Consider the following 113,801-nt stretch of genomic DNA (forward strand, 5'->3'; position numbering starts at 1 on the left):
TTAAACAGCTCGAGCAGGAGCTGCAATGAGCCTTGCGGCTCAAAAGCGCTACGAGCCGCAACCCATACACGCCATTTGGCGACCTGCGCATGCTGAATGCAGCCGAGGGTTGTGAGGGTGGCTACTGGTCAGCTGTAGTGGTAGCGCGCCTGAAGAAAGTCGATACAATCTGCTCGTACGAGGTAGACCAAACGATGCTCTTGTGTGATGCGTCGCGACCAAACATCTGCACCGAGATATTTGAGTGGCTCTGGCTTCCCGATCCCGCTGAATCGTTCACGCATGACGGCTTCGACCAGGGCGAGAATACGCAGCGCAGTGCGACGATCGGCCTCGGCCCAGTAGCGTAGATCAGCTCGAAATTCATCTTGAAATACGGCCTGTCGCGTCGTCTGGGCCGGCACCTCACGCTTCTTTGCCAAGACCAACCTCATCGCGTAGCTCAGCAATCGATTGGGGCATCCCGTTGCCTTCACGTGCGCGCGCGAGCGCGGCGAGAAGACGTTCGGCGTTGGCAGGTGAGCGTAGAAGATGTGCAGTTTCCAACAAGCTGGTTAACTCATCAGCGGCAATCAGCGCTACGTCATCAGCTCCCCGGCGTTGAATAATAATAACCTCTCGATTGTCGACGACCGCATCAAGAAGGCTGGCGAGGTGTGCGCGGGCCTGTGTATATGTTGTTTGAATCGGCATGCGACCCTCCGAGTTGAAAATGTACAGATATACTGTACAATAATCCAAGAATATTGTCAAAATACAAAGCTCGCATCCCCGCGCGCAAACCGTGATACAATCGCGCCCATGCACTTTCTCCACGTCGTCCAGCTGTATCACCCGGTCGCCTCGGGAGCGGCGCGCTACTTCGCCGAGGTCGGCGAGCGCCTGGCCGCCGAGGGCCACCGCGTCACTGTGCTCGCCACCGAGGCCCACGACCTCGAGTTCTTCTGGGATGCCCGCAAGCGCCGCGTTGCGTCGCCCGAGGAAACCCACAACGGCGTGCGGATCGTGCGCCTGCCGGTGCGGCGCATGCCAGGCCCGCCGATTGCCTACCCGATCCTGCGCCGCCTTATGGCCGAGATCTCGCGCGTGCCCGGCACCGCGCCGCTGCTGCGGCGCATGGCCACGCTCACGCCGCGCCTGCCCGACCTGCCTCAGGCCCTCGCCGCCGAGCGCTTCGACCTCATCCACGCCACCAATATTACGCTCGACTTCGCCGTCGTGCCGGCGTTCGCGTTCGCGCGCCGCCGGCGCATCCCGTTTATCTGCACGCCGTTCGTGCACCTCGGCCCGCCTGGCGACGACTCGCTGCTGCGCTACTACAGCATGCGCCACCAGGTCGGCTTGCTCGCCCGCAGCGACCGCGTGATCACCATGACGCGCCTCGAGGCCGACGCGCTGGCCGCGCGCGGGGTGCCGCGCGCCATCCTGCGGCCGATCGGCGTTGGCGTGACGCCCGCCGAGGTGCTGGGCGGCGATGGCGCGCGCTTCCGCGCCGAGCAGCAGATCCATGGCCAGCTGGTGCTGTACGTCGGCGCGCTGGCCTACGACAAAGGCGCCATCCCGGCGATCCAGGCCATGCAGCGGCTGTGGGGCGCCGGCAGCGACGCTACGCTGGCGCTGATTGGCGCGCCGCTCGAGCAGTTCACGCGCTTCTACGGTGCGCTCCCCGCCGAAACCAAGGCGCGCATCAGGCTGCTGCCCTACGCCCCCGAGCCAGTCAAGCGCGACGCGCTGGCCGCCGCCGATGTGTTCGCCATGCCCTCGCGCACCGACTCGTTCGGCATCGCCTACCTCGAGGCGTGGTGCTACGGCGTGCCGGTGGTCGGCGCGCGCGCCGGCGGCGTGCCCGATGTGATCGCCGACGGCTACGACGGCCTGCTCGCGCCGTTTGCCGACATCCCCGCCACCGCCGCTGCGATCGAGCGGCTGCTGCGCGACCGCGAGCTGGCCACGCGCCTCGGCGCCGCCGGCCGCGCCAAGGTGCTGCGCGATTTCACCTGGGATCGGATCTACGCCCAGGTGCGCGCCGTCTACCACGAGCTCCTGCCCCAGAGCCAGTAGCGCTCATACCAACCCCGTCCGATCACGTTCGTTTTGCGATGCTCTGCCCGAGGCATCGCAAAAGAAATTGCAGGGGCGTCGCAGAGCCTCCAAACCTCCCGTTGGGGCGCATACCTCTTTCCAAGTTCCTTATACACAATAGTTCCTGCACATGAAACGGTAGCATCTAGTTAATAAATGGTTATTAGCATGGTGCTACGCGCATATGTCGCGTGAGTGTTCGTGAACAGGAAGCCGAATGAGCATCGCAACCTCCACGCAGGCCCAGCCCGACGGCGGCCAGCTGCGCTTCGCGCCACGCCTGCTGTTCAAAATAACGCTGCCGTATGTCGCGCTGGCGCTGGTGCTGGCGCTGGCGGTGATCTACGTCGTCGCGCGCATGAACGCCGAGTCGGTCGCCTCGGCCTGGAGCCGCCAGGTGCACGAAACCCAGCTGCGCGTGGCCGATAGCATCGTGCGTACCGAGCAGAGCCAGCTCACCGACGCGCGCACGCTCGCGCGCCTGAGCGGCCTCGGCGCGGCTGTGCGCGCCGGCGACAGCACGGGCGCGCTGGCACTGGTGGCGCCCTACGCCGTCAGCCAGGGCATCGAGCACGTGCTGCTGCTCGACAGCGACGGGAAGCTGCTGGGTGGGCTGCGGCTCGATGGGCGCGGCGCGCTCGCGCCGCTGAGCATCGCCGGCGTCGCCAGCTGGCCGTTCGTCAGCGCGGTGCTCGATCGGAGTATCGACAACCGCGGCGACAAGTATGTCGGGCTGGTAACCGGCGACGACCCGGCGCTCTACACCATCGCGCCGCTCTACGACGGCGAGACCCAGGCCGGCGGGCTGCTGATCGGCACCACCGCGCCAACACTCGTGGCGCGCTGGCGCGCCGCCAGCCTGGCCGATGTCACGCTCTACGACGCCGACGGCTCGATCATCGCCAGCTCGTTCGGCGCCGAGCAGCCGCCCGCTTTGGCAGCGGCCGGCCAGCTTAGCGCCCGCGAGCTGACGCTCGGCAGCCGCGCGTATACCGAGATCGTCGCCACCCTTATGCTGCGCGCAGGCGAGACCCCGCAGCTCGTGGGCGTGGCGCTGTCGAAGGCCGGCCGCAGCGACCTGCTAGCCAACGCCGAGCTGATGCTGCTGGCGATCCTGGCGGCTGGCCTGCTGGCGGCCATACTGGTCGGCACCGCGATCTCCAGCCGCATCACCCAGCCGATCACCGCGCTGGCGCGCGCCGCCGAGGGCGTGGCGCAGGGCGATCTCTCGCACCACATCGCCATCACCACCCGCGACGAAGTCGGCGCGCTCACACACTCGTTCAACGCCATGGTCGAGGGCCTGCGCGAGCGCGAGCGCATGCACGACATCTTCGGCCGGTTCGTCAGCCCCACGGTGGCGCGCCTGGTGCTAAGCCGGCCGCTGGCGCTCAGCGGCGAGGCCAAGATGCTCTCGATCCTATTCACCGACCTGCGCGACTTCACCGCAATGACCGAGCGCGACGACCCGGCGCAGGTTATCGGCGGCCTGAACGACTACTTCCGCATCGTGGTCGAGGCCGCCGACCGCTACGGCGGGATCGTGAATAAGTTCGGCGGCGACTCGACGCTGGTGCTGTTCGGGCTAGCCGACGAGCAAAGCAACGCCCAGGCCAGCGCCGAGGCGGCGGTGCGCGCCGCGCTGGCCATTCGCGCCGGCATGGCACTGCTCAATCACCGCCGCGCGGCCGAGCGCCTGCCCGAGCTGATCGCCGGCATCGGCATCAACACCGGCACAGTGATCGCCGGCCTGATTGGCGCCGAGCGGCGCATGGAGTACACCGTGATCGGCGATGCCGTAAACCTCAGCGCGCGCATCCAGGCGCTCAATCGCGAGCTGGGCGATGGCATCCTGATCAGCGATGCGACCTATGCCGCGCTTGGCCAGCCGCATGGGCTGGAGTTCTTCGACCATGGCGTGCATCACGTCAAAGGCAAGCGCTATGGCGTCGGCATCTACGCGATCGTCAGCCAGGAGGCCGTTTATGCGAACTAGCCAAAGCTGGGCGGCGCCCACCTTCTGGGCCGCGACTATGGCCGTGGGTATGGCCAGCGCACTGCTGGTGATCGAGCTGGCCTTTCAGTCGAGCGCGCTGGCGTACGCGCCCGAGCCGTCGCACATCGCCGCCGACTACAGCACCGACCCGCGCGATAGCCGCCTGCACCTGATTGCCCCGGTCGACGCGGCCGTGATCACCGACACCCTGCGCGATCTCTCGGCACAGCCAGCTAGCCAGGCGCAGGCCACGCTGAGCTTCGCCGCGCCCACCATAGCCGCACCTCTGCCGAGTGCCACGCGACGCCCCCGGCCGTCGCGTACCGCCATTCCGGCTGTGGCGATCGAGCCCACCGCTACGGCGTTCAGCAGCCCGACGCCTCAGCCAACCTCGGAGCCAGCCGCCGCCGAGTCTGCCGGCCCGCCCGATACCCAGCCACAGCGGCGCGCCAGCCACGCACCCACCCTGCCACCTGGCCAGCCTGTGCTGCCACCGGCTGCTAGCGCCGCGCCGCGCAGGCCCACTGCTACGGCTATTGCTCTGGCCCAGCTATCAACCGCCTTGCCGGCGGCGCAGGCCACGCCGAGCAGCCCGCCGCCCAGCGCGACCGACACGCCAAGCTTCACGCCAACTGTTCTGCCCTCCAGCACTACCACGCCGAGCAGCACGCCAACGGTTCTGCCCTCCAGCACGACTACGCCGCGACCAACCGAAACTGCGCGGCCGAGCGCAACCTCGACCGCGCGCGTCGGCAGTACGCCGAAGCTAACGAGCACTCAGCAGCCAGCCCAGCCGGCTACGGATACGCCCCGGTCCACCAATACGCCCCGGCACACTGCACCGCCCACCAGCACGCCCCGGCCGACCGCGCCGCCCACCAGCACGCCCCGGCCGACCGCGCCGCCCACCAGCACCCCTCGGCCGACCGCGCCGCCCACCAGCACCCCTCGGCCGACTGCGCCGCCCACCAGCACCCCTCGGCCGACCGCGCCGCCCACCAGCACGCCCCGGCCGACTGCGCCGCCCACCAGCACCCCTCGGCCGACCGTGCCGCCTACGAATACTCCCCGGCCGACTGCGCTGCCCACTAGCACGCCTCGGCCGACCGCCCCGCCTACCAGCACACCCAAGCCTACTGAGCCACCCACGAATACGCCCCGGCCGACCGCCCCGCCTACCAGCACACCCAAGCCTACTGAGCCACCCACGAATACGCCCCGGCCGACCGCCCCGCCTACCAGCACGCCGCGCGCTGAAAGCGTCCCGGCGCCAACCCAGCAGCCAACCGCGCAGGCGCCTGCGCAGTCATAAGGCTTCCAAGGCCGCCAACATAGCGAAGAGCACGAACAAGGTTCGTGCTCTTCAAACGCCTTGCAGCGAGCCGCCGGCTCAGGCTTCGTCGGGCGGCACCACGCCGATTGTCAGCAGCAAGTTGGCGTACACGCGGCGCTCGGCCGTGGCAATCACCAGGCCCACATCGGGCACAGAGGCAGCGGCATAGAACTCGAAGCGCCTGAGGATATACAGCTCGCGCTCGGGCATAATCTCGCGAAACTCGCGGAAGATCGCCGGCTCCTCGCCAGTGTCGGGCACCATCACATGCGCCGCCTCGATCGGTATCGCGTCGACCAGCACGCGCAGCACATCGGTAGCCGACAGCACGCCCGGCGCCAGGTTGAGGTACACGCGCCGCGCCTGCGGATGCGAGCGCGTCGCAAACGGGTAATTGCCGTCGGCAATGAGGATCTGGGCTCCATGGCCAAGGCTGCCCAGAGCGGCCAGGATTTCGGGGTGCAGCAGTTTGTAGCGTAGCATCGAAGCTCCTGTTAGTCTAGTCGTCCTCTGCGATCACCTGGGGGAATTCAAGAAAGTAGCGCTCCATACTCGTCAGCTCCATGCCGCTCTTGAGCGGGTTGGCGGGCGTGTAGTTCACCATGCGAATAATGCCGTAGCCAGCTTCGTTCACGTCGATAATATTGATGCATCCGGCGTCCTGCTCGAAATGGCCCAGTGCGTCGAGCTCGGCGCCAAGCATGTCGGCCAGGATCACGCGATTCACCGCGCCGTGAAGCACCAGCAGCATCGTGCGCCACGCCATATCCGCCAGCAGCGCGCGAAACGCCGGCACAATCCGCGCGCGGAAGTCGCCGAACGTTTCGCCCAGCAGAAAGGTGTCGGTGGGCGCGAGCGGGCGCGTGATTGCCTCGACAAATGTTTCACGCAGCTCGGCGCTGGTCAGGTGCATGATTCTGCCGCCGCGAATTTCGTGCAGCGCCGGCACCTCCTCGATCGGCAGCGCGCGTTCGCCCAGCACGATCTGCGCGGTCTCGCGCGTGCGCGGCAGCCCGCTGCACACCACGCGGTCGAACAGCACCCCCGCCAGCGCCTGGGCTGCTGCCGCCGCCTGGGCGCGGCCCTGCTCGTTCAGCGACACGCTTTCGGGCGGCACGGCGCGGCCCTGCTCGATGTAGCTCACTTCGCCGTGGCGCAGCAGGTACACCCGGCGGCGCGGGGGAAACACTGGCATAGCAGAACCTTTGCTGTTGGCTGGTTGGCGTATGCGCAGTATAGCATAGCTGCGCGCCAGAACGACAGCACCTGGTTGAGTCGCGGGTTGCGCCATTGTGGCCGTGGGTGTATGCTTGTAGCGATACGCAGCTCAGCACGAGCCAGCCTTATGCCTTCATTCGATCAGAATGCGCTTGCCGGCGCGCTGGCCAGCTTCCTCACCACGGCTACTGGCCTGGCGGCTGAAGTTGTGGCCGCGCGCCCGATCGCCGGCGGCGCCTCGATGGATACCTGGGCGATCGATGCCGCTGTTGGCGGCGCGCCGCACGCGCTGGTACTGCGCATGGACCAGGCCAGCAACATGAACCCCGGCGCGCTCAGCCGCGCCGACGAGTTCGCGCTGCTGCAGGCGGCCTGCGCCGCCGGCGTGCTGGCCCCACAGCCGCGCTGGTGCAGCGCCGACGGCGCTGCGCTCGGCCGGCCATTCTTTCTGATGGATCGGGTCGCGGGCGAGTCGATCGGGCCGCGCGTGGTGCGCCGCCCCGAGCTCGCCGCCGCGCGCGCCCGGCTGGCAGGCCAGCTGGCCGAGCAGCTCGCGCGCATCCACGCGATCGACCCGGCGCCGCTGGCGTTTCTGCCGCGCCCCGCGCCAGGCCGCTCGCCAGCCCAGCACGCGATCGACGACGTGCGCGGCATGCTTGCGGCGATCGGCCTGGCTACGCCGGCGCTCGAGTTCGGCCTGCGCTGGCTCGAGCAGCGCGCCCCCGCGTGCCCGCAGCCCACGCTGGTACATGGCGACTTTCGCATCGGCAATGTGCTCGTTGGCCTGGGCGGCCTGAGCGCGGTGATCGACTGGGAGTTCGCGCACGTCGGCGATCCGCACGAGGATCTCGCGTGGGCCTGCGTGCGCGACTGGCGCTTCGGCAACGACGCGCTGCGCGTTGGCGGGGTGGGCGAGCTTGCGCCATACATTGCCGCCTACCAGGCCGCGTCGGGCCGCAGCGTCGACGGCGCGGCGCTACGCTTCTGGGAGATCCTGGGCAATGTGCGCTGGGCCGCGACGTGCCACAGCCAGGCCCATCGCCACCTTTCCGGCGCCGACCCAAGCGTCGAGTACGCGAGCCTGGGCCGCCGCGCCGCCGAGATGGAGCTCGAGTTTCTGAGCCTGATTGAAGAAGCAGCCGGGAGCTAAGCAGCAAAATGCGCGAGTTCTCGGCGCCTGGTTCGCGAGGCGCTATGTTCGACCATCCAACCGCCGCCGAGCTGATCGCCGCTGCGCGCGAGCATATCGAGCAGCATGTTCTGCCGGCGCTGGCCGAGCCGCGGCTGCGCTTCCAGACACTCGTGGCCGCGAATGTGCTGGCAATCGCCGAGCGCGAGCTGGCGCACGGCGAGCTCGCGCTGGTCGCAGCCTGGGTGCGGCTCGGCATACTGCTGAACCAGCAAGCCACCACGCCGCCGGCCGGCGCGGCGCTGCGCGCGGCCGTGCACGAGCAAGAGCAGGCGCTGTGCGCTGCTATCCGCGCAGGCGACTTCGACGCAGCGCCGCGCCAGGCACAGCTGCTGGCCCACCTGCGCGCCACTGCCGCCGCCGAGCTTGCCGCCGCTAACCCGCGCTACCTCGCACGTGTACAGCCCGGCTAATAGAGCATAAGACTTACCCAGTTAGCGCCCTCAGCCCTCGGCAGAGCGGTGCTATGCTCGGTATCGTGTGCGGTTTTCGCGCTCCGCGCGGAAAACCGCACAGAAGATGATGACACAAGTCTCGAAGGCGCGCCGCAGCCGCGTGTTCTTTGCGTCTTTGTGTCTATTTGCAACGTACTGGGCCTACGTGTCGCCCGTCATCGCGCGCAGCGCGGCTAGCTCGTGCTGCAGATCGACCATCTGGCGGCGCATGTGCAAAATCACCTCGACACCGGCCAGGTTTACGCCCAGATCGTCGACCAGGCGCTTGATAAAGCGAATCTGCTCCACATCCTCGTCGCTGAAGCGGCGGATGTTGCCGGGGCTGCGCTGTGGCGCGATCAGCCCGCGCCGCTCGTACATCCGCAGGCTCTGCTCGTGCATGCCACATAGCTCGGCGGCAATTTTGATCGTGTAGTAGTGCTTTTCCATAGTGTTACGGCTTGCGCAGTTGACGCGTTCTGCCTTCGGCAGAGCGCTCCTTGATTGTTTCTCTGCGCGCGATATCTCCGCGATCCGCGCGAAAATAGCGCATACAAAGGTAGCTGCCGCAGGCAAAAGTGCGGCACTGAGATGCCGAACAGCGCAGCTGCGTAAGTCCTAGCTCAAGCCTGGCCCCAATCACTACGATTGCCGCACCCGCTGCAGCTCTTCCACCAGCTCGCGCTCGCGCTCGGAGAGCCGCGTCGGCAGCTGAGCCTCGAGCTTGACATACAGGTCGCCGCGCGTCTCGGGCGCGCGCAGCCGCGGCATGCCCTGCCCGCTAATGCGGAACTTGCGGCCATTCTGCGTGCCCGCCGGTACGCTTAGCGTCACCGTCTTGCCGCCGATGATCGGCACGCGTGCCGTGCCGCCTAGCATCATGGTGAACATATCCACCGGCACCGCCGCCTCCAGATCGTCGCCACGCCGCTCGTAGCGGCTGTCGGGCAGCACCTTGACGATCAGAAACAGGTCGCCGCGACGGCCGCCGCCAATGCCCGGCGCGCCCTCGCCGGCCACCCGCACGCGCGATCCGGTCTCGACGCCTGGCGGCACTTTCACCGTGATGGTGCGCGGCGAGCCGTTGGGGTTGCTGAACTGCAGCACGCGCTGCGTGCCGCTGAAGGCTTCTTCAAGCGTTATCTCGGCCTCGTGCTCGACCGGCTGCCCGTCCATGCGCAGCCCGCCCGCGCCGCGCGCCGAGGGGCGCGCGCCCGCCGCGCCGCCAAACAGCGTCTCGAAGAAATCGGAGAAGTCGCCGCCGCCAAATGGGCTGCCCCCGGTATCGGCCCAGCCGCCGGCCGGGCCGCCTGCGCCGCCCGCGCCGTAGCGCTGCCAGTCGCGCCCGAAGCGATCGTACTTCTCGCGCTTCTCTTTGTCGGAGAGCACTTCATAGGCTTCGTTGATCTCTTTAAATTTTGCCTCGGCCGCCGTGTTGCCAGGGTTGATGTCGGGGTGATACTGGCGCGCCAGCTTGCGATACGCCTTCTTGATCTCGGCGTCGCTGGCGCTGCGCTCGACACCGAGCACCTGGTAGTAATCGCGATATTCCATCGGAACGACTCCTCAATATTCGTTGTGCTGCGGTTTTCCGCGCTCCGTGCGGAAAACCGCACCCAGAAGATCGGCAAGCCCTATGCTGCCGTGGGCGGGCGAGTGTACCTTTAGGAAGCCGAATAACGCAACTGCGTAGCGCCTATTCCTTTTCAAGCCTATTATATAAACTTGAGTGTATTACTGTCAAGGTTTCGTATACAAAATTGACACCCGCATCCTCGCGTGCGATAATCGACCTGCTGGTTCAGCAAGGTTTCGCCACCCGTATAGAAGCAAGAAGCGCTCTGCTGAAGGCTGAGCGCGCCAGCTGCGTAAGTGATGAATAGCATGACAACACAAGTTACATGGGCGACCGAGCTAGCGCACGTGCACGAAGTCTCGCTGCTTGGCACCGCCGATATGGCCTTCTGGCAAAAGCGCCTGCAGGGCGAAGACCTGGCCCCCGCCGCCGACGAGCACGGCCATGCCCAGCTGCTGATTGTCGCCGCCGACATGCGCTTCATGGGCGTTCGCTTCTGCGAGCTTAGCTTCTCTGTGCTTGTCGAACCCGAGCTCCACGTAGGCCAGCAGGCCGCCTACCTGGTGGGCGCGTTCAACTCGCGGCGCTTCTTCGCCTGGTACGAGCGCAGGGTCTTCGCCACGCCCTACCAGCACGCCGATGTGCGCGTGTCGGCCGCGCTCCCTGCCACGATCGACGTCGCTGCGGCCGGTGTGCCGTTGTTCGAAGCGCGCATGCAGGCAGGCGCCGGCCGTGCGCCAACGCGCAGCGGCGAGGCGGCCTGGGAAGGCCCGATCTTCCTGCCCGAACGCCAGGGTGGGGGCAGAAAGATGTTCTTCGCCCGCCTGCGCGGCCACACGCAAGCCTACCCATTCTTGCCCCCGCACGACACGCTGGCGATCACGCCAGGGCCGGGCGGCGAGGCGCTACAGGCCCTGCTCGATTCAGGCTTTGCCGCTAGCGAGTGGGTCATTCGCGCAGACGCAAGGCACGCGAAGTCGAACACTTACCCGCGCAGCGCAGCGCAGCCGGCAGCGGCCGCGCAGGAGCGGGCATGAGCAGAAAGGCGCTGCAAGCTCTTACCGTACTCGAGGTCGCCGGTGCCCGAGCGTGCGTCTTCTGGCTGGCCCGCAGCCTGGCCGGGCTCAAGCAATAGCATCCCTGATATGGCCGAACGATTAGCGCCGACGCGCCAGGCCAATCGCGCGGGCGGCCTCGGCACACCGCGCGCCCGGCGGCACACCCTGCTGCTGCTCCTGGCGAGCCTGCCGATGCTGCTGTTCCTGCTGGTGCCGGTGGTTGCGCTGATCGTGCGCGTGTCGCCGGCCGTGCTGCTCAGCAACCTGGCCGGACGCGAGGCGGCCCAGGCGATCAGCCTGAGCATGCTTACCACTGCGATCTCGCTGGCGCTGGCGATAGCCGGCGGGACGCCGCTGGCCTACCTGCTGGCGCGCCGGCGCCTGCCAGGCCGCGCCGCGCTCGACACGCTGATCGATCTGCCGATGGTGCTGCCGCCCGCTGTGGCCGGTATCGGCCTGCTGCTGGCGTTCGGCCGGCGCGGGCTGCTTGGCCGCTACCTGGCCGACGCGTCGATCGAGGTCGCGTTTACCCAGGCCGCCGTGGTGCTGGCCCAGCTGTTTGTCGCCGCCCCTTTTTATGTCAAATCGGCGCTGGCCGGCTTCGCCAGCGTCGATCACGAGCTTGAGCAGGCCGCCGCGCTCGACGGCGCGACGCCGCTGGGCGTGTTCCGCCACGTCACACTGCCGCTGGCCTGGCCGGCGCTGTTCGGCGGCGCGGTGATGACATGGGCGCGCGCGCTGGGCGAGTTCGGCGCCACAATCATCTTCGCCGGCAATTTCCCCGGCCGCACTCAGACGATGCCACTGGCGATCTATATTGGCTTCGAGCTTGAGCTGAATGTCGCGCTGACGCTGGCGATCTTGCTGCTGGCGATCTCGTTCGGCGTGCTGCTGCTGGTGAAGGGCCTGCTGGGCTGGAATGGCGCCGAGCGCGCTGCCTGATGGACGACCACCGATGTCAGCGCTTCTCGGCTGCGGGCATATACCAACGCGCCCGCCAAACTCTCTACGTATACTCATCCAGCACGCTCCGCAGCACGAGTACAATGGCGAAAAAGTGCGGTACAATAGCGCATTCTATTCGCATCGAGCAGGCACACATATGTCGACAACTCTTGTACAGCTTTCCGAAGCGCTTGGCGCCGCGCTCGCGGCCGGGCGGCCGGCAGTGGCGCTCGAAAGCACGGTGATCTCACACGGCCTGCCCTTTCCGCATAACCTCGACCTCGCCCGCGCTATGGAGGACGAGGTGCGCGGCAACGGCGCGGCGCCAGCCACGATCGGCGTGGTGGCCGGCACGCCAACCGTGGGCATGTCGCCCGAGCAGATCGCGCACTTCGCGCAGGCTACGGGCATACTGAAGCTTTCGCGCCGCGATATTGGCTACGCCGTGGCTATGCGCCGCGATGGCGCCACTACCGTCGCCGCGACAATGACGCTGGCCGCGCTGGCAGGGGTGCAGGTGTTCGCCACCGGCGGCATTGGTGGGGTACATCGCGGCGCCGCCGAGACGTGGGACGTCTCGGGCGACCTGACCGAGCTGGCGCGTACGCCCGTGCTGGTGGTCTGCGCCGGCGCCAAGTCAATCCTCGACCTGCCGGCGACGCTTGAGTACCTCGAGACTGCCGGCGTGCCGGTGGTGGGCTACGGCACCGATGCGTTCCCGGCGTTCTATAGCGCCGACAGCGGCCTGCCGGTAACCGCACGCGCCGACTCGGCGGCCGAGGTGGCTGCGGTGTGGCGCGCGCATCGCAGCTACGGCAGCGGCGGCATGCTGCTGGTGGTTCCGCCACCGGCCGAGGTCGCCCTGCCGCGCGATGAAGTCGAGCGCGCGATCGAGCGCGCGCTGGCGAAGGCGCAGGCTGCCGGCGTGCGCGGCCAGGCGGTCACGCCGTTTCTGCTGGCGGCGGTTGCCGAGGAAACCCACGGCGAAAGCATGCGCACGAATATCGCGCTGCTGCGCCAGAATGCGCGCGTCGCCGCGCGCATCGCCGCTGCGCTCGCCAGCATTCCCTTTAGCCAAGAGCAGAGATAGCGGCCCGGCGTGGGGTGAGCCTCGAGTGCATCACGATGGCCGATTTTCTGCGCTCCACGCTCAGTCGCTCTGCAGTGTAGTGATAACGACCCAAGGAGAACGCCCAGATGTCCCAGACAGGAGTGCGCCGTGCCGGCGGCCGGCAAGCCCAGCGCAAAAGCAGCAGCCCCAAGTCGAACCTGCCGCTGATCATTGCCGGCGTCGTAGGCTTGCTGATCGTTATGGTCGCGGCGGGCATGGCCTTTTCCAGCCGCAATGCCAGCAGCGATAAGAGCCAGCAGTTCCCGAACCAGGTGCCGCCGCCCGGCAACCCGCACATCGTCAATGTCACCGACCCGCACCCGGCCTACAACTCGAACCCGCCGACGTCGGGCTGGCACACCGGCGGCAACATCGGCCCCTGGGGCGTCACCAGCGAGCCGCTGCCCGACGAGATTACGGTGCACAACCTCGAGCACGGCGGCATCATCATCCACTATCGCCAGGATCTCGACCAGGCCAGCCTCGACCAGCTGACCACGCTGACGCGCCAGCTGCAGCAGCAGAGCCCGTGCGTCCTCATGCTCCCCCGCCCGGCCGACAAGCTCGACACGCCGATCGCCGTGACGGCCTGGACCTGGCTCATGAAGCTCGACAAGGTTGATACCGCCGCGATCACCGGGTTCTTCCGCCAGCACGTCAACCAGGGCCCCGAGCAGGTCGGCTGCGCGCTGCGCTCGTAGCACCTCAAACACCAAGCGCCAGGAGCCTGCGGCTGGCTCCTGGCGCTCGGCACCCGCCGCGCGGCGCTTGCCTGAGCCCGCGTCACTGATCCTTGGCTCGCCCCTCGCGCTTCTTTCCAAGCCACGCCCCCGCCGCGCCAGCTACGCCGGCCGCCACGCCAGCCCCAGCCCACAGCTTGCGCGCGCGTGCGCGATCGGCCAGCACCACCCGCGCGGTGTTGTAGCCGCTCGCGCCGAATACGCCGCCGCCGGGGTGCATGCTCGCGCCAGTCATGTACAGCCCGCGCAGCGGCGTGCGGTACGAGGCTAGCTCGGGTAGCGGGCGGAAGAAAAACATCTGGTCGAACGACATCTCCACATGCATCACATTGCCGCGCGGCAGGCCGAGCCGGCGCTCGATATCCAGCGGCGACTGGATGAAGCGGTCGATGATCTTGCCGCGCATGTTTGGCGCGTAGCGGTAGAGCACTTCGAGAATGCTGTCGGCCACTTCCTCGCGCACGTCGTCCCAGCGCCGGCCGTCGGCTAGCTCGTATGGGAAGTACTGCGACCACAGAAACACCGTGTGCTTGCCGGGCGGCGCCACGGCCGGGTCGATCGCCGAGAATGTCATGGCGATCACCGCTGGCTCGCGCGAGGGCATGCCGCGGCTGTGGTCGGCAAACGCGCGGCGCAGGTAGTCGAGCGAGGGGCACAGCATCTGCAGGCCGTGGTGGCTCTCGTGCGGCCGCCCGCCCGACGGCGCGCCTGCGTAGTCGGGCAGCTCCTCGGCGGCGCAGCGCACCGTCATGCCAAAGCCGTTGCCGACGCGAATATTGCGCACCCGCTCGCGAAACGCCGGCGCGAGATCGACCTCGCTCACCAGGTCGAGCATTGTCGTCCAGATGTGCGCGTTCGAGATCACGATCGGCGCGGTGTAGCGCGTGCCGTCTTCGATCTCGACACCCTCGGCTCGGCCGCCGGATACCAGGATTCGCCGCACCGGCGCGTCGAGCGCCACCACGCCACCCGCTGCTTCGAGCGAGCGCGCCATTGCCTGCGTGAGCATCCCGCTCCCGCCCTTCGGGTGCTTCGCGCCGCTCAGGTGCATCATCGCGTACCAGCCGAAGTGATCGCCCGAGGCCACCTCGTCGGGCGCGGGGCCCGATTGCGCGCCCAGCCATGCCATAAACGCGCGCATCGCCTCGCTCTCGAATGTCTCGGTGATCAGCTGGCCGTACGGCGCGATCAGCTTGCGTACCGACTCCAGCGAGCCGCCCACGCCGCCCGCGCGCATCTGCGCCCCGGCCATGCGCCCGAAGAGCTGCGTCACGCTCGGCGGGTTCATGAATGTCTCGAAGATCGCCTCGTTCAGCGGCCGCCAGTAGGCTACAAACCGCCGGTATGCCTCGGCGTCGCGCGGCGATACCCGCGCGATCGACTGGCAGGTTTTGTCGACATCGCGATACAGCCCGATCGCGCCCGAGCCGTCGAGCAGCGGGTAGTACGCGTACGGATCCATGTCGACATACTCGAGGCCGTAGCGCTCGAGCTCGAGATCGCGCACGATCGGCGTCAGGTGTATCATGATATGCGCCGACGAGCCGACGTCGATGCGGTAGCCTGGGATCACTTCCTCGGTGCACACCGCCCCGCCCACGATCGGCCGCCTTTCAAGCACCAGCACGCGCAGCCCGGCGCGCTGCAGGTAGCCTGCGCAGGTGAGCCCGTTGTGCCCGCCCCCCACAATAATTGCGTCATAGTCGTAGCTGCTCATGGCTTTGCTTTCATATGCATAGGGTTCGACATACCATGCTGGCGCCGTGCCCGGCCTGGCTTGCCAGTACGCCATATCGAACAATGGATCGCGCGTATTGTACTCGACATGCTATGCTTCGTCGTGCGCTCGCGCAGAGACGATTCATTTCCCCTCGGTTACGAGATCTGCATGGTAGCGCTTTACCCCTCCCACTGCCGCTCTGCGGCATGCGGGGGCGTGAGGCAGGCGCGATGAGGGCAAAAAGCGCCGGACTTTGACGATACCCTGGTATGCCCCGTGCTTCTACAAGCATTACGAGCGATCGTGGTATCATACGCGCGTCGCTCGCCGCTGACGACACCACTGCAGCAAAGGAACAATGATGTCCGAACCGCTGAACTACTCGAGCTACCTGCGTCTCGACGATCTGCTGCGCCAGCAGGTGCCGCGCAGCCTCGGCTCGCATGGCCCCGAGCACGACGAGATGCTGTTCATCGTGATCCACCAGGTCTACGAGCTGTGGTTCAAGCAGATGCTGCACGAGTTCGACTATCTCGCCGAGCGCCTGCGCGGCGGCGAGCACGCCCGCGCCATCCACACACTGCAGCGCCTGCGCGCTATTCTCAAAACCATCGTCGCTCAGGTCGATATCCTCGAGACCATGACGCCGCTCGAGTTCAATGCCTTCCGCAGCTACCTCGAGTCCGGCAGCGGCTTTCAGTCGGTGCAGTTCCGCGAGGTCGAGTTTGTGATGGGCCTCAAGCGTGAGAATATCTTCAAGCACTACCCGCCCGAGACATTCGGCCTCGATCGGCTGCGCCGCCGCTTCGACGAGCCGACGCTCTGGGATGCGTTTCTGGCGTATCTGGCGCTGCGCGGCTACGCCGTTCCGGCCGATCAGCTGGGCCGCGATGTTGCACAGCCGCTCAAGCCCGCGCCCGCGCTGCAGGCCATCCTGATCGAGATCTATCGCGCCGACGCGGCGGTGAGCAATATCTGCGAGCGGCTGGTCGATCTCGACGAGGGCTTTATGGAGTGGCGCTACCGTCACATCAAAATGGTCGAGCGCACGATCGGTGGCAAGCCCGGCACTGGCGGCTCGCCCGGCGCAGCCTACCTGGCCACCACGGTTCGCCCTTTCTTCCCCGACCTGTGGGAGATTCGATCGCAGCTGTGAGCCTGTCGGCGCCGCCTCGTGAGCCACGGTTCGCCCAGCTGTGCCGAGCATAGGGCGCTTGCGGCCTGCGATGCGCCTGCGCCAGAGATCCAGCGACGTCGTGTGTGTATTCTGAGCGCGCTTCACTATGTAAATTTATCCATCGCGCGATCACGCCGCCGCATCGCGTGATCATGCTGCTGCATCGCACGATCATGCCGTCGCATCATGTGATCATACTGCTGCATCGCACGATCATGCCGCTACGTCATGTGATCGTACTGCTGCAGCGCGCGATCATGCCGCTACATCACGTGATCATACTGCCGCAGCGCGCGATCATGCCGCTACGTCACGTGATCATACTGCCGCATCATTGTGCAGACCAACTACAGCGCGATGTGCGGCCAAACCATGCGTGTACTCTCTGCGACGAAAGGCCAGCCTATGCCCATCCGCACCGACGCCGCCTACGCCCACGAGCTTGACGCACGCGACCCGCTGGCGCACTTTCGCGACCAGTTCGTCATCGACGACCCCGACCTGATCTATCTTGACGGCAACTCGCTTGGCCGGCTGCCGCGCGCCGCGGCCGCGCGCGCCGACGCGCTGGTGCGCGACGAGTGGGGCGCGCGCCTGATCCGCGGCTGGAACGAGGGCTGGTTCAGCGCGCCCGAGCGCGTCGGCGCGAAGATCGCCCGCCTGATCGGCGCCCCGCCCGACGAAGTTATCGTCGCGGACTCGACATCGGTCAATTTGTTCAAGCTCGCGGTTGCGGCGCTGCGCGCTCGCCCTGGCCGCACGCGCGTGATCACCGACGATCTCAACTTCCCATCGGATATCTACATTCTTCAGGGCGCGATCGATCTGCTCGGCGGCGGCCACACGCTCACGATTGTGCCCTCGCCCGACGCAATCCACGGCCCGGCCGAGCAGATTGCAGCGCAGCTTGGCGAGCAGGCCGCGCTGCTGACGCTCTCGCATACCGTGTTCAAAAGCGGCTACGTCTACGACATGGCCGAGGTCACGCGGGCCGCGCACGACGCAGGCGCGCTGGTGCTTTGGGATCTCAGCCACTCGGTCGGCAGCGTTCCGGTCGGCCTCAACGCCGCTGGGGCCGACCTGGCGATCGGCTGCTGCTACAAATACCTGAACGGCGGCCCCGGTGCACCGGCGTTTCTGTACATCCGCCGCGACCTGCAAGAGCAGCTAGTCAACCCGATCGCCGGCTGGATGGGCCAGCGCGGCCTGTTTGATTTCGGCCTTCAGTACCAACCCGCGCCGGGCTTGCGGCGCTTCCTTAGCGGCACCCCGGCGGTGCTCTCGCTCGCGCTGATCGAGCCAGGCGTCGATCTGCTGCTCGAGGCCGGCATCGAAGCGCTGCGCGCCAAATCGCGCCAGCAGACGAGCTACCTGATCGAGCTGTGGGAGGCACTGCTCGCGCCGGTCGGCTACACGCTAAACTCGCCACGCAGCGCCGACTGGCGCGGCTCACACGTTTCGCTCGGCCACCAGCAGGGCCTGGGAATCGACCTGGCGCTGATCAACGATATGCACGTGCTGCCCGATTTTCGCACGCCCGACAATATTCGCCTGGGCATTGCGCCACTCTACACCACCTACGCCGAGATCCACAGCGCCGCCGTGCGCATGCGCGAGATCGTCGATACGCGCCTGTACGAAAAATACGCCGGCAGCGCGCCCGTCGTCACGTAATATGTTCGGATAGCTACTATTCACCATGAATCATACCGACACAGGTGCAGCACGGCTGCACATCCGCGCGGCGCACGCCGCCGATCGCCCGGCGGTCGTCGCGATGGTCAGAACAATCTGGAATGGCGAGGACTACATCCCCGAGGTGTGGGATGCCTGGCTTGCCGACGGTAGCGGCGCGCTGCTGGTAGGCGAGGTTGGCGGCCAGCCGGTGGCGCTGGCGAAAATCTCGGCGCTCGGGCCGGGCGAAGATTGGTTTCACGGCCTGCGCGTCGACCCGGCGCGCGCGCGGCAGGGCTTTGGCCGCGCCATGATGCAGCGCTGCATCGCGCTCGCGCACAAGCGCGGCGCGCGCACGCTGCGCTACCTCACCGACTCCGGCAATGTCACGATGCATCGCATGGGCCGCGAGCACGGCTTTCGGCTCGTGTACGAGCCGGCGTGGTACCGCGCGCCGCGCCAGCCGGGCGGCTCACTTGCCAGGCCGCTTGCGCCCACTCAGATCGAGCGCCTGCAGGCCGATCTCGCCCGCTCGGCGTTATTGGCGCACACCGGCAAGCTCTACACGTATGGCTGGCACACCTTCGACATGACTGCGGAGCGGCTGCGCGAGCACCTGGCGCACGGCCAGGTGTATGCGCTGCCGGGCGCGGCGGCGTGGGCGATCGTCACACCGCGCGAGGAAGCTGGCTGGTGGCTGGCGCACGCAGAAGGCCCGCCCGGCGAGCTCGAGCAGCTATGCCGCGACCTCTGCGCCGCAGCAAGCGCGCCGGCATGGGCGCTGCGCACCCTGCTGCCGCCGGCCGCGCCCTGCATGCCCGCGCTGCTGGCGGCTGGCTTTGCCGGCCCGGCCGAGCACATGCACGTATACGAGCTGCGCCTGGCCGAAGCATAGGGCTTACCATGGCGCTCAGGCCGCGCTAAGGCCCACGCCGGGCTGGTTCACACCATAGAAATCGCGCACCGCCTCGTCGAAGCTGCGGCGCCGGCCCAGCGCGCGCACCAACCACTCGGGCGTGGCACAGGTGTAGCCGTGGCGGTCGAAAAATTCGAAAAACGCGAAGAAATCGCCAAGCTCCGGCAGCACTGGCGTGGCCAGCAGGCCGCCCAGCTTCAAAGCAATGCGCGGCGCCGGCAGCACCACCACGCGCCGGCCGGTGATCTTAGCGATCTGCCGATACGCCTCGCGGTAGCTCAAGTCGTCGGGGCCGCCCACCGGCACAATCTGGCCGAGCGCTTCGGGGTGCGCGAGCGACAGCACCGCCGCGCGCGCCACATCGCGCACCGCCACAAACGAGTGCCGGCCACGCCCGCTGCCCATGGTCAACCCAACCCCCGCGAGCTCAATGATCCGCTTGAAAGGCGCAAACCCGTCGTCAAATGTTTCTTGAAACGACGAAGGCCGCAGGATGGTGAACGGGATGCCGCTGGCCTGCAGCACGTTCTCGGCGGCAAACTTGTACGCCAGCTGTGGCACCGTCGCGGCGCCCTGGTCGGCCTTCAACGCCGATACAAATACAAAGCGCGGCACGCCAGCCTTGCGCGCCGCCACGATCATGTGCTGGTTCGCCGAGCCATCGATCTGGCGCATCGGGTTTGACCGGCTCAGCGGGTTGCCCTGCGCGGTCGTCATCACCGTCGGCTGGTCGCGAAAGGCCCGCCGCAGCGCACGGGCATCGCGTACATCGCCAACCTCAAGCTCGATTCCCAGCCCGCGCAGCCGGGCAGCGCCCTTGCCGGTGCGCACCAGCGCGCGCACCGGGTAGTTCTGCCGCACCAGCTCGGCGGCGATGGCGCCGCCAAGCAGCCCGGTGCCGCCGATCAGTAACACCGTCATCCCGAAAGCCTTTATCCAAGCGAGCGAGTGTCTTTTGTGGCCTGCCCGAGCCGCCGCGTGTAGCTAGCCCGGCAGCGCGGCGCGGCTAGTGCAGCAACCGCTCGACCATGCCGCGCTGGGCTGCCAGCTCCAGCCGATCGTCAAGCTGCGCCAGCGCCGCGCTGGCACCATAGCGCCGCGCCAGCGCCAGGCCGATCAGGTGATCGGCGAGCTGCGGGTTCTTCGGCAGCAGCGACCCGTGCATGTAGCAGCCAAAGGTGTTGCGATACACCGCACCCTCGCTGCCGTCTTCGCCATTATTGCCGTGGCCGGCCAGCACCCGGCCGAGCGGGCGCACACCCGCGCCAAGGTACGTTCGGCCGCTGTGGTTCTCGAAGCCCACCAGGCGCACGTGGGCCGAGCTAGCCGCGAGGCCGGCCAGCTCGCCCAGCTCAGCGTCGACAACGATATTGCCGATCAGCCGCACGTCGCCGCCAACGGTATGAACGTCAATTGCGCCGATCCCCGGCAGCCGCTCGCCGGTGTGTGTCAGAAAGTAATGCCCAAGCAGCTGGTAGCCGCCGCAGATCGCCAGCATCACCAGGCCGTCGTCGATCGCCGTACGCAGCGCCGGCCCCTGGTGCTGCACAAAATCGGCCGCAATCAGCGCCTGGCCGCTGTCTTGCCCGCCGCCGAAAAACGCCATGTCCAGCGCCGGCCAGTCAATATCGGCGCCTACGCCCACCGGCATAATCTCGAGCTCGATGCCGCGCCAGGCGCAGCGGCGCGCCAGCGCCAAAATGTTGCCGCGATCGCCGTAGATATTCATCTGGTCGGGGTAGAGGTGCGCCAGCCTCAGCCGCATACTCATCGCAGTTCCTTCCGCCATAGCGATACGCTATTGTACCATGCCGGCCCGCGACAGTAGCACGTACCTCTCGCGCGCTGTCGTATCGCCAGGCCGGCGCTTGGCGACGCTGATTCGCGCAGGGCCGGCGCGATATCTGCGCCGGCCCTGCGGGCGGAAAGCGTTGATATACGTATTCTGGAAAGCAGCGGCTAACTAGTGGCGGTCAGCTCGCGCTCAACGCCTGGTTGCTCGCGGTTCAGCCAGGTACGAACGCTGGGGTAGTGCAGTTCCAGCCCAAGCTCGTCCTTCAGGCGCTGGTTGCTCATGCGCGCCGAAGAAGCCGCCATGCCAACCACCGAGGCATCCAGGCCCGAAGCGAGCGCGGCGTCTTTGGCGAACGCGCGCGGCGGCAGCATGCCGAGCTGCTGGCGAATAGCACCGTAGAACTCGGCGGCGCGCAGCGGTTCGTCGTCGCAGACATTATAGATTGCGCCGGGCTGGCCATCGTGTGCCAGGCGCTGCAGTACATCGAGCAGATCGTCAATGTGGATATGGGTGAGGAAGTTGCGGCCATCGCCAATCAGCATTGCGGTATTGCTCCGCACCGCCTCGACGAAATCGCGCCCCGGCCCGTAGATCGCGCCGACGCGCAGCACGATCGCCGGGAAATGGTGCGCCTGCACCAGCGCCAGAATGGCCTGCTCGGCGGCGGCCAGTGCCTCGCCAAGTGGGAAGCACGGAGCCGGCGCGCTGTCTTCGCTCAGCCAGGCGTCGCCGCGGTGGCCGTACGGCGAGGCGTTGCCGGCGAACAGGTAGGCTCGCACTGTGCGCGCGCGCGAGCACGCTGCGATCAGGTTGCGGTTGCCATCGACAAATAGCGCCCGCACCGCGCCGCTCTCCAGCACCGAGCACGATGTCAGGTTATACACTACTTCAAAGCCGTTTGCCACGCCCACCAGGCTATCGGGCTGCGTCAGGTCGCCCTGCCATACCGCCATGCCCCGCCCGGCCAGGCGCTGCACCGTGTCGTGATCGGGGTCGCGCACCAGCCCGCGCACTAGGTGGCCCTGCTGCAATAGCCGCTCGGCCAGCCGCGAGCCTACATACCCCGCGGCGCCAACAATTAGGTAACGACCCATAGCCCACCTCTTTTACGCTTCCAAGCAGGGTTCGCCGGCCACGCTACCGGCCCATTCGCAGGCACAAAAAATCGCCGCGCGGCGGGTAGTTCATCCTGTGTGAACGCTGGATCATCTCCAAACTACTCCGTAGGCGGCGCCTTCTGGCCGAGCAACTGAATGTTCAAGTGCGAGTTGATGCTATTCTATCATCTCTGCGCTGGCTTGGCTAGCCCTGGCCGCCGCCGAAAAACTAGTGCGTTTTCTGTGCATAGCACGCCTTTCTGCCTGTGGCGCCGATCGATTTACACCGTGTATCCCAAACTTATCCCAACTTATCCCAACTTATCCCACAGAATTTCCCCAAGCTATCAGCAAAAGAACATATGTTCTACCAAGCTAAGTGTCAGGAGTTTCGCGGCGCTGGTGGCAGGCATTTACCCTGGCAGCTTGATCGCAGGCAGCATGCGGCTGCGCCACGCGGTTGGATTTGACGCTACCCTGGTTCGCTCGTACAATTGTTCCACATTTGCCGCTATATATCGCCGTATCGCTTGCGCAGCGGCGCTTACACACGATGATCAAACTACTCCACCTCGCCGATCTGCACATCGGCATGGAAAATTACGGCCGGCTCGATCCGGCCACCGGCCTGCATACCCGGCTGCTCGATTACCTGGCGCGGCTCGACGAAGCAATTGATCTAGGGCTCAGCCAAGGCGTCGATATGGTGCTGATCGCCGGTGACATCTACAAAAACCGCACGCCCAACCCGACGCACCAGCGCGAGTTCGCCCGGCGCATCAGGCGGCTGCGCCAGGCGGGCCTGCCGATCGTTATTCTGATCGGCAACCACGATGTATCGCCGGCGGCCGGGCGCGCGCACTCGATTGAGATCTTCGATACGCTCGCCGTCGAGGGTGTCACCATCGCCGATCGCGCTGGGCTGCACCGCATCGAGACGCGCGCCGGCCCGCTGCAGCTGGTCGCGCTGCCGTGGGTAACGCGCCACAGCTTGCTGACGAAAGACGAGCTGAAGCTCGCATCGCTGCTTGAGGTCGAGGCTATGCTGCTCCAGCGGATCGAGAACTTTCTACGCACCACCACCGCCGCGCTCGACCCCCAACTGCCGGCGGTGCTCACCGTTCACGGCACGATCGACGGTGCGACGGTTGGCGCCGAACGGCAGATCATGCTCGGCAAGGATCTGGTGCTGCCAAAAAGCTTTGTCGCGCTTCCCAATGTCGATTACGTGGCAATGGGGCATATTCATAAGCATCAGGTGCTTGGCGAGCACCCGCCAGTGGTATACCCAGGCAGTATCGAGCGGATCGACTTTGGCGAAGAGCACGAGGACAAAGGCTGCGTGGTGGTCGATCTGGCACGCGGCAATACCAACTGGCAATTTCACCGGCTCAAGGCGCGGCCGTTTCTCACGATCAGCGCGGATGTACGCAACAGCCCCGACCCACAGGCGCGCGTGCTGCTGGCGATCGAGAAACACCACGTCGCCGACGCGGTGGTGCGGGTGCAGATCGAGGCGCGGCCCGAGCAGGCCGGCCTGCTGCGGGTTGAAGAAATCCAGCAGCGGCTTGAAGAGGCCGGGGCATTTCAGGTCGCCGCAGTGGCCACCGAGATCGAGCGCGCCAGTCGCGGGCGGCTGGCCGCCAGCGACGGCACGATCCTCGACGGGCTCACGCCGCGCAAAGCGCTTGAGCTTTATCTACGCGCGAAGAATACCCCTGAAGATCGCATTGCCGCGCTGCTCGCCACCGCCGACGAGCTGTTCGCCGAGCAGAGCGACGGCAGCAGCATATAGCTCCCGGCCACAGCAGAAAGCCACCCCAGCCCGAGGCATTGCGCCCGAGCCGGGGTGGCTTTTTCGTCGATCGCCGAGCGACCGGGCCGGGCTAGCGTTTCTTGGACGCAGCAAGCACCTGGACGCGGCGCTCGCGCCACAGCATATTGCCGCCGAAGCCGGAAATAAACACACCCACCAGCGCGTTCAATGTGAGCGTGTACAGCACCGGAATGCCCTGTGTCGGGCTGCGCCACTCCGGGGTAAGCAGTGCGGCGAGCTGCACAACGGTAATGAACAGCGCGAGCGCCAGGCCGAAGCGCACCAGAAAGCGCGCCAATGCGTCGTGAATACTTGACACCCCGCGCGCGAGTGCGCCGGCCCACACCACCAGCAGCACCACCGACGCACCACCATACAGCAGCGTCGCCGGCGAGTTCAGGAAGCCCGAGACCACCCAGAAGTTCAGCGCCATCCATCCCAAAAAGGTCAGCGCGCTGATAACGATCAGCTGGCCAAGCGAGCGCCGATCATCGGAGGAGGCCGCCGACACCAGGGCGTACACCAGCGACAGCAGGTACAGCGCCCCGGTCACCACCAGCTTGCTCACACTCTGGGTTGGCAGATCGCCAAGCACGGGTATACCGGCGGCAATAGCATCGGTGTCGGCCAGGCTCCGATCGCCATTCAGTGGGAGCACCGTCCAGGCGAAAAAGACCAGCGCGTAAATCACCGTGCACACGAGAAACAGGATCAGATCGCGGCGCTCGAAGCGAAAAAAATCACGCATATGTTGGTCCTGCGAATAGCCTACCGCCGATGCACAGGCCGGCGACGGCCACACTAGAAGGATCCAGGCCGGTAGCATAGCGGCGGCCAGTTGGCCGCCGCTACCAGCACAAGTTACTTGGTCGGCGTCGGAGTAGCATTACCAGTTGCTGCGCCGCCATTATTCGGCAGCGGCTTGCCGTCCAGGCCAATCGGCGGCAAGCTGGTGTTACCGTCGCGATCGTGCGTGCTCAGGAACGCCAGCAGATCGCCGAGCTGCTTGTCGTCGAACTGCGGGAAGCCCGGCATCGCGGCAATCACGTACGGGCCAAACCCGCTGGCCGGCTGGATCGCCGAGTTCGCAAACGCGGCGCCGCCCTTCTTCACCCACTCGGCCCAGTTCTCGGGGGTGGCATCTTTCCCATTCGGCAGCTTCTTACCAAATGCGGCAGTGCCATCTGGCCCGAACAGCCCACCGAGGCCCGGCGCCGGTACGCCGCTGTCTTTGCTATTCAAGTTGTGGCAGCTGGAGCAGTTCGCCTGGAAGATCGCGTTGCCACGGCCCACCGGCGTATCCGGGGCGCCGGCCGAAGCTGCTGCCTGCTGGGCCTTCTTGTACGCTGCGGCGGCGGCCGCGGCGTCGGCGCTGATATTCGGGCTCGTGCTGCCCTCAGGCCCCCACCAGCTCGACACATACGCCGCGATGTTGGCAATCTGGTCATCGCGCAGCGGGCCGCCCAAGCGCGCGCTCCAGCGCGGCATCGCGGTACCGCGCACGCCCGAGGTAATGGTGGCCTCGACAAAGTTGCGCACCGTGCCATACTTGGCGACAATGCCCGTCGCGCCGTTCAGCCGATCGCCGAGCGTGTTTGGAAGGTTGTTAATCTGCGGCGCGCCATTCGCTACGCCGCCCTCGCCGGTGAGGCCGTGGCAGCTAGCGCAGTATTGTTCGTAGTCGCGCGCGCCGCGGGTGAGCAGCGCGCCATTGAAGCGCTGTTCGCGCTGGGCCAGCACGGTATTCTCGCGCACCCAAATATAGCCAAGCAGCAGCGTCGCAGCGAGCAGGAACACCGTCGCAATCGTCAAATTACGCGTCATTGTTCGTTTCCACTATCCAGGCGCGCGGGCGACAGCGCCGCCCGCGCGCACGCTATGCTACTGCCGGACGTTATCTTTGGCGCGGCTCAGGAAGCGTACAACCGGCGGCTGCTGCTTTCCACCCACCGAGATCACCAGCGTAATCTTTTCCAGCGTCACCCGGCCCTGCTGATCGAGCTGCCAGGGTTCGACGGTGAGCGTGGCGTCGCCGCCTTGCTCGGCGAATGGCTTGTCGAGCTGCTTCCAGCGGGCGACATCGGCCAGGAATTCGTCGAACATCGCTTTTGACTCGGCCGAGAGCGACGGCTCATCGCACGTGGTAAACCCGCCGGTGAATGAGTCGACGGTGCAAGCCGAGCTGGGCAGCGCATCGAACGGCACTTCGTCGGCCTTGCCTTCGCCCTCGCCAGGCACCCATTCAAACACCAGCTCGCTCGTAGCCGTCTCTTGGATGCCGTATGCCGGCAGGCCAGCATACGTGAGGAAGCTAAGCAGCACCGTCGCTACCAGCGCGCCGGCCAGCGCCACCTTGCGATCCTTGAACTTGCGGCTGGGGTTGCGATCGATATACGGCAGCAGGAACAGCCCGCCGAACATGACGCCGGCCAGCAGCAAGCCGAAGAAGAATTTATCGCCGACTTTAAGCATACCTTGCAGCCAGAGGAAGTACCAGGGCGCTTTAGTATGCTGCGGAGTCACAAACGCGTTGGCGTGGCCTTCAAGCGTGGCATTCCAGAAAAACTGGTTAATCGCGATCAGGCCAAACGTCAGGAATGCAATCGCCGCAACCTCGAGATACACCTGGTCGGGCAAGAACGGGATCTTGCGCTTTGTCGGCGGCATATCGTCGAACAGCTCGTGGATCGGCGAGATATCCTGCTTGCGCACGGCGTAGTAGTGGATGCTGATCAGCGCCAGCGCCACGCCCGGCAGCAAGAAAATATGCAGCAAATAGAAGCGTAGCAGCGTCTGCCCGCCTACGTCGACCGCGCCGCGCAGCAGCTTATTGATCGCATCGCCGAGGCCCGGCGTGGCGTCGGCCATCGAGCTGCCGATCGTCACCGCCCAGTAGGCTAGCTGATCCCACGGCAGCAGGTAGCCGCTGAACGAGAGCACCAGCGTGACCAGCAGCAAGATCACCCCAGTAACCCAGATGAACTGGCGCGGAGCTTTATACGATGCGGTAATAAACGTGCGCAGCATATGCAGCGTCACAATCGCGACCATCAAGTGGGCGCCGAGACGGTGCACATTGCGCATCAGGTTGCCCAGCGGCACGTCGGTCATGATCTTGACCATGCTGGGGTACGCTTCGCTGGCCGATGGCACGTAGAAGATCATCAGGATCAGGCCGGTGATCGCCTCAACCATGAACAGGTAAAAGCTGAACCAGCCCAGGCCCACGGTGTAGTACCAGGCGGTTGCCTCTTCCGGCAGCGCGCGCGGCCGGATGTGGTACCAGAAGCTATTGCTATGCACCCGCATGCGCGGGTTCGGCCGGGGGGCTGCATCGCCACGCAGCACCGAGCGCCACTCGGCCAGGCCCATACTGGGGAAAAATGAGCGCCCAACTTCCGAGACCCAGGCCATCAGTCGTCGCATCCCGCCGGGCCGCTCGACCTGTTGTGTGGCCATACTCTGGTTGCTCCCTCTAGTCTTTCAAGGAAAAAGTAAAAAGGTTTGAGGTAAAGAGGTTGGCGCAGCTCAATTCTACCTTTTACCTTTTGCCTTTTACCTTCACGATATTAGGCGTGCGACTCGCCCAGCACGCGCTGCCCGGTGTTGACGATAATTGTATCGTTGACGACCTTGACGCGAAATTGATCGAGGTTACGTGGCGCCGGGCCGCGCACATACTTCGTGTCGCGCTCATACGTCGAGCCGTGGCACGGGCAGATGAAACGCTTCTCGGAAGCGATATACGGCACCAGGCAGCCGAGGTGCACGCACACCTGGTAGATCGCCATGATCCCATCGGGGTTGGCCTGGCCGTCTTCGTCGGCCACCGGCTGTATCGAGGCATCGGAGGCGACCTTCACCACAAAGAACTTGCCGTCGGCCACTGGAAACGGATCGTCGCCATCTTTAAACTCGCTGGCCTTTTTATCGAGCGTGAACTTACCGCCGAATGTGCCGGCCTTGATGCGCGGGTACGCGAACCCGCCGGCCACCGGGTACGTGCGCTCGCCGGTGGTTGGGTCTTCGGCGGCGGTGAACTTGAGCAGCGGGCCAAGCAGTGGGTCGGCCGCGGGATCGGGCGATGTAATAAACAGCAGGCCGCCAGCAGTCAGCAGCGCCGCCGAGCCAGCCATCGCGATCGCCAGCACTTCGCGCCGATTAACGCCCGGCCCTTTCGGCTTCGCGGCCGAGTTTGGCTTCTGCACGCCGGATTTGGCGGCAATAGCATCCGCTTCGGCTTGCGAGATCACCCGCCGGCCTGCGTTACGCTGTTCTGCCATGCGTGTCTCCCCTCTAGCGGCGCCCACAGACGCCGGATCGTAATAGATACGGGTACATAGCACACGTACAAGGTGCGAACGATTCAGCGCGCACTATTCAAACGCATACCGCGCTTTCGCACGCTAAATGCTGCTCTTCGGCACACTGCCCAAAATAGATTTCTTCGCATTCTAGTGAGGCAATCCAAGCCTTGTGTATTGTAGCACAATCTCCCGAGAGCGTCAATTTTTTATATACCTATTCGCTTCCGCAGCAGCACGCGTATTATTCGCTATCTTCGCCAATTTCCAGGTAGTACAACGATGGATAGCGCTCATCCTGGGTTGCCGGGTAGGCAAAGACCTGACCCAGGTACGACACTGCGGTATAGCGCTCGCATGCGTGGCAGGCGTAGATGTCGTAGCGGTGCCGCGCGCTTGCCGGGTTGGCGATGGTAGCGTTGATCTCTTCCGGCTCGATCAGATCCGCGCGCTCACACCAGCCACAGGCAACATCGTACCTGAGCACATACACCGGGCTGCGAAACGAGCGCGGGTACTCGAGCGCGCGGTAGGTAAACTCTTGGTTGCCCCAATGCGCCACTGCGCTCAGCTTGTGGCAAAGCTCGCAGCGGTATATTTTGTGAGCAAAATCGACCTGCGGATTGGCGACTTTCACGTCGAAGTCGATCAGCTCAAGCGCTGCTTCCGCGCCACACCAGCGGCAATCCGCCGCTGCTTCGCCAGCCATGTGTGTGCCCCCTCGGCGCGCCGCCCCTCGCCGGCGCGAGAACTTCGCCTAGATTATAACACCACAGCAACAATCGAGTTACTACAATGCCGATGTAAACCATTATGCCAAGTAAAAATATGGCTTGACAACCTTAGACGCCTGTGCTAAACTACCGCTGCCTACATTTAGGAAGAAATATCACCAAACAACACAAAATGTGGAATGTTTGTGGATAATGTCACAGACAATCAGCTTCCCAGGTTCAGGTCACACACTCTTCAGCTTGGCTTAACCCAGCTTTTCACTTTACATACTCTATACAGCTCCTAGCCATCACCAGGCTGCGATCGCGACGCCGAAGGCGCAGCCTGGTGATTTTTTGCGCATTTTTACGGCCAGCCACCTATGCGCCACGATGGCGCGTAGCCTGATCAAAGGAGAAGCAATCGATGACCATGATCGACCGTACGCCAGCAGCGCTCTCGGACATTGCGCTGACGGTGTTGAAGAAGCGCTACCTGATCAAAGACGATCACGGGCGCGTCGCCGAGACACCCGAAACCATGTTTCGCCGGGTTGCCGATACGCTCGCCAAGGTCGACGCGCGCTACGGCGCCGATGCGGCACAGATACAAGCCCGCTCCGACCAATTCTACCACCTGATGACCGAAGGCTACTTCGAGCCGAACAGCCCGACGCTCATGAACGCCGGCCGGCCGCTGGGCCAGCTCTCGGCTTGCTTTGTGCTGCCGGTGGAAGACGATCTGAGCGGGATCTACGAGACGCTCAAGCACCAGGCGCTGATCCACCAGAGCGGCGGCGGCACCGGCTTCAGCTTCTCGCGGCTGCGCCCGCGCAACGATGTGGTGCGCTCGACGATGGGCGTGGCCTCGGGGCCAGTGAGCTTTATGGATGTGTACAATCACTCCACCGAAGCGATCAAGCAAGGCGGCACGCGCCGCGGCGCGAACATGGGCATCCTGCGTGTCGATCACCCCGACATTCTTGAGTTCATTACGGTCAAGCAGGATCTCTCAAAGGTTACCAACTTCAATATCTCGGTTGCAATCACCGATGTCTTCATGGAGGCAGTGCGCAACGACACAACCTACGACCTGGTCAGCCCGCGCACCGGCGAGGTGTACATCGCCAACCGCGAGGGCCTGAAGAACCCGCTGACCGGCGAGGTGCTGGTGGAAAAAGGCCAGCCTTGCCGGCTGCGCGCGCGGTATGTGTTCGACCTGATCGTGCAGTGCGCGCACGCCACCGGCGAGCCGGGGCTGTTCTTCATCGATCAGGCCAATAAGTACAACCCGGTGCCAGCGCTCGGCAGCTACGAGGCGACTAACCCATGCGTTACCGCCGACACCTGGGTCATGACCAACGCTGGCCCGCGCCAAGTGGCCGAGTTGGTCGGGCGCCCGTTTGTCGCGACGATCAATGGCGTTGGTCACACCGCCGACCCACGCGGCTTCTGGTCGAATGGCGTCAAGCAGATTTATCAACTGCAGACGACCGATGGCCACTCTCTACGCCTGACAGGCAACCACCCGGTTTTGCGCGTCACACACTCCGACCGCAAAGATGAGACGGTGGCCTGGACTGAGGCGGCCCAGCTCCAGCCGGGCGACAAAATCAAGCTCCACAACCACCGCGACCTGGCGGCCTGGGACGGCGAGGGCAGCTCGGCGCAGGGGTGGCTGTTAGGGCTCTTGATCGGCGATGGCACATTTGCCGACGACCGAGCCATTTTGTCGTTCCGGGGCAGCACCGCTGATTATATGGCGCAGCAGGCCTTGGGCGCGGTTAAATCGGTGCTAAAGACGCGCGCTGATTTCAGCATCCAGCATGTTGAGGAGCGCGACGAGCTACAGACTCGAACGATTGCGCTCAAGAACCTGGCCGAGGCGTTTGGTGTCGTCCCAGGCCAAAAGACGATCACGAATCGCATCGAGCAGACTTCCAGCGAGTTCTACCGAGGTTTTCTGCGCGGGCTGTTCGACGCCGATGGAAGTGTGCTCGACGGCGGCGAAAAGGGTCTTTTGGTTCGCCTGACCCAATCCGATCTGGGGTTGCTTGAGCGCGCGCAGCGTATGCTGCTTCGCCTGGGTATCAACTCAACGATCTATCAGCATCGGCGCGCCGAGGGTAGCCGCCGGCTGCCTGATGGCAACGATGGGCAGCGCGAGTACCTAACCAAGGCCCAGTACGAGCTTTCGATCGCGAAGGATAACCTGGTTGAGTTCACCACGCTGATCGGTTTTGCGCACCCGGAAAAGGCGCAGAAGCTCAGCGCCGGCCTATCGAACCGATCTGCGCGCGGGCTCCATCGCGAGCGATTTGTCGCCGAGGTCGCCGCAATTGTGGCGATTGGCGAGGAAGAGGTTTTTGACTGCGCGGTCCCAGGCGTAAACGCGTTCGACGCCAACGGCCTGTATGTGCACAACTGCGGCGAGCAGCCGCTGCTGGCCTACGACGTGTGCAACCTCGGCTCGATCAACCTGGGCAAGTTCGTGACGCCGGAGGGCACGATCGACTGGGGCGCGCTGCGCGAGGTAGTGCACCAGAGCACGCGCCTGCTCGACAACGTGATCGACGCGAACCACTACCCGCTGCCGCAGATCGCCGAGCTGTCGCAGCGCATCCGCCGGATCGGCCTGGGCGTGATGGGCTGGGCCGATATGCTGATCGGCCTGGGCGTGCCGTATAACTCCGACGAGGCCGTGGCGCTGGGGCGCCAGGTGATGGCGTTCGTCGACGAGGAGAGCAAGCTAGCCTCCGAGGCAATTGCGGCCGAGCGCGGCGCGTTCCCCGAGTGGGAGCGCAGCATCTGGGGGCCTGACGCAACCTGCGCGCGCGACACAGACGGCAACCGCATTCGCCCCGAGCGCAAGCTGCGCAACTGCAATGTCACTACCGTGGCGCCTACCGGCACGATCTCGATCATCGCCGGCTGCTCGTCGGGCATCGAGCCGATCTTCGCGGTGGCGTTCTGGCGCTACCAGGCCGACGCGCGCATGCTCGATATCAACCCCGAGTTTGTGGCGCGCGCCCAGCGCGAGGGCTGGCACTCGGAGCAGCTCATGGCGCGGATCGCCGACAGCGGCCATATTCACCACAACGAGGTGCCGGCCGCAGTGCAGCGCGCGTTCGTCACCGCGCACGATATCTCGCCCGAGTGGCACGTGCGCATGCAGGGCGCGTTTCAGCAGCATACCGACTCGGCGATCAGCAAGACGATCAACTTCGGCTACGATGCTACGCCCGAGCAGGTGCGCGAAGCCTACGAGCAGGCCTATAGCCTGGGGTGCAAGGGCATCACCGTGTATCGCGACGGCTCGCGCTCGAACCAGGTGCTCTCGACTGGCTCGACCGCCGACCCGAATGCGAAGAAGGCCGATCCGGCGCCTGCAGCTGCGCCAGCCGCCACGGCGGCGCCTGCGCCGGTAGCTGCAGCCGCGCCCGAGCCGCAGCCGATCAAGCCGCGCCACGTGCCCGACGGCCTGCCCAGCCACTCGTACCAGGTGGTGACGCCACTCGGCAAGCTGCGGCTGTTCGTCACCGAGCACGAGCAGGAGCCATTCGAAGTGTTCGCGATCATCGGGCGCGCCGGCAGCGACGTGATGGCCTTCACCGAGGCGATCGGCCGGCTGCTCTCGCTGGCGCTGCGCTGCGGCATCCCGGTGAAGCTGCTGGCCGAGCAGCTGCGCGGTATCGGCGGCTCGCGCACGGCAGGCTTTGGCCCCGCGCGCGTGCGCTCGGTTCCCGACGCAATTGGCAAGATCCTGCAAGATCATTATGTCAATCGACATGACGGGCACGTGCACGATCTCGGGCACAGCAATGGCCACGGCAACGGGAACGGCAATGGCTTTGACGCACCGGCATCGTACACGGCGCTTGCCGAAAGCAGCGAGCTAGTTGCGGCCGGCGAGATTTGCCCGGACTGCCAGAACGCGACGCTGATGAACGAGGAAGGCTGCCGCAAATGCCACTCGTGCGGCTACGCGGAATGCTAGGCCGCGCGAGGAGCTGAGCAGGCGCGGAGACCGGGTGGCGGAAGATTTCTCTCCCTGTTTCCCGGTCTCCTTATTGTGGAGGCGAGATGCGCGAAGCAAACGATGAGCAGGCAGAGCAGCCTACCTGCAAAACCGCCGCCGACGAAGAGGCCGAGTGCCCGCAGTGCGTAGGTGTCATGCGGCTCTGGGCCGGGTTCTACCGCTGCCCCAACTGCGGCTACAAAGAAAGCTGCTGCTTCTAACGCTTGCAACCGAGGCTAGGGCCTACGCAGATTACCTTGTTCGGCATCGCAATGCGGCAGATTTGCCTGAGGCAGCGCGGAAACGCATACCGTACAGAAGCAAGGCGCGCTCTGCCATCGGCAGAGCGCGCCTTGATTGTTTCTCTGTGCTATGCTGCCGCAGGCGAGGCGCCGATACCCTCAGCTGGCGACCTCCAGCACCACGCGGCCGGTGGTGTGCCGGCCCTCGACCTTGGCGTGCGCGGCGGCGGCCTCGGCTAGCGGCAGCACCGAGTCGATCACCGGGCGAACCCGGCCCTGCTCCACCAGGTCGGTCAGTGCGGCCAGAATATCGTGCGCCGGGCCAAGCGCCATCGCGAACTGCTGGCGGGCGCCGCGCGCTGCGGCGGCCTCGGCGTCGGGCGGCTGCACCAACGACACGAGGATCCCGCCCGGCTTCAGCACGCCCCACGAGCGCGCCTGCGTGTCGCCGCCGACGGTGTCGAGCACAATATCGACATCGTGCACCGCGTCTTCGAAAGGGCCGGCGGTATAGTCGATCACCTCGTCGGCGCCGAGCTGGCGCACCAGATCGAGCTTTGGCCCCGAGGCTGTGGCGATCACATAGGCGCCGCGCGCTTTCGCCAGCTGCACGCCGACCGTGCCTACGCCGCCGGCGGCCGCGTGGATCAGCACTTTTTGCCCTGCGCCAATGTTCGCCCCGTCGACGAGCGCGCGCCAGGCCGAGAGCGCCGAGTGGGGCAGGGATGCGGCCTCGGCGAAGCTGAGCGACGCCGGCTTGAGCGCCAGGTCGGCCGCGGCAATGCTGGCGTACTCGGCATTCGCGCCCAGGTGGGCCGGGTCGCTGCGGCCGTATACCTCGTCGCCAGGTGCGAAGTCGTCGACGCCCGCGCCGACCGACACGACCACGCCGGCCAGGTCGAGCCCAGGGATCAGCGGAAAGGAGTACGGGTACCAGCCGGCCATGTAGCCCGCGCGCGCCGCCGTGTCGAAAGGGTTCACCGTGGTCGCGTGTACGCGGATGAGTACCTCGCCATCGCCGACGCTGGGGCGCGGCGCGTCCTCGAAATGCAGATCGCCGGCACCGCCATACGCGTGCAGCTGTATGGCCTTCATGGTTGCCATCCTGTCCTCCTTTTCAGCCTCGCCACAAACCACAGGGTGCACACCCATGATACGAGGGATACGGCAGGAGTCTATTGGTAATTCTACGTATTCCGTTTTTTCCGCGAGTGGAAGCGTACGTAGTCTTATCACGCCCGGCTGATCGCCTGCGGTATGCGGTGGGGGCGGTGGGGCGAAGGCGCCGCTTCGACGGCGGCCATCTGGGCGCGTGGCGTGCTTGCTGTATTCGGCGGGGCGGGGTGGCGAAGCACATCCACCGTCGAGGCGATCTTCGCCAGCAGCGCCGGGTTGCGGTAGCCAATACACGTCACCATCTGGCCAATCTTCACGCGCTCGGTATCGCGCGCCAGCGCCGCCGTGATCGTCCAGGCCTCGAACACCGCCTCTTGCTCGATCCGTGGCACGGTATGAAAATGATCATATACCCAAATCGAGTCGTACACAGCGAGCCCATCGGCCGCCTTGGCCACGCGCGTCATCGCCTCGTACTTCTCGATCGGGTCGGCAATCTCGATCAAATCAAGGCGCCAGCCCTGCGGTACGAACGTCCCAAACCGAAGTGTCATGATCGCCCCTTTCTACAGGCCCTCGTGAGGATCAAGCTGCCCGAAGCACCACGCGCGGTGTATGGTGCCAACAGGATGTTCTGCGTGCTGTGGCCCCCAAGCCCCCAGCACTTGTATTTCGAACCTATTGTACCCGAGATACGCCAGCGATATACTGTATGGGGCCTTAAGCAGTTACGCGGTTTCGCGTCTCGATGCGGCGAGATTGCAGCCTGCGGCAGCATGGTACTCGGTCATCTTTTTTGTGCGGTTTTTCCGCGCGCCACGCGGAAAAACCGCACACAGACACAAAGAACGTACCACTCTGCCGAAGGCAGAGCGCGCCAAATACGTCAATCCTGCTTTAATCAGTTCCTCATTCTGGCGTGTTATATGTTGTTATACGCGGCGATAACGCGCCATGTTGAAAAAGAGTACAATAGCGCTATGCGAATTCTTGTGGTTGAAGACGAGCCAGCAATCGCGGCGTTTATCACACAGGGTCTATCCGAGGTCGGCTACGCCGTCGACGCGGCAGGCGACGGTGCCGAAGCGCTGTACTGGGTCGGCATCGCCGAGTACGACGCGATCATTCTCGACGTTATGCTGCCCGACACCGATGGGCTGGCGGTGTGCGGCACTCTGCGCGCGCGTGGCATCGCCACGCCGGTGCTGATGGTGACCGCGCGCGACGCGATCGACGATCGCGTGGCCGGCCTCGACAGCGGCGCCGACGACTACCTGGTGAAGCCATTTGCCTTCGCCGAGCTGCTAGCGCGCCTGCGCGCGCTGCTGCGCCGCGAGCCGGTGTTTCGCGGCACGGTGCTGCAGCTGGCCGATCTCACGCTCGACACAGTCGGCCACACCGTCCAGCGCGACGGCAAACCGCTCACACTTACCAGCAAAGAGTATAGCCTGCTCGAGTTTATGATGCGGCACCCCAACCAGACGCTCACGCGCACGGCGATCGCCGAGCACGTCTGGAACTACGATTTCGACAATGTTTCCAACCTGATCGACGTGCATATCTTCGGGCTGCGCCGCAAGATCGACGGGGCGCACCCCGTCAAGCTGCTGCACACGGTGCGCGGCGTCGGCTACCGGCTTGGCACGCTCGAGCACGACGACCCGAACGCCAAGTAGCGTTCCAAACCATGATCAAGCAGAGGCACTCCATGCAGAACTTTTCGTACACGCGGCTGGCCAGCGCGCTCAGCTGGCGCAATCGCAGCGCGCTCCGCTCGATCCGCTGGCGGCTCACCGGCTGGTATGTGTTTCTGCTGAGCTGCGTGCTATTTCTGTTTAGCGCCGGCACATACGTGGCCGTGTATCGCCTGCTGGTCGAGAACTTCGACGAGATCCTGGCGAGCCAGGCCAACCTGATCGTGCAGACCATCGCGATCGAGAATAGCCAGCTGACCTTCAATAACGATACGCTGCGCATCGGGCGGATCAACGATGAGCACCTGATCCGGATCTACAGCGCCGACGGCACACTGATCTTCAACGACAACCCGAAAGAGAACACGCCCGAGCTGGCCGAGCAGGTGCCCGACGCACTGCAGGGCGAGCGGCACAGCACCCAGATCGACGGGCACGACGGGCTTTTGCGCGTGCAGACATTCCCGATCACCAAGGACAGGAAGGTCACTGGCGTGCTGCAAGTCGGGCTATCGTTTGAGGATGTGGGCGATACCATGCGTGCGCTGCTGAAGGTGATGCTGGTGCTGGCGCCCGGCATGCTGCTGCTGGCAAGTGGCGGCGGCTTCTTTCTGGCCAATCGCGCGCTTATGCCGATCGATCGGATCACGCGCGCGGCCCAGCAGATCAGCGCGGAGAACTTCAGCCGGCGGCTCGATCTGCGCGGCCCCGACGACGAGGTAGGGCGGCTGGCGCGCACCTTCGACGCCATGATCATGCGGCTGCAGGCCGCGTTCGAGCAGCAGCGCCGCTTCACCGCCGACGCATCGCACGAGCTGCGCTCGCCGCTGACGGCGATTATCGGCCAGATCGACGTGGCGACTGAGCGGCCGCGCGATGCCGAGAGCTACCGTGCGACGCTGCTAAGCGTGCGTGAGCAGGCCCAGCGGCTGGCGCGGATCTCGAACGACATGCTGTTCCTGGCGCAGTCGGAGGCGCAGTCGCGCCCGGCCCACAACGAGCTGATCGACCTGGGCGAGCTGCTGCCGGCGATCGTCGCGCAGGCCGAGCCATTGGCCGAAGCGCGGCACCAGACGCTCGCGCTGGAGCTTGGCGAGCAGCTGGTTGTGCGCGGCAACGAAGACGACCTGATCCGCTTGTTTCTCAACCTGATCGACAACGCCATCCGCTACACACCGCCAGGCGGCACGATCGTGGTGGAAGCCGCGCGCGCGGGGGAGCCTGCGGCCTTCGGCCAGCAGCAGCGGCCAGGGGTATGCGTGCAGGTGCGCGACAGCGGGCCGGGGATCGCGCCCGAGCACCTGCCGCATCTCTTCGAGCGCTTCTTCCGCGTCGACCGCGGGCGCAGCCGGGCGCAGGGCGGCAGCGGCCTGGGGCTGGCGATCGCCCAGACGATCGCCCAGGCGCACGGCGGGCAGCTGAGCGTCGAAAGCGCGCCGGGCAAGGGCAGCACGTTTACGGCAATCCTGCCGCAGTGCTGAGGGTTGAGCGCCCGGCGCTACATCGCCTGATACAGCCGATCGCGGATCGTCACGACCTCCTGGCGCAGCCGTGAGTCGGAGTTAATCTCCTCGCCGATCTTCTCGCAGCCGTAGATCACCGTCGTGTGGTCGCGGCCGCCCAGCATTTGGCCGATATCCATTAGGCTGGCGTCGGTTTCTTCGCGCAGCAGGTACATGGCTACCTGGCGCGGCACCACGATATTGCGGCTGCGGCCGCGGCCCTGCATGGCGCGCAGATCGACGCCGTAGAAATCGGCCACCTCGCGCAAGATCGCGTCGGTGGTAAGCCGCTTGCGCCGGCTGGTGTCGAGCAGCTCGTTCAGCGCGGCCGTCGCCACCTCGACGCTCACTGCCGTGCCGTACATCTGGGCGTAGGCCGCCACGCGGTTGAGGCAGCCCTCGAGCTCGCGGATGTTGCTCTGGATGCGATGCGCCAGGAAATCGATCACCTCGGGCGGAATATGCATCGACATCTGCTCGGCCTTGGCGCGCAGGATGGCCGTGCGCGTCTCGAGGTCGGGCGTCTGCACGTCGACGATCAGGCCCCACTCGAAGCGCGAGCGCAGGCGCTCCTCGAGCGTCAGGATGGCCTTGGGCGGCCGGTCCGACGAGATCACGATCTGCTTGCCTGCCGAGTGCAGCGTATTGAAGGTATGGAAGAATTCTTCCTGGGTGCTTTCTTTGCCGGCGATAAACTGGATATCATCAATCAGCAAAATATCGATATTGCGATAGCGAATGCGGAACTCTTCAGTCTGCTGGCGGCGAATAGCGTTAATGAGATCATTCGTAAATTTTTCCGACGAAACATATAGCACATTGATCTCGGGATCGCGATCGAGCGCATAGTTACCGATTGCGTGTAGCAGGTGGGTTTTTCCTAGCCCAACGCCACCATACAGGAACAGCGGATTGTAGGCCTGAGCCGGATGCTCGGCTACAGCCATGCACGCGGCATTCGCGAGGCGGTTGCTCGAGCCGACGATGAAGCGATCGAAGGTATAGCGGGCGTTGAGCATCCCCGAGCGCATGCTGCTCGAGAACTCGAGCTGCTGCATATTCAGCCGCTCGTAGCGATTACCGGCATCGCTGGCGTGGCCGTTGGCGTAGCCGTTGCCATTGGTGCTGGCGGGGTTATAGGCCGGCGCTTGCTCAAAATCGGGCATATCGTCGTCCTTGCCGTACTCACGGCTGGTGAGCCGGTTTTCGGCCGAAACCGGCTGAGGCGAGGCGATCACCACGCGTACCTGCACCGGGAAGCCGATCAGCTGGCTGATCAGATCGCGCAGCGGGACGGCATAGCGATTCTCCAGGCCCTCTTTAAAAAACGCGCTCGGCGCGCCGATCGTGGCAATGCCATTATCGACCGACAGCAGCGTCGCGCGCCGCAGCCAGGTGTTAAACTCGTGCCGCGAGGTTTGCACCTGCATGGTTCCGAGTGTTGAATTCCAGATTTTGGTGAGGTTCACACCAACCTCCATCAGAGACAAAGATAGACGAGCGGTGCGCGCCGACACTCAGCACGCACCGGTTCTTCGGCCTCACTGGCGTAATAATTGTCCTTGCGGGAGTGGATTGGCCCGGATGAATTGAAACAGTGTTATGCAGCGATGATGATCATACCCCATGCGACCTCTCTTTTCAAGCCGGATCAAGCCTTAGTTCTATTACGTTTGCTTATACAGGGTCAGGTGCGAGTAGGGGTAGTGCTTGTGCCAAATGCGCCTTGTTCATCAACATATGTCGAGCAAGCTGCATTGACATTGTGGATAACCTGGCGAAAATCTGTTCGAGCGATCAGCGGTTTGGGCCTTCACCATCAGCTTTTACGAGTCACAATTCCTGTCAAGTCTTTTCCACACGGCTGTGGATAATTTTGGGCAGCTGTGGAGAACTTGGCGGTTTGCGGCAGGCGCGGCGCGCGGGCGACTCAGCTTGCACCGATGTATCCGCCCGCGCTACATTGCACGAGCCTCAGGCCCGGCTGCGGCTTCGGCCAACGGCTGCGCAGCCAGAGCGGGCGTGCTGCTCTCGGCGCTGGGGCGCGCGACCGGCTCGGGCAGGTCGAGCGGCGGCAGGTCGGCCAGGCGGCTTAGGCCAAACTGCCGCAGAAATTCGTCGGTGGTGGCGTACAGGATGGGCCGGCCAACCGTTTCGAGCCGCCCGGTCTCGGCGATCAGGTCGCGGCTGAGCAGCGCGCGGATCACGCCGCTGCTATCGACGCCACGTAGCGCGTCGACCTGAGCGCGGGTGATCGGCTGGCGGTAGGCGACGATCGCCAGCGCCTCGAGCGCCGCCGGCGACAGCCGGGCCTGTGGCTGCACGCCCAAGAAGCGCTCGATCGCCGCAGATGCCTCGGGCGCCGACACCAACTGCACCTGGTCGCCGTGGCGCTGCACGCGCACGCCACGGCCGGCGCACGCGGCAGCCAAGTGCTCCAGCGCGGCCTCGACCGCGTCAGCCGGAAGCTCGAGCGCCTGTGCCAGCTGTGCGACCGTAAGCGGCTCACCGGCGATAAACAGCAGCGCCTCGACCAGCTGCGGAGCCGAGGGCGAGGGCGGGAGATCGAAGAGTGGCGGTTGTTCCATGGTTATTCCGGCCAAGAGACAGGCGACAGGGAGACAAGCAGCGGCGGGATGGCTGCTTATCTCCCTGCCTCTGTGTCTGATACGTCAGGCTTCGACAACAATCAGATCGCGCTCGAACGAGGTCAGGCTCTCGGCGCCATCGGCGGTGATCACCACGTCGTCCTCGATCCGCACGCCGCCAACGCCGGCGACATACACGCCAGGCTCGACAGTGAACGTCATCCCAGGCACGAGCGGGCTGGTGCTGCCGGACACGATATATGGCGGCTCGTGCACCTCGAGCCCGAGGCCGTGGCCGGTACGGTGCAGAAACTGCGGGCCATAGCCGCCGGCGGTGATCGCCGCGCGCGCGGCCTGGTCGATCTGCTCGCCGCTGGCGCCTGGCCGGGCTGCGGCGCGGCCGGCGGCATTCGCGGCCTGCACCAGCTCATAGATCCGCCGGGCCTCGCCGGAGGGCAGGCCAAGCGCTACAGTGCGGGTAATATCCGAGGCGTAGCCATCGAACCAGGCGCCGCCATCCATGATGATCAAGTCGCCGGGCTGAAATGCGCGGTCGGTGTTCGAGTGATGTGGGTTGGCGGCATTCGGCCCGCTCGCGACGATCGTACCGAACGAGGGCGCGCTCCCGGCGGCGCGCATGCCAGCATCCCACAGCTCGGCCAGCTCGCGCTCGGTCATGCCCACGCGGATCTGCGCAATCGCGGCGCGCAGCGCCTCCTCGACGATGCTCACGGCCCGGCGCATCGCGGCAAGCTCGTCGGCGTCCTTCGCCATGCGCAGCGCCGCCAGTGTCGCGGTGGCATCGCCGACCAGCGCCTCGGGCGCGGCTGCCTCGATGCCGCGCAGCTCGAGCACGCGCATGGCGGTGTACTCGACGCCCAGCCGCGCGCCGTCGAGCCCGAGGTCGGCGGCGGCCTGGCGCATCGCCGCCTCGGGGCCATCGCCGTCGTGCCAGGGGTAGAAGGCGATCGGGAAGCGCGCCTGGGCCTGGGCGCGCGGCTGCTCGAGCGCCGGCAGCACCATCGCGGGCTGGCCATTGGCCGGGAAGAACGCGATCGCCAGGCGCTCGTTCATATGCATATCCAGGCCAGCAAGGTAGCGCATGTTTGCGCCCGGCACCAGGGCGATGCCGTCGATGCCGGCGCGGCGCATCTCGGCGCGCAGGCGATCGAGGCGCTGGGACTGTGTATTCGCCATGTGACACTCCTCGACAAACAGATCGCAGGCCGCGCGAACCAGCCGCAACCTGCGATCAACGCTCGGTTCTCTGCTATGATGCTAAGGCACGGCTTCACGGCGACGAGCCGGAACGCCGGTTTGAACGACGCCTATGCCAGGTCGGCCTCAACGCGCTGCGGGAAGCGAACGCGCGCGCACATCCAGCCGCCGCGCTCGAGCAGCTCGAAATCGCCGGCCAGATCCTCGTTCACCAGCGTGCGGATAATCTGCAGCCCGAGGCCGCTGCTCGAGGCGATCGACTCGCCCGGCCCGTGCGACGGCCCATCGTCGCGCACCTCTACCAGCACCGTACCATGCTCGCGCTGCGTCTCGACCACAACATTGCCGCCCTCAAGCGTGAGGCCGTGCGACATAGCGTTGACAATCAGCTCATTCAGCACAATCGCCAGCACGGTGGCCTCGCGCGAGGCCACCCGCGCCGGCTCGCCGCAGATCTGGAAGAAGATCGGGCGCTCGGGGTTTGCCAGGCTCACGCGCGCACTATCGACGATCTGGCGCACCACCGCGTCGATCGTCGTCACGCCTACATCTTCGCGGCACAGCAGGTTGTGCACCCCGGCGATCGCCTGGATGCGCGCCACGCTATCGCGCAGCGCCTCGGCGCCGCTGCCGCTCGGGTCGAGCCGGCGCTGCTGCATAGCCAGCAGTGCCGAGATGGTTTGCAGATTGTTGCGCACGCGGTGGTGCATCTCCTGCAGCATCGCCGATTTGATCCGCAGCGCGCTTTGGCTCTCGGCATAGAGGCGGGCATTTTCGATCGCGATCGCCGCCTCGTCGGCGAACGTGGAGAGCAGGCGTACCTGCTCGTAATCGAAGTGGCGGGCCTCGCGGGTATACAGGCAGATCGCGCCAATAATGCGATTCTGCTGCACCTTCAGCGGCATGCAGAACAGCGAGTGAAAGCTTTCGCTGGCGGCCACTTGCGCCAGATCGGGGAAGCGCGAGTCGCTATAGGCGTTCAGCACCGCCAACGGCCGGCCCTCGCGCACCGCCTGGGCGATGAAGCTGTGCACGCTAATACCCTGGCTGCCGCCCTGTGTTGCCGCCAGCTCAAGCCGGTCGTCCTCGACCCAGCGGAAGATGTCGGCGCGATCGACACGCGCCAGCTCGACGGCCTTGGCGACGATCAGCTTCAGCACTTCCTTCAGATCGAGCTGCTCGGCGATACGTTTCGACACCTGCTGCAGGGTCGTCAGTTCCTGCACTTTCTGGTGGAGCTGGTCGCCCGTCTGCTGGTACAGCTGCGCATTGACGATAAAGAACGCCAGCTCGCCGGCCACCGTCTCGACAAAATTCACTTCCTCGGGGGTGAAATCGCGCGGCCCGCTCGTCTGGATCGTAATCACGCCCTGCAGCTTATCGGCGCCGACGTGGAAGCGCTCGGCGCTGAACAGCACGATCGGCACCGCAAGCAGCGAGCGAAATGCTTCTTCAGCCAGCATCGGCTCGCGCAAAAAGCGCACGTCGTTGTAGACATCGTGCACCGAGACCGGGCGGCCCTCTTTGGCGGCCACGCCGGTGACGCCGTCGCCCAGCTCGATCCGCACCTGGCCGATCGCCGCGGCGTTCAGGCCGCGCGTGGCGCGCAGCGTCAGGTCATCGCTGGTTTTATCGTAGAGGTATACCGAGCATGCCTCGACGCCGATTACTTCGGCGACGGTCTCGACCACCATCTGCATCGAAGTATCGAGATCGAGCGTCGAGTTGGCCGCCGAGATCACGCGGTGCAGGCCGCTCAGCTCGGCCATGCGCCGCACCAGGTTATTTTCCCACTCGCTGGTGCGCTTTTCTTCGCGTGCCGCGCCGTAGGACATCAGCAGCTCGGCTATGGCCACGCCCGGCTCGATGCCAAACTGCTCGGCCAGGCCCAGCCCGAACTCGGCGAGCACCTCGGGCTCGCCGTCGCGATGGTACCACAGCGCTCCAAGCTGGCGCAGCAGCGCGCGCCGCCGCTCAAGCGACGGTTCGTTCGCCAGCTGGTCGAGCAGCTCGGCGACATTGGGCAGCGATGCACGCAATTCCTCGACCAGCATTGGGAGGATTGCCGATTGGGCTGAAAACATAAACTTCATCCAGTGACGAATCCAGTTCCCGCCACGGCGACGATGCTACGACATTATACCAGCCACGGAGCTTGCCCGGCAAGCGCGATTATGGCACTGGCAGCCACATAACTGCGTCGGCCCACACGCTCAGCTGGCTGGCCTCGGCCAGGTTGCTGACGGAGACGGTTGGCGTATCGCGCGGGTCGAAATCGTAGGTGCCCAGGTCGACCCAGTCGTTGGCGCGATCGGGCTGGCTGATGATGATCTCGGCCTCACCGCCGTGGTAGCGTATGCGGTAGCGCACCTGGTTGGCATCTTCAAGGCCGCTGAGCGCATAGGGAATATAGGCCAGCACGCGGTAGCGGCCGGCGGCAGGCAGCGTAGGGCGCCACACCGCCACAGCCGGGCGCGCCAGCGGGCGCATGCCGAGCGCGCCAAAAGCGTCGGCGCCGCGCAGCGACGGCACAAACAGCGCCGAGCCGCCATAGCCCACAGGCACGGCCTGCCAGCCATCGCCTTCTTTCGAGAACCCGGGCGAGCTGACGTCAACCACCACCGCGCCGTCGGGCGGTGGGCCGCAGGGCGAGGGCCGATCGAGCCACAGCCAGGTGCTGACGCTACCAGCCGGGTGCTGCTGCCATGGGTCAGGCGTGGCTGCGCACCAGCCATACGGGTCGGTATTACGGCCAAGGTACTGCACGCCGAAATGCAGGTGTGGCCCATTCGCGCAGCCGCTCTCGCCGACGATACCGATCGGCTGGCCGCGCGCCACATGCTCGCCGAACTGGGCGTCGACGCGGGCCAGGTGCCAGTACAGCGTACGGTAGCCATTGCCGTGGTCGATGATCACAGCGCGCGTGGCGCAGCCGTCGTCGGCATTGCCGGCAAATACCACCTCGCCGTCGGCAGCGGCCAGCGCCAGGTCGGGCGGCGCGGCGGCGAAATCCCAGCCGTCGTGGCCATTATACGCAAAGGCGATGTCAGTCTCGGTGCGGCCCCAGTAGGTGGTAACGCCCATGGCCGCATTGCGCGTAAGAAACGGCCCGCCATGGTCGAAAAACGAAGTGACGGCGGCGGGATGCTCGAGCGGCCAGGACAGAAACGGCGCGGCCGGCGCGGGCCAGCCCTCGGGCGCCGGGCGCGGATCGCCAAACAGGCGGGTGTAGGTTTCACGAAAACCCGCAAGCAGCGCCGGCAGCCGATCGGGCGTGCTGGTTGGCGCGAGCACCCGCGCGATCACATACTCGCTCATCGTCAGGCCCGGCGGCGGCGGTGTGCTCGAGCTATCGGCGTAGGTGAGCGGTGCGTACCCTGGGAAATCGCGCTTGGCGTAGAGCATCTGCTTTACGGCCCAGCGGATCTGCGCCGAAAGGCCGCGCCGGTTGCCGTTCTCGCCCTGGTAGCCCAGCGCCCAGGCAAGCTGATCAGACGAGGGGCTAGGGCTGGAAAGCAGCCGGCTGCGCTGCTCGAGCAGCGCCAGGATCACCTTGGGGTTGACGCTGTAGTAGCTTGTCTGGCCGACAAGCGCCTCGGCGAAAGAGAAGCGCCCGTCGGAGACCTGCACAACCTGCCGTTTCAGCGTGCCGGGCTGGGTGTCGAGAAACGCCTGGATCTGCTGCGCATAGAAGCCCGGCTCGTAGGCCAGCCGCCGATCGTCGAAGTATGGCGCCGGGCCAGGCGCGCCAGCCGTAGGGCTAGGCTGCGCTGCCGCCGCAACCAAGGCGGGCGCCGTCACGGCAGCCGTAGGCGCGAATGTAGCCGTGGCGGCAGCAGGCCTGGCGGTAGGCGCCGCAGCCGGGGCCGGCGTCGGGGCCGCAGCGGCGTCGGCCGGCGGCCGGCGCCACGCCCACACCGCCAGGGCGCTCAGCAGCACAATCGCAACCGCCAGCACGGCCGCAACGCGGCGCCGCGCCGCAATCGCCGCCCGGCGGGAGCGGTATCGTTGGCGTGATGAATAATCCACAGAGTGTTGAGCAAACGAATAGATAGCCAGGGCGCCGGGCACGCCGGCGGCCCGCGCAGTATAGCGGAAGGCGAACGAAAGTGCAAGGTGTGTTGAGAGCTTGAGAGCCTGGTATACGCTCTTCGCTTGATCACGTATAGATTGTGTTAGGGACTTGGAAATTGTTCATCATCCAGCGGGAGGTTTGGAGGGTCTGCGACCCCTCAAAGGTATTCTTTTTCGCGCTGTGGCAGAGCGGCGGCTCTGCCACAGCGCGAAACAACTTGCGGGGCGGCTTTGCCGCCCGCGCCCCCACCAAATGGGATGATTCGAAAAGAAATTCGGGGGCGGCGAGACGCCCCCACCCCCCACCAAAGCGTACGAAACCAAGCGAATATGCTAGTAGAACAGGGGCTTGCGTTTTTAGAACACCTGTGCTATACTATCGGCACGACGATACAAACGACCATCAATATATGAGACAGGAAAGAAGGTAAGAGCATGTATCGCAAGGAGATCGTCTACGATCGGGAAACGCGCGATTTCGCCATGTACCTGGATGGCGAGCTGATCGGCTTCGCGCGCACCTATCACGAGGCCGAGGTCACCCTGGACCAGCTGGTCTTCGAGCTGATGAGTGGGCAGTACTTTCGCGAGGCGGCCTAGCCCGGCGGCACGCGCGGCCAGGCGCGCACGCTGGCGCGCGGCGTTGAGCGCGCCGCCTTCGCGGGATAGCATATAGAATTAGGACTTACGCAGTTGGCATGCTCAGCCTTCGGCAGAGCGGTACTATTCTCGTATATTGTATGCGGTTGTTTCGCGCGGAGCGCAGAACAACCGCGTACACAAAATGGAGAAGTACCTCGCTGCCGCAGGCTCAATCTCGTCGCTTGAGCAAGCCGAAGAGCGCAAGTGCGTAACTCCTAAGCATAACGACCGGCTGCTCGGTTCGAGCGGCCGGTCGTCGTGTGTTTTGCGGCGCCGGGCGTCAGCGCAGCTCGCCCTGGATCTCGCGAGCGCTGCGAATAAACCAGCGGGTGACGCCACGGAAGCGGCCCTCGCGGCCAAGCAGCAAGTGGCTGCTCGCGATATCGGCAGGGGCGTTAGCCTGATCGATATCCAGGCCCTCAAGGCCCACCGGGGCAGTGTAGATGAACAGTGGCTGGTAGAGCATAATGCTGGGCGCCAGTTCAACCCAGCGGCGCTGAAAATCGCGATAGATCGCGATGCGCGCCTCATCGCTCTCGCGCCGGCCGTCGGCCAATAGCTGATCGACCTGGTCGTCGCGCAGGCCGGCGTAGTTCGTGCCGGCATCGGCCTGCGACGAATGCCAGAGCTCATAGACGTCCGGATCGGCGCCGAGGCGTTGCAGGCCATACAGCGCCATGGTGAAATCGTGCGCAGCCAAGCGCTGGCGCAATGTTTCGGCATCAAGCGGCTGGACATCGACGCGCACGCCGATCTGGCGCCACTGGCGCGCAATCTCATTCGCCACCGCCAGCCGGTCGGGGTCGTCGAGCGTGAGCAGCGGCAGCGCAAGCGGCTGCCCATCGCGCGTGCGGATGCCGTCGGGGCCTAAGCTGTAGCCCAGCGTATCGAGCGTATCGGCCGCACGCTGCGGGTTGGGAGCGTACCACTGTGGATCTTCGAGCGCGGCCCACCAGCCGGGCAAGATAGGGGTATCAAGGCGAGCCGCCTGGCCGTCGAGCGTCTGCTTGAGCAGCGTATCTTTATCGAGCCCCTCGGCCAGCGCGCGGCGGAGCCCCTGGTCGTTCAAGGGCGCGCGGCGCAGGTTGAAGCCCAGCACCACCGCGCTATCGAGCGGGATGGCATGGCGAGCATCGCCGCGCGGTGTCGCGCTCAGGCTTGTTTCGCCCGAGCCGGGCAGCCCGAGGCCCTGGATCTCGCCGCGCGCCAGGGCGGTGCGCGCCAGCTGGCTGCTGGCGTAAAAGCGCAGCTCAAGCGCGTCGATAAACGGCCGACCGCCGAAGTACGCCGGGTTGGCGTTCAGCAGCGCGTGCTCGGAGTTAATTTCGATCAGCCGGTAAGGGCCAGTGCCGACCGGCTTCTGGTTGAAGGGCGCGCTGGCCCAATCGGCCGGCTCAAGCTGGCCGAGCAGGTGCGCCGGCAGGATGGGGAAAGTCGCAACGCTAAGAAACGGCGCAAATGGCGCGGCCAGCGTGCAGCGAACACTGCGCTCGCCAACCTGATCAACCAGCACGTCGCGCCACACCACGCTGACGGACGGGTCGCCGGCGAAGCTGCGGTTCTGGATCGCGCGCAGGGTGAACAGCACATCGTCGATCGAGAGCGGCGTGCCATCGTGCCAGGCAACGTCGGAGCGCAGTGTAAAGGTATACACCTGCCCGGCGTCGTCTTTGATCACCGACTGCGCCAGCGCCAGCTCGGGGCGGCCGTCGGCGCCAATGCGCATAAGGCCGTCGAACAGCAGCGCCCGCAGATCGGCGGCCGCCGGATCAGCCGCAGCATCGCTCAGGAGCGGGTTGAGCTGCTGGGGTACCGCCGGCAGGCCCTCGACATAGGCGCCGCCGGCAAGCGGGTGCAGCACCGCCGCCCTGGTGACGGCCAGGTAGCCCATGAGGCCGAGCACCAGCAGCGCGCCGAAAGCAGCTATCAGGATCTGCCAGCGAATGCGCCGCGCCACAGGCGGTTAGAGCAGACCGGCCCAGCCGCCCAGGCCGGTGGGCACCGCTGTGGAAGTGCCGAAGATCGGCAGGCTGGAGATCAGGGCAAGCAGCAGGAACACCACAGCCAGCACGATCGTCGCCTGATGCAGCGTCTTCTCGAGCCCGCGCTTGGTGCGGTAGATCGAGCTGCTATCGCGGCTCTGCAGGCCGGCGGTGCGGCCCTGGAGGATGACCAGGCCAATCAGCGTCAGGCTAATGATGATCAGAGCAATGTACAGCGCGGTTTCCAAGAAGCCTCCTAGTGGTTTTCATCGCACGGCCGCGCATTATAGCATTGCTCGTGGGGCCGCGCAAGAGGGTTAATCGGCCAGCGGCGCCCCAATTAGCGCGGTGGGCATCTGCGCCATAGCCACGCGATTCTTCCCATCGCGCTTGGCCTGGTATGCGGCATCATCGGCCAGGTCGAGCAGCTTACGCGGGCTGGTAGCGCCGTGCAGTGGATGCACTGCCACCCCGACGCTGGCCGAGATCTGCACCTGCACAACCCCCGAAACCAGCAGTGTGCAATCGAGGGCGGCGCGCAAGCGCTCGGCAATCGCCATCGCCACGCGCCCGTCGGTCACATCGGCCAGCAGCACACAGAATTCCTCGCCGCCATAGCGAAAGCTCAGATCGGCGCTACGCAGCGTTTCCCAGATGATACGCGTGACCGACTGGAGCACCTGGTCGCCGATCGAGTGGCCAAACCGGTCGTTGATGCGCTTGAAGTCGTCGAGGTCGAGCAAGATCAGCGCAAAGCCGCCGCCATAGCGCTGCGCTCGGCGCCAGCTTTGTTCGAGCGCGCTGTTGAACGCACCGCGATTGTACGCGCCGGTGAGCGCATCGCGCACGGCCCGAATGTACAGCCGCGCATTAGCGACGAGCACCGCCACGACGTTAGCAATCGTCGTCAGAAAGCGCATGTCGTCCTGGCTGAACGCCAGCGCCGAGGCAGGATTTACCAGCATCAGCGCGCCAAATGCGCGGCCGGCGTAGCGCAGCGGAGCGCACAACACATGGCCTTCCGCCACGCCGGTTTCCTGCTCGGATACCGGATGGCCCTCGGGGCCGACGCCCGAGCAGATCACGGCGCGGTCGTGGCGCATGGCATACCCGGCGATGCTGCCGGCAAGTGGCAGGCGTAGCAGCCCGGTCAGCCGCTCGGCGGCGGTGCCGAACACCATCAGGTTGCCGGCGCGCTCGTCGCGGAAAAAGATGCGGCTCGTCGCGCCAAACGTGCGGTTGATCTGCTCGAGCAGCTGCTGAAGCAGGGCCGAGGGATCGCGGGTGGCGCCGAGCCGGGCGCTGAGATCGGCCAGCACCTGGGCCTCGAACTGCTGGCGCAGGCGCTGGATGCTTTGGGTGAACGCGAGGATCATGGTATCGACGTCGGCGGTGTGGCCGTTGAGCCGTGCCGCGTCGGCCGCGATGCACAGCACGCCGAGCTGAACGCCATGGATCGCGATCGGCAGGCACAGCAGCGGCTCGGCGGGCGCCGAGCCGTTTGTCGCAGATTGGCCGCCGAGGTTCAGCCAGCTGAGCGCATAATCCAGCATCTGGCTGGTATTCTGCTGGCGAAGTGGCTGAGTGGGGCTATACAGCAGCGCCGAGTGATCGTTGAGCGCCGCTACGACAGGAGCGCCGACGAGCGTGGTGCTGAGATCGACCAGGGCATCGAGGGCGCTCTGCGCGGTTTCGGCTGTGAAAATACGCCTGAGGCCGGTAAGCAATGGCTGAGGTGATGGAGTGCTCATACGTCTACCCTCGAAACTCCCGCGTACGCTGAAACAACCCACGCGCCAGGCAGATGACGAACATGCATCTTGAAACCGAGCGAGCATTAGAAGCGTCGCGGGCAAGGCCGCAGGGGCGTGGCGGCGCGATAGGCAGCCGGGGCCGTAAGCCGATTGTATGATAGCGCTGCGCCGCGTAAAAGTCTATCCTACGATGGTACCATCGCCATTCTCGTACCAGCTCCGTCTGATCGCTTCTTTTGCTATGCCCTGCCCAGCGAAGCCGGGCAGGGCATAGCAAAAGGAATTTCGGGGGCGGCGAAGCCAACCCCGAGCCCCCACATACAGCAAAGGATCAGCCGGATACAGCCTGGGAATTACAGCTCGGCCATCACCTTGGCGAAGGCTTCGCGCGAGGGCCGCAGCTGCTCGGGCGCCAGCTCGCTGAGCGGCGTATCGATCATCTGAATCACCTCGGGCAGCGTCTGCCGGTGCTCGTCGATATAGATCAGGCCGGTGATAAACTCGTGGTTGTTCCGCGCGCTCTCGAGCAGCTCGAGCGCGCGCCACTTGTTCGTCGGGTCGTAGCTGCGGTCGAGCTTCTTCAGCTTGATCGCCGGGCCATCGTGCATCTGCACGATCTGCTCTTCGCCCTCGTCGTACTCGACCTGCACCTCGCTGAAGCTTGGGATGAACTGGATGTCCTGAATGCGCTCTTCGTGCTCCTTGCCGTAGTCGTAGCTCTTGGTCGAGTCGTGGTGGTTGTTGAACGTGACGCACGGGCTGATGATATCGAGCACGGCGGTGCCTTTAAAGCTCATGGCGGCTTTGAGCAGCTCGCGCACCTGCTTGGCGTCGCCGGCGAACGAGCGCGCCACAAAGCCGCAGTCGGCCACGAGCGCCTCGATGCACACGTCGATCGGCGGCAGCACATTGGTGCCGGCATACTTCAGCTGCTGGCCGACATCGGCGGTGGCCGAGAACTGGCCCTTGGTGAGGCCATACACGCCGTTGTTCTCGACGATATAGACCATTGGAACATTACGGCGCACCATGTGCTTGAACTGGCCAAGGCCAATGCTGCCGGTATCGCCGTCGCCGCTGATGCCGATCGCGAGCATGCTGCGGTTGGCCAGCACCGCGCCGGTGGTAACCGAGGGCATGCGCCCGTGCAGTGTGTTGAAGCCGTACGATCGGTTGAGGAAATAGGCCGGCGTTTTGCTCGAGCAGCCGATGCCGCTCATCTTGATAATCTGGCTGGGCTGCAGCGACAGCTCAAAAGCCGCCGCGATGATCTGGCTGGTGACGGAGTTATGGCCGCAGCCCTGGCACAGCGTCGAGTCGCCGCCGCGGTACTCGGTCTGGGTCAGGCCGATCAGGTTGATGTTCGCCGGGCGGCCGTTCGCGGGTTTTGTATCGACAGTCATATCTATACTCCTAGCTGGGTAGTTACTGGCGTTCCTGCTCGACGATCGCCTCGGCCACAAAGCGCGCGCTGAGCGGCAGGCCATTGCAGATCCGCACCGAGCGAATGCTGCCGGCCTGCTCGGGGGCGTGCAGCTGCACCAGCTGGTGCATCTGGCCATCCTGGTTCAGCTCGATCACATACACGCGCTCGTACTTGGCCACGAACTCGCTCACCGCGTCGCCAAGCGGCAGGGCGCGCAGGCGCATGTAGCTGGTGGCGATGCCGGCGCCGTCGCGCAGCCGGTCGCGGCCTTCTTGCACAGCCGCGTCGGTGGAGCCGTAGGCGATGATGCCGACGCGCGCGCCCGCGACTTCGTCGACAACCGGCGCCGGCACGAGCTTGCGTGCGGTGTCGTGCTTGCGCGACAGGCGATCGAGGTTGTTCTGCCAGTCGGCGGGCTTTTCGCTGTACTGGCCGAACTCGTTATGGCCGGTGCCGCGCGAGAGGTAGGCGCCGCGCGCGTTGGTGTTGCCCGGCAGCGTGCGGTACGGAATGCCGTCGCCGTCGATGTCGAGGTAGCGGCCCCAGCGCTCGACCTGTTTCAGCTCGTCGGCGCTCAGCACCTTGCCGCGGTCGAGCGGCTGCGCGGGGTAATCAAACGGCTCGGTCATCCAGTTATTCATGCCCAGGTCGAGGTCGCTCAGCACGAACACCGGCGTCTGCAGGCGCTCGGCAAGGTCGAAGGCGGTGTAGCCAAACTCAAAGCACTCGCGCATGGTGCCGGGCAGCAGGCAGACGTGGCGGGTATCGCCGTGGCCAAGCGTGTAGGCGGTGAGCACATCGCCCTGTGAGACGCGCGTAGGCAGGCCAGTGCTCGGGCCCATGCGCTGCACGTCCCAGATCACGGCGGGCACCTCGGCGAAGTAGGCGATACCGGCGAACTCGGTCATCAGCGAGATGCCCGGGCCTGATGTGGCAGTCATGGAGCGCGCGCCTGCCCAGCCGGCGCCCACGACCATGCCGATCGCGGCCAGCTCGTCCTCGGCCTGCACGATCGCGTAGGTCGGCTTGCCGGTGTCCGGGTCGCGGCGCAGCTGCGGCGCATACTCATTCACCGCGTCGATCAGGCTGGTGGAGGGGGTGATCGGGTACCAGGCCACCACTGTAACGCCGCCCATCAGCGCGCCGAGGCCGGCGGCCGAGTTGCCATCGATCAAGATCTGGCCGGCGGTCAAGTTCATGCGCTCGACGCGGTACGGGTCGGATTTCACCAGGTGCTCGCGGGCCCAGGCGCGCGCAGCCTCGACCATCGTCAGGTTCAGGTTTATGGCCGACGCCTTGCCGTGGAAGTGGTAGTTGAGCGCGGCGACGATCTCGTCCATGTCGATGCTCAGCAGCTCGACCAGCACGCCGACGTAGGCCATGTTGGCGACGTAATCTTTGAGCTTGGACGGCGGGTTGACCTGTTTCAGCAGCTCTTTGAGCGGAACGGCGTAGCTGGTGACATCGGCGCGCGGATTGGCGAACTTAATATCGTCGGGGTGCACGCACACGCCGCCGGGCGGCAGCGCCGCGAGGTCGTCGTCGGCGGTTTTGGCATTAAACGCCACCACGATCTCGGTGCCCTCGCGGCGGGCGATATAGCCCTGCTTGCTAACGCGAATGGTGTACCAGGTAGGCAGGCCGGCGATGTTCGAGGGGAACAGGTTCTTGCCGCTCACCGGCACGCCCATCTTGAAGATAGCTCGGATCAGCGTGTTGTTGGCGGTCTGGCTTCCTGAACCGTTGACTGTGGCCGCAACGATCGCAAAGTCGTTGACGATTGGCCCGCGCGCATCGACGCTCGCTGGCCGCGTGGCGGGTTGGGCTTCGATCACACTCATTTCCTGACTCCACGGATGCGAAAAGATACCAATGAATCAAAAAGCGCCGATTGCAGCGGGCATCTGCCCGACCAGCACATCGACCCTTGTTCACGGCTGGCCGCCATGGCCTCTACTACATATGAATATAACGTTGCCCGCGCGCACCAAGATGCGGCCAGCGCGCGAATAGGGTGTATTATAGCACTTTCCAATCGTTTGGGATATAGGGTTTTCTTGCGGGCGTGGGGGGCGGCTGCACCGCCCCCACGCCCGCACCGCAGGGCCGGGCTTGTATCGGCTAGCGGCCCTGCGCGCCGGCGCGCTCGAGCGCGCGCGGCATCACGGTGATCGGCTGGGCCAGCACATAGGCGTACAGCGCTAGGTACAGGCCCTCGGCCAGCAGCGAGGCCACGCCCATCGGTTCGAGCCACTCGTCGTCGACCTCGAGGCCGGGCAGGCCAATCGTGCGGCTGATGGCATAGCCGACGATCGAGCCGAGCGCGATCAGCGCGCCGAGCGACCAGCCCCAGCTGCGCTGGCGGCGGAAGATACCCGCCGCGGCGATCAGCGCGCCGGCGGCGTTCAGGAAGAACAGCACGCCCTTGTACGCAGCCTCCTCGTAGTTCTCGGGCGCCTCGACCAGGTGAATGAGGCCAGTGGCGAGGATCAGCGCGATGCCGATCCACACCAGGGTGCGCGATAGTACGATTGTACGCATAGCGATCCTCCGTGTGCTATTGATTTGGTTGCAAGCAGCAATGTATATGGCAAGCGAAGTGCCGAAGCTACCTCGCAGAAATGCCGTTGATCAGCGCGAGCGCGCAGCCGGTGGCGCCGATCGCCGCGAGCGCGACCGCCAGCAGCATCGTGCGGCCGAGTCGCAGCACGCGCCGCCGCAGCGCCAGATGCAGCCCGAGCCAGAGCGCGAGCCACGCGGCCAGCACCAGCCCGACGACATCGCGGCTGGCGATACCCAGCGCCAGCGCGCCGCCCAGCAGCACCAGGCCGGCGCCCGCGGCAAGCGCGGTCGCAGCTGCGGCGCCGTTCGGCCGGGGCGGGTAGCGCACCAGCTGAAGCACGGCCAGCTGTTTGGCCCGGCTGGCGCGCGGGCGCTCGGGCGCGGTTGATGCCGTTTGCGAGATGCTCATTGCGCTGCTCCTGTTCGTGTGCTGCCGTTTAACTGATTTTTAACACGAGGCTACGGTACCATGCCGGCGCGCTGCGCGTCTAGGCATGGATGTTCAATGCGTGTTCAGGCACGGGGGCAGCTGCGCGAGCGCGCAGAATAGGGGCGCGTAGTGCACTGGTATGCGGAGAAACAACAAGCACGCGCCGATACACTCTGTATCAGCGCGTGCCAGAAGCACTGCCGGATGTGCCAGCTCAGCCCGCGAACGGCAGCGGCACGTCGTCGCCGGCGTGGTAGCGCGCGCGCTCGCCGGCGGTGCTAAACACCGAGACGCTCTGGCGGCCAAGCACCTGCCAGCGCCACGAGCCAGGCGTGCCGGTGCGCACCAGCGCGGTATCTTCGTCGACGCCGACCAATGTGAGGCCGGCAGGGGCCGACGCGAGGATGGCGCGGAACATTGCCTGCCCGGCGAAGTCGGCGACGCGGTCGAAGTGCGGCATCAGCACCAGCTCGGGCACTACGCCGAGCGCCGGCAGCCAGCGCGGGGCATCGCCGCGCATCACCGAGCGTACGCTGAGGGTGTAGCCGCCCAGCATCATCGCGCCGGCGCTGCAGCCGGCCAGCACCGCGCCCGCGCGCCAGGCGGAGTGCACGATCTGCCATGCCGGCGTGCCGCGCAGCGTCTCGATCACATACTCGGGGTTGCCGCCCGAGAAGTAGTACATATCGGCGCCGCGCAGCGCGGCCAGCACCGGCTCGTCGGCGGCGTCGGGGGCGCCTACCAGGTGCACCGGCGTCGCGGCGACGCCGAGCGCGCGGAAGTGATCGACGCCCATGGTGTTCCAGCGCTCGGGCATGCCCAGCTCGAGCCCGCTGGCGGTTGGCAGCAGCGCCACGCGCGGCGCCGCCGAGGCCAGCGTGCTCAGCAGGAAACGGTCGATGTCGAGCATCTGCGGCAGGTACTCGCCCGAGCCCACCAGGGCGATCGCTCCGGGCTGAGACGGTTGTGTTTCCATCATTGTGCTTGCATCCACAGCTTACGTATGTTTCAAACCAGCATTCCAGTGTATGAGGCTTGATCGGAAATAGGGGAGCCGGAGGGACTCTGTCCCTCCGAACCTCCCTGGTGGGGCGAGTATGGTAGCTTTGCTATCATACTCGCCCCACCAAGAGAAGATTTTTGGGGGGGGGGCCCCCCCCCCCCCCGAACCCCCACAATACAGCAATACAGCAAGTGATCAGCGCTGGTATAGCTTGATACGCCGTAGCCTGCAAGCTACTCGTCCTACGTCGCGCGCGGCCGCATCGCCCAGCAGAACGCAACCGCGCCAATCAGGCTGCCGATCACGCTGCCGACCGTTAGCTCGCCAGCCAGCACCTGCGGCACTCCATCGCCGATCGCCCCGCCTATGAGCGCGCCAAACGCGCCCGCAAACAGCCCCGCACCCGAGCGCGCCACCAGCGGGCGCGCGCCGAGCCCAAACAGCAGCGCGACGCCCAAGCCGATCAAAATCCACACAACATAGCTCACAGTAAGCCTCGCTGTCTATTCATATGCTTAGTGCAGGCTATCACACATCCGAACCGGGTTTCACGAAAGACGAAAGACGCCGCTGATTCGTCTTTCGTCCTGAAAACTTGGATCGAACCTGCGGTAGCCTGCTGTTAGCTGCCGTAGGCGAAAAGCGTACCTTTGGAAAATGGTGAAGCATACCGGCGCTAGCCCACGGCCCAGCCGCGCGCAATCGCCACGCATACCTCAACCGACTTGGCCATATCCTGCAGGCTTACCCACTCGAGCGGGCCGTGGATGTTCTGCATGCCCGTAAAGATGTTCGGCGTCAGCAGGCCGCGCTCGGTGAGCTTCGAGCCGTCGGTGCCGCCGCGGATGGGCGGCGAGAACGGCTCGACGCCCAGCGAACGCATGGCGCGCGTGGCCACCTCGACCGGGCGCATATCGTCTTCGAGCCAGTAGCGCATGTTGCGGTACTGCGGCGTGATCGTGCAGCTGATGCTTGCGCGCGGCTCGCCGGCCTGCACCGCCGCGCACACCGCGCGCAGCAGCTCGCCGTGGCGCTCGAGCCCGTCGCGGTCGAAATCGCGCAGAATAAACGATAGCTCGGCCTGTGCCGCCGTTCCGCGCATCTGGTACAGGTGCACAAAGCCTTCGCGGTCGCGCGTGGTCTCGGGCGTGCGGGTGTGCTGCGGCAGCGCGTCGACGATCTTGGCCGCCAGGTTGAGCGCATTCACCAGCTTACCGAACGCCGAGCCGGGGTGAATCGAGACGCCGGTAACCGCGACCACGGCCTTATCGGCAGAGAAGGTTTCGTACACCAGCTCGCCCAGCTCGGCGCCGTCGAGCGTGTACGCGTAATCGACGTCGAGGTCGGCTAAGTCAAGGCTATTAATGCCGGTGCCGATCTCTTCGTCGACGGTGAAGCACACGCGCACCTCGCCGTGCGGGATCTCGGGGTGCGCCAGCAGGTGCTCGGCCAGCGCCATGATGATCGCCACACCGGCCTTATCGTCGGCGCCAAGCAGCGTGGTGCCGCTGGCGGTGACAATATCGTCGCCGAGCTTCTGGGCCAGGTAGGGGTTGTCTTCGGGCCGCAGCACCTGGGCTGGGTCGTCGGGCAGGGCGATCGGGCCGCCGGCATACGCGCGGTGCACGATCGGCTTGACGCCGGTGCCGCTGTAGGCCGGCGCGGTGTCGACGTGCGCCAGAAACGCCACGCGCGGCACGGCGCCGGCAGCGGTGGCGGGGATGCTGCCTATCACAAAGCCCTGCGTGGTGATGCGCGCGTCGGCCACGCCCATGTCGCGCAGCTCGCGCTCGAGCAGCCGCAGCAGGTCGTACTGCTTGGCAGTGCTCGGCACGCTCGCCGACTCCTCGTCGCTCTGGGTATCGATCTGAACATAGCGCAGAAAACGCGCCTCAAGCGCGGAGATATCGGTGATCATAGTGCCCCTCAAGCTATTGCGAATAGCCGCATTCTAGCAGGCATGGCGGGCAGCGTCAAAGCCGCGCGCCGCCTGCCGATGCGCAATCTGGTATAATCGTGCCATGCTATCGATCCAACTGCTTGGCCCACCTCAGCTCCTGCTCAACGACCGAGCACTCAGCATCTCGCGGCGCAAAAGCCGGGCGCTGCTGTTTTACCTGGCGGCGCAGCCCGGCCCGGTGCTGCGCGATCAGCTGCTGGCCCTGCTCTGGCCCGACCAAGACCGCGCGTCGGCGCAGCAGGTGCTACGCACTTCGCTGTATGGCCTGCGCAAAGAGCTCGGCCCGGCGATCGAGGCCGCCGACGACACGCTGGCGCTCGCGCCGGCGACGGTTGTCGACGCGCGCCGTTTCGAGCGCGCCATCGCCACCCCCAACGGCGCGCCCGAGCCGCTGGCCGCCGCGCTGGCGCTCTACCGCGGCGATTTTCTGGCCGGCTTTAGCCTGCCCGACTGCGAAGAGTTCGAAAGCTGGGCCGAGGGCCTGCGCGAGCGCTACCGCCAGCTCGCGCAGCGCGGCTACGCCGCGCTGGCGCAGCGCCACGAGGCCCAGCACGACTACGCGGCCGCGCTCGACGCGCTTGAGCGCGCGCTGGCGCTCAGCCCACTGCAGGAAGATCTGCAGCGCGCCGCAATGCGCGCCGAGTACTACGCGGGCAACCGCGCCGCCGCCATTCGGCGCTACGAGCAGCTGCGCCGCCTGCTCGACGACGAGCTGGGCGTGCCGCCCATGGACGAGACGCGCGCGCTCTACGACGCGATCATCACCGACGCCCTCCCGATGGAGAACGAAAGACGAAACACCAAAGACGAAGAGATTGCTCAAGCACAGCGTCCGCATCCTTTGTCCTCGGTCTATCGTCCTTCGTCTATGGAGGCCGAAAGACGAAACACCAAAGACGAAGAGATTGCTCAAGCACAGCGTCCGCATCCTTTGTCCTTGGTCTATCGTCCATCGTCTGATGTGCTGCCCTTCACCGGCCGCGACGCCGAGCTTGCGCAGCTTGGCGGCCTGGCGGCGAGCCGGCGCCTGGGCCTGATCGAAGGCGAGCCCGGCATTGGCAAAACGCGCCTGGCCAGCGCGTTTATCGAGCGCCACGGCGGGGTTGCGCTGATCGGCGGGGCGCGCGAGCTTGAGCAGGCGCTGCCATACCAGCCGGTGATCGAGGCGCTACGCGGGCTGACACGCCAGCCTGGCGCGGCGCAGATGATCGGCGAGCTTGGCCTGCCCGGCATCTGGCTGCGCGAGCTGACAAGGCTGCTGCCCGAGCTGCACGCCGAAGACGACCCCGGCGTGTTCGACACGATCGTGCCGGGCGGCAATGAGTCGCGGCTGTGGGAGGCGCTGAACCAGCTGCTGCTGGCGCTGGCGCGGCGCCAGCCGGTGACATTGCTGCTCGACGACCTGCACTGGGCCGACGCCTCGACGCTGGCGCTGCTGGGCTACTTGGTGCGCCAGCCCACCGGCGCGCCGCTTGTATTTCTGGCCACGGCGCGCGCGGTGTCGCCACGATCGCCGCTGGCTGCGCTGGTGACGGCGCTGACGCGCGAGGATCGGCTGCTGCGCGTGCCGTTGCGCCGCCTCGCCCCCGACGATACGCTTGCGCTGGCGCGCCAGCTCAGCCCAACCTATGCCTACCCGCTGGCCGAGTGGCTGAACCGCAATGCCGACGGCAACCCGTACATCCTGAGCGAGCTGGTGCGCTATGCGCGCGAACACCAGGTTGTGCTCCCAAACGGCGCCGTGAACCTCTCGGCGCTATCGGACGCGCCAGTCGTGCCGCGCAGTGTCTACAGCCTGATCGAATCGCGCCTCGCCAGCGTGTCGGACGCAGCGCGGCGCGTGCTCGACGTGGCTGTCGCGATCGGGCGCGAGTTCGAGCTCGACGTGGTGGCGCGCGCCGCCGGGCTAGCCGAAAGCGCGGCGCTCGACGCGCTCGACGAGCTGCGCGCCAGCCGGCTGGTGGCGCCGGGCGAGGGGCTGGGCTACCGCTTCGACCACCCGCTGACCATGGAGGTGGCCTACCGCGAAGTTGGCGAGGCGCGCCACCGCGCCATCCATCGCGAGGTTGCCGAAGCGCTCGCGCTGCTCCACGCCGACGCGCCGGCCGACTACGCCGGCCTGATCGCGTCGCACTTCGCCGAAGGCAAAGCCGCCGAGCGGGCGGCGCGCTACGCGCTGATTGCCGGCCAGCGCGCCGCCGACCTGTCGGCGTGGGCCGAGGCGATCGGCTTCTACCAGCAGGCGCTGGTTGGCGCCGACGCCGCCGGGCGGATGCGCATCTCGCTGGCGCTCGGCACAGCATATATCTTCGCCGGCGCGCCAGCCCAGGCCACCGAAGCACTGCGCCAGGCGGTCGACCTGGCCGAGGCCCTCGGCGACGCCGCCAGCGCGAGCGAGGCGAGGCTGCAGCTGGCCCAGGCGCTGATCTCGCAGGCGCGCTACGCCGACGCGATCACTATGGCCCAGGCGGTGCTGGCGCGCGGCTCGCCCAGCCAGGCCGTCAGCGCCGAGCTGGTCTGGGGCACCGCCCTGTCGATCGAGGGCGTCGACCTGGCCGGCGCCGGCCAGCACTTGCAAAACGCCCTTGGCGCATGCGCGGCGCAATCCGACCCGAGTCACCTGGCACATATTACCTTCGAGCTAGGCAGCCTGGCGGCGCAGCAGGGCGACCTGCCGCAGGCGATCGAGTACTACCGCCGGGCGCTCGCAATCGCCGAGGAGCAGCCAACGATTATCCCGCACCGGCTGCTGGCGCTCAATAACCTGGCCTACCACCTGATGCTCCAAGGCGACCCCAGCGCCGGCGAGTACGCCGCTACCGGCCTGAGCCTAGCGCGCGAGTATGGCCTGCTTGGCTTTCAAGCCTACCTGCACTCGACGCTTGGCGAGATCGCGCTGGCCCACGGCGACCTGGACGCGGCCGAGCGCTGGTTCGACGACGGGCTGGCGCTAGCCGAGCGGCTGAACATCCGCGAGCGCATCGCCGGCATCACCGCAAACCTTGGGCTGCTCGCCATCCGGCGCGGCCAGCAGCCCCTGGCGATTCACCGGCTCTCGACCGCCCTGGCGCAGGCCGACGCTCTGGGAACCCAGCACCTGGCCGCGCTGATCCGCATCTGGCTCGCGCCGCTGCTGCCGCCGGCCGAGGCCCACACCGCGCTGGCTGAGGCGCGCGCGATCGCCGAGAGCGGCGGGCGCAAACGCCTGCTCGGCGAGATCGACCGGATCAGCGCCGAGATCGACGCCTCCGCATAGGCGCCCGATTTCAAGAAGCCGTTTTTCTGGCGAGCTTTAACGCTGTGTTTACGCTCTTGTTCACGCCGGCGTCACGCTGCAGCGCTATAGTAGCTACAGATACGCGGCGCGAGTGCGCCGCCGACACAGCACAAAAGGAGCGCTCCCATGGCGTGGGTTATTGATGGTTCGCACTCGACTGTTCAGTTTTCGGTGAAGCACCTGGGCATCTCGACGGCCCGTGGCGTCTTCGAGAAGTTCAGCGGCACGGTCGACGCCGACGAGCAGAACCCGACTGCGGCAAGCGTCGAGGTGCAGATTGAGGCCGCCAGCATCAACACGCGCGACGAGAAGCGCGACGGCCACCTGCGCTCGCCGGATTTCTTCGACACCGACACCTACCCCTACATCACCTTCAAGAGCACCCGCGTTGAGCAGCTCGACGCCTCGAATGGCAAGCTGTACGGCGACCTGACGATCAAGGATGTGACCAAGCCGGTGGTGCTGAACCTGGAGTTCGCCGGCCTGGCCAAGAGCCCGTGGGGCACGACCAGCGCGGGCTTCAGCGCCGAGACCAAGATCAACCGCAAGGATTGGAACCTGGGCTGGAACGTGGCGCTCGAGGCCGGCGGTTGGCTGGTGGGCGAAGACGTGAAGATCGCGATCGAGCTTGAGCTGGTGAAGGTAGTTGAGCAGCCGGCCGAGGCCGCCAGCGCCTAGCCGCCTATGCGGCGCCGCTATCGCATTTCGGTGCGAAGCAGCGTACAATAGATGCGTGTCGCAGTATGCATGTCGATCGCCCGTCGGCATTGATACTGCGACACGTGTTTTTGTTGGCGCGGCGGTCTTCTTTCACGCTCGCGCCGGCGCGACCAGAGCGCAGGGCTCGTGCAACGTCATTTGACCACCCCAACAATAATCCCCCCTCTCCCGAGCGGGGAGAGAGGGGAAGGGGATGAGGGCCGACTTCGCACAAACCCCAGACCAGAGAGCCTGCGCTACAGCTCGGCCACGGCGGGAATGATCTCGCGAGCAAAGGTTTCGAGCGGCGCCAGCTCGTGCACGTTCGGCATGTTGAAGATCACGTGCTGGATGCCAACCTCGGCCAGCGAGCGGCACAGCGCGATTACGCTGGCGGGCGTATCGGCGCCCGGCGCCAGGTTGACGGTGCCTAGCGCGGTGCGCTCGATCGCCTCGTAGGGGCGGCCGACCGCCTCGCAGTGGCCTTTGAGAATATCGAGCTTGGCCTGGAGCACGCCGTTGCCCATGCGCGCGAACAGGTTGCAGGCGTCGGCATACTGCGCCACTAGCCGCAGCGTCTTCTGCTCGCCGCCGCCGCCAATCATGATCGGCGGGTGCGGCCGCGCAATCGCCTGCGGGCTATTCAGCGGGTCGGCCAGCTGGAAATGCTTGCCGGCATAGGCCGCTCGGTCGCCGCGCCACATCTGGTGGGCGATCTGCAGCGTCTCTTCCAGCTGCTCGAAGCGCGTTTTCAGCGTTGGGAACGGCACGCCAAGCCCGCGCGACTCCTGCTCGTTCCAGGCCGCGCCGACGCCAAAGTAAGCCCGCCCGCCCGAGAGCACGTCGAGCGTCGTCACCGTCTTCACCAGCACGCCCGGCCAGCGATAGATCACCCCCGTCACCAGCGTGCCAAGCTTCACGTGCTTGGTCACGCCCGCCAGGAAGCTGAGCGCGCTATAGCCCTCGAGCATCGGCTCCTCGGGCGGGCCAACCATGCCGATCTGAAAGAAATGATCCATCACCCACAGGCTGTAGAACCCGGCTTCGTCGGCGGTACGGCCGATCGTCGCCAGGCGCTCGCCAATCTCCGCCGCGCCGCCCGGCCAGGTGAACTTCGGTACTTGCAAACCAACCCGCATGACACGCTTCTCCTTGTGTTCAAAACGATGCCGGCGACGATGTCGCCGGCATGCGCTACCTACCCCCAGATCGGCCCTGGCTAATCGACAAAGCGCCGCGGGTTGAACCACTGCTCGAGCAGCGTGATTACCAGCAGGCCGACGATGCCGGCCAGAAGCGTATATACAGCCATCCCCATCAGGTTCAGCGGCCGGCTGGCCGCGTAATCGGCATACCAATTCCACAGGGCCGTGCCAACCACTACTAGCGCCCAGATAGCCCAGAGAACAACGTGAAGGCTGGCATCGTCGTGAGCGATCGGCGAGCGGTCGGAGCGTTTCGGATGGTACAGTTCGGCATGGTCGGGACTCATCGGTTCCTCCTTACACATCATTGTGAATGGTGGCGATCATCGCGCCAAAACGTTAACGTCAACGTTAATGTTTCGGCAAAATTTTTTAGCCCGAGCGCTGCTGCTCGAGATGTGCTTGAATGCGACTGATGTTCAGCTGCAGATCAGAGCGCAGCTGCTGGAGCGTTTCGATCTTTTCGTCGGTCTCGGAGAGCTGGCGCCGCAGGATCTCGAGTACACGGCGCTTGCCGCGTACGCCGGTCGGGTCGTCGCAATAGAGTGGCAGAACCTCGCCGATCTCTTCGAGCGATAAGCCTAGCTGCTTCAGCGCGTCGATTTTTTTGAGCCGGGTGAGCTCGGCTTCGGTGTAGTAGCGGAAGCCGTGCCCTTCGCGCTCGTTCGGCCCGAGCAAGCCCAGGCCTTCGTAGTATCGGATTGTGCGTGGAGTTACGCCAGCTTGCTCGGCGAACTCTCCGATACGCATCTTTTCTTTCATTGATGTGCCACCTTGACGTTCACGTCAATGTTAGTATAGCCTGCAGGCTGCCAGTTTGTCAAGAGGCGTAGCGGCTGATTTTATAGCAACTTCGCTCGATTACACGAGCTACGTGGTGGGGGTTCGGGGGCGGCAAAGCCGCCCTCTCCTTTTGGCTGGTCGCGGCCACCGCGTGGCCGCGACCAACCAAAAAGTGATGTTGGAGGGCTTGCGCCCTCCAAGCCTCCCACGCGAGAGGGCACCGCGTACCTCATGTCAATTACAGAACTTACGCGGTGCGCGTTTTTGCCTTCGGCAGAGCGGTACTTTTTCATGGAGGGTGCTGAGAAGGTGGCGCTTTGCGCCACCTTCTCAGCACAAAAGAAAGCGAAGTACCATGCTGCCGCAGGCAGAAGGAGCCGATATCGCAGGCGACCGCGTAATTCCTGTCAATTAGGACCAGCGCGCCAGCAGCTCGGCGAGTGGCAGGGCGTCGAGCGCGGGCAGCACGATGTCGCCGGGCGGCAGCGCCAGCCGGCCCGTAAGCGCGCCAGGCACCACGCAGCAGCGCATGCCGGCAGCGCCGGCGGCGAGAATGCCATTAGGCGAATCTTCGAACACCAGGCAAGCGGCCGGCGCCACGCCCAGGCAATCGGCGGCGCTGAGAAACAGGTCGGGCGCGGGCTTGGTGCGGGCCACATCATCGGCGGTGCGCACGCAGGCGAAGCGCTGGCGGATGGCCAGGCGCGCCAGCCAGCCCTCGACCCAGGCGCGGTCGCTGCTCGAGGCCACGGCGCAGGGCAGGCCCAGCGCGTCGGCCTGATCGAGCAGGCCCAGCGCGCCCGGCAGCAGCGGCTGCTCGCCGCTGAGCGCCGACTTAACCGCGCGGCGGTGCGCCAGCGCGGCGGCGCGATCGAGCGGGCGGCCGATCAGGCCCTCGAGGTGCGCCAGCGGGTCGAAGCCGTGACTCGTGCCAAGCGCGTGCTGATACAGATCGAGCGAAAGGTCGTGGCCGTGCTCGGCGTAGATCACCCGCCAGCTTTCGAACGCGGGTGTCTCGGTGTCGACCAGCAGGCCGTCGAAGTCGAAGATCAATGCCTGGATCATAAATGCCGCCCCATACAGTGTGTCTTCTGAAAGCATCCGCATTATACCAACGTTGCCGCGCGCTAAAGTCTATTATGCGCGTGGCGGCAGGCGCGGTAGAATGGGCGCGCGAGGCACCGAGGCCTGGCACACAAAGGAGGCCACTATGAAAACACACCAGCCGCCCAACCCAACCATGCACCCCGAGTCGCTGATGATGCGCCACGGCTACGACCCAACGCTGGCGTCGCACAGCGTCAAGCCGCCGATCTACATGACCTCGACATTTTCGTTCCCTAGCGCCGAGGTTGGCAAAGCCTACGGCGAGGTAATCAACAACCTGCGCCCGCAGCAGCCCGACGAAGATTTCAGCAATACCTACATCTACAGCCGCGAAACCAACCCGAACCTCGAGATTCTCGAGCGCCGGCTGTGCGTGTGGGACGGCGCCGAGGATTGCGCGGTGTTTGAAAGCGGCATGGCCGCGATCGGCTTTACGCTGCTGCAGTTTCTCAGCCCCGGCGATGTGCTGCTGCACGGCGAGCCGAGCTACGGCTGCACCGACTACTTCACCAAGCGCATTCTGACGCGCTTTGGCATCCGGCCCGTCGGCTTCCGCCTGCTCGACGGCGAAGCCGGCATCGCGGCCGCGCTGCGCGACCCGGCAGTGGCCGCGCACCTCAAAATGATCTATATCGAGACGCCCTGCAACCCCAGCAACGCCATGGCCGACATCGGCTACTGCGCCCAGGTGGCACGCGCGCACTCGACGGCCGACCGCCAGGTGCTACTCGCCGTCGACAACACGTTTCTCGGGCCGCTGTTCCAGCGCCCACTGGCGCACGGCGCCGACCTCGTGCTGTACTCAGCAACCAAATACATCGGCGGGCACAGCGACGTGATCGCCGGGGCGTGCCTGGGCCGCGCCGAGCTGATCGGGCAGGTGAAGCTCATGCGCGGCATGCTTGGCGGCATGCCCAGCCCGCACACCGCCTGGCTGCTGACGCGCAGCCTGGAAACGCTGAAGTTGCGCATGACCGCATCGATGGAGGGCGCGCGGCGCGTGGCCGATTTCCTGGCCGATCACCCCAAAGTCGAGCGCGTGTACTACCTCGGCCACCTGCGCGACGACGACCCGCAGTTTGCGATCTACCGCAAGCAATGCCTGGCGCCAGGCGGCATGATCTCGTTCGACGTTCGCGGCGGCGAAGAGCAGGCGTTTCGCTTTCTGAACGCGCTGCGCCTGTTTCACCTGGCGGTAAGCCTTGGCGGCAACGAGTCGCTGGCCGAGCACCCGGCCACGCTTACGCATGCCGAGGTCGACCTTGAAGATCGGCTGGATGGGGGCATTACCAGTAGCATGATCCGGCTTTCGATCGGCATCGAGCACCCCGAGGACCTGATCGCCGACCTGCGGCAGGCGCTCGACGCGGTGCTATAGGCTGGCTTGGGGCAGCGACAAAGACACGCGGGTATACGCGCCGGGCTGGCTTTCGGCCACCAGCGTGCCGCCGACCACGGCCATGAGCGTGGAGTGCAGGCTCAGGCCGTGGCCGCTGCCCTGCGCCACCGTGGCAGCGCCCATGCCCACGCCGTCGTCCTCGATCGCCAGCTCGAGGCCACTGCGCCACGCCACCGACACCGCCAGGTGCAGCGGGCGGGCGGCGTCGCCGTCGCGGCCGTAGCGCGCGGCGTTGCGCACCACCTCGCGCGCGGCGTAGAACAGCACCTCGGCGGCCAGCGGCGGCACCGCGCGCGCCGCGTGCTCGGCGGCCGGGTCGATCGACCAGGCCACGCCGTCGAAGGCGCTGGCGAACTCGCCGTCGATCGCCTGACGCAGCGCGCCAATCAGCCCAAGGCGCGCAACCTCGGGCGCGGCGGTAGGCGGCAGCGCGTGGAGTAGGTTCGAGATTTCGCGGTGTATATCGCCGAGCTGCGCTTGCAGACTGTCGAGCGTGGACTGCAGGCTCTCCGAAGAGTCGCCCGGCAGCCTGGAGCTTGCCAATTGCAGTATCACCATATGCAGCTGCGGCAGCACATCGTCGTGCAGCACGCGGCGGGTGCGCCGGTCGAGCACCTGGCTTTCGGCCAGGCGCTGGCGCTGCAGCGCCATGAGGCGGCGGGCCATCTCGGCGCTGGCGCGGGTATCGATCAGGCGCTCGCCGGTGGCGCGGGCGATCTCGATCTCCTCTTGGGTATACAGGCCGCCGTCGCGCTTCTCGCCGAGCAGCAGCGCGCCGATCAGGCCGCGCTCGCTCCACAGCGGCACGCCCCACACCGCGCCGCCGTACATGCCGGCCTCGATCGGCACGCACATCGTCTGCGGCGAGCCGAAGCGGCCGGCCAGCGCGGCCAGCGCTGCGTCGTCGGGCGGGGTGTGGGCTGAAAGCTGGCCGGCGGCCATGGGCGGGCCTACCAGCGGCGCCAGCGGGCCAAGCGCGGCCAGGTAGGCCACGCGGGCGTCGAGCACCTCGGCGGCGAGCACATCGAGCGGCGCGGCGATACCGGCCTCGGGCGGGGCGCCGGGGCGCAGCATGCCCTCGTACAGGCGCTGGCTGGCGACAAACGGGCGCAGCGCGCCGATGCTGCGCTCGCGGTCGGCGTACGAGCGCCAGCCCAGCAGCGCGTAGAATAGCGTCATGAGCAGCGTGGCCAGCAGCACGCGGTAGATCGGGTCGAACTCGCGCAGCGCCGGCAGGCTGATGCTGAGGCCCATCAGCGCGCCGAAGCCGGCGGCCAGCACCAGGCTGCGCTGCCAGTAGCGAAACAGGCCGCCGCGCGGCAGCGCCTTGCCGGTGAAGATCTCGTAGGACACAATCGCGCGGCCGATCAGCACGATCGCCACGGCGATCAGGCCGCAGATCAGCAGATCGAAGCCCACCAGCACGAACAGCGTGCGCACGATATGCGTGCCGAGCAGGCGGCTCTGCACCCGGCTGAGAAACACCGCCACGGCCACGCCCAGCGCCAGCGCGGCCAGCAGCAGCACCAGCGAGGCGGCGATCAGCCAGGGCCGTGCGCGGCGGCGCGCTTCGTCGCCCATGAAGCGCTCGGAGGCCGCCGGGCGGCGCAGCGCCGCCAGCGCCAGCAGGATGCACAGCGCGCTGTACACCGGGTAGATCAGCGCCACCACCGGCAGGCCGGCGAACTGGAATACGCTCAGCGGCGAGCGCGAGAGCACTTCGTCGTAGCTGGGCAGCGGGTTGGCCACCGCCAGCGAGATCAGCGCGCCGCAGCCGAGCGCGCCGGCCAGCACGACCCACAGGCGCTGGCGCAGCGAACTGAGCACCCCAGTGTACCAGGCAGTCATCAGATACCAGAGGTACGGCGCGCCGACCACCGGCAGCCAGCTGGCGCGCCACCAAAACTCGGTGTCGGCGCCGAAGCCGCCGAAGGTATCGTAGGCGTGGCTCACCACTGCCGAGTGCCCGGCGAAAAACAGCCCGGCCAGGATCAGCCCGCCGCCCGCCACCCACGTGCCCCAGCGGCGGCGCTCGGCGTTCAGCAGCACGGTGAGGCCCAGCCACAGAAACGCGATCAGGTTGAAGAACGAGATCGTGTTGACGGCCCATGTGAGCGCGATGTAGAGGCGGTAGGACATGGCGATAGTGCAGGTTCGCGGGTTCAAAAGTTGCAGGTTGACACGCCAAGCTGGCTCGGGCCTGCAACCTGCTAGCCTTTCAACAAATCGTACGGCACCCAGGCGCCGCGCGCGTCGAGAATATGCGGGGCGCCTTGGTCGTCCCACATCAGCAGGCGGCCCTCGTGCACGATCAGCGCGGCGCGCGTGCGTGCGACCTTCTCGTCGGTGGCGGTGTCGGCGAGGCCCCAGGCGGCGTAGATCTGGCCATTGGTGCGGCTGATGCTGCGCTTATCGCGGAAGCCCAGCTGTGCGGCGATCTGCTCGTTGCTCATGCCGCGCGCCAGCATGCGCGCCACCGCCTGCTCGTTGGGCTCGAGCAGCGCCATGGGCGCCTGCTCGTCCTTCTCGCGCACCTCCTGCACCCGCGACTCGATCTCGGGGTCGATGAAGCTGCGCCCTGCCACGGCGTCGCGCAGCAGCGGCACGATCATCTGCGGCAGCAGGTAGTTCGACTTGCGCACGTAGGCGTAGTGGCTCAGAATGCCCGAGCGCCGAAACGCCCGGTAGTAGGCGTCGTCGTCCTGGATCGAGTAGAACACCACTGGCAGGCGCGGGAACTCGCGCCGGATGGCCACGGCGGCCTCGATGCCATTGAGCTGGCCGGCAAGCTGCACGTCCATCAGGATGGCCTGGGGCGGCTCGGCCAGGCAGTGCGCCAGGGCCTCCTCGCCGCTGCCGCAGTCGCCGGCCACGCGCACCGCGCCGGTGGCGTTCAGGCCGGCGGCCAAAGCCGGCCGCAGGCGCTGGTTGTCTTCGACAAGCAAGAGTGTGATCATACGATTGCAGGTTCGCGGGTCGCAACGCCGGCAGCTCGTTGGCATGCCGGTGTGATTTGCCAGGCCTTTGGTAAAGGCTACCAGAGGCGGCTGGCGGCGTCAAGCACACGGGTGCGGCCAGGCGGCGACCCAGGGCGTGGCGGCAGGCGCGGCCACGCGCTACGCTGGTGTAAGCCGCGTATCACGCGGCCGCTATTGCGCGCCCTCGCCGGCGTGGTTACACTCCGCGCAGGATCTTGTGCGTGGAAAAGGAACAAGCGATGTTCGAGCGGATCGGCAGCATGCACCGATTTCTCCAGGCGCGCGCATTCTATGCGCTCGTGCTCAGCAGCGCGCTGGCGCTGGCGCTGCTTGCGGCGCGGGTGGCGCGCACGCACCAGCTGAGCCTGACCTTCCTGGCGTGGAATCTGGCGCTGGCGTGGATGCCATACCTGGCCAGCCTATGGGCCGCAGCCACGCAGCTGCGCCGCCCGGGCGCGTGGTGGCTGCTGCTGGCGCCCGGCGCGCTGTGGCTGCTGTTCTTCCCTAACGCGCCCTACATCGTCACCGACCTCATCCACCTGCGCGAGCGCCCGCCCGTGCCGCTGTGGTACGACATCGGGCTGCTGGCGGCGTTTATGCTGGCGGGCTGCTTTCTGGCGGTGGTGTCGCTCCAGGTGATGCAGACGCTGGTGCGCCGCACGGCCGGCGCCGCCGCCAGCTGGCTGTTCGTGCTGGGCGCGAGCGGGCTGGCCGGGCTGGGCGTGTACCTCGGCCGGGTGCTGCGCTGGAACAGCTGGGACGCGCTGCTGTACCCGCGCGACGTGCTGGCCGACGCGCTGGCGCCGCTGCTGCACCCGCGCGGCAACCTCCACCCGCTCGCGCTCAGCGCCGAGTTCGCCGCAGTGCTGTTTGTTTGTTATGTCACGTTTTACTGCGTGCGCCAGGGCGGGCGCCTGGGCGACGAGCGCCGCTAGGCGCCGGATGCTGCGAACGGCACAAGCGCCCCCCCGTCGTCGAGTGTCCACAGGCTGCCATCGCTGGCGGGGATGCCGCTGATCGCGCGCCAGCGCTCGGGCACGGGCTGCGGCAGCGCCAGCAGCCCGCCGCCAGGCGTGGCCAGCAGCGCGAAGTCGAGCCAGCCCTGGCGCGCGCCGGCGACCTCGACGCGCACCCGCCAGCCGCCGTTCCACTCGCGATAGAAATCGTAGCTCAGCTCGACCGCGCCAAGCTGGCGCGCCAGCAGCTCGGCGATCCAGCGGCGCGCCAGCGGCGCCAGGTGGCGCAGGTCGGTGATCGGGGTTGGGCTCGCCGGCATGGGCAGATCCTCTGTGGCTGCTACGCGAATCGGGGTCCGCGCCGCGCCTACGCCGCGCCCAGCGCCGCCAGCGCGTCGGGCAGCGCCAGCGCGGCCCAGGCGGCGTACATCGCGCCGGATGGGTGCAGGCCATCCCCGGCGACCAGCGCCGGGTCGGTGGCGGCGCGGCGCGACTCGGCGGTGACATCGACGTAGCGCACGCCGGCGTCCAGCGCCTCGGCGCGGCCGATCGCGTTGAACGCGTCGATCTCGGCGGCGATCCGCGCGGCATCGCGGCCGGCAGCAAACGGCGTGACGCCCCAGTCGGGGATCGAGAGCACCAGCACGCGCCGGGCATCGCCGCCGGCCAGCGCCACCGCCCGGCCGAGCAGCGCGCGAAGCTCGGCGCGGTACTCGCCGGCAGCGCGCCCGCGATACTGGTTGTTCACGCCGACCAGCAGCGACACCAGATCGAACGGCCCCTGCGGCTCGGCGGCGTCGATCGCCGCCGCAAGCTCGTCGGTGGTCCAGCCGGTGCGCGCGATGATCTGCGGCTCGGCCAGAGCGACGCCACGGGCGCGCAGCAGCCCGGCCAGCTGCACCGGCCAGCGCTCGGCCGCGGCCACGCTCTCGCCGATCGTGTACGAGTCGCCCAGCGCCAGAAAGCGCCTCGGCGCGGGCGCGCCATCGGTTGGCGCGTGGGCGGTGCGCGCTGGCGCGCCGCAGGCGGCAAGCAGCATCAGCATGATTGCTCCTAGGCAGAAGCTGTTTCGAATAGCCATACGCATGGTCTGTGGCGTGCGCAGCGCCGGTGGCGCGGGCCTCGTCGGGCGGCATGAGCTGCCGGTTTGCCCTGAGGCAGGCGCCAGCGGCATCGATCGCCGGCACGGCGCGATTTCACTCCTGCGCGCCTGCCAGCGCCTCGAAACGGTCGACATCGGCGCGGATGATGCCGAGGCTGGCGCGCCAGAAGTCGATCGAGCGGATGTCGATCTCCATGCGCCCGGCCAGCGTGGCCGCGTCGGCAAGGCCAGTCGAGGCCAGCAGCTCGTCGTAGCCGAGCTTGAATGCCTCGGGGTCGCGGCGGTAGCGCGCGTACAGCCCCAGCCCGAACAGCAGGCCGAACATATACGGGTAGTTGTAGAACGAGTTGCCGGTGCTGTAGTAGTGCGGCTTGGCGGCCCACATAAACGGGTGCAGCGCGTCGGGGTCGAGCGCGTCGCCGTAGGTGGCGAGCTGCGCGTCGCGCATGGCCGCGCACAGCTCGTCGACCGACAGCTCGCGGGCGGGGCGGCGCTCGAACACCTGCTGCTCGAACAGGAAGCGGCTGGTGATATCGACGACCACCTGGCAGCTGTTCATCAGCGCGCCCTCGAGGATCTCGGCCTGCTCGGCAGGCGCGGCCGCGGCCAGCGCGGCGTTGCGCACGATCGTCTCGCAGAAGATGCTGGCCGTCTCGGCCAGGGTCATGGGCGTGTCGCGGTTCAGCTCGGGGTGGCGCGCCAGGTTGGTGTTGTGGTAGCCGTGGCCCAGCTCGTGCGCCAGCGTCGAGACGCTCTTGAAGCTAGGCTGGTAGTTGGCGAGAATGCGCGACTCGTCGCGGCGCAGCGGCATGCAGAACGCGCCGTCGCGCTTGCCGGGGCGTGGCTCGGCGTCGATCCAGCGCTCGCGGAAGGCGCGCGCGGCGAAATCGCGCATGCGGCCGGAGTAGCTGCCGAACTGCGCGACGATAAACGCGGCGGCTTCGTCGTAGCCCCAGGCGCGCGTCGCGCCGACTGGCGCGAACAGATCGTACCAGGCCAGGCGCGCGACGCCGAGCATGCGCGCCTTGGCGCGCAGGTAGCGCCGGAAGTCGGGGAACGACTCGCGCGCGGCGGCCAGCATCGCGTCGAGCGTGTCGCGGTCGATATTATTGGCGAACAGCGCCTGCTCGAGCGGCGCGGCCCAGCCGCGGCGGCGCGCGAGGGTGGACACCTCGCCCTTGATGCTGTTCATGGCCGCGGCCAGCGGCACGGCGCTGCGGCGCCAGGCCGCCAGCTCGGCCTCGTAGGCGCGGCGGCGGGTGTCGCGGCTGGCCTCGAACGCCAGGTTGCGCAGCGCGCTTATGGGCAGCTCGCGCGGCGGCCCGTCGAAATCGATCGGCACCAGCAGCTGCGAGGCGACATTGTTGTACAGCCGGTTCCAGGCGCCGCCGCCGCTGGGCGCCAGCTCGGCCGCCAGCGCCTCCTCGGCCGGCGACATGAGGTGGCGGGCGCGGCGCTGGGCCTGGCGCAGCAGGAACTCGTACTCGCGCGCCGCGCCCGACTGCGCCAGCAGCGCGCCGACATCGAGCGCGCCGATCCAGGCGGTGAGGCGCGTAGTCAGCTGCGACAGCGTCACGGCGGCGCGCTGGTACTCGCTGAGGCGCGCCTGCGCCACTGTGTCGCGCGAGTCGGTGGTGACGAAGCTGTAGATATAGGCGCTCAGCGTGCCGGCGCGCTCGAGCAGCGGGTTCAGCGCGGCGACAACCTGCTCAAACGCGGCGACGTCGGCGTCGGCCAGCGGCGCGGCGGCGCGCTCGCCGATGCCCAGCGCGTCGAACAGCGCGGCGGCGGCGGCGACATCGGCCTGCGCGGCGGCGAAGTCGGCCGCGAACTCGGGCGAGTCGAGGCCGGGGTAGACGACGCTCATATCCCAGTGCGGCAGGGCAGTCGGTTGGTTGCTCATAGTGTTCATGTCCTCTTTTCAGACAAGCTGTTAGCCACTCTCGGCAGCCCAGCTATGGAACTCGACCTGGTACTCGCCGGCGTCGTTCGGCACGAAGCGCAGGTAGGTGAGCAGCGAGGTGTAGTTGTTGGCGTCGCCGATCTCGGCCCAGGTGTAGGGGCGGCCCGGCCGCTCGCGCAGGTGCAGCGTCCAGGTGCCGCTGTTAAAGTAGTAGCCGGCGCGCCCGCCGTCGAGGTAGATCGGGCTGGTGAGGCCGTCGATCGCCGCGTGGGTATGGCCCATCACCACCGCCGTGATGCGCGGGTCGAGCCGCAGCAGATCGCGCGCGGCGGCGCGGTAGTAATCTTCGGCCTCGGCGGCCAGGATCACCGGGCGGGGCTTGTCGTCGGCCAGCTTCTCAACAGTCGGCTGGCGGTTGATGCCGGCGCGCATCTCGCGCCACTCCTGCTCGTCGAAGCGCGCGATCTCCTGGTTGAACTCGTCGCGGAATTGTGGGTCGGCCATGCGCCGCTCGAGGTAGGCGCGCAGCTCGTCGTCCTTCACCGCGCTCACGAGCGCGCCAGGCGTGCGGCGGTTGGCCGGCCAGCTGTCGTCGCTCAGCACGGCGCGCAGCTGCTTGGGCGGCAGGCCGGCGATCAGAAAGAACTTGACGATCAGCGCCAGCGCGCCGCCGGTGTAGAACAGGTCGTTGCGCAGGCCTAGCCCGATCACCTTGGAGATCGGCTTGACGTTGTCGATAAACCAGCGCTCGCGCTCGAGCTGGTTGTACACCTTGTCGACGAACAGCGTGCCGTAGCAGCGCTTGAGCCGGCGCGCGCCTGCGCCGTCGTCGCCGAACGGCTTGCCCATGCGGTCGCCAAAGCAGTTCTCGGGGTCGCGCTCGTGGCCGTGCTCGACATACACGCGCCCGCGCTCGGCCGCGCCGACGGTGAGGCTGTAGGCCACGCGCCGCAGCGTGCCGGGCGCGCCGGGCGGGTAGATCGCGTCGAAGAGCAGCGCCCACACGCCCGGCCACAGCAGGTCGATATCGTGGTTGCCGACGAGAATGGTGACCGAGTGGCCGTCGGCCATGAACTGGCGCAGCTGCGCGAATACCTGCGGGTGGCCGCTGGCGACCTCGGGGCGCTGGCCCAGCACCACGCGGGTGCGCTCGACCGACTCGGCCTCGGTGGTGCCACGGGTGTTGAGCGGCGAGGTGAGCGCCAGGTCGGGCAGGATCTGCGGGTAGTCGATGAAGTCGCCAGCGATGATCAGCTCGACCGGCTCGGCGCCGGCGGCCGCGCTGACCCGGCCAAGAAACGCGCCCAGCGCGTCGTCGGCCTGGAAATCTTCGAGCGGATCCCACACGCCGGTGTTCAGGTCGCGGCCCGGGCCAAGGTGTAGGTCGCTGATCAGGTAGACGGTCTGGCTCATGGGCGTCTCCTTTATTGCTTCACGGCGGCGGAGCGCCAGGCGCGCACAAGCTCGGCGGCCAGCGCCTGGGCTGCGTCGGCGCGGCGCGGCGCGGGCGGCCCGGCGGCGCACAGCCCGCTCAGGTCGGTGCAGGCGACCAGCGCCGTATCAACGCCCGCGCCGGCAAGTTCATCCAGCAGCTCGGCCCAGCGCGCGGCCGGGCCAGCGCGATCGGGGGCGGTTTTGACCGCCTGAATAAGCGCGTCGACGCGCGCCTGCAGCGCCTCGGGCAGGTATGGCACAAGGCCGGCGCGCGCGAGCGCATCCTGGTACACGCGCGCCTCGGCGGTGGGCCGGGTTGCCAGCAGCGCCACGCGCCGGGCATCGTGCGGCAGCGCGCACAGGGCAAGCTCGACCATGTTCAGCAGCGGCACGGCCAGGGCGGCGGCCAGCTCGGCATAGTAGATATGCGCGGTGTTGCAGGGCATGGCGATCAGGCCCACGCCGGTGCCGGCCAGGGTGCGCAGCCCGGCCGCGATCGAGGCCCGCAGCGCCGCGTGGTCGATCGGCCGGTCGACGTAGAATGGCGTCGGCAGCGAGTAGATCATCATGGGCGGGAACTCGTCGTCGTAACGCGCGCCGTACTGGCGCTGGCACTCGCTCACCACCATGTCGACAAACGGCGCCGTCGATCGCGGCCCCATCCCGGCAAGAATGCCAATCATCGGCGGCGCATCGGCCGCAGGTGGCATGCGTCCATCGTCGCGGCTTTCCGCGTACATCGTATCAATCCTGCCCTTCTGCCGCGCGTAGCATGGCCCGCTTCGAGGCGCGCCCGAAGCGCCGCTGAAACACGCGCACCACCGGGTAGCCCAGCCGCGCCAGCAGGCTATAAGGCCGCGAGAACGCCAGCACGTCGTAGTGCACCGCATCGCTGGCGCGATCCCACTCGACCAGAAAGCGCTCTTCGCCGCGGGCCTCGTGCAAGCCGAGCGTGCCGTAGGCGAAGCCGCGCCGCCGTACCCGCCCGTCGTCGTCGTCGATCGTGTAGACCACGCGGCAGATGTTCAGCGACCACAGGCCCGGCAGGCTGGCCAGCAGCGCCACTGTCGTTCCGGCGGCGATCGGCGCTTCAGGCCAGCACAGACGCATCCAGCCGACATCGAACATGGCCCAGCGCTCGAACGCGGTGCGGGCGCGCTCGAATGTGGCCGCGCCAGCGCCCAACCGCGCGCGGTTATGGTCGACGCGCCAGCCGGCCGGGGGAGCGCCGCGCGACGCGCCGACATCCGGGTAGGTAAACGGCGTGTGGCGGTAGGCGGCGATCAAGTTGGCGATCTGCTCGCGCGTCGGCTCTTTGAGCAGCAGCATACGACTCCTGGGGAGAGTTTGCTATTGTGTTCGGTTTACCAGCCTCTGCGCGGAAAACCGAAGATGATCAGCTACACGACTTACCCAGCCGGCCCTTTTTAGCCTGCGGCAGCGCGGTCGGCCGAGATTGCACGCCTGCAGCAGCGAGATATACTATACTGCCGTGGCCGCATCCGCGCAATCGGCCTGCCGGCAGCCTGGCCGGCGCAATCATCGAGAGGAGCAGGCGATGCCGACCCAGATCCTTTGGAAACCGTGGGCCATGCCGGGGCTCGAGCATGTGGCCCTGAGCGCCACCGCCGCCGGCGAGGCGCTGGCCGATGGCGTGATCATCGGCTTCGGCGACGGAGGCACGCCGTTTCGCGTGCGCTACACCGTGCAGTGCGACGCGGCCTGGCACACGCGCGCAGTCAGGGTCGACCTGCTCGACGCCACCGAGCGACGGATCGAGCTGCACGGCGACGGCGCGGGCCACTGGGCCAACGAGGCCGGCGCGGCCTTGCCCGCGCTCGACGGCTGCCACGACGTCGACATCTCGGCCACGCCGTTCACCAACACGCTGCCGATCCGCCGGCTGGCGCCGCTGGGCGCGGCCGCCGAGATCGAGGTGGTGTATATCGCGCTGCCGGGGCTGGTGGTGAGCCGCGCGCGCCAGCGCTACACCCGCCTCGGCCCGGCGCTGGTTCGCTTCGAGGCGCTCGACACCGGCTTCGCGGCCGACCTACCAATCGACGCCGAGGGGCTGGTCGAAGACTACCCCGGCCTGTTCCGGCGCGTCGTAGGCTAGGCCAGGCCAATCACTCAAACCAGGCTGTGCCTGGGAACTGGTGCGCGCGCGCCACCGCCTCGTTCAGCTCGACGCCAATGCCCGGCCGCTCGCTCAGCGCGATATAGCCGTCCTTGATAATATCCTCGCCGTCGGCTGTGATCGTGCGCCAGTAGTCGCGGTGCAGCCAGTGGAACTCGAGCACCAGGAAGTTCGGCACGCTGGCGCACACGTGCGCCGAGGCCATGGTGCCGATCGGCGAGGCGACGTTGTGCGGCGCGAATGGGATGTAGTACAGCTCGGCCAGGTTGGCGATCTTGCGGCACTCCGACAGCCCGCCGCACTTCGGGATGTCGGGCATGATGATGTCGACCGCCTGCTTGACGATCAGGTCGCGGAAGCCGTGGCGCAGGTACAGGTTCTCGCCGGCGCAGATCGGCGTGGCGCTGGCACGCTTGACCTCGCGCATGGCGTCGATGTTTTCCGGCGGCACCGGCTCTTCGAGCCACAGCAGGTGAAACTGCTGCAGGTCGCGCGCGAGGCGAATGGCGCTGGGCACATCGAGCCGGGTGTGCACGTCCACCGCCACCGCCACATCGCGGCCAGCCGCGCGCGTGGTCATGTCCACCAGCTCGAGCATACGCTCGTGCTCCCACTGGTCGGCGGTGTGGTTGAAGGCGTCCTTCACGCGCCCGTGGGCGCGGCTGCGGTCGCCGGTGTAGGCGCCAATGTCGAGGTCGATCTTCAGCGCGGTGAAGCCGCGCGCGACCACGCCCTGCACCACGCGCTCGATCTCGCCGAAGTCCATGCTCGGCTCGACCTGGCAGTCGGCGTAGACGCGAATGCTATCGCGGAACTTGCCGCCAAGCAGCGCATACACCGGCGCGCCGAGGGCCTTGCCCTTGAGATCCCACAGCGCCAACTCAATACCGGTGAGCGCGGTGATCAGCGCGCCGGCGAAGCCGCCGTCGAACACGTGGCCGCGCCGCAGCTCCTCGAAGATCGCGTCGATCTGCAGCGGGTCGCGGCCGATCAGGCCGGCGCGCAGCTCGTGGATGATCGCGATCGCCTGCACGCCGCCGTGCACGCACTCGCCCAGCCCGCTGATGCCCTCGTCGGTCTCGACCCGCACCCAAAGGTGCATGCCATGCCCCAGCGTGGCGGCCGTCTTGATTGCTGTTATCTTCATGTGTTCACCTGTGAATTACAAGACTTACGCGGTCGCTGCGATATCGGCTCCTTCTGCCTGCGGCAGCATGGTACTTCGCTTTCTTTTGTGCTGAGATTGTGGCGCTTTGCGCCACAATCTCAGCACCATAGATGAAAAAGTACCGCTCTGCCGAAGGCAAAAACGCGCACCGCGTAACTCCTGTGAATGACACGAGCTATGCGGTGTTCTCCTGGGCGGGAGGCTTGGAGAGCGCAGTGCCTCCAAAATCATCTCTTTCTGGGTCGGCAAAGCCGCCCCCGAAACCCCCACCACGTAGCTCGTGTGGATTAAGCTTTCTGACCCTGCTGCTTCCGCCATGCCTCGTACTCGGCCCAGCCCTCGTCGCTGAGCGGGTAGTACTTCGCCAGGCTGCCGCCCTGCGCCAGCATGATCCGGCTGAAGACCTCCCACTCCTCGTGGTCGAGCGTGTGCTGGAGCACCAGCTCGGCCATCTGCGCCGGCACCAGCACCGCTCCGTCGTCGTCGGCGATCATGATGTCGCCGGGCAGCGCCAGCACCCGGCTGCAGGCGATCGGCACATTGTAGGCCCACGGGAACAGGCTGGCCTGCGAGGCATAGTTCGGTGTAAAGCCGCGCGTCCACAGCGGCACGCCGATCTCGCGCACGCGCGGCCAGTCGCGGATGCAGCCATCGACCACAATGCCCACGCCGCCGCGGCCCTTAAAGTAGGTGATCAGCATCTCGCCCATGCAGCCGGTGTAGGCGTCGCCGAACGCCTGCACCGCCAGCACGTCGCCGGGCTGCACGCTCTCGAACACGGCCCACAGCGCGCTCACCTGCTCGGCGTGCTCCTGGGCCAGGCCCGAGGCCACGTCTTCGCGCTGCGGCATGAACTGCAGCGTGACGACCGGCCCTACCACCTTGGCGCCGGGCTGGCGCGCCACCGGCCCTTCGACGAACGTCTGCCGCACGCCCATGCGGTGCATCACCGCGCTGGCGGTGGCGCTGCCCACGCGGTACAGCCGCTCGATCAGCTCCGGCGCCGGCCGCTCGAACGGCGGGCCGCTGATCGGCAGCGCGCGCGACCAGCCAGGCGCCGGCAGGGCGATGCCACGCAGGTCTTCGGGGTTTGATCGCATCGGGTGCTCCTTGTGTGCTATGCGGGCCGTTTGGCCCCGCCAAACGAGATTATACGCGATAATGCATGGTATAATGCGCCATCGGCTCCTCAACGTAGCTCCCCAGCAGCATCTTCAACGAAAGGAGGTTTCACTCCCTGTAGCAGCAGAGCGGCCGCCAGGCACGCACGGGTTCGGCTGCCCACTATCGGGCGATGCCGCGGCGCTCAGCGCAGAGTCATGCTTACCAAAGGAGGAACACGCATGGCATCGGATCAACCGCAGGGCCGCATATCACGCCGCAAATTTCTCCGCGCCAGCCTGATGGGCGCTGGCGCCACGCTGCTGGCCGCCTGTGGCGGCGCCAGCACCACCGAGGCGCCTACCAGCCCGCCCGCCGCAACCACCGCCGCCGCCCCCGCCGCAACCACTGCCGCTGCGCCAACCGCCGCAGCTGCCGCCGGGCCAACCGCTGCCGCAACCACTGCCGCTGCGCCAACCGCCGCCGCGCCGGCGCCGACGAACACGCCCGCGCCGCTGCCCGAGGGCGCCGCCGGCAAGCTCACGGTGATCCACCGCACCGAGTACTTCGAGACGGTACAGCAGAAGTTCCGCGACGCCGTAACCGACTACGCCAAGAACAAGGGCATCCAGCTCGACATCTCGACCGCCAACCCCGAGGTTTTCGGCGACTTCCTGGCCAAGATGCAGGCCGCGGTGCAGGCCGGCGTGCCGCCGGATCTGGGCTACCACACGCTCAGCATCCCGCAGATGCACTCGCTCGATATCGTCGAAGACGTGACCGACGTGGTCGAGCAGGCGATCAAGATGTACGGCGATGTCGTGCCGGTGACGGCCGCCAAGAACGCCCAGTTCGACGGCCGCTGGTTCGCGGTGCCGTTCATGAGCCAGACCGGCGGCTGGTTTGGGCGCAAGGACGTCTTCCAGGCCGCCGGGGTCGACGTCAACACGCTCGACACGCTCGACCAGCGCCGCGACGCCGCGCTCAAGATCAGCGACGCCAGCAAAAAGATCTGGGGCTGGGGCCTGACGATCAACAAGAGCGGCGACGGCCACGGCTTTATCGTCGACGTGCTGCAGGCGTTTGGCGCCAGCTTCACCGACCAATCCGGCCAGAAGGTTACTTTTAACTCGCCGCAGGCGGTGGCGGCGGTGAAGTGGCTGCAGGAAACCTACACAGGCGAGAAGTACAAGCCAATGCTGCCGCCAGGCATCGAGAGCTGGACCGACACCAGCAACAACGAGGCCTACCTGGCCGGCACGATCGCGCTCACCGCCAACCAGTTCAGCATCTACGCCAAGGCCAAGAAGGACAAAAACCCAGTCTTCCCGAACACCGCGCTGCTGCACAAGTTCAAAACCAACGACGGCAAGCTGCTCGAGGCCGGGCAGAACGGCTGGTTCACGATCTTCAAGGGCTCGAAGAACATCGACATCGCCAAAGAGCTGATCTTGCACATGCTCCAGCCGCAGATCTTCGACCCCATGGTGCAGGAGGGCGGGGCGCTGTTCTTGCCGGCGTACAAGAACCAGTGGACCGACGAGATCCTGAAGATCGACCCGAACTTCGCCACGGTGAAGGAGATCATCTTCAACCCCGAGGCCTACACCGGCACGTCGTACCCCGCCGACCCGAACGCCGCAATCGACGGCATCCTCGCCGCGGCGATCCCCAGCCAGATGATGGCCAATGTCACCACCGGCAAGATGTCGGCCGAGGACGCAGTGAAAGACGCGCACGACCGCATCGTACAGCTGTTTGAAGAGGCCGGTCTGCCGCAAGCCTGACACCGTGGCACGATAGCGCGATGGCACGATGCAGCCGCCACGCTGATTATGCCATCGCGCCATCCTGCCGCATAGAGAGGGAGCTATGGCCAAACGAGCGACACAGGGCAGCCCGGCGCTGCTGCGTGGCGCGCCGCTGGGCCGCGAGCGCCGCGCCGCCGCCTGGCTCGGCCGCGATTGGAAGGTCGCGCTGCCGTTTGTGCTGCCGCTGGTGATCATCATGGCCGGGCTGATCTTCTGGCCGTTTATCAACGCGATCTTGCTCAGCTTCACCACCCGCAATATCATCACCCGCACCGACCAGTTCGTGGGCCTGCGCAACTACCAGCTGCTCTGGCGCGACTCCGAATTCCGCAGCGCGGTAGGCAATACTATTCTGTTCACCGCCGCCTCGATCGGCTGCAAGCTCGTGGTTGGCATGGCGATCGCGCTGCTGCTCAACAGCCGCCTGCCGCTGCGCAACCTGCTTACCGGGCTGATGCTGCTGCCCTGGATCGTGCCCGAGGTTGTGACGGCGATGGCCTGGCGCAGCATCTACGACCCGATCTTCGGCGGGCTGAACCCGATCCTGCTGGCGCTCGGCCTGATCGACCGGCCGCTCGGCTGGCTCTCCGAGCCGCGCCTGGCCATGCCCAGCGTGATCTCGGTGAATATCTGGAAGGGCATCCCGTTCTACACCATCCTGCTGCTGGCCGGCCTCAAGGCGATCGACCGCGAGCTGTACGAGGCCGCCGAGGTCGACGGCGCCGACGCGCTCAAGCGCTTCAGGCATATTACGCTGCCGGGCCTGAAGTACGTGATCGTGGTGACGCTGCTGCTCTCGACGATCTCGACCTTCAATACCTTCGGGCTGGTGTACCTGATGACCGGCGGCGGCCCCGGCGGCGCGACGCGGCTGTTCTCGATCCTGGCCTACGAGCGCGCGATCATCGGGCTGCGCTTCGGGCCGGGCGCGGCGGTGGCGCTGAGCATGGCCCCGGTGCTGGGCGTGTTTATTGTGGTGCTGGCGCGGTTCATGCGCCAGGACCCGGCCGGCCGCGAGCGCGAGTCGGCGCTCGACCGCGCGCTCGACTGGGTAGGGCGCGGCGTCGGGCTGCTGCTCGATCTGCTGTTTCTGCCGCTCGAGTGGCTGGCGGCCGGCGCGGTGCGGCTGCTGGCGCTGCTGCGCGGCGGCCGGCCGGCGCTGAGCTTCGCCGCGCGCGCGCGCGCCGGGCTGGCGCTGCGCCTGCTGCTGCTGCTGCCGCTGCTGCTGTTCGTGCTGTTCCCGTTCTACTGGATCATTATCACGTCGTTCAAGACCGACCTGCAGATCCAGCAGTATCGCTCGATCTTCTGGCCCGAGCCGTGGACGCTCGACCAGTTTCGCACGCTGCTGTTCAAAACCGCCTACCTGACGTGGTTCCGCAACACTGTGATCGTCGCCACTGCCAGCACTGCGCTGTCGGTCGCGCTCGCGGCGCTAGCCGGCTACGCGCTGGCGCGGCTGAACTTCCGCGGCGCCAACACCCTCACCACCGTGCTGCTCGTCACCTACCTGCTGCCCGGCTCGCTGCTGTTCATCCCGCTGTACCGCATCCTGGTGAGCATGGGCATCATCAACACGCACCTGGCGCTGATCGCCACCTACCCGACGTTTCTTATGCCGTTCGCCACCTGGGTGATGCTGGGCTACTACCGCTCGATCCCGCCCGACCTGGAGGAGGCCGCGATGATCGATGGCGCCAACCGGCTCAGCGCGTTCTGGCGCATCACCCTGCCGCTCGCCGCCCCGGCGCTGCTTTCGGTAACGCTGTTCGCCTTCACCAACGCCTGGAACGAGTTCTTGTTCGCGTTTGTGTTTATCACCAGCGAGAGCCTGAAGACGCTGCCGGTGGGCTTGCAGCTGCTGGTGTTCGGCGATATCTACCCGTGGGGCCAGCTAATGGGCGCCTCGCTGCTGATGGCCATCCCAGTGATGCTGGTGTATGTCTACGCCCAGCGCTACCTTGTGGAGGGCCTGACGGCGGGCAGCGTGAAGGGATAGCATCGGAGATGGGAGGTTGGGGCTGCGTGCCCCGTGCCCGCGCGCCCCGAGGTATGCGGCGGTGGCTGCGCCGCGAAGCAGGACACCAAATGAAGATAGTGGAATACAAAATAACCCCGATCGCCTTCGCCGACCCGCCGCTGCGCTCGGCGTTCGGGCTGCACGCGCCCTACGCGCTGCGCACAATCGTCGAGCTGGTGAGCGACGACGGCATCAGCGGCGTGAGCGAGACGCACGGCGGCGCGGCGGTGGTAGACGAGCTGCTGGCGCTGGGCGATCTGCTCGTCGGCCGCGACCCGTTCCGGCTGGCCGAGCTGGAGGCGATGATCTGGGGCGGCGCGCGCGGCGACGGCACATCCAAGCCGTGGGAGGGCAAGCTCAGCTCGCCGGCGCGCACCTTCGGCGCGATCGAGGTGGCCTGCCTCGACATGATCGGCAAGGCGACCGGCCGGCCGGTGTGCGACCTGCTGGGCGGCCAGGTGCGCGAGCGCGTGCCGTTCAGCGCCTACCTGTTCTACAAGCACGCCGGCGCCGGCGGGCAGTGGGGCCTTGGCAACGACCCGGCCGTGCCCGCCGACGCGCCCGGCTGGCCGGCTATGCGCCAGCGCGAGGCGCTTTCGCCCGCCGCGCTGGTCGGCCAGGCGCGCGCCATGGTCGCCGAGTTCGGCTTTCAGTCGCTCAAGCTCAAGGCCGGCGTGCTGCCGCCCGACGACGAGATCGCCACCATCCGGCTGCTGCGCGAGAACTTTGGGCCGGGCGTGCCGCTGCGGATCGACCCGAACACCGCGTGGTCGCTCGCGACCAGCGTACGCTGCGCGCGCGAGCTCGATGGGCTGCTGGAATACTACGAGGACCCGGTGGCCGGCCGCGCGGCCATGGCCGAGCTGGCCAGCCACACGCGGCTGCCGCTGGCCACGAACATGTGCTGCGTAAGCTTCGCCGACCTACCTGACGCGATCGGGCTTGGCAGCGTGCAGATCATCCTGGGCGACCACCACTTCTGGGGCGGGCTGCGCGCCTCGGTCGAGCTGGCGCGGATCTGCCGCACCTGGGGGCTGGGGCTGTCGATGCACTCAAACTCGCACCTGGGGATCTCGCTGGCGGCGATGGCGCACCTGGCCGCGGCCGTGCCAAACCTGACGTACGCCTGCGATACGCACTACCCCTGGCAGAGCGAAGAGCTGATCGCCGGCGGCAAGCTGCGCTTTGAAGAGGGGGCGCTGGCCGTACCGGCCGGGCCGGGTTTAGGGGTGACGATCGACCAGGCCGAGCTGGCGCGCATGCACGCGCAGTACCTGGCATGTGGGCTACACTACCGCGACGACGCGGCCGAGATGCAAAAGATCGAGCCGGGCTGGCAGCTGGCGCTGCCGCGCTGGTGAGCGCCGGCTACTTCGTGGGCGTGAGCACCGCCTGCTCGTTGAACAGCATCACGTAGCCGCAGTTGCGGCAGGCGATCGCCATCAGCGGCACCTCGAGGCTTGGCACCGTCACGCGCTCGACGCCATAGCCGCCGGTGGTGCTGGCGCACAGCGGGCAGCCATCGCTGGTGAGGCGCGGCACTTTCTGCGACACCCAGCTGGCGATCTGCTGGCGCTGCTGATCGGTATACGACATGCTTCATCCTTTCGTGCACCATCGCGGCGCCGCATTCACACGCTCGCCTGGCGGGTATGCCCTGGAAGGCCGCCACCAGTATAGCATACTCTCCCCAAATTGCCGCAGTTGCCGCGCCACCAGGCACGGCTCGTGCAGCGTCCTTCGCCCCACCTCTGGCAGGGCATTAGGAAAAGGCAGTGTGGGGGTTGGCTTTGCCGAAACCGCCACACTGCAGCACATCTCCCTTTCTCCCAGCTACGGGTGTGGCGTCGCCGCCCCCGCGCCACCGCCAAAGCCTACGCGGCTGCCGCAGCCCGGCGCGGCATCAGCGCGCGGTAGATCGTAAGCCCCAGCAGGCTCAGGCCGGTGCCCGCGTACATCCACACCGCCCACAGCGCGCTGGTGTCGGTGCCGCTGAACAGGCCGTGCAGCAGCGCCAGCGCGAACACGGCGAAGCTCAGGTAGTGGATCGAGCGCCAGGTCCGCGCGCCGATCCAGCGCCGCACGTAAAAGCTCAACGTCACCAGCGCCATCAGGTAGAAGCCCACCTGCCCGAGCCCGACCCACAGCGGCAGGTAGCTGGTGCCGGCGAACGGGATCAGTATTTGCGGCAGCGTGTAGCCGATGTATTTGTCGCCCAGCAGCACCAGCCCGTGCAGCGCGCCAAAGGCCAGGCCCAGCAGGCTGGCGTGCTCGTGCAGCGCCCCGGCGGTCGGGCCGCCCGGCCACAGCCGCGCTAGCTTGTTGGTGATCGAGACGCCCAGCACCATCGACCACCACAGCAGCACGTAGGCCACGAAGGCGCTGGCGCGCGACATATACCAGGCGCTGTGCTGGCCCAGCAGCGCCGCGCCCAGCGCGGCCAGCCCGCCAGCCTGGCCCACCAGCATCACGCCGACGGCCGCTAATATCGCAACGCCCACCAGCGCGCCAACCAGCGGCGGCAGCACCATCAGCAGCAGGTTATCGGTTTCCGACATTGCGGGCTTGGCCGGCCGCCGCACCGGCGGCTGGGGCGGCTCGCGCACTTCGGGCGCAACTGGCGCTTGGATTGTGTTCATCGCTCTACTCCCTCACGCTTCCGGCCGGATACGGCCTGGAAGCGGTATGGCAACCTTCTTCCCCCGCGTCCTAGCGCGACGATCGCGTGCTGGTGATCGGCGTATAGCGCGATTGTCTCGTCGTGCTCTGGCTGGCTGTTGTGCCCTGGCTGGCTGTTGTGCTTGCGTCGGCCACCTGCGCCACCGCCGCCGGCGCCGATGTATCGGTGCTGGCCACAGTCGTGGCCTGCATGCCAAACGCGGCCCAGCCGCCCAGCGTGCCGACTATCGCAGCAGTCGCAATCGCCGACTTCAGCCGCGCCGCCAGAAATTGCTTTTCGTTCGGTTTCATCTATCGTTCCTCTCTGTATCGCCTACTGTGCTCAGCCGCCGCGCTGCCCGCGCGAAAAGCTGATGGCTGTATCATAGCCTCGCGGTTTTCAGAGATTGTTAAGAAGCAATGTGGGGATTATGTGGGTTGCGCGCTGCCGAGCATGCGCAGCATGCTCCGGGCGGCCTGGGAGAGGAGCGGGGGGGCGATCAGGCTGGCGGCTCGCCGCGCGCGGTCACGATCTCGCGCGCCGCAGCCCACTGGCCAATGTCGCGGCGCTCGATCGCCGCGGCCATCAGCTCGGCGAACAGGTCGGGGGTGCAGGCGAACGCCGGCGCGCCCAGCCCGGCCAGCGCCGCGGCCAGGGCGTGGTCGTAGCTGGGCGCGCCCCGGTCGCTGAGCGCCAGCAGCACCACCATCTGCACGCCGGAGGCCACCAGCGCCGCCGCGCGGCGCAGCATCTCGTCGCGGCTGCCGCCCTCGTACAGGTCGCTGATCAGCACCAGCGTGGTTTCGCGCGGGCGCTGCACCAGGCCCTGGCAGTAGGCCAGCGCCCGGTTGATATCGGTGCCGCCGCCAAGCTGCACGCCGAACAGCAGCTCAACCGGGTCGTGCAAGTCGTCGGTCAGGTCGGCTACGTCGGTGTCGAACACGACCATGCGCAGGCGCAGCGCCGGCAGCGCGGCCAGCACCGCGCCAAACACGCCGCTGTACACCACCGACGTGCCCATCGAGCCGCTCTGGTCGACGCACAGGATGATGTCGTGCGCGGCCGAGCGCCGGCGGCCATAGCCCACGCGCCGCTCGGGGATGATCGCGTGATACGCGGGCTGGTAGTGGCGCAGGTTCGCGCGGATGGTGCGCTGCCAGTCGATCTCGTTGTGGCGCGGCCGCAGGCTGCGCGTCGCGCGGTTCAGGCTACCCGCCAGCGCCTGGCGGGTCGGGTTCGCCAGGCGGCGCAGCAGCTCTTCGACAATCCCGCGCACCACCTGGCGGGCGGTGTCGCGGGTGCGCGCCGGCATCACGCTCTTGAGCGCCAGCAGATCGGCCACCAGGTGCACATTCGGCTCGGCCGCGGCCAGCAGCTCGGGCTCGAGCAGCATCTGGCGCAGGTTCAGGCGCTCGAGCGCGTCGCGCTGGATCACCTGCACCACCGAGCTGGGGAAGTAGCTGCGGATGTCGCCGAGCCAGCGCGCGATGCTCGGCTGCGAGGCGCCGAGGCCCGCGCCGCGCTCGGCGTCGTAGAGCGCCTCGAGCGCCCCGTCGATCGCCTGGTCGTCGCCGCGCAGCTGCACGCCGGTGCCATCGGCCTCGCCGCCGCCGAGCGCCATGCGCCAGCGGCGTAATCGCTCGGCGGCGCTATCGTTCTGCTGCATCGCCTGCCTCCGCGCTTCCCCGCTGGTCGCCCAGCCCCAGCAGCTGCGCAATCAGCGGCAGCACCGCAGCGCCGCGGCCAACGTCGAGCGGAGCCGCGTCGTCGGCGGCAGCCGGCGCCTGGGCGCCGGACGCGCGCTCGCCAAGCATGCGCCGCTCGGGGCGCTGAAATGTCGCGAATGTCCGCCGCAGCAGCGGCAGCGCCTGCACGAACTGCTCGGCCGTTAGCCCGCCCAGCCAGGCGTCGACAATCCGCCAGAGCGCGTCGTCGTGGATCAGCAGCGCGCCTGCGCCGCGCAGCAGGCCATCGAGCCACGCGCCGGCCTGGTGCGGCGCGGCGGCGGGCGAGAGCGCCAGCCCCAGCCGGCGCGCGGCCTCAGCGGCATCCAGCGCGCCGGAGTCAAGCAGCATGCGGCACGCGCGGCCGGCCACCAGCCCGTGGCAGCCGCGCAAGCCGGCCACGCGGCCGAGCGCGCCGCGCCACAGCGCTTGGTGATCGGCGTCGGCCAGCAGCGCCAGCGCCCGGTGCACCGCCAGCATGCGCGCGTACATCGCCTCGGCCGCATCGTCGTCGAGCGAGGCGCACGCGCCCGGCAGGCCCACGCACACGCGCGCCACCAGCCCGCCGAGCACGCGCGCCACGGCGCTCGCGTCGGTACGGCGCACACTGCCATAGCGCAGCACATTCGCCAGCGGCGGCAGCGCCTCCATCAACAGCCCCGTATCGCTCGAGAGCGCGGCGGCAGCCTGGAGCCGCGCCATCAGGTGCTCGATCGCGCCGGGCAGCTCGGCCAGCAGCGCCCCATCGATCAGCGCGGTGAGCGCGGGCAGATCGCGCGCCCGGTCGGCAGCGGCACGCGCGTAGGCCGTGGCGGCGTCGGCGATTGTATTGCCCCATACGCCGGCCTCGATCAGCGCCACCGCTAGCTCGGGCTGCCACTGCACGCGCCAGTACTCGTGAAACGTGCCCTTGGCGCCGGTTTCGCGGCGCTGCTCGCCCCACGGCACGCCCAGCAGCCGCAGCCGGTGCAGCAGGTGGCTGCGCGCCAGGTCGTTCGGCTTGCGCAGGTCGAGGTCGTAGTCGCGCCAGCTAGCCTCGGGCGGCAGGCGCAGGCGCCTCTGCTCGCGGCTCAGGTCGAGCTGCAGCGGCGCCAGCGGCGTGTCGGCCGGCACCGCGCCGAGCGCCTCGCCAACGATCAGGCGCTCGTGGATCAGCCGCATCGGCAGCGCGCTGCCAAAGCAGAACACCGCCTGCGCCGCCTCGTTCAGCTCGGGCAGGCCCGGCAGCGGGCGCTCGCGCAGCGCGGCCAGCGCCTCGGCCAGCCGTACGCCCTCGATCACATGCGCAGGCGACACGTCGATATCCTGCTCGCGCAGCAGCCGGGCCACGCGCGCAAGCCAGCGCGCGGCTACCTCGGTCGGCGCCATGCCGGCAGCGGTGGCGCGCCAGATATGCTCGTACCAGCCGGGCGACTCGATCCCGGCGCCGTAGCCGCTGCCGTACGCGAGCCGGCCGTGCGTCCAGGGCGCCCAGGTAGCCTGCACTTTGGCCTTTGGCAGCCCCCTGAGCAGCGCGGCGTCGGCTTTCGCCCCGGCCAGATCGGCCAGCGCGGGCGCGTGCCATGCCCCGCACACTACCGCGATGCGTCCGAAACCCTCGCGCTGCGCGGCGCGGATCGTCTGGCGCATCCAGGCCTCGCGGCGCGCCTCGGCCGGGCTCGGGTCGGGCGGCGACGCGGCGCGCAGCGCGCTCATGGCCTCGAGGATGGCCGCGAACAGGCCGGCGCCGTCGCGCCGGTGCTCGACCATATGCTCCCACCAGCGCTCGCCGTCGCTGTAGCCGGCTGCGGCGGCCAGCCAGCCAAGCGGATCGGCGCGAGGCGTGGGCTCGGAGTTCTCCTGGATGTTTCCGGCGTCGCTTTCAGCCGGAGCTTCGGCTGCCGCGTCGCCCGGCGCCTGCTTCAAACCCGGCAGCTCAGCGCCCAGAGTCTGCCCGAGCTGGTGCGCCTGCGGCAGATCCATGAAGCGCGCGGGGATGCCATTCGCCAGCGCGAAGTGCAGCGCCTGCCACTCGGGCGAGAACAGCGCGAACGGGTAGTACACCGCCTGGCGCGGCTGCTCGGCCAGGTACACCAGCAGCGCCACCGGCGGGCGCATATCCCGGTGCGCCAGCAGCGGGATCAGCGCGTCAGCGTCGGGCGGGCCTTCCACCAGCACAATCTCGGGGCGCAGCTGCTCGAGCGCGGCACGCAGGCTGCGCGCCGAGCCGGGGCCGTGATGGCGTATGCCGAAGATGACGGGAGGTTGGGAGCTGGGAGCTGGCGGCATCAGCGATCTTCCCCAGTATTTCGCGCGATTGCCTGCCCTCGGGCGTGTGCATCTTTGCGGCAAGCGCAGCACCGGCGCGGTATTCGAGCGGTGTTGCCCCTAGCCCCCGTGTTCGCGGCAGGCACGATACAGATCCTTCCAGCCGTCGCGCTCTTTCACCACTGTCTCGAGGTACTCCTGCCAGGCCAGCCGATCCTGCACCGGATCTTTCACCACCGCGCCCAGCAGGCCGGCGGCCACGTCGCCGGCGCGCAGCCGCCCATCGCCGAAGTGCGCCGCCAGCGCCAGGCCGCTGTTCACCACCGAGATCGCCTCGGCGGTGCTGAGCGAGCCGCTGGGCGATTTCAGCCTGGTCTTGCCGTCGGCGGTGACGCCCGCGCGCAGCTCGCGGAACACCGTCACGATCCGGCGGATCTCGTCGAGCGCGGGCGGCTCGGCGGGCAGCTCAAGCGCGCGGCTGAGCGCGCTGACGCGCCCCTGCACGATCGCCACCTCGGCGTCGAGCGTGTCGGGCAGCGGCAGCACCACCGTGTTGAAGCGGCGCTTGAGCGCGCTCGACAGCTCGTTCACGCCACGGTCGCGGTCGTTGGCGGTGGCGATCAGGTTGAAGCCGCGCACCGCCTGCACCTCGCTGTTCAGCTCGGGGATCGGCAGCGCCTTCTCGGACATGATCGTGATCAGCGAGTCCTGCACGTCGGCGGGGATGCGCGTCAGCTCCTCGACGCGCGCGATCTTGCCCTCGCGCATGGCGCGCATCAGCGGGCTCGGCACCAGCGCGGCCTCCGAGGGGCCTTCGGCCAGCAGGCGCGCGTAGTTCCAGCCGTAGCGGATCGCCTCCTCGCTGGTGCCAGCGGTGCCCTGCACCAGCATGGTCGAGTCGCCGGCGATCGCCGCAGCCAGATGCTCGGACACCCAGGTTTTGGCGGTGCCGGGCACGCCCAGCAGCAGCAGGCCGCGGTCGGTCGCGAGCGTGGCGATCGCAATCTCGATCAGCCGGCGGTCGCCGATGTACTTAGGCGTCACCGCCGAGCCGTCGGCCAGCGTGCCGCCCAGCAGGTAGGTGGCCACCGCCCAGGGCGAGAGCCGCCAGTTGGGCGGGCGCGGGCGGGCGTCGTCGCGCGCGAGCGCGGCCAGCTCGCCCGCGTATTGCCGCTCGGCGTGTTCGCGCTGAACCTCGGCCAATTCAAACCTCTTTCTTTTGTTGCGTGGCAGAGCCTACGCGCTAGGTGTTTTTGCCTTCGGCAGAGCACTGCTTGCTTCTGTATCGGTGTGCAGTTTTTCCGCGCTCCGCGCGGAAAAACTGCACACAAAGGTGGAAGAGTACCATGCTGCCGCAGGCAAACGTGCCCCACAGCGGCAACGCGAGTTCTGGCTAGGCCGCCTTGGGGCCAATGTATACCACCTCGAGCAGCAGCCGGTCGGGCGTTTCAAACATCACCTGGTAGTACGTGTCGTCGGCGCCACCCGCGAACTCGGGCCGGTGGCGCGGCGTCTCGAACAGCGGCGCCACCCCGCGCTCCGCCAGGTATGCCACGGTCGCGTCGACATCGGCCTGGGTAGATGTGCCGATGCCGAGGTGATTCAGGCCCGGCCCGTCGTAGTCGTTCGGCGCGTCCTTGGCCGCCGCGCCAAACCACAGGCTGAGCCCACTGCCATCGCTCACGCCCAGAATATCCTCGGCCTCGTACAGCACCGACCAGCCGAGAAACGACATTAGATCTTTATAGAATGGCAGGTTTTCCGTCCGAACGCTGAACAGCAGGTGAGACGCGTGGGTTTGCATGGCATACCCTCTTGCTTGCGCGGCGGGCGCACCGCAGGCCACAAAACGCCCAGAAGAATCTAGAACATATTTGCTACATTGTCAACTCAAAACCGTGCGGCGTGGCTAATTGAAGGGCTTGCGCGCCACAAACAGGTAGTTCTGGCAGATCGGCGCGGCCAGCGCACCCAGCGCCGCGTCCGCAGCATCGTACCAGCGGGCCAGGCGCGCCTCGTCGCGCACGAGCCGGCGCAGCTTCCACCACCAGATATTGCGCGGCAGCAGCGCGTAGCGGCGGATCTCAGCCGGCTGCAATCCGGCGCCGGCGCACAGCGCACGGATCTGCGCGGCGGTGAAGCGGTACTGGTGCGACCAGCGGCCCAGCCGGCGCAGCGCGAACTCGATCCAGCTGTAGCGATTCGGCAGGTGGAAGCAGATGAACGCCCCGCCCGGACGCAGCACCCGCGCGATCTCGCGCATGCTTGCCTGCTCGTCGCCGCCGCCCTCGCGCACATGCTCGAGCACGCCGATCGACACCACCGCGTCGAACGCGCCGTCGTCGAATGGCAGGCGCACGGGATCCTCGGCGCTGGCCAGCCGGTAGGTGTAGCGATCGGGCTCGAACGGCGCGCAGATCGTGGGCGTACCGAAGAAATCGAAGCCGCTGGTGCGGTAGCCGCTGCGGATCAGAAAATACGAGAAGTGGCCGTTGCCCGCGCCCCAGTCGAGCACGCGGCCGCCGGGCGGCACGTAGCGGCGCACCAGCGCGTAGGCGCGCAGGTACTGGCGCGCGCTCAGCAGGCTGCCAAACTGCAGCAGGTTCGGCTGCGCCGCCCGCGCCTGCATCAGCTCGCCAATAATTGTCTCGAACGACGGCTCGGCCATAGGGCGTTCAGGCGCGGCGCTAGCGCAAGGCCAGCGCGCGCAGCATATCGTGCCGGAATTGCATGGTTATCAGCAGCTTATCGATCACGCCCTGCCAGCGCTCGCGCACGTCGGGCTCGTCGGGCAAGCCCGCGGCGATCTCGCCCAGCAGCGCGGGCGGCATGCGCCGCGCGAACTCGTCGGTCAGCGCGCCGCGCAGCTGGTAGTCGTAGCTGTCGCGCCACTTGCGCATATGCCGGTACAGCGCGCGCAGCAGCGCGCGGGCCAGCTCGGCGCTCCAGGCATGCTCGGCTTTGCGCAGCAGCTCGAGCACCGGGTGTTTGTGCAGCGGCGTGCAGTCGCCGCGCAGTATCTCGAGCAGCAGCGCCTCCCGGCGCGCAACGGGCAGCAGCGGCAGCAGCTCGGCGAAGGCCGGGCTGTGGCGCAGCAGCGCCTCGGCCCACGCGGCATCGCGCGCAGCCAGCGCGGCAGTGGCCCAGGCCTCAGCCAGCAGCGCGCCCCACTCGCCTTGGCCGGCCAGGGCGATCAGCTCCGCCGGCGAGCGGTCCCAAAGCTCGCTCCAGGTGGCTGGCGGCACGGCACCGACGATCTGCAGCAGCCACCACGATTTCTCGCCCAGCTTCTGGCGATGCGCCGGCGGCTTGGGCTCGACGCCATCGCGCTGCATCGCCGCGTCGCAGGCCTCAGGCAACGTCACAATCAGCCCGCCGCCGCGCCTGCGCCCAGCCAGCACCCGCGGGCGCTCGGCGGCAAGCTGTAGCAGCGGTACGGCGCGCTCGCGCATGCGCCGCGCCAGCCGCGCATCCGGCAGCCGCGCCAGCAAGCCCGCTGCGGCGCGGCGCACGTCTTTGCTGCGGTCGTCGAGCGCCGCCTCGAGCAACGGCTCGTCCTCGAGCGACAGGCCAGCCTCAAGCGAGGCCACAAACGCGGCGCGGTCTTCGGCGCGCTCGGCCGCCCACGAGCGCGCCAGCAGCTCGCGCGCCAGGCCGGGAGCCTCCTCGCGTTGGCGCGCCAGCAGCGCCAGGCGCTCGGCGCGCGCGCCAGTGTCCCACTGGTGCGCCAGCTGCTCGCCGCCAGCCTGGGGCGCAGCGGCGCGGGCATACGCCCAGGCCGGATTGTACGCCGCCAGCCAGCGCCCGCGCGCACCCAGCGCCGGCAGAACCGCGCGGCGCAGCTCGGCGTTGGTGCGGCCAAGCTCGAGCAGGTTCGGCAGCAGCGCGGGCGGCGCGCGCATGCCCTGCTGCGCCAGCAGCGCCAGCCACTCCGGCAGCAGCGCGCGCTGCTGCCCGCCAAGCATGGCCGCTAGGTGCTGCGCCGCCTGCGGCGGGCAAACCGGCAGATCCTCGGCGGGGGCCGGCGGCGGCGATGGATCGCCCGCCTGCAGAGGCATGCGCGCCGCCTGGCGAAACAGCGCGGTCGCCACGGCGGCGCCCAGCAACTGCCCGGCTGGGTCGGCCGCGTCGAGCCGCGCGAGCAGCGCGCCCAGCGCGCCACCGGCCGCAGGCAGCGCCAGCGGGCGCCGCTCGGTGCCGAGGATCGCCGAGGTTACCAGGTTGGGCCACAGGTCGTCCATGCCGCCTCGCCGCTCGAACATACAGCTCAGAAATTGTTTGAGAAGTAACCACCAAGACACGAAGACACTACGATCGTGTATGCCGTGTTGAAGCTTTTTCAGCGTTATTACCGCTTGGTGCCTTGGTGTACACAGGCTTTTCAAACAGACTCTCAGGAGAAAGACCCTACACCATGATAACACAGCGCTTGGTATGGCACACTCATGGCAATAGGGTGATGTCAATGTCCGGCGCTATTGCAACTCCGGCTCGGTTTCTGCGTATACTTTTTGGTGAACGCTCGTTGGCATGCAGTTGCGCTGTTTGGCTTTGCGAAACCGTGCATGCTGCCTGCGGCTGAGCACGCCAACTGCGTAAGTCCTAGGCATAATTCTTCGCTCGGAGCAACGCCAGTGATCACATTTCGCCCGGCACTTCCTCAGGATTGGGCATCCGTACTACCATTGATTTATAGCTCTGGCCCAGAGCAGTTTGAGTATCTGTTTACGCAGCCTGGCAGGCCAGCGCAGCGCTTTTTGCAATCGGCCTTTGTCAGTGGCGTTGGCCTCTTTGGCTATCGCGTCTACACGGTTACACTCGTCGAGCAGCGCCCTGTCGCAATTGGCGGCGCCTATGGCCGCCGCGAGGGAAAGGCGCTCGAGCAGCAGATGCTGATACAAATATTGCGTTTCTATGGCTTGCGCGCTGCCTGGCCAGTTATCCGGCATGCAATCGCGCTTGATGCGATGATGCCATTTCCAGAGCCGGACATGTTCTATTTTGCACAGTTGGGTGTTGCGGAAACAATGCGCGGCCAGGGGATAGGAACTGCTTGGCTGCAGTATCAAATAAGGCAGGCGCGCGAGAGGGGATATCAGCGCTGTGCGCTCGATGTCGCCAGCACCAACCCGCGCGCGCAAGCGCTCTACGAGCGGGTGGGCTTTCGTGTCACCGGCGAACGTGCCTGGCCGCATTCAGCTTCAGGCACGCACATGCCGAACATGCGGCGCATGGAGCTCAGGCTTTCGTAGTGCGATTAGGCTTCACAGCAGGTAGAGCTCGCCCTCGGCCCAGGCGCTGAACGGCAGCATGTGCGCGCCGTCCCACTCGCCAAACAGCGCGAGCGGGCGCCCGCCGCTCAGCGCCAGCAGCTGCCAGCCGCGCGCGAACTGCGGCACCAGCGGCAGCAGCAGTCCGTCGCGGTCGCGCACCCACCAGCGCTCGCCGCGCGGCTCGGGCGTGGCGGCGGCCAGCGCCAGCGGGTAGCGCTCGATCCAGGGATGCGCTGCCAGCGCGGCGGCGTAGGCCCCGGTGGCGGCGCTGAAATCGGGCGCGCCGGGGATGCCCGCCAGCGCCGCCGGCGCGCCAAAGCGCTGGCGTACAATCGCGCGCAGCGGCACATTCGAAGTAAAAAACGCCAGCTCGGCGTCCAGCACGATCCCCGGCGGCAGGCTCCGGTCGAGCGGCTGGCTGAACATCGCGAAGCTGAGCACGAGCGCCGGGCGGCTGGTGCGCTGGCCCCACAGCCACGTGCGCTGCGTTCGCAGGTGTTCGTCTTCCTCGACGCGCTGGCCCAGCACCAGCCAGCGGTCACGCACGCCCGGCGCCTGCGCGAGGTCGTCCTTCTGCTGCGGCCAGCCGATCGCCACGCGCACGTCGGCCTGCGCCGCAGCGGGCAACGTCCCGAGGCGCGGGAAGCTTTCGGCCAGCAGGTGCATGCGGCCAAGCTGCGCAAGCATGCGCGACTGCCAGCCCGCGCCGCTGGCCGGCAGCGCGCCTAGCTCGCGGATCATGCGCGCCACTCCTGGTGCCTGCGCGTCGACCATGCGCGCGGCCATGTCGTTCCAGAAGCTCGCCGGCTGGCTCTGGGCTTCGGCCAGGCCATTGCGCAGCAGGTCGCGCAGCCAGCGCCCCAGCTCTTCGAGGCCGGCGGCAACTTTGGCCTCGCGCGCGGCGGCTGCGCGCGAGGGCGCGGGCTCCAGCGGCGCGGCCGGGCTGGCGTCTTGGTCGCGGCGCTGGAGCCACTCGGCCACCCAGCCCGGCGGCTCAGCGGCGTCGAAGCGGCCGGGGCTGCGCGCAAACAGCAGCAGCAGACCCAGGCCGTGCTTGCACGGAAGCTTGCGGCTCGGGCACGAGCAGCGAAACGTCGGAGCGCGTAGATCGACCTGGGCGCGGTAGGGCGTGCTGGCGCTGCCCTGGCACTCACCCCAGATCGCCTGCGCGCTACGGCCGAGCGCGCGCCATGGGCGCGGGTTCGCTAGGCTTTCGGCGGCTTTGGCCGCGCTCGCGTCGGGCGCCAGCCCCGCAATCTGTTCGGGCGTGAGTGATGTCATGCTGTGCTATGGCTGCACGTACACCGCCAGCGCGTCGGGAACCGGCTGCACCGCGCCGGGCTGCACCTGCTGGCCGCGCCACACCGCCTGGGTCGAGGTGTCGTCGTCGCCGCCAAGCGCGTCGGTGCAGCCCATCGCCTTGAGCTGGCCGGCCAGCTCGAGGCCAGTGGCGCCGTAGGATGTGGCCAGCACTACAAACGCCGCGCTGTCGCGCATCCCAATGCCAACCGCCGTCTTCGGGTAGGTGCCGCTGTAGATCTTGCGCCGCCAGTCGAGCTGCACGAAATCTTCGCCAAGCGGGTTGAACGGTACGAACGAGTCGTTCGGCGCGGCGACGGCCGGGTTCGCGACCTTGCCGCCCAGCAGGATCACCGGCCCGGCGCCGTTGGCCTGCTCGCACTCGCGCAGCGCGGCCGCGTCGAACAGGCCGATGCGCGCGGCCCGCTCGCGCGTGATGCACAGCGCCGCGCGGCCGGGGTTGACACGGTGCAGCGTGCCGTCGATCAGCACTGTGCCTTCGTCGGAGGTGCGCGCGTCGCCGTGGAAGCCGAACGCAATCGCCGCGACCGGCGGCTGCCCACCGCGCAGTGCGTAGGGCGCCCGCACCATATCGGCTACTGCGGCGAGGTGCGGCCGGCCATCGGCCCATACCGTGTCGCCGGCCGCGTCGCTGGCGGGCGTGGCGCCGTCGGCATTCAGCACCGCGATCTGCACCTTCGGCCCCAGCTCGGCCACAAAGTACACCAGCGTGCCGCCGCCGGGCAGCGCGCGCCGGTAGTGGCGCACCGCGCCGTCGGCGGCCGTATCGACAAGCTGGCTCGACTGGTTGTACTGCTCGAGGCCCAGCGTCTGCGGCACCGCCATTCCCACAATCGCGGCCGGCGCGGCCGGCTGGGCGATCGTGGTAGCGATGATCTTCGGCACGCTTGCCAGCGCCTGCGAGGCAGCCCAGCGCGAAAGCACCGCCGGCTGGCTGCCGCGAAACGCAAATAGCAGCACGCCAACCGCAGCTAGCGCTACAAGCAACGGCAGCAGCAGGCCGCCTCGCGGCCGGTAATCGTGTGGGTACATCGCTGTCGAATCGATATACGCGATCGGCCGCGCCAGGACGCACGGCACGAAAAAACGGCGGCCCCCGCGACACCTTCAGCCACTGCCTCACCGTTGGCTACAGTCTACCACATATCAGGGCAGGTGGCCTCCCGCCCCGTAGATCCGGGTGTGACGGATGTTTCTGCACTTACCGCTGATCAGCGACTTCGCGTTGACGGCGTATGCTCCAGGCTCGCTTCCAGGGATGGTGTGCTGACTTCACTTCTGGCTCGAGCGGTCGCACGCGTGGACACGCCGGCGCTGGCGGTGCCGCTGCTCTCGCTGGCGCCTCTTTTCCCCGAGCTGCAGCGCGTGTCCGGCAGCGTGCCTGCCGGCGAGCGCTCGCCTGGCGGCGCTGCTCTCGCTCAATCACCCTCCAGCACTCCTCCCAGCGGTCATTGCACCGCATTCCGTAGCGCCAGAAGCGGATTGACGTCGGCCTCGGCCCAGTGCATCCCTGCGCCTTGAGCCGGTCTTCGACCACCAGCTTGTTCGCGCTCTCGACCATTCCGCTGCCAATCGGCCAGCCTTCCGCGACAAACCGTGGGTAGTCCATCTGCGCCTGCCGGCTTTCCAAATACGCCAGGCTGCCGGCCACTTCGCTGGTGTCCGGCACTGTCGCCACCAGCGCGCGCAATTGCGGCAGCACCACAGCCGCCCCTGCTCCTTCAGCGCGTGGCGCATCTCCACCAGTTGCGGTGCCGACAACAGCGGCCCGTTTGCTCCGCTGCTCTGGGCGATTGCACTCAGATATTCCGCCGCGTGAGCGAAATCCAGAATACGCAGCGCCTCACCATAGTGCAGATCGGCAAAGGACTGACACCACAGCGCCTCCATCGGCGACTACCCCAACCTGGCGTGCGCCTTCCAGTCCGCGTCGGTGCAACTCAAGGGTCGCCAGTTCGCCAAAGCGAGCGCTGTCGGTTCGGCGCGAGAAGTAGGACAGCTTGGTGGTGTGTACAACCGGGCCATCGGCGGTCTTCTGAGGCGGCTGCACCTCGCCGACCGCGAGCGTGCGCACCTCGGTCCACTGCCCGTGAACGAGCGGACCATGGCGCCATCGACGCTGAGCAGCAAGCGGTCCGGTGCACAGGGCGGCGCGGGTTGCTCACGCAGGATGCGTTCTGCTTCGCGTGTCTCGTAGGCGACCACCATCGCACCGGCAGCTTCCGTATGCGCTCGCGCGGTATCGGAATGGATCTGGGCACCGGTAAACCAGGCCAGCTCCTTAGCAGCTTTCGCGAATGAGGGGATATGGGTGCTGAGCCGAACCAGCGCTTCGTGCAGTCGTGGGGTCAAGCGACCTGGCAACAACCCCAACTCGTCATCGAGGGGGGAAAGGCCCGTGCCGCAGGCAGGGCAGGTGCCGTAGGAACGCGCCAGGTTCAAGGATTGGCCGCCGTGAGTTTGGAGCGTGCGGTGTCAGTGCCACGGAGGCGAAGCGGCTGGCCGCATCTGGACAGGTCGGCTGCTGGCCCTCTGCTGTTGCCGCCCAGTTGGCGGCCGCACTGGCGAGCGCCATATCTTCGAGCATACGCGCTCGGACGCGCGCCCAGCGGGTATCTAGTTCGTCCTCGATTTCGCGGAGCGTGCAGCTTTGGGATGCGCCTGGCGCCATTCGCGCATCCCGGCCAGAATCTCCTCAGTCATCCGATGCCAGGTGTGCTCGTCAAGCGGGTGATTCATCGCATCGCTCCTAGAGAAAACGTGTCGCGACCTCATCCTACCACCTGCAAGACTTTCCGTCACACCCCGTAGATCCTGCAGGGCTCGTGCAACGTCGGCCCTCACCCCCCTTACCCCCTCTCCCGCGCGCGGGAGAGGGGGATTATTGTTGGCGGTGTGGTGCGGTCGCGGCGGCGACCGCACCACACCGCCAGATGTGTTACCCCCTCGCCTGGCAGGGGAGGGGAGGGGAGGGGTCGAAAGACGTTGCACGAGCCCCGTAGATCCTGCGATAGCACACGAGTTATGCGGCGAGGTTCGGCGGCTTTGCCGCGCCCGGCTAAAAGAGATCATTTTGAAGGGCTTGCGCCCACCAAGCCTCCCGCGCGGGAGGACACCGTGTAGCTCGTGTGGTATTCGAATTTGTTGGAAATAACAATGGTGGGGTTTGGCGGCTTTGCCCTCCGGCTCCCCATTTCCGATTCAGCACATTATAACACATATGTTCTATATACAACAGAACTTTCCAGGGCAAGTGCAAAGGTTTTTTGCCCGCTCCCGAGCGTGGGAAAGCAGGAGAAGGGCGGCCAGAGCCAACGTCGCGCGAGCGCAGTGGAAGCTTGTTCGGGCACTGAATTCACGCTATAATATGCTTAGCATCCCCAAGCTGGCGAGAAGAATAAAGCCCTCACCGGGCAATTCGAGCATATGAACCCAGAGCTGCGCGAACAAGGCTACGTTTTCTCTCAAGCGCTACTCGAGCCGAGCCTCGCCCGATTCATCTATAAGACGCTCCTGCTCAAGCAGTGGCGCGGCGAGTGTTTCCACGACAACCACATCCCAACCGCGGCAAGCGTCACGAATGCCGCCGAGACGGACGCGCTGCTGCTCGACTTGCGGCCGAAGATCGAGGCGGTCTCCGGCTGCCGCCTCGTGCCGACATATAGCTACGCGCGGCTGTATTTCTATGGCGACACACTGATCCGCCACCACGACCGTGGGAGCTGCGAGGTCAGCGTGTCTCTGCACCTCGGCCGAGACGGCGGCGAGGGCAGCTTGTGGTTTGCGCCGAATAACAAGGTCGAGATGGAGCCAGGCGACGGCGCTGTCTACCTGGGCACGAAGACCGACCACTGGCGCGAGCGCTTCACCGGGAATACGATGGGTCAGATTTTCCTGCACTATGTCATCGCCGATGGCGAGTACGCCAATTGCTACTTCGACGGTAACCCCCAGCGCTTCCCGCCCTCGATCTCCGAGGGGCTGACCCAGCCTTCTCGCGCATAAGCTGAGAGTGAGATCGGGCGTGCGGATGGCGAAACAGCAACCCGCGGGTACAGCAGCGGCACCGGGCACGCGTCGACTGTTCATCCCCGGCTACTACTCCGGCTACAGCAACAACAAGATGTCGCTCGACATCGCGATCGCGCTGGCCTACCTGACTGGCCGCGTCCTGGTGCCTTACCGTTTCCGCCTGCCCCGCCGCTTCAAAATAGACACGCCGCAGGATCAGGTGCTCGAGCCGATGCTGGTGCCTGAGCTCTTCGATATCCCCATTCCATGGTCGAATGAGTACCTCTTCAAAACCTGGATCTCAGTGCCAGGCGCGGCTGTGTGCGCGTGGGCGCCGATCCACGAATCCGTACTCTGCTTCCCCAACCGTCCCCCGGACGACGACGAGCACTTTCGGCACTTCCGCAACGGCCGGAAACATGTGTATACCTTGAGCGAGCGAGAGAACGAGGCGCCGGATCTGCACATCAACGCCGACACCCTTGGCCTGTATTCGTACTTCGCCTATTTGGACGACAAGCAGCGGCGCGCGGTCGTCGATCTGATGCGGCGCGTGAGGCCAAAGCAGCAGTATCGCGACATAGCCGACCGGATTGCCGCAAGCCTGGGCGAATTCAACGCGGTGCACATTCGGCGCGATGATTTCGTCTCGAACGCGCTGTCAAAGGAAAAAATCACGCGCGCCGCGTCGATCAGCGGCCAGGAGATCGTGGCCAACCTCGCCACCCGCATGAACCGCGACGACCCGCTGGTGGTTTGTACCGACGGCTCGTCGCGCGAGGAGATCTTCGGCCCGATCCAGCAGCACTTCCGCACGACGATCTTTCTGGATCGCTACCTGCGCGAAAGCCCGAGCATGCGCGATCTGATGGCCGGGCTGCCGCAAGGTAACGAGGCCATCGATGCGCTCGTGACGCAGCTGGTGGCGAGCAAGGCGCAGGTCTTCGCCGGCACGCTGTTCAGCACATTCACCGCGCTGATCCACCGCTTTCGGGCATTCGAGCGCCAGGAGTCCAGCTTCCTCTACTGCTACAACGATTTCCTCTTGCCGCTCGTGCGCTACGACCGCTGCGAGTTTCTGCCCGTCGATGACGGCCCGTACACCTGGAACCGGCTGCGCTACCCGGTTTCGCCCGACGCCTACTCGTGGCTGCGCGAGTGGCCGGAGGCAGCAGGCGGCGCCCCGCCGCCGTTCGATGGCGCGCCGTTGCCGGCAGGAACGATCACGCTGCATGCGAGCCAGGCGCACACCCACGGCAGCGCAGTCGAATGCGCCTCGGATCACGGCGACCAGGTAGTGATCGCCAACTGGACTGAGCAAAGCGCGTTCGTGAGCTGGGAGCTTGTGCTGCCGGCCGGCGCAACCTTCGCCGTCGAGGTACGCTATGCCTGCCCGATGGAAACTGCGGGCAGCCGCTATGCTGTCGGCGTCGAGGGGGGCGATGAGCTCTACGGGCAGGTGTGGAATACCGGGAGCTGGTTCTCGCTATCGTCGTGGTTCCCGTTGGGGCGGCTCCGCGCCCCCGCCGGCCACTGCCGCCTGATTGTGCGGGCGATCGATATGGCCGGGTACGCGCTTATGAACCTCAGCGCGATACGCCTGGTGCCGGTGTAATACTAAATCCGGCTGAGCGCTTGGATTATGGTGGGGGTTCGGCGGCGGCTTCGCCGCCCCCGAAATTTCTTTTCTTGTGCGGCGCCCGGCAAAGCCAGGCGCCGCACAAGAAAACACAAGTAATCAATATGTAGCCACGCTGTTGCTGCCTGAATGCGGCGAGGTTGCGGCCTGCGGCAGCATGCTTTTGTGTGCGGTTTTTCCGCGCTCCGCGTGGAAAAACCGCACACAGATACAAAGAAAGTAGCGCCCCGCTCGTGCGCGAAAATTGCAACTTCGGGCGCTCGCGTATCGGCCGGCCCGTGCCCTTACTTTACCGGGGTCGGCGTAGGTGTAGACGTCGGCGTCGAAGTGCGCGTGGGCGTCCAGGTTAGCGTCGGCGTACTGGTCGCCGTATTCGTCGGCGTGTCGGTAGCCGTCGCGGTGGCGGTATTGGTCGCCGTGCTCGTCGGCGTGTCGATGGCCGTCGCGGTGGCGGTATTGGTCGCCGTGCTCGTCGGCGTGTCGGTGGCCGTCGCCGTCGCCGTACTGGTCGCCGTACTCGTCGGCACATCGGTGGGCGTGGCCGTACTGGTCGCCGTACTCGTCGGCACGTCGGTGGGCGTGGCCGTGCTTGTGGCGGTTGGCGTACTCGTCGCTGTTTTCGTGGGCTTAGCCGTCTTTGTGGCTGTTGGCGTTTGCTTGCGCGCCTTCGGCGTTTTGGTCGGTTTCGGCGTACGCGTCGGCGTTTTCGTCGGCTTGTGGTGGTGATGCTCAGTGTCGTCGCCGTCCGGGATGTTTGCCGCCGAAGCCGACTCCGTCGGCGGCAACAGGATGGTCTCGACCACAGGCAGAGTCATCATCGCAGCTGCCGACAGTGCAAGGCGCCGGATCAGCGCGCGGCGGCTGATGGGCTGCGGCGCTGGCGCATTCAGCTGCACAAGCCCGGCATCGACCAGTTCGGCCAGCGCCAGATCGACGATCTGCTCGTCGGCGGGGAGGCCGGTGCGGCGCCGGATCGCTGCGGCCATTTCGGCCTTCGAGGTTTTGCCGTCACAGAGTTCAAAAACGACCGCCGCACTCTGATTGAGCGCATGAGCCTCGGACGTTGCCATCTTCAGCGCCAGGATCTCTTCGGCGGCTCGCTCGAGCCTGATCCCTTCAACCCGCCGGGCTGTCATGTCCACCCTCCGCAATACTAGACGCATGCCGGCGGCTTGCTTATGCCTTCAAACCACCAAGCTATCGGGGTCGCCTCCACCACCTTTATAGTGTACGGGAATGAAAAAAGGCTGTCAAGAAGCGCCCCCGGGCAGCGCTTCCCAAACGCTTGCAGGCCGAAAATGTCCATGGTATTCTGATACACACCAGCCACCGGCTCGCATCTGCCACACCATGAGGAAATACATGCAACCTGAGACCTTGACCTTGTGTTGCTATGGCGTCGAGCTTCGCCTTGCCGACGAAGCCGGCCTCGGGCTGTGCCAGCGCTTGCGCGAGGCCCTCCCGCCCGAGTTCGCGGCTCCTCGCGAGCCGTCGGCGGTCGTGGTTTCGTACCGCGTAAGCGCGATCATCCCAGCGGGGGCGGCCGAGGCGAGCGACTATGTGATCGGCTGCGACAATGTGGGCGTGTTCGCCACAGCCTCGGAGGACGAGGCATACTGGTGGCTGCACCGGGACATCGAGCAGACGGTGGCGCGGCGCGCGCCACACTCGCTATTCGTCCACGCCGGCGTGGTCGGCTGGCGCGGGGTTGGCATCGTTATCCCCGGCCGCGGCCCGACCGGCAAATCGACGCTGGTGGCCGATCTGGTGCGGCGCGGCGCGGTCTACTACTCCGACACGTTCGCCGTGCTCGACGGCCAGGGACGCGTGCATTCCTACCGAGGGCAGCTCGGGGTAGGGAGCGAAGATCAGCCGCACGATCTGCGCCTGATCCGCGAGGAAAGCCCGGCCGAGCCGCTGCCGATCGGGCTGATCGTGAGCGGGGGCTACGCGCCCGAGGCTGTGTGGCGGCCGGCGGTGGTTCGCGGGCCGCACGCAGCATTGCCGCTGGCCGATAGCATGGTAGTGGCGCGCGAACAGGCCGCGCAGATGCCGCAGATCATTGGCCAGATCGCGGCGGGTGCGGTTGGGCTGCGCGGGCCACGGGCCGAGGGCGAGGAAGTGGCCACTCTGCTGCTCGACATAGTCGACAGCGCGCTGGTCAGCCGGGCGATCGACGCGGCTGGCGACAATCTTCGCGGCCTGGCCGATGAGCTGGCGCGCATTGCCGAGCTGCGGGTGCGCTCGCCCAAGGGCTGGGTCGCGAGCCCGCCGCGCCGCCTGGTAACCACCCGCTACGTGCGAGTCACCGATTTCCTCCCGCCGGACGAGCATGCGCGTATGCTCTCGAGCGCGCTCGCCTGGGAGCAGGATTTTCAGGACTCGGGCGTTATTGGCACCGATGGGAAAAGCCAGGTCGATCACCATTCCCGCAAATCGCGCAGCCTAAGGTCCGGCCGCCTTGACGAGCTGTGGCATATGTTCGACAAGCGGCTGCGCGCGATGCTGCCCGTCGTCAGGCAGCAGCTGGGGATCCCGTGGTTTCCGATCAGCAGTATTGAGCGGCAGCTCACGGCGCACGGCCGGGGCGGCTTTTTCGTGCCGCATGTCGACAACGGCAACCCGCTGCTCTATGGCCGGCGTATTTCGTGCGTCTACTACTTTCACCACCTGCCGAAGCGCTTCAGCGGCGGCGAGCTGAGGCTGTACGATACCTGGGTTACGCCGACCGGCAATACGGGCGCTGGAACATATACGACCCTCGAGCCGCTCGACAATAGCCTGGTTTTCTTCCCCAGCGATGCCTTTCACGAGGTCTGCCCGGTCGAGTCGGAAACCGATGCCTTCGCCGACTGCCGCTTCACCGTCACGATCTGGCTCTGGGAGCCAACCGAAACAGTCGTGCTGACGACCGAGCAAGCTCAGGAGCGCTTGGCCGGGTAGCCGCTGCCGCGCGGTGTGCGATGTCTGGCGGCTCCACGCCCTCCCAGCCCTCCCGCGCGAGGTGGCCGCGCAGCTTCAGTATGCGATCATAGAGAAGGCCGCTTGAGCACCGAAGCACATCTGGCAGCAATACTATGGCAGCATTGTGCCGCCAAACACTGCTGTTGCGTTCGCACCGTGCTGCCGACGGGCGCGGATATCTGGCGGATCGCCACGGCGCTGCGCGCGCCGCCCGAAAGCTTTTTGCGCCTGGTACCCGCGCCTTCCAGCCACGGGTTCGCGCTTGATCACGCTCAACCGCTGGTTTACCCTGCGCTGGCTCGGCGCGCGTTGAGCAGCCGGTCTGCGCAGTGCGTGTTTCTGCTGCAATTTGGCGATCAAGCCTCGCGCTGCGGGATCCATAGCCTGCGCCCGCTGCCGTGCCAATCGTTTCCGGCAGTGGGCGTTGCCGGTCAGATCGAGGTCGATGCGGCACCCGGCTGCACGTGCCGCTCGTGGAGTGTGGCCGAGATCGATCGCGAGGCAGTGTCGGCGTTATTGCAACAGGAAGCTGGGGAGCGCGAGCGGTATCACGAGGTGATGCGCGCTTGGAATACTGCCGTTGCGCTTACGAAACGGCGCTATACCTTCAGCAATGTCTGCCAATACCTGCTGGAAGTGTACGAGGCGGCGAGATAACGCGAGTCTTTGGTGAGAATGATCCATGAGCAGCGAATCGTCAAACGTCGGATCGTGTTTAGGATGTAGCGGGTATTGCTGCACCGTGTATACAGTGCCCGTGATCGGCTACGATGTGTGGCGGATTGTGCAAGGCCAACGGCTCGCGCCAATGTTGTTTCTGCGGTACGAGCCCGAACATACGCCAACCGATATTGGCTTTCTGCTGCAAACCCCTGGCCCAACCTATGGGCTGGCCCTCAGCCACGCCCCGGCACGGCCCAATACCCACCCGTGCGTATTTCTGGTACATCTTCGAGGCGGCGTTTACCGCTGCGGAATTTACGCCGATCGGCCGCTGGCCTGCCAAACGTACCCGATGCGCTTGAATGACGATCATCTTTTCGTGCGGGGCGATGCGCTATGCCCGCCGGGCTCGTGGGCCAACTTGGAGCGCGGGCAGGCTGCCTGGCGCGATCGTTTGCTGCATCGGCAGGCCGAGTGGCGGCGATACGGCGAGGTGGTGAAAGCCTGGAACACGATGGTGAGCGCAAGCAATTCACAAGAAGGCTTTCGCCCTGATGAGTATCTGGCATACCTTGTGAATGCGTACGATCTTATCAGCAGTGTGCCCGCGGCCGAGGTAGCTGCGCGGCTGGCGAGCCTGGCCCGGGGCTATGCACAGCCTATAGCCGAGCCCAGAGCAATTGATCATGCGGGGTGACGCCAACAGCGCTTCAGAACCGCCGAGCGCTCTCGGCGCACTCGCTTGTTCACCTATAGATTGTGTTGCACTGCGTGGCGAAGCCACGCAGTGCAACACAAAAAAGAAATTCGGGGGCGGCGTCGCCGCCCCCATCCCCCACCAAAGCCTAAGAAGCTGTTTGAAAGGGTGGTTTGGAGGGACTTCGTCCCTCCAAGCTTCCACTTTTCAGGCGGCGGCCACATTCGTGGCCGCCACCCGCCAGAAGTGCGAGGGGCATAGCCCCTCGCGCACCCCCTTTCAAACAGGCTCTAAGTAATCAAGCGAATTTGTATTACTCGCTCTGCGCTCGCCGCTAGGCGCGGCGCCCGCGCATCTGATCGTAGATCCAGCGATAGGTCTGCAGCAGACCGTCGTGAAGCGAGATCGAGGGCGCCCAGCCCAGCTTCTGCCGGATCAGGCTGTTGTCGCTGTTGCGGCCGCGTACGCCGTTCGGCGCGTCGCGCTTGTAGCGCCGCTTCAGCTTGGCCCCCGCGATCGCCTCAACCATGTCGACTAATTGATTGATGGTGACCAGCTCGTCGCTGCCGAGATTAAGCGGCTCGCGCACATCGCTGGCCATGATCGCCTGGGTGCCATACACGCAGTCGTCGATATACATGAAGCTGCGCGTCTGCTCGCCGTCGCCCCAAATTTCGATCTCACGCGTCCCGCTGAGCAGCGCGCTGATTACCTTGCGGCAGATCGCGGCCGGCGCCTTCTCGCGGCCGCCTTGATAGGCTATATACGGCCCATAGACGTTGTGGTAGCGCGCCACTCGCGTCGCGAGCCCGTAATCCTCCGAGAAGTGGCGGCACATCCGCTCGCTGAACAGCTTCTCCCAGCCATAGCCATCTTCCGGCATCGCCGGGTACGCGTCGGCCTCCTTCAGCGGGGCGGCGTCGGGCCTGGATTGCTTGTCGGCAGCGTAGACACACGCCGACGACGAGAAAAAGAAACGCTCGGCCCCACAATCGCGCGCGGCGAGCAGCATGTGCGTATTGATCATGACCGACAGCATGCAGTCGGCCTTGTGCGTTTCGATAAAGCCCATGCCGCCCATGTCGGCAGCGAAATTGAAGATGAAGCGCGCGCCCTGGGCGGCCTGGTAGCAGGCTTCCTTCTCGCGCAGATCCAGGCGAAGATTGGCCGCTTCGGGGAAAGCCTGGTGCCACTCGTCCACCGGCTTACTATCGACAGCTCGAATGCGCCTATGCCCCTGCCGCAGAAGATCCGCTACAACATGCCCCCCGATGAATCCGCCGCCGCCTGTCACCACAATCACGTCATCCATGCCGATCAGCTGGGGCATCAAATCTCGCCTCGCAGGCTCTATAGCAGAGCGCAGAGCGATTGAGCGCGGAGTGTAGCACAATTGCGCAATGCGCCGCCTGCATCCGAATTGGTTAGGGCTTACGCAGCTGGCGTGCTCTGCTTGCGGCAGAATCGGCACGTGCTATGCTGCCGCGAGCTGCAATCTCGTCGCTTGAGGAAGCCGAATAAAGCAAGCGCGTAAGTTCTATTGGTATTAACCATACCGATTTGCCGGCCGGCTGTCAAGGCTGTGGGCTCGGGCGTCGCGGCTGGTGCAGCCAGGGCCTACGGGGTTCGGGGGGGGCTTCGCCGCCCCCGAAAATATTTTTTGTCGTGCTCCCCTGTCAGGGGAGGGGGGTAAGGGGAGGTGAGGGCCGACGTTGCACGAGCCCTGAGCTGGTATGAGCCGCGCTTGACAGCCCGCTGGCAAGCGGGTATGGTGAGGCCAAAGTATTCCTGAACGAGCCAGGCGGCAGCGAGAAAGCTGGCAGCTGAATGAATGAATTCCTTTTCCAGATCCGGTGGAACGGGCGCTTTGGGAATCGGATGTTTCAGTATGCCTATGGCGCGACATACGCGCGGCTGACGGGGCGCGCGTACTGGCTTCCCTCCGATTGGGAAGGCACCCGGCTGTTCAAGCGCCAGGATCATCCGGTGGTAGAAAACGAGGAAATCCGCGCGGCGTTAGCCGAGCCCGACGATGCGTACGTCAAGAACCAGCAGAAGATGGCGGTTGTACAGAAATACTACCCCACCGCCCAACTGTTCGACGCGGAGCTTGCTGGCGACCCATATGCGACCCCCGACCATCCGCTGTGCCACGCGAATGGCTGCACCTACAACAAAGCCATATTCCCGAAGATGTCGCGCGCGCATCTGAAAGACGTGTTTGAGTTCAGCGATGCAGTGAAGCAGCTGGCGGTGTATCGCCGCTACGCCGACATGCAGGGCCTCTATGATATTGCCCACCTTCGCCGCGACGATATTAGCGATGTGAACTACAATCGGAGTAATATCCAGGGCTACTCGGTGGTTTCAAAGGACTCGTACCGGCGCGCCTTTGAGAAGTTTGGCTATGACGCCAGCTCGATCCAGTGGGTATCCGACGATTACACCGGGCAATGGCACGTTGGCCGCAAGATGCGCTACCGTGGCGGCTGGCAGTACCCGGCCGGCTCCGAGTATCTCCCTGGTATCGTGTTCGACTGGCTCGAAGATTTCTTGAAGCTGTACTTTGCCCGCACGATCTTTCGCGCCAACTCGTCATTCAGCTGGTGGGCGGCTACGCTCTCGCCCGCCGCGAAGGTATACAGCCCGGTCATCGACCGCCAGCATATCTACGGCGTCGACGGCATGGAAGAGATCGATGTCGATTTTGTCGAGGGCAACCATCCTCACTGGCTCTATGGCGAGCAGTACGCCGCGCCCGGTATCGTGATCGGGGAGTAGCGTTTGCCGGTGCTCGCCGCGCGCGGCGGGGAGCAGCAATCTGCGGTTTTCCGCGCTGAGCGCGGAAAACCGCACACAGAAGATGACCAAGTACCATGCTGCCGCAGGCTCAATCTCCTGCCTTTAGGAAGCCAGATCACGCAAGTGAGTAACTGCTAATTGTGTTGCACGACGTGGCTTCGCCACGTCGTGCAACACAATCTACAAGTGATTAAGCGAACAGCGTATTAGGCTGCCGGCCGCGCCCCCACGAACTGCTCGATCACCCGCCTTGCGTTTTCGATCCCCTGCTCCGCGCGGATCTTTTCGCCAACCTCGCGGGCGCGCCGCCGCATCGCAGCACTCTCGACGCCAACGCGTATGGCTTCTCGAAGGCGCTCAACCGTCAGCTGGGTATACCGAAGAGGCTGCGGCCCGGCGCCCAGCTCTGCAATGCGCTCGCCCCAGAAGAACTGATCAAACACAAACGCGACCACGCACGAGGGAATGCCAGAGCGCAGCCCAAACGATGTGGTGCCCGAGCCGCCGTGGTGAATAGCCATTGCCATACGTGGGAACAGCCAGCCGTACGGGGCATAGTCGATCTTAAATACATAATCGGGCAGCGCTTGTTCGCCAAGGCCAGCCCAGCCCATGTGCAGAATACCGCGCTGCCCGGTTTGCTTCAAGGCTTCGAGAACGACTTCGGTGGTTTTGCGGGGGTCGTTCACAGGCATGCTGCCGAAGCCAATAAAGACCGGCGGCGCTCCGGCGTCAAGAAAGGCTTGCAGATCGGCGGGCGGTTGCCAGTGCGTATCTTCCGCGAACCAGTAGCCCGTCACATGGATGTGCTCGTTCCAGTCGGGCGGGCGTGGAACGACATGCTCGCTAAACCCATTGAGTATGGGGATCTGCCGTGTTCCAAGGCGATGCAGGTAGCCTGCAAGCGGGAGCGGCGCTAGCGCCAGGGTTTGCCTGCGCCAGTGGTTGATCACGCGGCGAAATACCAGCCAGGCTATGTGCTCGCCTAGTGTGTAGGTGGCCCGGCGGTAGGCAGGTAGAACGAGCTTCGGAAATCCCATCAGCGGGAAGGCCTGCGTGCGTGCCAGCGGAATAACTGCCGCCATCATCATGGGAACGCAGTATTTTTCCGCCAGGTCAAAGCCGTACAGGCCAACCGGCAGCTGGTTAATAATCAGGTCGGTCTTGCCCAAATAGGGCGCCGACAAATCGCGGGCGTAGCCCTGGGCCAACAAGCCGAAAGAGCGCACCAGCGCGAGCATATTTGCCCCGGCTTTCGCAACCAGCGCCTGCGCATTGCCGCGAATGGGATGAAAATCGAGGCCATGTTCTCCGACCAGCGAAGCAAAGCTCTCAAAGGTGATAAAACGCACCTGGTGGCCGGCGGCTTGCAGGCCAGCGCCCAGCGCGGCGTATGGCTGAACATCGCCGCGCGACCCAAGTGCAAGAAGAGTGATATGCATGTAATCTGTATGTATCTGAGCGCGGAAAACCGCACTCAAACACGCTGGCCTATGATTGCCTGATCAGCGCGCCGAGGATAGCCCCCGCCACAATGCCTTTCAGCCACCCTCCGATAAACCACCCCCACGCAAGCGCCCGTGGTATCGGCATGTGAATGTAAGTCCCCAGCCCCGACGAAACGCCGAGCGCCAGGCCGAGCATTGCGCCAAAGCCGGCGCCGGCGGCCAATGACTTCGGGCTGATGAGCAGCCAGTAGGTCAGAACAAACACAGCAATCAAGGCGAACGTTGCTATGTAGATCTGAACGACGTTCAGCTGGTCAAACGGTCGCCACAGATTGGCATTTTCTTCATACAGGGGTCGCAGCAAAAGCCGGTGCATAAGAACATCGAACACTGTCCAGGCAAGCAGAATCGCGAGGGCTGCAAGCAGCAGTGGTAACAGCATGGTGAACTCCTCTATGGCGTCCGATCAGTAGTCGAACACCAACCAGCAGTTCTCGTTCCACGGCCGCTGCCGCCCACAACCTGCGCCGCCCCGGCCAAGCCTGCACGATCGGCGGTGTTGCGCTAGGCAACGGTTATTTCTATGCGCTCTTTGCCCTTTCCTACATTCTTTCGTCGCAGGGCGATCGTGCCGACCTCTGCGGTGCGGTGGAGGTGGGTACCGCCGCAGCTTACGGTAGCAAAGCCTTCGATCTGCCAGTAGCGTCGCTGGGCTGCCTCGTCGCTAAAAGCGCTTTGAATGACGGCATCTGCGTCAATAATCGCCTGGGCCTGGGCCTGCAGCGCCGGCAGAGACGCGGCGATATTTTCGCTATACAGGAAATCAATCCGCGCCTTATCCGCCGCAATATGCGCGCCAATCTTGTGGATGCCTGGAAAGAGGCGCTGCGCGAGCTCAAGCACGATCTCGGCAGCGAAATGGAGGCGCATCAGCGCGTATCGGCGCTGCCAGTCGATGCGCATATCTACGCGGTCGCCGACGGCGAGGCCGCCGACGGCTGCGAGCGTATAGCGGATCTCGTGGCCTTCTTTTCGCGCCGCGACAACAGGATGCCCATTGATAGTGCCGGTATCGCTTTCCTGGCCGCCGGAAAAGGCGTAGAAAATCGTTTCGGCAACAGTTATATCGTTATCGATAATACCGCTGATGGTTGTGGTTATCTCGGTGCAGTACGGGTCTTCCCAGAAGCGTTTTCGTGTCATAGCGCGTGCTCGCTAGGTTCTGTCCGCAGTACTATAGAGCAAATCCGAATCATGCTGTGTTGGGCAAGCACATGCTGCACATTGGTTATGGTGCGGCGCGGCGAAGCCGCGCCGCACCAACCAAGATTTCTGCGGGGGCGGCTTCGCCGCATCCCCACCGTGCAGGGTGTATTTGCCCAATACAAAATCCGAATCATGCCATCACGGCCGAAGGTGCCATTTCCAGCTGAACGCTACATCACCACGACTTTCGCCTGGAAGTGCGCGGGGTACGCCGACTGATACGCCCAGACATCCAGCTCGGGCAGCGCTACGCCCCGGCTGTTGAGGAACGTCGTAATATCGGTGCGGTGCGCGATGCCGTGGTAGGCCAGCGACATGAAGATCAGCCGGGCCTGGTAGTCAAACTTCCAGCCGTTGCCCTCTTCGTGCACGTTCTGCGTGGGCGGGATGCGCCCGATCGTATCCATAAACGCCTCGGCCACCTCGGCCGCGTAGGCTGCCATCTGCCCCAGGCTGGGGCCTTCTTCCCAGGTGAATGCGGGCTGCGGAGCTGTTCCGTGGATCCGCTTCAGAAAGCCCGCCTCCGCGCGCAGCAGGTGCCTGAAGGTTTCAAGTATCGAGCCATACGCGCCCGGAATGCCGACCGTGAGCAGGTGCTCGTCGAGGCTGCTGCAGGCGGCAAGGAGCTGCTGATTGGCCCACTGGTTGTAGCGCACGAATTCGACCAGCGTCGGCTCAGGTTGCATTTCCATGCTCTAGGTCTCCTGTAGCTCGGCCTGAACAAGCACGTGCCCGTGTAGGCCGGCGCTTGCGCTATAGGGAATGCTTGGCGCGCGTTTCTAGTCTATTTTCGTAGCTAGCCACCAGGTTGTCCCCGCCGCATCCTTTACCCCGCCGCGCTTGTCTTCATCTTGCTTCTGCACCGGCTCCTGTACCGACGTTGCGCCGGCTTCCAGCGCGCGCTGGTATGTTATGTCGACATCGGGTACATACACGTGAATGTGGGCTGGGAGTGGAGACCAGCCGGCAGCGCCGTCTGCCAGCATCACGACCGTATCGTCGATCCGTACCTCTGCGTGCATAATCCTGCCGTCAGGGTGGAGAAACCTGCGCAGCTCGATCGCGCCAAACACGCGCAGGACGAATTCAATCGTGCGGCTAGCGCCATCGACAATCAGATAGGGCGCGACAGAGGTGTAGCCGTGCGGCTTGTAGGAAGATTGCATACGGTTCCCTTCCTGGTGTTGGGAAGCACCGATCGAGCAAGATGCTTCAGCGAATCCATGCTCAACCCAAACCACAGGCCCCCCCACTACGCAATCCAACCAGAGTGAGCAGCCAGACTATAGAACAGATGATCGGCAAAGTCAAGCGCATAGCTACGCTGGTATCAGTAGCCGTAATGGCTCCGGAAGTACGGCCGCTTAAAGCCCAGCGTTTCGAAATGATGGTAGGCTGGTGTTGCCATCGCCACATCCGGCGCCTCGATATCGGCCACAAACAGCTGCACCCCCAGCTCCAGGCCATCTTTCACCATCGCGTGGCAAAGCTGAACATCCAAATCGTAGGATGGCGCCATCACACCTGGAACAGGCGCGTCGATACCAAACCAGGCCTTGCCGCCGGACGCATACATCGTGCGAACAGCGATTATCTCGGCGCCCTGGCGCAGCAGATAATGGTGCCAGCCAGGACGCTCGACCAGCGCAACAAGCCACGGCGTTGTCGGCAAACCATAGCATGTATCAATGTAGCCCGCCCATTCGGCGGCGGTTGCCCGCGTGACCTTCTCTACCACAACGCCTTGCTGCGGTGTGCGCGCGTGCTCGCTCAGGGCGCGGCCATCGCGATAGATACGATCCCATCCTCCTTGCCGCTGGAGCTTTCTTGCTTTGAACCAGGCTGGCAAGGCTGCGGGCTGAGCGTGCGGGATGTGATAGAAGCTAAAATGGCGCACTCCCGCCTGGTGATAGACTGCCAAGATCTGATCGAGCAGCTCTTCCGTTGCTGGTTGGGCAAACCCTAGGTTCATGACGCAGTTGAAGTGAACAAAGGGCAGGGCCGGGCAGCGAGTGAGCACAGCTGGCCCAACACGAAGCAATTCGAGCTGGAACCGGCGGATAAAATCGGGCGGGGCGGCAGCATACATATCCTGCCAGGCAGCCACATCGCACAGTTCGATCTGCGCGGCCAACGCCGACGATACGGGCTCAGCAAACATCGGTTGTTCCTCCCAATACCAAATTCGCTTGATGACTTACACTTTGGTGGGGGTTTGGGGGCGGCGTAGCCGCCCCAAATTTCGTATTGTGTTGCACTACGCGGCGAAGCCACGAGTGCAACACAATCTATACGTGATCAAGCAAACAGCGTAGCGGCACCTGATTCTGGTGTGCGATTTTTCCGCGCTCCGCGCGGAAAAATCGCACACACAACAATAGCTGAGTACCATGCTGCCGCAGGCAAAAGCGCCCGATTGAGGGAGCCGAAAGGCAACTCTGTGAGTCCTGTAGCGATTGCCCAAGCGAGAACCGGGATGCGCTGGCGATAGCTCACTCAAGAGTGCGTAGCAAACCGCTTGAGCGGATGATTGCTGAGAAGCTGCCTGAATATGCAGGGATTCCGCTGCTATACATGGACACCAAACTTGAGGTGAGATGCCGCGCTAAGCCAGGCATCACGCTCGGCTTGAGTGTGCGGATATGGTTCAAAGCCGAACTGAAGATAGAGGTTAAGTGCGGCTATCCGGCGGGTGTTGGTTTCTAGCACAGCCGCCGTGTAGCCACGTGCCTGTAGCTCAGCACAAGCTGCGCTCAACATTGGCTTGGCAAGTCCTCGGCCTTGCGCCTCGGGAATAATTGCCACCCAGTGAATTTGCCCAATGTCATTGTGCTGGAAAAGCTGGTCGTTCCAGGCCGTAATTGTGCCAATATCTCGCCCATTCGGATCAGCGAGAAACATAA

The 113,801-nt window shown here is 66.2% G+C and carries 99 protein-coding genes and 1 pseudogene (2 of these 100 running past the window's edge); 34 read left to right on the forward strand and 66 right to left on the reverse strand.

From position 1 onward, the window contains the following. A protein-coding gene (locus U0177_RS07810) for a TIR domain-containing protein (RefSeq protein ID WP_409570045.1) crosses the window boundary here: on the forward strand, nucleotides 1–29 show its end. It extends 1,849 nt beyond the left edge of the window; only the last 29 of its 1,878 coding nucleotides appear in the window; its start codon lies off the left edge, out of view; it ends in the stop codon at nucleotides 27–29. Nucleotides 30–128: 99 nt separating this feature from the next. Here the strand turns inward: U0177_RS07810 and U0177_RS07815 are convergent, their stop codons facing one another. Both U0177_RS07815 and U0177_RS07820 read right to left on the reverse strand, forming a co-directional pair. Next, nucleotides 129–422, reverse strand: coding sequence for a Txe/YoeB family addiction module toxin (locus tag U0177_RS07815; protein WP_409570046.1), 294 nt, complete (start codon nucleotides 420–422; stop codon nucleotides 129–131). Continuing rightward, complete coding sequence (locus U0177_RS07820) at nucleotides 406–693, reverse strand: type II toxin-antitoxin system Phd/YefM family antitoxin (protein ID WP_409570047.1); 288 nt, start codon at nucleotides 691–693, stop codon at nucleotides 406–408. Before U0177_RS07820 ends, U0177_RS07815 begins: the two co-directional genes overlap by 17 nt. A gap of 108 nt (nucleotides 694–801) precedes the next feature. Between U0177_RS07820 and U0177_RS07825 the strand changes: the two genes are divergently transcribed. From U0177_RS07825 to U0177_RS07835, 3 genes are all read left to right on the forward strand, one after another. Continuing rightward, on the forward strand, nucleotides 802–2,061 hold the full coding sequence (locus U0177_RS07825; RefSeq protein WP_409570048.1) for a glycosyltransferase family 4 protein: 1,260 nt from the start codon (nucleotides 802–804) through the stop codon (nucleotides 2,059–2,061). 238 nt (nucleotides 2,062–2,299) lie between these two features. Continuing rightward, the gene (locus U0177_RS07830; RefSeq protein ID WP_409570049.1) at nucleotides 2,300–4,078 is read left to right on the forward strand and encodes an adenylate/guanylate cyclase domain-containing protein; all 1,779 of its coding nucleotides are present in this window, start codon (nucleotides 2,300–2,302) and stop codon (nucleotides 4,076–4,078) included. Next, nucleotides 4,068–5,390, forward strand: a complete 1,323-nt coding sequence (locus U0177_RS07835; protein ID WP_409570050.1) for a hypothetical protein — start codon at nucleotides 4,068–4,070, stop codon at nucleotides 5,388–5,390. Before U0177_RS07830 ends, U0177_RS07835 begins: the two co-directional genes overlap by 11 nt. A gap of 78 nt (nucleotides 5,391–5,468) precedes the next feature. Here U0177_RS07835 and U0177_RS07840 read toward each other — a convergent pair whose 3' ends face one another. Next, the gene (locus tag U0177_RS07840; protein WP_409570051.1) at nucleotides 5,469–5,894 is read right to left on the reverse strand and encodes an RbsD/FucU family protein; all 426 of its coding nucleotides are present in this window, start codon (nucleotides 5,892–5,894) and stop codon (nucleotides 5,469–5,471) included. Between the two features lie 16 nt (nucleotides 5,895–5,910). Continuing rightward, the gene (locus U0177_RS07845) at nucleotides 5,911–6,606 is read right to left on the reverse strand and encodes a histidine phosphatase family protein (RefSeq protein WP_409570052.1); all 696 of its coding nucleotides are present in this window, start codon (nucleotides 6,604–6,606) and stop codon (nucleotides 5,911–5,913) included. 150 nt (nucleotides 6,607–6,756) lie between these two features. Here U0177_RS07845 and U0177_RS07850 point away from each other — a divergent pair, with 150 nt between their 5' ends. Together U0177_RS07850 and U0177_RS07855 are read left to right on the forward strand one after the other, a co-directional pair. Continuing rightward, nucleotides 6,757–7,779 (forward strand): phosphotransferase family protein, encoded by a 1,023-nt coding sequence (locus tag U0177_RS07850; RefSeq protein WP_409570053.1) that lies wholly within the window; start codon nucleotides 6,757–6,759, stop codon nucleotides 7,777–7,779. 44 nt (nucleotides 7,780–7,823) lie between these two features. Continuing rightward, on the forward strand, nucleotides 7,824–8,231 hold the full coding sequence (locus U0177_RS07855; protein ID WP_409570054.1) for a DUF6285 domain-containing protein: 408 nt from the start codon (nucleotides 7,824–7,826) through the stop codon (nucleotides 8,229–8,231). Between the two features lie 183 nt (nucleotides 8,232–8,414). On the opposite strand, the gene U0177_RS07860 is transcribed toward U0177_RS07855, so the two are convergent. Both U0177_RS07860 and U0177_RS07865 read right to left on the reverse strand, forming a co-directional pair. After that, a complete protein-coding gene (locus U0177_RS07860) occupies nucleotides 8,415–8,702 on the reverse strand; it encodes a MerR family transcriptional regulator (protein WP_409570055.1) in 288 nt (95 codons plus the stop codon). A 192-nt stretch (nucleotides 8,703–8,894) separates the two neighbouring features. Continuing rightward, entirely contained in the window at nucleotides 8,895–9,806 is a 912-nt protein-coding gene (locus U0177_RS07865) for a DnaJ C-terminal domain-containing protein (protein WP_409570056.1), read from the reverse strand. Between the two features lie 330 nt (nucleotides 9,807–10,136). Here U0177_RS07865 and U0177_RS07870 point away from each other — a divergent pair, with 330 nt between their 5' ends. The 4 genes from U0177_RS07870 (at nucleotide 10,137) to U0177_RS07885 (ending at nucleotide 13,643) form a co-directional block, all read left to right on the forward strand. Then, complete coding sequence (locus U0177_RS07870) at nucleotides 10,137–10,865, forward strand: hypothetical protein (RefSeq protein WP_409570057.1); 729 nt, start codon at nucleotides 10,137–10,139, stop codon at nucleotides 10,863–10,865. 108 nt (nucleotides 10,866–10,973) lie between these two features. After that, nucleotides 10,974–11,828, forward strand: coding sequence for an ABC transporter permease (locus tag U0177_RS07875; RefSeq protein ID WP_409570058.1), 855 nt, complete (start codon nucleotides 10,974–10,976; stop codon nucleotides 11,826–11,828). A 160-nt stretch (nucleotides 11,829–11,988) separates the two neighbouring features. Further along, on the forward strand, nucleotides 11,989–12,921 hold the full coding sequence (locus U0177_RS07880) for a pseudouridine-5'-phosphate glycosidase (RefSeq protein WP_409570059.1): 933 nt from the start codon (nucleotides 11,989–11,991) through the stop codon (nucleotides 12,919–12,921). Between the two features lie 107 nt (nucleotides 12,922–13,028). Continuing rightward, a complete protein-coding gene (locus U0177_RS07885; RefSeq protein ID WP_409570060.1) occupies nucleotides 13,029–13,643 on the forward strand; it encodes a DUF3105 domain-containing protein in 615 nt (204 codons plus the stop codon). A gap of 82 nt (nucleotides 13,644–13,725) precedes the next feature. Here U0177_RS07885 and U0177_RS07890 read toward each other — a convergent pair whose 3' ends face one another. Then, nucleotides 13,726–15,399 carry a phytoene desaturase family protein gene (locus U0177_RS07890; protein WP_409570061.1) on the reverse strand — a complete coding sequence of 558 codons (1,674 nt, stop codon included), beginning with the start codon at nucleotides 15,397–15,399 and terminating at the stop codon, nucleotides 13,726–13,728. 364 nt (nucleotides 15,400–15,763) lie between these two features. On the opposite strand from U0177_RS07890, the gene U0177_RS07895 reads away from it, so the two are divergent. From U0177_RS07895 to U0177_RS07905, 3 genes are all read left to right on the forward strand, one after another. Next, the gene (locus U0177_RS07895; protein ID WP_409570062.1) at nucleotides 15,764–16,558 is read left to right on the forward strand and encodes a tryptophan 2,3-dioxygenase; all 795 of its coding nucleotides are present in this window, start codon (nucleotides 15,764–15,766) and stop codon (nucleotides 16,556–16,558) included. Between the two features lie 426 nt (nucleotides 16,559–16,984). Next, nucleotides 16,985–18,253 (forward strand): kynureninase, encoded by a 1,269-nt coding sequence (gene kynU / locus U0177_RS07900; RefSeq protein WP_409570063.1) that lies wholly within the window; start codon nucleotides 16,985–16,987, stop codon nucleotides 18,251–18,253. Nucleotides 18,254–18,278: 25 nt separating this feature from the next. Next, nucleotides 18,279–19,148 carry an N-acetyltransferase family protein gene (locus tag U0177_RS07905; protein ID WP_409570064.1) on the forward strand — a complete coding sequence of 290 codons (870 nt, stop codon included), beginning with the start codon at nucleotides 18,279–18,281 and terminating at the stop codon, nucleotides 19,146–19,148. A 15-nt stretch (nucleotides 19,149–19,163) separates the two neighbouring features. Here the strand turns inward: U0177_RS07905 and U0177_RS07910 are convergent, their stop codons facing one another. The 3 genes from U0177_RS07910 to U0177_RS07920 all read right to left on the reverse strand — a co-directional run bounded on the left by U0177_RS07910 (nucleotide 19,164) and on the right by U0177_RS07920 (nucleotide 22,058). Then, a complete protein-coding gene (locus tag U0177_RS07910) occupies nucleotides 19,164–20,090 on the reverse strand; it encodes an SDR family oxidoreductase (protein WP_409570065.1) in 927 nt (308 codons plus the stop codon). Nucleotides 20,091–20,175: 85 nt separating this feature from the next. Further along, a complete protein-coding gene (locus U0177_RS07915) occupies nucleotides 20,176–20,940 on the reverse strand; it encodes a type 1 glutamine amidotransferase (RefSeq protein ID WP_409570066.1) in 765 nt (254 codons plus the stop codon). Nucleotides 20,941–21,128: 188 nt separating this feature from the next. Next, entirely contained in the window at nucleotides 21,129–22,058 is a 930-nt protein-coding gene (locus U0177_RS07920) for an NAD-dependent epimerase/dehydratase family protein (protein WP_409570067.1), read from the reverse strand. Nucleotides 22,059–22,614: 556 nt separating this feature from the next. Between U0177_RS07920 and U0177_RS07925 the strand changes: the two genes are divergently transcribed. Next, nucleotides 22,615–23,856, forward strand: coding sequence for an exonuclease SbcCD subunit D (locus tag U0177_RS07925; protein ID WP_409570068.1), 1,242 nt, complete (start codon nucleotides 22,615–22,617; stop codon nucleotides 23,854–23,856). A gap of 91 nt (nucleotides 23,857–23,947) precedes the next feature. Here the strand turns inward: U0177_RS07925 and U0177_RS07930 are convergent, their stop codons facing one another. The 5 genes from U0177_RS07930 to U0177_RS07950 form a co-directional block, all read right to left on the reverse strand. Next, nucleotides 23,948–24,625 carry a hypothetical protein gene (locus U0177_RS07930; RefSeq protein ID WP_409570069.1) on the reverse strand — a complete coding sequence of 226 codons (678 nt, stop codon included), beginning with the start codon at nucleotides 24,623–24,625 and terminating at the stop codon, nucleotides 23,948–23,950. Between the two features lie 113 nt (nucleotides 24,626–24,738). Next, nucleotides 24,739–25,701 carry a cytochrome c gene (locus U0177_RS07935; protein ID WP_409570070.1) on the reverse strand — a complete coding sequence of 321 codons (963 nt, stop codon included), beginning with the start codon at nucleotides 25,699–25,701 and terminating at the stop codon, nucleotides 24,739–24,741. A gap of 57 nt (nucleotides 25,702–25,758) precedes the next feature. Beyond that, a complete protein-coding gene (locus U0177_RS07940) occupies nucleotides 25,759–27,336 on the reverse strand; it encodes a cytochrome b (RefSeq protein ID WP_409570071.1) in 1,578 nt (525 codons plus the stop codon). A gap of 110 nt (nucleotides 27,337–27,446) precedes the next feature. Continuing rightward, entirely contained in the window at nucleotides 27,447–28,160 is a 714-nt protein-coding gene (locus tag U0177_RS07945; protein WP_409570072.1) for a ubiquinol-cytochrome c reductase iron-sulfur subunit, read from the reverse strand. Nucleotides 28,161–28,425: 265 nt separating this feature from the next. Beyond that, nucleotides 28,426–28,890, reverse strand: a complete 465-nt coding sequence (locus U0177_RS07950; protein WP_409570073.1) for a hypothetical protein — start codon at nucleotides 28,888–28,890, stop codon at nucleotides 28,426–28,428. Between the two features lie 431 nt (nucleotides 28,891–29,321). Between U0177_RS07950 and U0177_RS07955 the strand changes: the two genes are divergently transcribed. Both U0177_RS07955 and U0177_RS07960 read left to right on the forward strand, forming a co-directional pair. Further along, a complete protein-coding gene (locus tag U0177_RS07955; RefSeq protein ID WP_409570074.1) occupies nucleotides 29,322–32,891 on the forward strand; it encodes a ribonucleotide reductase N-terminal alpha domain-containing protein in 3,570 nt (1,189 codons plus the stop codon). Between the two features lie 86 nt (nucleotides 32,892–32,977). Next, nucleotides 32,978–33,133 carry a hypothetical protein gene (locus tag U0177_RS07960; RefSeq protein ID WP_409570075.1) on the forward strand — a complete coding sequence of 52 codons (156 nt, stop codon included), beginning with the start codon at nucleotides 32,978–32,980 and terminating at the stop codon, nucleotides 33,131–33,133. A 180-nt stretch (nucleotides 33,134–33,313) separates the two neighbouring features. On the opposite strand, the gene U0177_RS07965 is transcribed toward U0177_RS07960, so the two are convergent. Then, nucleotides 33,314–34,258 carry an NADP-dependent oxidoreductase gene (locus U0177_RS07965; RefSeq protein ID WP_409570076.1) on the reverse strand — a complete coding sequence of 315 codons (945 nt, stop codon included), beginning with the start codon at nucleotides 34,256–34,258 and terminating at the stop codon, nucleotides 33,314–33,316. A gap of 239 nt (nucleotides 34,259–34,497) precedes the next feature. Further along, a pseudogene (locus U0177_RS07970) lies at nucleotides 34,498–34,824 on the reverse strand (LLM class flavin-dependent oxidoreductase); the annotation flags it as partial. Nucleotides 34,825–35,250: 426 nt separating this feature from the next. Between U0177_RS07970 and U0177_RS07975 the strand changes: the two are divergent. Both U0177_RS07975 and U0177_RS07980 read left to right on the forward strand, forming a co-directional pair. Next, a complete protein-coding gene (locus tag U0177_RS07975) occupies nucleotides 35,251–35,946 on the forward strand; it encodes a response regulator (RefSeq protein WP_409570077.1) in 696 nt (231 codons plus the stop codon). 32 nt (nucleotides 35,947–35,978) lie between these two features. Further along, nucleotides 35,979–37,445 (forward strand): ATP-binding protein, encoded by a 1,467-nt coding sequence (locus U0177_RS07980; protein WP_409570078.1) that lies wholly within the window; start codon nucleotides 35,979–35,981, stop codon nucleotides 37,443–37,445. Nucleotides 37,446–37,462: 17 nt separating this feature from the next. Here U0177_RS07980 and dnaA read toward each other — a convergent pair whose 3' ends face one another. The 5 genes from dnaA to U0177_RS08005 form a co-directional block, all read right to left on the reverse strand. Then, nucleotides 37,463–38,935, reverse strand: coding sequence for a chromosomal replication initiator protein DnaA (gene dnaA, locus U0177_RS07985; RefSeq protein WP_409570079.1), 1,473 nt, complete (start codon nucleotides 38,933–38,935; stop codon nucleotides 37,463–37,465). A gap of 489 nt (nucleotides 38,936–39,424) precedes the next feature. Then, nucleotides 39,425–40,054 carry an SMC-Scp complex subunit ScpB gene (gene scpB, locus U0177_RS07990; protein WP_409570080.1) on the reverse strand — a complete coding sequence of 210 codons (630 nt, stop codon included), beginning with the start codon at nucleotides 40,052–40,054 and terminating at the stop codon, nucleotides 39,425–39,427. Between the two features lie 84 nt (nucleotides 40,055–40,138). After that, entirely contained in the window at nucleotides 40,139–41,251 is a 1,113-nt protein-coding gene (locus U0177_RS07995; protein ID WP_409570081.1) for a M24 family metallopeptidase, read from the reverse strand. Nucleotides 41,252–41,382: 131 nt separating this feature from the next. Continuing rightward, a complete protein-coding gene (locus tag U0177_RS08000) occupies nucleotides 41,383–43,356 on the reverse strand; it encodes a GAF domain-containing protein (protein WP_409570082.1) in 1,974 nt (657 codons plus the stop codon). 88 nt (nucleotides 43,357–43,444) lie between these two features. Continuing rightward, on the reverse strand, nucleotides 43,445–45,301 hold the full coding sequence (locus U0177_RS08005) for a peptidoglycan DD-metalloendopeptidase family protein (RefSeq protein ID WP_409570083.1): 1,857 nt from the start codon (nucleotides 45,299–45,301) through the stop codon (nucleotides 43,445–43,447). A gap of 480 nt (nucleotides 45,302–45,781) precedes the next feature. Here U0177_RS08005 and U0177_RS08010 point away from each other — a divergent pair, with 480 nt between their 5' ends. Next, a complete protein-coding gene (locus U0177_RS08010) occupies nucleotides 45,782–45,946 on the forward strand; it encodes a hypothetical protein (RefSeq protein WP_409570084.1) in 165 nt (54 codons plus the stop codon). A 322-nt stretch (nucleotides 45,947–46,268) separates the two neighbouring features. Here U0177_RS08010 and U0177_RS08015 read toward each other — a convergent pair whose 3' ends face one another. The 10 genes from U0177_RS08015 to pepT form a co-directional block, all read right to left on the reverse strand. Continuing rightward, complete coding sequence (locus tag U0177_RS08015) at nucleotides 46,269–47,945, reverse strand: peptide ABC transporter substrate-binding protein (RefSeq protein ID WP_409570085.1); 1,677 nt, start codon at nucleotides 47,943–47,945, stop codon at nucleotides 46,269–46,271. Nucleotides 47,946–47,951: 6 nt separating this feature from the next. Beyond that, a complete protein-coding gene (gene secG, locus U0177_RS08020) occupies nucleotides 47,952–48,218 on the reverse strand; it encodes a preprotein translocase subunit SecG (protein ID WP_409570086.1) in 267 nt (88 codons plus the stop codon). A 69-nt stretch (nucleotides 48,219–48,287) separates the two neighbouring features. Beyond that, nucleotides 48,288–49,721, reverse strand: a complete 1,434-nt coding sequence (locus tag U0177_RS08025; protein ID WP_409570087.1) for a GGDEF domain-containing protein — start codon at nucleotides 49,719–49,721, stop codon at nucleotides 48,288–48,290. Nucleotides 49,722–50,077: 356 nt separating this feature from the next. Continuing rightward, nucleotides 50,078–51,127 carry a 2-oxoacid:ferredoxin oxidoreductase subunit beta gene (locus tag U0177_RS08030; protein ID WP_409570088.1) on the reverse strand — a complete coding sequence of 350 codons (1,050 nt, stop codon included), beginning with the start codon at nucleotides 51,125–51,127 and terminating at the stop codon, nucleotides 50,078–50,080. 22 nt (nucleotides 51,128–51,149) lie between these two features. Next, nucleotides 51,150–52,991 carry a 2-oxoacid:acceptor oxidoreductase subunit alpha gene (locus U0177_RS08035; RefSeq protein ID WP_409570089.1) on the reverse strand — a complete coding sequence of 614 codons (1,842 nt, stop codon included), beginning with the start codon at nucleotides 52,989–52,991 and terminating at the stop codon, nucleotides 51,150–51,152. Nucleotides 52,992–53,271: 280 nt separating this feature from the next. Then, nucleotides 53,272–53,691, reverse strand: coding sequence for a hypothetical protein (locus U0177_RS08040; RefSeq protein WP_409570090.1), 420 nt, complete (start codon nucleotides 53,689–53,691; stop codon nucleotides 53,272–53,274). A 67-nt stretch (nucleotides 53,692–53,758) separates the two neighbouring features. Continuing rightward, a complete protein-coding gene (locus U0177_RS08045) occupies nucleotides 53,759–54,121 on the reverse strand; it encodes a hypothetical protein (RefSeq protein ID WP_409570091.1) in 363 nt (120 codons plus the stop codon). Nucleotides 54,122–54,356: 235 nt separating this feature from the next. Next, complete coding sequence (locus U0177_RS08050; RefSeq protein WP_409570092.1) at nucleotides 54,357–55,121, reverse strand: Type 1 glutamine amidotransferase-like domain-containing protein; 765 nt, start codon at nucleotides 55,119–55,121, stop codon at nucleotides 54,357–54,359. Between the two features lie 266 nt (nucleotides 55,122–55,387). After that, nucleotides 55,388–55,633, reverse strand: a complete 246-nt coding sequence (locus U0177_RS08055) for a hypothetical protein (protein ID WP_409570093.1) — start codon at nucleotides 55,631–55,633, stop codon at nucleotides 55,388–55,390. 188 nt (nucleotides 55,634–55,821) lie between these two features. Next, complete coding sequence (pepT, locus tag U0177_RS08060) at nucleotides 55,822–57,063, reverse strand: peptidase T (protein ID WP_409570094.1); 1,242 nt, start codon at nucleotides 57,061–57,063, stop codon at nucleotides 55,822–55,824. Nucleotides 57,064–57,166: 103 nt separating this feature from the next. On the opposite strand from pepT, the gene U0177_RS08065 reads away from it, so the two are divergent. Together U0177_RS08065 and U0177_RS08070 are read left to right on the forward strand one after the other, a co-directional pair. Next, nucleotides 57,167–60,361: an ATP-binding protein gene (locus U0177_RS08065; protein WP_409570095.1), complete on the forward strand. Its 3,195-nt coding sequence runs from the start codon at nucleotides 57,167–57,169 to the stop codon at nucleotides 60,359–60,361. Between the two features lie 147 nt (nucleotides 60,362–60,508). After that, entirely contained in the window at nucleotides 60,509–61,060 is a 552-nt protein-coding gene (locus tag U0177_RS08070) for a YceI family protein (RefSeq protein WP_409570096.1), read from the forward strand. A 278-nt stretch (nucleotides 61,061–61,338) separates the two neighbouring features. Here the strand turns inward: U0177_RS08070 and U0177_RS08075 are convergent, their stop codons facing one another. The 4 genes from U0177_RS08075 to U0177_RS08090 all read right to left on the reverse strand — a co-directional run bounded on the left by U0177_RS08075 (nucleotide 61,339) and on the right by U0177_RS08090 (nucleotide 64,134). Further along, on the reverse strand, nucleotides 61,339–62,220 hold the full coding sequence (locus U0177_RS08075) for an LLM class F420-dependent oxidoreductase (RefSeq protein WP_409570097.1): 882 nt from the start codon (nucleotides 62,218–62,220) through the stop codon (nucleotides 61,339–61,341). Between the two features lie 80 nt (nucleotides 62,221–62,300). Further along, a complete protein-coding gene (locus U0177_RS08080; RefSeq protein ID WP_409570098.1) occupies nucleotides 62,301–62,573 on the reverse strand; it encodes a hypothetical protein in 273 nt (90 codons plus the stop codon). 85 nt (nucleotides 62,574–62,658) lie between these two features. Further along, nucleotides 62,659–63,036, reverse strand: a complete 378-nt coding sequence (locus U0177_RS08085; RefSeq protein ID WP_409570099.1) for a MerR family transcriptional regulator — start codon at nucleotides 63,034–63,036, stop codon at nucleotides 62,659–62,661. 444 nt (nucleotides 63,037–63,480) lie between these two features. Then, on the reverse strand, nucleotides 63,481–64,134 hold the full coding sequence (locus tag U0177_RS08090) for an HAD-IA family hydrolase (protein WP_409570100.1): 654 nt from the start codon (nucleotides 64,132–64,134) through the stop codon (nucleotides 63,481–63,483). A gap of 145 nt (nucleotides 64,135–64,279) precedes the next feature. On the opposite strand from U0177_RS08090, the gene U0177_RS08095 reads away from it, so the two are divergent. Next, nucleotides 64,280–65,554, forward strand: a complete 1,275-nt coding sequence (locus U0177_RS08095; RefSeq protein WP_409570101.1) for a PLP-dependent transferase — start codon at nucleotides 64,280–64,282, stop codon at nucleotides 65,552–65,554. Here U0177_RS08095 and U0177_RS08100 read toward each other — a convergent pair. Together U0177_RS08100 and U0177_RS08105 are read right to left on the reverse strand one after the other, a co-directional pair. Continuing rightward, complete coding sequence (locus U0177_RS08100) at nucleotides 65,549–67,714, reverse strand: sensor histidine kinase (RefSeq protein ID WP_409570102.1); 2,166 nt, start codon at nucleotides 67,712–67,714, stop codon at nucleotides 65,549–65,551. The two genes, U0177_RS08095 and U0177_RS08100, sit on opposite strands and share 6 nt — an antisense overlap. Before the next feature lie 71 nt (nucleotides 67,715–67,785). Beyond that, complete coding sequence (locus U0177_RS08105; protein WP_409570103.1) at nucleotides 67,786–68,532, reverse strand: response regulator; 747 nt, start codon at nucleotides 68,530–68,532, stop codon at nucleotides 67,786–67,788. 260 nt (nucleotides 68,533–68,792) lie between these two features. On the opposite strand from U0177_RS08105, the gene U0177_RS08110 reads away from it, so the two are divergent. Continuing rightward, the gene (locus tag U0177_RS08110; RefSeq protein ID WP_409570104.1) at nucleotides 68,793–69,488 is read left to right on the forward strand and encodes a DUF1361 domain-containing protein; all 696 of its coding nucleotides are present in this window, start codon (nucleotides 68,793–68,795) and stop codon (nucleotides 69,486–69,488) included. Here the strand turns inward: U0177_RS08110 and U0177_RS08115 are convergent. The 6 genes from U0177_RS08115 to U0177_RS08140 all read right to left on the reverse strand — a co-directional run bounded on the left by U0177_RS08115 (nucleotide 69,485) and on the right by U0177_RS08140 (nucleotide 75,277). Next, complete coding sequence (locus tag U0177_RS08115; RefSeq protein ID WP_409570105.1) at nucleotides 69,485–69,829, reverse strand: hypothetical protein; 345 nt, start codon at nucleotides 69,827–69,829, stop codon at nucleotides 69,485–69,487. The two genes, U0177_RS08110 and U0177_RS08115, sit on opposite strands and share 4 nt — an antisense overlap. A gap of 47 nt (nucleotides 69,830–69,876) precedes the next feature. Next, on the reverse strand, nucleotides 69,877–70,548 hold the full coding sequence (locus tag U0177_RS08120; protein ID WP_409570190.1) for an SGNH/GDSL hydrolase family protein: 672 nt from the start codon (nucleotides 70,546–70,548) through the stop codon (nucleotides 69,877–69,879). Nucleotides 70,549–70,705: 157 nt separating this feature from the next. After that, nucleotides 70,706–72,514, reverse strand: coding sequence for a M3 family oligoendopeptidase (locus tag U0177_RS08125; protein WP_409570106.1), 1,809 nt, complete (start codon nucleotides 72,512–72,514; stop codon nucleotides 70,706–70,708). Nucleotides 72,515–72,544: 30 nt separating this feature from the next. Continuing rightward, entirely contained in the window at nucleotides 72,545–73,927 is a 1,383-nt protein-coding gene (locus U0177_RS08130; protein WP_409570107.1) for a hypothetical protein, read from the reverse strand. Nucleotides 73,928–73,938: 11 nt separating this feature from the next. After that, on the reverse strand, nucleotides 73,939–74,688 hold the full coding sequence (locus tag U0177_RS08135; RefSeq protein ID WP_409570108.1) for an aspartate/glutamate racemase family protein: 750 nt from the start codon (nucleotides 74,686–74,688) through the stop codon (nucleotides 73,939–73,941). Between the two features lie 4 nt (nucleotides 74,689–74,692). After that, nucleotides 74,693–75,277 (reverse strand): DUF1990 family protein, encoded by a 585-nt coding sequence (locus U0177_RS08140; protein ID WP_409570109.1) that lies wholly within the window; start codon nucleotides 75,275–75,277, stop codon nucleotides 74,693–74,695. A 229-nt stretch (nucleotides 75,278–75,506) separates the two neighbouring features. Between U0177_RS08140 and U0177_RS08145 the strand changes: the two genes are divergently transcribed. Continuing rightward, a complete protein-coding gene (locus U0177_RS08145) occupies nucleotides 75,507–76,064 on the forward strand; it encodes a putative glycolipid-binding domain-containing protein (RefSeq protein ID WP_409570110.1) in 558 nt (185 codons plus the stop codon). Between the two features lie 10 nt (nucleotides 76,065–76,074). Here the strand turns inward: U0177_RS08145 and U0177_RS08150 are convergent, their stop codons facing one another. Both U0177_RS08150 and U0177_RS08155 read right to left on the reverse strand, forming a co-directional pair. Then, nucleotides 76,075–77,232, reverse strand: coding sequence for a mandelate racemase/muconate lactonizing enzyme family protein (locus tag U0177_RS08150; RefSeq protein ID WP_409570111.1), 1,158 nt, complete (start codon nucleotides 77,230–77,232; stop codon nucleotides 76,075–76,077). A gap of 308 nt (nucleotides 77,233–77,540) precedes the next feature. Further along, a complete protein-coding gene (locus U0177_RS08155; RefSeq protein WP_409570112.1) occupies nucleotides 77,541–78,353 on the reverse strand; it encodes a ribonuclease activity regulator RraA in 813 nt (270 codons plus the stop codon). A 243-nt stretch (nucleotides 78,354–78,596) separates the two neighbouring features. Between U0177_RS08155 and U0177_RS08160 the strand changes: the two genes are divergently transcribed. From U0177_RS08160 to U0177_RS08170, 3 genes are all read left to right on the forward strand, one after another. After that, complete coding sequence (locus U0177_RS08160) at nucleotides 78,597–80,141, forward strand: hypothetical protein (protein WP_409570113.1); 1,545 nt, start codon at nucleotides 78,597–78,599, stop codon at nucleotides 80,139–80,141. 85 nt (nucleotides 80,142–80,226) lie between these two features. Next, nucleotides 80,227–82,164, forward strand: a complete 1,938-nt coding sequence (locus tag U0177_RS08165; RefSeq protein WP_409570114.1) for an ABC transporter permease subunit — start codon at nucleotides 80,227–80,229, stop codon at nucleotides 82,162–82,164. A gap of 89 nt (nucleotides 82,165–82,253) precedes the next feature. Continuing rightward, a complete protein-coding gene (locus U0177_RS08170) occupies nucleotides 82,254–83,546 on the forward strand; it encodes an enolase C-terminal domain-like protein (protein ID WP_409570115.1) in 1,293 nt (430 codons plus the stop codon). A 7-nt stretch (nucleotides 83,547–83,553) separates the two neighbouring features. Here U0177_RS08170 and U0177_RS08175 read toward each other — a convergent pair whose 3' ends face one another. The 9 genes from U0177_RS08175 to U0177_RS08215 all read right to left on the reverse strand — a co-directional run bounded on the left by U0177_RS08175 (nucleotide 83,554) and on the right by U0177_RS08215 (nucleotide 93,077). Further along, on the reverse strand, nucleotides 83,554–83,781 hold the full coding sequence (locus tag U0177_RS08175; RefSeq protein ID WP_409570116.1) for a hypothetical protein: 228 nt from the start codon (nucleotides 83,779–83,781) through the stop codon (nucleotides 83,554–83,556). A gap of 278 nt (nucleotides 83,782–84,059) precedes the next feature. Further along, complete coding sequence (locus U0177_RS08180) at nucleotides 84,060–84,824, reverse strand: hypothetical protein (RefSeq protein WP_409570117.1); 765 nt, start codon at nucleotides 84,822–84,824, stop codon at nucleotides 84,060–84,062. A gap of 70 nt (nucleotides 84,825–84,894) precedes the next feature. Further along, on the reverse strand, nucleotides 84,895–85,155 hold the full coding sequence (locus tag U0177_RS08185) for a hypothetical protein (protein ID WP_409570118.1): 261 nt from the start codon (nucleotides 85,153–85,155) through the stop codon (nucleotides 84,895–84,897). Between the two features lie 188 nt (nucleotides 85,156–85,343). Beyond that, nucleotides 85,344–86,510, reverse strand: a complete 1,167-nt coding sequence (locus U0177_RS08190) for a vWA domain-containing protein (protein WP_409570119.1) — start codon at nucleotides 86,508–86,510, stop codon at nucleotides 85,344–85,346. Further along, nucleotides 86,494–88,836: a DUF5682 family protein gene (locus tag U0177_RS08195; protein WP_409570120.1), complete on the reverse strand. Its 2,343-nt coding sequence runs from the start codon at nucleotides 88,834–88,836 to the stop codon at nucleotides 86,494–86,496. Before U0177_RS08195 ends, U0177_RS08190 begins: the two co-directional genes overlap by 17 nt. Before the next feature lie 99 nt (nucleotides 88,837–88,935). Then, a complete protein-coding gene (locus U0177_RS08200; RefSeq protein WP_409570121.1) occupies nucleotides 88,936–90,018 on the reverse strand; it encodes an ATP-binding protein in 1,083 nt (360 codons plus the stop codon). Between the two features lie 190 nt (nucleotides 90,019–90,208). Continuing rightward, entirely contained in the window at nucleotides 90,209–90,619 is a 411-nt protein-coding gene (locus U0177_RS08205; RefSeq protein WP_409570122.1) for a VOC family protein, read from the reverse strand. Nucleotides 90,620–90,724: 105 nt separating this feature from the next. Further along, a complete protein-coding gene (locus U0177_RS08210; protein WP_409570123.1) occupies nucleotides 90,725–91,483 on the reverse strand; it encodes a class I SAM-dependent methyltransferase in 759 nt (252 codons plus the stop codon). 19 nt (nucleotides 91,484–91,502) lie between these two features. After that, nucleotides 91,503–93,077 carry a DUF5691 domain-containing protein gene (locus tag U0177_RS08215; protein ID WP_409570124.1) on the reverse strand — a complete coding sequence of 525 codons (1,575 nt, stop codon included), beginning with the start codon at nucleotides 93,075–93,077 and terminating at the stop codon, nucleotides 91,503–91,505. 372 nt (nucleotides 93,078–93,449) lie between these two features. Between U0177_RS08215 and U0177_RS08220 the strand changes: the two genes are divergently transcribed. After that, nucleotides 93,450–94,067: a GNAT family N-acetyltransferase gene (locus U0177_RS08220; protein WP_409570125.1), complete on the forward strand. Its 618-nt coding sequence runs from the start codon at nucleotides 93,450–93,452 to the stop codon at nucleotides 94,065–94,067. 12 nt (nucleotides 94,068–94,079) lie between these two features. Here the strand turns inward: U0177_RS08220 and U0177_RS08225 are convergent, their stop codons facing one another. Both U0177_RS08225 and U0177_RS08230 read right to left on the reverse strand, forming a co-directional pair. After that, nucleotides 94,080–95,369 (reverse strand): SWIM zinc finger family protein, encoded by a 1,290-nt coding sequence (locus tag U0177_RS08225; protein WP_409570126.1) that lies wholly within the window; start codon nucleotides 95,367–95,369, stop codon nucleotides 94,080–94,082. 6 nt (nucleotides 95,370–95,375) lie between these two features. Beyond that, on the reverse strand, nucleotides 95,376–96,440 hold the full coding sequence (locus U0177_RS08230) for a phosphodiester glycosidase family protein (RefSeq protein WP_409570127.1): 1,065 nt from the start codon (nucleotides 96,438–96,440) through the stop codon (nucleotides 95,376–95,378). 2,394 nt (nucleotides 96,441–98,834) lie between these two features. Here U0177_RS08230 and U0177_RS08235 point away from each other — a divergent pair. Together U0177_RS08235 and U0177_RS08240 are read left to right on the forward strand one after the other, a co-directional pair. Then, the gene (locus U0177_RS08235; protein WP_409570128.1) at nucleotides 98,835–99,413 is read left to right on the forward strand and encodes a hypothetical protein; all 579 of its coding nucleotides are present in this window, start codon (nucleotides 98,835–98,837) and stop codon (nucleotides 99,411–99,413) included. 7 nt (nucleotides 99,414–99,420) lie between these two features. Then, nucleotides 99,421–101,034 (forward strand): O-fucosyltransferase family protein, encoded by a 1,614-nt coding sequence (locus tag U0177_RS08240; protein ID WP_409570129.1) that lies wholly within the window; start codon nucleotides 99,421–99,423, stop codon nucleotides 101,032–101,034. Between the two features lie 308 nt (nucleotides 101,035–101,342). On the opposite strand, the gene U0177_RS08245 is transcribed toward U0177_RS08240, so the two are convergent. Next, nucleotides 101,343–102,194, reverse strand: a complete 852-nt coding sequence (locus tag U0177_RS08245; protein ID WP_409570130.1) for a PqqD family protein — start codon at nucleotides 102,192–102,194, stop codon at nucleotides 101,343–101,345. A gap of 226 nt (nucleotides 102,195–102,420) precedes the next feature. Here U0177_RS08245 and U0177_RS08250 point away from each other — a divergent pair, with 226 nt between their 5' ends. The 3 genes from U0177_RS08250 to U0177_RS08260 all read left to right on the forward strand — a co-directional run bounded on the left by U0177_RS08250 (nucleotide 102,421) and on the right by U0177_RS08260 (nucleotide 105,382). Beyond that, nucleotides 102,421–104,001, forward strand: coding sequence for a 2OG-Fe(II) oxygenase (locus U0177_RS08250; protein WP_409570131.1), 1,581 nt, complete (start codon nucleotides 102,421–102,423; stop codon nucleotides 103,999–104,001). 102 nt (nucleotides 104,002–104,103) lie between these two features. Beyond that, a complete protein-coding gene (locus tag U0177_RS08255) occupies nucleotides 104,104–104,679 on the forward strand; it encodes a YkgJ family cysteine cluster protein (RefSeq protein ID WP_409570132.1) in 576 nt (191 codons plus the stop codon). Nucleotides 104,680–104,704: 25 nt separating this feature from the next. Further along, nucleotides 104,705–105,382 (forward strand): YkgJ family cysteine cluster protein, encoded by a 678-nt coding sequence (locus U0177_RS08260; RefSeq protein ID WP_409570133.1) that lies wholly within the window; start codon nucleotides 104,705–104,707, stop codon nucleotides 105,380–105,382. Nucleotides 105,383–105,716: 334 nt separating this feature from the next. On the opposite strand, the gene U0177_RS08265 is transcribed toward U0177_RS08260, so the two are convergent. Further along, nucleotides 105,717–106,712 carry an NAD-dependent epimerase/dehydratase family protein gene (locus tag U0177_RS08265; protein WP_409570134.1) on the reverse strand — a complete coding sequence of 332 codons (996 nt, stop codon included), beginning with the start codon at nucleotides 106,710–106,712 and terminating at the stop codon, nucleotides 105,717–105,719. Between the two features lie 548 nt (nucleotides 106,713–107,260). On the opposite strand from U0177_RS08265, the gene U0177_RS08270 reads away from it, so the two are divergent. After that, the gene (locus U0177_RS08270) at nucleotides 107,261–108,163 is read left to right on the forward strand and encodes a hypothetical protein (RefSeq protein WP_409570135.1); all 903 of its coding nucleotides are present in this window, start codon (nucleotides 107,261–107,263) and stop codon (nucleotides 108,161–108,163) included. A gap of 227 nt (nucleotides 108,164–108,390) precedes the next feature. Here the strand turns inward: U0177_RS08270 and U0177_RS08275 are convergent, their stop codons facing one another. From U0177_RS08275 to U0177_RS08305, 7 genes are all read right to left on the reverse strand, one after another. Beyond that, nucleotides 108,391–109,626, reverse strand: coding sequence for a glycosyltransferase (locus tag U0177_RS08275; RefSeq protein ID WP_409570136.1), 1,236 nt, complete (start codon nucleotides 109,624–109,626; stop codon nucleotides 108,391–108,393). Between the two features lie 49 nt (nucleotides 109,627–109,675). Then, entirely contained in the window at nucleotides 109,676–110,074 is a 399-nt protein-coding gene (locus U0177_RS08280) for a hypothetical protein (protein ID WP_409570137.1), read from the reverse strand. Between the two features lie 122 nt (nucleotides 110,075–110,196). After that, nucleotides 110,197–110,835 (reverse strand): alanyl-tRNA editing protein, encoded by a 639-nt coding sequence (locus U0177_RS08285; protein ID WP_409570138.1) that lies wholly within the window; start codon nucleotides 110,833–110,835, stop codon nucleotides 110,197–110,199. A 233-nt stretch (nucleotides 110,836–111,068) separates the two neighbouring features. Further along, complete coding sequence (locus tag U0177_RS08290) at nucleotides 111,069–111,590, reverse strand: DinB family protein (protein ID WP_409570139.1); 522 nt, start codon at nucleotides 111,588–111,590, stop codon at nucleotides 111,069–111,071. Between the two features lie 87 nt (nucleotides 111,591–111,677). Further along, nucleotides 111,678–112,064, reverse strand: coding sequence for a VOC family protein (locus U0177_RS08295; RefSeq protein WP_409570140.1), 387 nt, complete (start codon nucleotides 112,062–112,064; stop codon nucleotides 111,678–111,680). Between the two features lie 164 nt (nucleotides 112,065–112,228). Continuing rightward, nucleotides 112,229–113,059, reverse strand: coding sequence for a hypothetical protein (locus tag U0177_RS08300; protein WP_409570141.1), 831 nt, complete (start codon nucleotides 113,057–113,059; stop codon nucleotides 112,229–112,231). Nucleotides 113,060–113,466: 407 nt separating this feature from the next. Next, nucleotides 113,467–113,801 carry the 3' portion of a GNAT family N-acetyltransferase gene (locus U0177_RS08305; RefSeq protein ID WP_409570142.1) on the reverse strand. Its footprint extends 223 nt past the window's final position, so 335 of the gene's 558 nt are visible here — the last part of the coding sequence; its start codon lies off the right edge, out of view; it ends in the stop codon at nucleotides 113,467–113,469.

The organism is Kouleothrix sp., from assembly GCF_046328425.1.
Lineage (GTDB): Bacteria > Chloroflexota > Chloroflexia > Chloroflexales > Roseiflexaceae > Kouleothrix.

Bases quoted from the DNA above. Each gene is read 5' to 3' on its own strand.
- U0177_RS07820 (WP_409570047.1), bottom strand. From the start codon at position 693: ATGCCGATTCAAACAACATATACACAGGCCCGCGCACACCTCGCCAGC.
- U0177_RS07825 (WP_409570048.1), top strand. From the start codon at position 802: ATGCACTTTCTCCACGTCGTCCAGCTGTATCACCCGGTCGCCTCGGGA.
- U0177_RS07830 (WP_409570049.1), top strand. From the start codon at position 2,300: ATGAGCATCGCAACCTCCACGCAGGCCCAGCCCGACGGCGGCCAGCTG.
- U0177_RS07835 (WP_409570050.1), top strand. From the start codon at position 4,068: ATGCGAACTAGCCAAAGCTGGGCGGCGCCCACCTTCTGGGCCGCGACT.
- U0177_RS07840 (WP_409570051.1), bottom strand. From the start codon at position 5,894: ATGCTACGCTACAAACTGCTGCACCCCGAAATCCTGGCCGCTCTGGGC.
- U0177_RS07845 (WP_409570052.1), bottom strand. From the start codon at position 6,606: ATGCCAGTGTTTCCCCCGCGCCGCCGGGTGTACCTGCTGCGCCACGGC.
- U0177_RS07850 (WP_409570053.1), top strand. From the start codon at position 6,757: ATGCCTTCATTCGATCAGAATGCGCTTGCCGGCGCGCTGGCCAGCTTC.
- U0177_RS07855 (WP_409570054.1), top strand. From the start codon at position 7,824: ATGTTCGACCATCCAACCGCCGCCGAGCTGATCGCCGCTGCGCGCGAG.
- U0177_RS07860 (WP_409570055.1), bottom strand. From the start codon at position 8,702: ATGGAAAAGCACTACTACACGATCAAAATTGCCGCCGAGCTATGTGGC.
- U0177_RS07865 (WP_409570056.1), bottom strand. From the start codon at position 9,806: ATGGAATATCGCGATTACTACCAGGTGCTCGGTGTCGAGCGCAGCGCC.
- U0177_RS07870 (WP_409570057.1), top strand. From the start codon at position 10,137: ATGACAACACAAGTTACATGGGCGACCGAGCTAGCGCACGTGCACGAA.
- U0177_RS07875 (WP_409570058.1), top strand. From the start codon at position 10,974: ATGGCCGAACGATTAGCGCCGACGCGCCAGGCCAATCGCGCGGGCGGC.
- U0177_RS07880 (WP_409570059.1), top strand. From the start codon at position 11,989: ATGTCGACAACTCTTGTACAGCTTTCCGAAGCGCTTGGCGCCGCGCTC.
- U0177_RS07885 (WP_409570060.1), top strand. From the start codon at position 13,029: ATGTCCCAGACAGGAGTGCGCCGTGCCGGCGGCCGGCAAGCCCAGCGC.
- U0177_RS07890 (WP_409570061.1), bottom strand. From the start codon at position 15,399: ATGAGCAGCTACGACTATGACGCAATTATTGTGGGGGGCGGGCACAAC.
- U0177_RS07895 (WP_409570062.1), top strand. From the start codon at position 15,764: ATGTCCGAACCGCTGAACTACTCGAGCTACCTGCGTCTCGACGATCTG.
- kynU (WP_409570063.1), top strand. From the start codon at position 16,985: ATGCCCATCCGCACCGACGCCGCCTACGCCCACGAGCTTGACGCACGC.
- U0177_RS07905 (WP_409570064.1), top strand. From the start codon at position 18,279: ATGAATCATACCGACACAGGTGCAGCACGGCTGCACATCCGCGCGGCG.
- U0177_RS07910 (WP_409570065.1), bottom strand. From the start codon at position 20,090: ATGACGGTGTTACTGATCGGCGGCACCGGGCTGCTTGGCGGCGCCATC.
- U0177_RS07915 (WP_409570066.1), bottom strand. From the start codon at position 20,940: ATGAGTATGCGGCTGAGGCTGGCGCACCTCTACCCCGACCAGATGAAT.
- U0177_RS07920 (WP_409570067.1), bottom strand. From the start codon at position 22,058: ATGGGTCGTTACCTAATTGTTGGCGCCGCGGGGTATGTAGGCTCGCGG.
- U0177_RS07925 (WP_409570068.1), top strand. From the start codon at position 22,615: ATGATCAAACTACTCCACCTCGCCGATCTGCACATCGGCATGGAAAAT.
- U0177_RS07930 (WP_409570069.1), bottom strand. From the start codon at position 24,625: ATGCGTGATTTTTTTCGCTTCGAGCGCCGCGATCTGATCCTGTTTCTC.
- U0177_RS07935 (WP_409570070.1), bottom strand. From the start codon at position 25,701: ATGACGCGTAATTTGACGATTGCGACGGTGTTCCTGCTCGCTGCGACG.
- U0177_RS07940 (WP_409570071.1), bottom strand. From the start codon at position 27,336: ATGGCCACACAACAGGTCGAGCGGCCCGGCGGGATGCGACGACTGATG.
- U0177_RS07945 (WP_409570072.1), bottom strand. From the start codon at position 28,160: ATGGCAGAACAGCGTAACGCAGGCCGGCGGGTGATCTCGCAAGCCGAA.
- U0177_RS07950 (WP_409570073.1), bottom strand. From the start codon at position 28,890: ATGGCTGGCGAAGCAGCGGCGGATTGCCGCTGGTGTGGCGCGGAAGCA.
- U0177_RS07955 (WP_409570074.1), top strand. From the start codon at position 29,322: ATGACCATGATCGACCGTACGCCAGCAGCGCTCTCGGACATTGCGCTG.
- U0177_RS07960 (WP_409570075.1), top strand. From the start codon at position 32,978: ATGCGCGAAGCAAACGATGAGCAGGCAGAGCAGCCTACCTGCAAAACC.
- U0177_RS07965 (WP_409570076.1), bottom strand. From the start codon at position 34,258: ATGGCAACCATGAAGGCCATACAGCTGCACGCGTATGGCGGTGCCGGC.
- U0177_RS07975 (WP_409570077.1), top strand. From the start codon at position 35,251: ATGCGAATTCTTGTGGTTGAAGACGAGCCAGCAATCGCGGCGTTTATC.
- U0177_RS07980 (WP_409570078.1), top strand. From the start codon at position 35,979: ATGCAGAACTTTTCGTACACGCGGCTGGCCAGCGCGCTCAGCTGGCGC.
- scpB (WP_409570080.1), bottom strand. From the start codon at position 40,054: ATGGAACAACCGCCACTCTTCGATCTCCCGCCCTCGCCCTCGGCTCCG.
- U0177_RS07995 (WP_409570081.1), bottom strand. From the start codon at position 41,251: ATGGCGAATACACAGTCCCAGCGCCTCGATCGCCTGCGCGCCGAGATG.
- U0177_RS08000 (WP_409570082.1), bottom strand. From the start codon at position 43,356: ATGTTTTCAGCCCAATCGGCAATCCTCCCAATGCTGGTCGAGGAATTG.
- U0177_RS08010 (WP_409570084.1), top strand. From the start codon at position 45,782: ATGTATCGCAAGGAGATCGTCTACGATCGGGAAACGCGCGATTTCGCC.
- U0177_RS08025 (WP_409570087.1), bottom strand. From the start codon at position 49,721: ATGAGCACTCCATCACCTCAGCCATTGCTTACCGGCCTCAGGCGTATT.
- U0177_RS08030 (WP_409570088.1), bottom strand. From the start codon at position 51,127: ATGACTGTCGATACAAAACCCGCGAACGGCCGCCCGGCGAACATCAAC.
- U0177_RS08035 (WP_409570089.1), bottom strand. From the start codon at position 52,991: ATGAGTGTGATCGAAGCCCAACCCGCCACGCGGCCAGCGAGCGTCGAT.
- U0177_RS08040 (WP_409570090.1), bottom strand. From the start codon at position 53,691: ATGCGTACAATCGTACTATCGCGCACCCTGGTGTGGATCGGCATCGCG.
- U0177_RS08045 (WP_409570091.1), bottom strand. From the start codon at position 54,121: ATGAGCATCTCGCAAACGGCATCAACCGCGCCCGAGCGCCCGCGCGCC.
- U0177_RS08050 (WP_409570092.1), bottom strand. From the start codon at position 55,121: ATGATGGAAACACAACCGTCTCAGCCCGGAGCGATCGCCCTGGTGGGC.
- pepT (WP_409570094.1), bottom strand. From the start codon at position 57,063: ATGATCACCGATATCTCCGCGCTTGAGGCGCGTTTTCTGCGCTATGTT.
- U0177_RS08065 (WP_409570095.1), top strand. From the start codon at position 57,167: ATGCTATCGATCCAACTGCTTGGCCCACCTCAGCTCCTGCTCAACGAC.
- U0177_RS08070 (WP_409570096.1), top strand. From the start codon at position 60,509: ATGGCGTGGGTTATTGATGGTTCGCACTCGACTGTTCAGTTTTCGGTG.
- U0177_RS08075 (WP_409570097.1), bottom strand. From the start codon at position 62,220: ATGCGGGTTGGTTTGCAAGTACCGAAGTTCACCTGGCCGGGCGGCGCG.
- U0177_RS08080 (WP_409570098.1), bottom strand. From the start codon at position 62,573: ATGAGTCCCGACCATGCCGAACTGTACCATCCGAAACGCTCCGACCGC.
- U0177_RS08085 (WP_409570099.1), bottom strand. From the start codon at position 63,036: ATGCGTATCGGAGAGTTCGCCGAGCAAGCTGGCGTAACTCCACGCACA.
- U0177_RS08090 (WP_409570100.1), bottom strand. From the start codon at position 64,134: ATGATCCAGGCATTGATCTTCGACTTCGACGGCCTGCTGGTCGACACC.
- U0177_RS08095 (WP_409570101.1), top strand. From the start codon at position 64,280: ATGAAAACACACCAGCCGCCCAACCCAACCATGCACCCCGAGTCGCTG.
- U0177_RS08100 (WP_409570102.1), bottom strand. From the start codon at position 67,714: ATGTCCTACCGCCTCTACATCGCGCTCACATGGGCCGTCAACACGATC.
- U0177_RS08105 (WP_409570103.1), bottom strand. From the start codon at position 68,532: ATGATCACACTCTTGCTTGTCGAAGACAACCAGCGCCTGCGGCCGGCT.
- U0177_RS08110 (WP_409570104.1), top strand. From the start codon at position 68,793: ATGTTCGAGCGGATCGGCAGCATGCACCGATTTCTCCAGGCGCGCGCA.
- U0177_RS08115 (WP_409570105.1), bottom strand. From the start codon at position 69,829: ATGCCGGCGAGCCCAACCCCGATCACCGACCTGCGCCACCTGGCGCCG.
- U0177_RS08120 (WP_409570190.1), bottom strand. From the start codon at position 70,548: ATGCTGCTTGCCGCCTGCGGCGCGCCAGCGCGCACCGCCCACGCGCCA.
- U0177_RS08125 (WP_409570106.1), bottom strand. From the start codon at position 72,514: ATGAGCAACCAACCGACTGCCCTGCCGCACTGGGATATGAGCGTCGTC.
- U0177_RS08130 (WP_409570107.1), bottom strand. From the start codon at position 73,927: ATGAGCCAGACCGTCTACCTGATCAGCGACCTACACCTTGGCCCGGGC.
- U0177_RS08135 (WP_409570108.1), bottom strand. From the start codon at position 74,688: ATGTACGCGGAAAGCCGCGACGATGGACGCATGCCACCTGCGGCCGAT.
- U0177_RS08140 (WP_409570109.1), bottom strand. From the start codon at position 75,277: ATGCTGCTGCTCAAAGAGCCGACGCGCGAGCAGATCGCCAACTTGATC.
- U0177_RS08145 (WP_409570110.1), top strand. From the start codon at position 75,507: ATGCCGACCCAGATCCTTTGGAAACCGTGGGCCATGCCGGGGCTCGAG.
- U0177_RS08150 (WP_409570111.1), bottom strand. From the start codon at position 77,232: ATGAAGATAACAGCAATCAAGACGGCCGCCACGCTGGGGCATGGCATG.
- U0177_RS08155 (WP_409570112.1), bottom strand. From the start codon at position 78,353: ATGCGATCAAACCCCGAAGACCTGCGTGGCATCGCCCTGCCGGCGCCT.
- U0177_RS08160 (WP_409570113.1), top strand. From the start codon at position 78,597: ATGGCATCGGATCAACCGCAGGGCCGCATATCACGCCGCAAATTTCTC.
- U0177_RS08165 (WP_409570114.1), top strand. From the start codon at position 80,227: ATGGCCAAACGAGCGACACAGGGCAGCCCGGCGCTGCTGCGTGGCGCG.
- U0177_RS08170 (WP_409570115.1), top strand. From the start codon at position 82,254: ATGAAGATAGTGGAATACAAAATAACCCCGATCGCCTTCGCCGACCCG.
- U0177_RS08175 (WP_409570116.1), bottom strand. From the start codon at position 83,781: ATGTCGTATACCGATCAGCAGCGCCAGCAGATCGCCAGCTGGGTGTCG.
- U0177_RS08180 (WP_409570117.1), bottom strand. From the start codon at position 84,824: ATGAACACAATCCAAGCGCCAGTTGCGCCCGAAGTGCGCGAGCCGCCC.
- U0177_RS08185 (WP_409570118.1), bottom strand. From the start codon at position 85,155: ATGAAACCGAACGAAAAGCAATTTCTGGCGGCGCGGCTGAAGTCGGCG.
- U0177_RS08190 (WP_409570119.1), bottom strand. From the start codon at position 86,510: ATGCAGCAGAACGATAGCGCCGCCGAGCGATTACGCCGCTGGCGCATG.
- U0177_RS08195 (WP_409570120.1), bottom strand. From the start codon at position 88,836: ATGCCGCCAGCTCCCAGCTCCCAACCTCCCGTCATCTTCGGCATACGC.
- U0177_RS08205 (WP_409570122.1), bottom strand. From the start codon at position 90,619: ATGCAAACCCACGCGTCTCACCTGCTGTTCAGCGTTCGGACGGAAAAC.
- U0177_RS08210 (WP_409570123.1), bottom strand. From the start codon at position 91,483: ATGGCCGAGCCGTCGTTCGAGACAATTATTGGCGAGCTGATGCAGGCG.
- U0177_RS08215 (WP_409570124.1), bottom strand. From the start codon at position 93,077: ATGTTCGAGCGGCGAGGCGGCATGGACGACCTGTGGCCCAACCTGGTA.
- U0177_RS08225 (WP_409570126.1), bottom strand. From the start codon at position 95,369: ATGACATCACTCACGCCCGAACAGATTGCGGGGCTGGCGCCCGACGCG.
- U0177_RS08230 (WP_409570127.1), bottom strand. From the start codon at position 96,440: ATGTACCCACACGATTACCGGCCGCGAGGCGGCCTGCTGCTGCCGTTG.
- U0177_RS08235 (WP_409570128.1), top strand. From the start codon at position 98,835: ATGAACCCAGAGCTGCGCGAACAAGGCTACGTTTTCTCTCAAGCGCTA.
- U0177_RS08245 (WP_409570130.1), bottom strand. From the start codon at position 102,194: ATGACAGCCCGGCGGGTTGAAGGGATCAGGCTCGAGCGAGCCGCCGAA.
- U0177_RS08250 (WP_409570131.1), top strand. From the start codon at position 102,421: ATGCAACCTGAGACCTTGACCTTGTGTTGCTATGGCGTCGAGCTTCGC.
- U0177_RS08260 (WP_409570133.1), top strand. From the start codon at position 104,705: ATGAGCAGCGAATCGTCAAACGTCGGATCGTGTTTAGGATGTAGCGGG.
- U0177_RS08265 (WP_409570134.1), bottom strand. From the start codon at position 106,712: ATGCCCCAGCTGATCGGCATGGATGACGTGATTGTGGTGACAGGCGGC.
- U0177_RS08270 (WP_409570135.1), top strand. From the start codon at position 107,261: ATGTTTCAGTATGCCTATGGCGCGACATACGCGCGGCTGACGGGGCGC.
- U0177_RS08275 (WP_409570136.1), bottom strand. From the start codon at position 109,626: ATGCATATCACTCTTCTTGCACTTGGGTCGCGCGGCGATGTTCAGCCA.
- U0177_RS08280 (WP_409570137.1), bottom strand. From the start codon at position 110,074: ATGCTGTTACCACTGCTGCTTGCAGCCCTCGCGATTCTGCTTGCCTGG.
- U0177_RS08285 (WP_409570138.1), bottom strand. From the start codon at position 110,835: ATGACACGAAAACGCTTCTGGGAAGACCCGTACTGCACCGAGATAACC.
- U0177_RS08290 (WP_409570139.1), bottom strand. From the start codon at position 111,590: ATGGAAATGCAACCTGAGCCGACGCTGGTCGAATTCGTGCGCTACAAC.
- U0177_RS08295 (WP_409570140.1), bottom strand. From the start codon at position 112,064: ATGCAATCTTCCTACAAGCCGCACGGCTACACCTCTGTCGCGCCCTAT.
- U0177_RS08300 (WP_409570141.1), bottom strand. From the start codon at position 113,059: ATGTTTGCTGAGCCCGTATCGTCGGCGTTGGCCGCGCAGATCGAACTG.